The sequence below is a fragment of the Streptomyces griseorubiginosus genome (genome assembly GCF_001514195.1).
Classification (GTDB): domain Bacteria; phylum Actinomycetota; class Actinomycetes; order Streptomycetales; family Streptomycetaceae; genus Streptomyces; species Streptomyces griseorubiginosus.
Genome location: NZ_KQ948736.1, coordinates 903,237 through 1,018,272 on the forward strand (window position 1 = coordinate 903,237; position 115,036 = coordinate 1,018,272).

The window sequence follows — 115,036 nt, forward strand, 5'->3', positions numbered from 1 at the left end:
GTTTTATTCCGGGGCGCTCACTCTTCTGAGTCAACAGAACGTGCATGGATGCGCTCTGGGGTTGCACCCCGACGGCAGCGGCGGAGTTCTGTCCTCCGTCCTCACGGTGTCGAGCATTTCGGCGTCCGGTCTCGATCCGAAACTCGTCGTCGCCACACTGGTGAAAACTTCGGGCGAGACGCCAGGAGGTCACACGCAACCGCTTGAACTGCCATGCGGTACAGGCTCTTTCTTCGAAGAACAGCGCACCACGACAGCTCCGGGCCGTTCCGGGGAGGAAAGCGACGATTTGCCGGAAGGCACCGTCTGGCAGGGGACGGTCGCCGTGGCGGCCGTGTCTTCCTCGGAGATCGTTGTGATGCAGCTGGTCACATCCGGGGTTGACTACGCTGACGACTACCGCAATGTGCTGTTCGGGGTTGCGTCCACTCTGACGTTCACCGACCCGTCGCCTATGGAGACGCGGGCAGCAGAGGGTGGTTCTGTCGCCGCAGCCAGGAGTCCCTTCGGATGATCCGTGGCCGTGGTTGAGCTGGAAGGAAAGAAGATGTCGGACACTCTCGGTGCCACGAGCCCACCTGGAGTCGCGGAGGTGGGCCGCCTGCTGAAGCGCAACTACCTCCTCCTGATCCAAGGCGTTGTCCTTCGCCTCGTCGTCTTCGGGGCGCTGTGCGCGGCGCCGGTGGTCCTGTCGAAGACGGGTACCTGGGACTCGCCGGTGCTCTCGGTGCTGAGTGTGGCGGGAGTCATGGGGTTCGTCCTGATGACCTACAGATTTCCCTTCGCCCTTCTGTCACTCGGCAGGTGCAGGCGGGTGTTGAGGGAATACCCCCTCGAATTCCGCTCCGGCATGTCGAAGAAGAGTGAAAGCCGGACGAAGTACGGCACGGTTTTCACAGTGCGGGTCAAGGCAGAGGAGCGGGGAAGGTCGCCGCTCCTGCGGGCCGCGGACGCTCTGGAACGCCACCGCTGGCCAAAGGGTGCTGAAGACGGCGTGTGGTTCGCGGGGGATCTGCCGTTCGGAGGCGTGGTCGTCGTGCCCGGCAGCGGCACTCTCCTGGTGGTGCGGCCGGAGGACTGGGACAAGTTCGCAGCAGAACGGGAGCAGGCCGGGCCCGACCGGATCGAGCGGGCCCGGCGAACCCGTCTCGCGAAGCGGGTGAGGTAGGGATACCGGGGGGCTAGGCCCCGTTGCGGGCTGTGCCCGACTACAAGTGGTACGCCATTCCTTTTTCAGGCCCGGCGGATCGGCGTGAACAGGGCGGCTGTCGCCACGAGCGCGCAGCAGGCGCCCGCCGTCAGGGCCACCGGGGTGGTGCCCTGGTGTTCCGCCGCCCAGGTGAGGAGGGCCGCGCCGAGGGGGGGCCGCGGCGTAGTGGAGGGTCCAGAAGGCCGAGGTGACGCGGCCCAGGAGGGGTTCGGGGGTGATCTCCTGGCGCAGGGACATGGAGCAGGTGCCCGCCATGCCGCCGCCGGCGAGGAAGAGTGCGCTCAGGGCCGCGACGACCGGGACCTGCCCGGTCCAGCCGATACCGGCGACGGCGAGCCCGCACAGGGCGACGGAGCCGGTCCAGACCGCGCCGAAGCCGAACCAGCGGCGTAGCCGGGCCACCAGCAGCGCCCCTGTGATGGTGCCGAGCGCGCCGACGGCCATGACGGTGCCGACCGTGCTGTCGTCGTGGCCGAGGTCGTGCTTGAGGCGGTAGATCAGCAGGTCGTTGAGGCCGAGGGTGAGGAAGCTGAACACGAACAGCAGCACGGTGAGCGAGCGCAGCACGGGCTGCTTTCGCAGGAAGGCCGCTCCGGTGCGCAGGTCCCGCCACAGCCCGGTACGTTCGGCCGGGCCGGCCGGGCGGGCACGGAACCGCACGAAGACCGTGCAGAGCGCCGACACCCCGAAGCTCACCGCGTCGACGCCGACTGCTGTGGCGGGCCCGGTCCAGGCCGCCACGGCACCCGCGCACACCGGCCCCAGCACCCCGGCCGCGGCGGCCGTCGCGTTCAACCGGCCGTTCGCCTCGGTGAGTTGACCGGTACCGACCAGGCTCCGTACGACGGTGACGTACCCGACGGCGAACAGCATCCCGACCGCCTCGCACACCGGCAGCACCCCGTACAGCAGCCACACCTGCGGACCGAGGAGCCACACCACCGGGATCACCCCGTACAGCACCATCCGCACGAGGTCGCACCCGACGAGCAGCCGACGCCGGTCGACCCGGTCCACCACCACGCCCGCGAACACGGCCGCGACGACGGCGGCCGCCCCGCCCACCGCGGTCAACAGCCCCATCCGGGCGACGGATCCGGTCGCCTCCAGCACCAGCAGGGGCAGCGCGATCAGGGCGAAGGAGTCACCGAGGACGGACAGGGTCTGGGCGGCCCAGAAGACGACGAAGTCACGCTGCCGCCACAGGGGCCGCACCGGCGGAATCATGCGCCGGTCCGTCCCTCCACCCCGCTGCGCCTCGTACGCCACGACCCTCCCCCGGTTGTCCGCCGGTCACCCTACGAGCGAGCGCGTGGCCCCGCACCTCATATTCAGGCCGCGTGGGCGCCCTCCTCTCCGTGAGCGGTGTCGGCGGTCCGCTCCGCCGCAGGCCCGTCGTCCAGGTCGGCCAGGCGACGGATGCCCGGCACGGGCGACGGCAGCAACCACAGGACCGACAGGACCCCGCCCACGGCGACCACGACGAACGTGGTCCGCAGGCCGACGGTCGTGGCCAGTACTCCTCCCACGACCGCGCCGAGGGGGCGTATGCCGTAGTTGACGGTGCTGTAGGCGCCCACGACCCGGCTGCGCAGGGCGTCCGGAGTGACAGCGGCCTGAAGGGAGTTGAGGGGCACGTCGAACCACATCACTCCCAGTCCCACCAGGAACTGTGCCGCCCCCAGGAGCAGGGCACCGGCCCACGCCGGTCCGCCCGCGACGGCAGCCAGCGCGAAGGGGGCGGGGAAAAGTACGGCCCCGACGGCGACGCACCGCCCCACACCGATCCGGCGGGACAGCCACGGCGCGGTGAGGGCCCCGAGGAGGGAACCGGTCGCTCCGATGCCCAGCGTCAACCCGATGGCTCCCGGGGAGAGTCGGAGTTCACGGTCGGCGAAGAGCACGACCATGCCGGTGCCGGCCAGGAACGTGAAGAAGTTGATCGTGGTCGTGCAGCCCAGCCCCGCCCGCAGCACCGGTTGCCGCAGGACGAAGAGGAGACCCTCACGGGCATCCCGCAGGAGAGCGAGCCCGGTTGTCCCTGAACGGGCCGCGGGCGCGGGCTCGTCGACCGGGGCCCGTCCCAGCAGCAGTGCGGACACCACGAAGGAGAGCGCGTCGGCGAGAACGGCGACCGGTGCGCTCAGCGCCTGCACGAGGCCGCCGCCGACCGCGGGTCCGGCCACGAAGGAGGCCGAACGGGCCGCGCTGAAGCTGCTGTTGGCGGCGACGTACGACGAACGCGGCACGATCCGCGCGAACAGCGGCTGCCAGGCACACCCTGCCACCACCCCCGCCAGGCCGCCGAGCAGCACCACGGCGTACAGCTGTCCGAGCGTGATGTGCCCCCAGATGTGGGCGACGGGCAGTGACAGCAGCACGACAGCCCGCACGAGATCCATCAGCACCAGCAGGCGCCGCTTCCGCGCCCGCCCGTCGACCCAGGCGCCCAGCACCAGTGCCAGCAGGTTCGGAGCCCACGCGAGCGCGGTCAGCACGGCCACCTGCCCGGCCGAGGCGTCCAGGACGGTGACAGCGACGAGCGGCACCGCCACCTCGGAGACCCGGTCGCCGAACTGCGACACAGCGCTACTGGCCCAGTAGCGCACGAAACGCCCGTCCCGCCAGAGGGATGTCACGCGTCACCGGCTTCCGCCGACTCGGGGAGCGTGTACCGCAGCAGTCGTACGCCCCGGCTGTCCTCGGGGCGCTCGTCCCGCATGACGTAGGGGGCGATGACGGCCTCGATGGCGTCCTCGATGGCGGCGAGTTCCTCCGCGGTGACCACGACACGGGTGTTGGCGAGGCGGGAGATCCGCCGCCAGGCCGGTTCGAGGGCTGGTTCCGTCTCGGTGGCCCAGCGCTCGGGCAGTTCGGCGGCCCGGGCGAACATCTCCGAGGCCAGTGCCCGCGCGGCGGAGGTGCCGTCCTCGTCTTCGGGCATCTCGAACCGGAACCCCCGCGCCACCGCCTCCCAACGCCTCTCCCGCCGGTCCGTACCGCTCTCGGCCGCGTCCCGCACGAGCCCGAACCCCGCCAGGTGCCGCAGATGCCAGCTGGTCACGGAGGGCGTGGCACCGACGTGCGGCGACAACTGCGAGGCGGTGGCGGGGCCGTGGCGCTGGAGCCGCTCCAGGATCGCGAGCCGCACGGGATGCGCCAGCGCCCGCATGGCCTTCGGGTCGGTGATCTCTATGTCACCCAGTCGGTTACCGGAATCCACGATGTGAGAGTGTCCTCTCAGAAAGTGTGAGAGTCAACTCTCATGATTGAGCGGGAGGTTGCTGCCGAGCGAGAGCGGAACCCCACCAGTCCATCGAAGCGAAAATCGCTAGCCAAAAACCTAGGCCCCCTAGGTAACCTGCCCCCATGAGCCCCCGCGCAGGTCTGACCCCCGAACGTCTCACCGTGGCCGCTGCCGATCTCGCCGACGAGGTCGGGTTCGAGAACGTCACGCTTGCCGGGCTGGCCAAGCGGTTCGGGGTGAAGGACGCGAGCCTGTACTCGCACGTCAGGAACCTTCAGGACCTGCGCGTCCGGGTCGCCCTGCTGGCCGGCGGCGAGATGATCGACCGGATCGCTCTCGCCGTGGCCGGGCGGGCCGGCAAGGACGCGCTGGCCGCCTTCGCCGGGGCCTATCGCGCGTACGCGCTCGAACGGCCGGGGCGGTACGCGGCCACCCAGATCCGTATCGACCAGTCGCTGATCGCCGGCACCCCCGCCCTGCGCCGCACCGCCGAGATCACCTACGGCATGCTCCGCGCCTACGGCCTGTCCGAACCCGATCTCACCGATGCCGTACGCCTGTTGCGCGCCACCTTCCACGGCTACTGCGCCCTGGAGTCCACCGGCGGCTTCGGCGCGCCCCGTGACGTACGGGCGTCCTGGGACAAGGCCGTCGACGCCCTGCACATCGCACTCGAGAACTGGCCCCAGGAGGAGACCACCGATGACTGACCTGTACTACGACACCACCGGCGACGGCCCGACGCTGCTCATCATCCCCGGTGGCGCGGGCCACCCCATGGGGCTCGACGCGATGACCGACGTGCTCTCGCCGCACTTCACGGTCGTCGTCCTCGACCCCCTGGGCCTCGCCCACGGGCGGCTCGGTGAACCCGCCGCCGACCAGCGGGTCCAGGACTGGAGCGACCGTGCGCGGCGGGTGCTGGACGCGACGCTGCCGGAGGGTGAGTCGGCGTATGTCTTCGGTACCAGTGCGGGTGCGATCGTCGCGCTCGACCTCCTCGCCCGGCATCCGGAGCGACTGCGGCACGTCGTCGTCCATGAGCCGCCGTGCGTCGGGGTGTTGCCGGACGGGGCGCGGCAGCAGGCCCGGTTCGGGGAGATCTGTGACGTCTACCGCGCCAAGGGGCTCGCGGCGGCCGGCGCCCTGATGACCGCCGTACTGGAGGACCGGGAGGTGGCCGGGGAGCTTCCGGAGGGACAACCACTCTCGCGAGAAGAGGAGTTGCTGAATCCCATGGCGCTCTCCCTCGCGCATGTCCTGCGGCCCTTCACAGCCTACGCACCCGAGACCGGGCCTGCTCCGGTCCGCCTCACCGTCGGCGCCGGCATCGACTCCCGTGGACAACTCCTCCACCGCACTGCCGAGTTCCTCGCGAAGGACCGGCAGGCCGACCTCGTCGAGTTCCCCGGAGGCCACCTCGGCATCCTCCAGCATCCGGCGGACTTCGCGGAACGCCTCACGCGGACGCTGCTCGGGGCGGGTGCCCGCTCCCGCTGACGGACGGCTCCCCGGCGACCTCGGTACGGGGCGCCCCACGACCTCAAGTCCGGCCCGGCCCAGCAGTTCCGTCAGTTCGCCGTTCCCACCCACCAACCCCACACTGCCCGAGCGACTCAGTCGACGGGGATGACGCCGACCCCGGAGCCGTCCAGTCGAACCCGCAGCTCGGGGCCCTCGCTCCACGCCACGGTCAACTCCCCCTCCTCCAGGGCCCGTACAGTCACCGACTCCCCCAACGGCACCGCGTCGGCCTCGCCGGTGAGGCGGGCCAGTGCGACGAACAGGGTGTCGCCGTCGCCCGTCGCGCCGGTCAGTTCGCCGTCCAAGGCAACGGCGGGGAGGAGTTCGGTGCGGACCCCGTCCCCGGGGGCCCAGCCCGTGACGCGTACCGGGGTGCCGGGGGCGGCGCCGGTCACGAGGAAGGCGCGTACCTCCGCGGATCCCCGCGCGAGCACCACGCTGGTGACCCGCGCGCCTCCGGCCGCCGTGTGCCGCGAGGCCGCCCAGTCCTCGCCGACCCCCAGCGGCTCGATCTCCGTACGGCTCGGATCGCCGTCCAGGATCAGGCTGTTGTCGTACGACGGTACGGGCGTCGTCACCGTGGAGTACGCGAGGCGGGTGTAGTACGGGTCGTAACGGACGTCCTCGCTGCCGTGGTTGTGGAGGCGGACGACGCCGTCCGAAACGGTCGACTGGAGAAGCCAGTTGGGGGCGGCGAGCGACGTGAGCGTGTCGGCGCGCTCCGACAGGGCCGGTTCCTCCACCGCGGTCCACACCTCGTGGTCGGCCGGGAGGAGCAGGCCGAGGAAGCCCTTGCTGGCCCAGTAAGGGGACGCCGGGCCCGAATAGCCCTGGAGGACCGCCGGGTCGGGGCCGTGCCAGCCGAGGGTGAGGAGGCCGTGGGAGTCCACCGCGCCCCGGTCCAGGAAGTACTTGAGGGCGCCGGAGGCCAGCCGCCGGGTCTCGCCCGGGGGCAGCGGCGTGTGGTCCGTCAGGGCGCCCAGCCACAGCGGGGCCGTGGTCGCGAAGCGGTACGTCAGGGAGCGGCCCTGATGCATCGGGGCGCCGTCGGCGCCGAACAGCCGGGCGTAGTCCTGGAGATGGCGGGACAGACGGCCGCCGTAGAGGTCCAGCAGGCGTTCGTCCCGCGCGAGCCAGGCGTGCAGCACCGGGTAGAGGTGCATGGCCCAGCCGTTGTAGTAGTCGAACTTGCGGCCGTCGCCGTCGGTGTACCAGCCGTCGCCCACGTACCACTGCTCGATCCGCGTCAGGCCCCGGTCGACGGCCTTGCGGCACGCCTCGGGCTCGTAGCCGACCGACTCCAGGAAACCGGCGACGGTGACGGGGAACAGCTCCCAGTTGCAGGGCCAGGCCTCGGCGGTCAGTGCGTCTCCGAGCCAGGCCGCGGCCCGCTGCCGTACGCCGTCGTCGAGGCGGTCCCAGAGGGACTCCCGGGTCAGTCGCAGCGCGAACGCGATCGACGCCGCCTCCACCAGCGGCTGGCGGCGGTCCTCGACGCGGGGCCAGACGCCCGAGACCCCGGCCGCGAGACCCTCGGCGTACTGCTGGAGGGTGGTGCCGTCCGGGCGGAGGGCCGCCAGCAGGAACGTACGGGCGTAGCCCTCCAGGCCGTCGGAGAGGCGGCCCGTCCAGCTCTGGCGGTCGCCCGGGAAGTGGTAGAGGGCGCGGTCCTCGGTGGCGTACGGCTCCACGGCCGCGAGCAGCGAGTCGGCCGCGGCCTCCCAGTGGGCGCGCGTGTAGCCGGTGTACGGGCTGAGGGTGCGGTCCTCGGGAGGCAGCTGCATCGATTCTTCCTTCTCGGCGGCCCGGGGGCTCTTCGTTCGGCCCGGGCGGCTCTTTCTTCTCAGCGGCCCGGGGGCTCTTCGTTCGGCCGGGGTGGCTCTTTCTTCTCAGCGGCCCTAAGGGCTCTTCCTGCTCGACGGTCCAGGGGCTCCTGCTTCTCGACGCCCCGGTGGGCTCCTGCTTCTCGACGCCCCGGTGGGCTCTTCCGCTCGACGGCCCGGAGGGCTGGGCCGCGCGGTCGGAGAGCGGCTCAAGCGGCCGAGCCACGCGGCGAGTCGGTCGCTCGCGAGCAAAGACCTCTCGCATGCGAAGACCTCTCGCGGGCAAAGACCTGGGGCGCCCCGGTTCCGGTCGGGACGCCCCAGGCGTCTATCCCACCCGCACGGCCCCCTCGGGCACCAGCCCCTGTGCGAGCAGTTCGTCGCGGACCAGGCCCGCGTACACGGTGGCGCCGTGCACGGAGGTGTGGGTGTTGTCCCTCTTCTCGTTGTACAGGTAGATCGCCTTGGAGCCCTCCACTCCCAAGGACTCCACCAGCGTCTTCGTCCTCGCCGTCAGGTCGATCAGCGGGACGCCCTCGGCCGCGGCCACCGAGCGGATCACCGCGGGATGGTCCACCCCGAGGCCGTTGACCAGCAGGGCCGTCCCGTTGTTCAGTGTGCCGTCCGAGTTGAACCAGCGTCGCACGACGGGCGTCACGAGGACAGGGTTCCCGCCTTTCTCCCTCACACCCGCGACCAATGTCTCCAGGTTCGCCCGGTACGTCGTCCCGTCCGTGGTCTTGTCGTTGTGAGCCAGCTGGATCAGGACGAGGTCGCCGCGGCGGATCAGCGGCTGGACCGTGGCCCACAGGCGCGGCTCGGCGAGGTACGTCACCGTGCTCTCGCCGGAGTCGGCGTAGTTGGCCACGGAGACGCCCTTGCGCAGGTACTGGGGCAGCTGCTGGCCCCAGCCGGAATACGGGTCGCCGGGCTGGTCGCAGACCGTGGAGTCGCCGACCAGGAAGATCTGGCGGGCGTGCCGGGCGGGGGTGACGCGGATGTCGGCGAGGGCGGGGGCGGTGCCACCGAGTGTCAGGTCGAGGCCGGGGGTGCCGTCGGGGCCGGTCGGCTCGCCCTCCGGGGTGCGGACGTTCACGGTGAAGCTGCGGGCGGTCCGTTCGCCGGCGGCGACGGCGGTCTCCGGCAGCAGGGAACGCCGGGTCTCGCCGCTGACGCTCGTGCTCGACTCGGCGTCGCCGCCGAGGAGGACCTTCACGTCGTACGTGCCGGGCGGGACGTCGAAGTGGCAGGCGTTCCCCGCGCAGTTGTCGATCCCGAGGGCTCGGCCCGGATGGGCCTGGGCCGGATGGCCCGGATGGGCCTGGGCCGGATGGCCCGGATGGGCCTGGGCCTGATGGGCCTGGGCCTGATGGGCCTGGGACGGATGGGCCTGGGCTGGATGGGCCTGGGCCGGTACGGCGGTCAGGCCCGCGCTCAGCGTGAGCGCTGCCAGCACGGCGAGATTGAAACGTCTCATTCGAGGCTCCCCAGATGGGTGACATGGCCTGGCGGCTGGACCGTACCCGCTCCCGGAAGCGCTTTCTAGCCCTTGACCCGATTTCACAAGATTGCCAACCTCCGGCGCGCGAAAGCCCTTTCGCGAAATCGATTCAACTGTCACCCTGCGAGACACCCGCACCTCCCCCGCACGTCTCGAAGGAGGCACCCCCATGTCCGAACCCACCGTGAACAGAGCGGTCGGACGCCGTACCTTCGTCCTCGGCACCGCGGCCGCCGCCGGCACCGCCGCCCTCGCCGGGCCGCTCGCCCAGGCCGCGTCCGCAGCGAGTTTCGGCTACCGCGACGACGGCTCGAACTACGTCGTCGACACCGGCGCGAGCCTCGTCTTCAAGGTCAGCAAGACCAACGGCGACCTGACCTCGCTGGTCTACAAGGGCACCGAGTACCAGGGCTACGGCGGCAAGAACTCGCACATCGAGTCGGGACTCGGCACGTCGACGGTCACCGTCAAGCAGTCCGGGTCGACGATCCTGATCTCGGTCGCGTACGGCACGCTGCGGCACTACTACGCGGCCCGCAGCGGCGAGAACAACGTCTACCTGTGGACCAACCGGGCCGACACCTCGGTCGCCTCGACCCGCTTCATCCTGCGCGTGAAGGCCGGCCTGTTCCTCAACGACCAGCCCGATTCCTACACTTACGCGCCCACCACCATCGAGGCCTCGGACGTGTTCGCCAAGTCCGACGGCCAGACCCGCTCCAAGCACTACTCGAAGCTGCGGGTCGTCGACTACGACTACATCGGCTGGAGCGCGGGCGGCGTCGGCCTGTGGATCGTGCGCTCCAACCACGAGAAGGCGTCCGGCGGCCCCTTCTACCGCTCGCTGCTGCGCCACCAGAGCGCGGACGGCGGTGGCCTGTACGAGATCCTGCACTACGCCCAGAACCAGACCGAGGACGAGCGCTTCGGCCTCCAGGGCCCGTACGTCATCGCCCTCACGGACGGCGGCGCGCCCTCCTCGTCCCTCTTCCCCGGCGCCCTCACCACCCCGTGGGCGGACTCGCTCGGCATCTCCGGATACGTCGCCTCGGGCGGCCGGGGCCGGGTCGCCGGCGTCGGCATCACGGGCCGGAACACCGCGTACCCGTACACCGTCGGGCTCGCCAACGCGGCGGCCCAGTACTGGGGTTCGGCCCGCTCGTCGGACGGATACTTCTCCATCGCCGGCGTCCTCCCGGGGACGTACACGCTGACCGTCTTCAAGAGCGAACTCGCCGTCCACACCACGTCGGTGACGGTGACCGCCGGTGGTACGACCACCCTCAACTCGATCGCGATCCCCTCCTCGAACGACCCGAGCAACGCGAGCGCGATCTGGCGGATCAACGACTGGACGGGCACTCCGAGCGGCTTCAAGAACGCCGACCTGATGACGTACGCCCATCCCTCCGACGTCCGCGCCGCCGCGTGGACCGGCAATGTGGTGATCGGCAGCGGCAGCGAGACCTCCGCCTTCCCCTGCTACCTCTGGAAGGACGTCAACAGCGGTCTGCTGGTGTACTTCAAGCTGACCGCCGCGCAGGCCGCCGCCGCGCACACCCTGCGGATCGGGGTGACGACGGCCTACGCCAACGGGCGGCCGCAGGTCGTCGTCAACGACACCTGGACGTCGGCGATCCCCTCCCCGCCCACCCAGCCGAGCACCCGGTCACTGACCAACGGGTCCTACCGGGGCAACAACCACACGTTCACCTACAGCGTGCCGACCAGTGCCTGGCGCACGGACACCGGCCAGTACAACACACTGAAGATCAACATCGTGAGCGGTTCGGGGACGACCGCGTATCTGAGCGCGGGCACGTCGATCGACGCCCTGGATCTACTGACCTGACGTCAGGTGCCGCGCGTCCACTGCTGGTTGGTCCCTCCGTTGCACGTGTACGTGATGATCGCGGCGGAGTTGGCGGTGGACGCGCCGTTCACGTCCAGGCACTCGCCGGTGGCGCGGGCCTTGATGTTCACGTAGGAGCCCGAGGTGACCACCGACCACTGCTGGGTCGTGGCACTCGACGAGCAGTTCTCCTGGGTCACATTGGTGGCGTTCTCCTGGAGGCACAGCGAGCTGCCGCGGCCGACCAGCTGGTAGTAGCCGGTGCCGAGGTTCTTGAACCACCACTTCTGGTTGCCGCCGCCGTTGCAGGTGTACTGGCTGATCGCGACGCCCTGCCACAGCGACTGGTCGGCCACGTCCGCGCACTTGCCGCTGTGCCGGGCGACGAGCGTGTTGTACGTGGCGCTGGTCCCGCCGATCGTCCCGGCGGCCGTGTCGACCGTGACCTCGGGATACCAGGACATGGACATCGTGGTGGAGGTCGGGAAGGTGAGCGGCAGCCACACGTACCGGGAGTCGTTGACGGTGCCGCCGAAGGAGTTGCCCCAGCGGTCGCCCATGTAGAGGTAGGAGGTGCCCGAAGTGCCCTGCACCGGAAGGACGTACGCGGTCTGGGAGTTGTAGGTCGTGGAGTCGCCGACGTTCGCCATCGAGGTCCACGGCCCGGAGAGGGAGGTCGCGGTGGCGTACTGCTGCTGGTTGGCGCTCCAGCCGGTCGCGCCGGAGGTCAGCATGAAGTAGACGTTGCCCCGTTTGAAGAGGGCCGGGGCCTCGCGGTGGCCGCCCGGCCAGGGGTTGGCGACGAGACTCGCGATGCCGGTGTAGTCGGCCGTGAGCCGGTAGATGTGCAGGTCGTAGTTCTCGTTGGCGGCGGAGACCATGTAGGCGGTGCCGTCGGTGTCGACGAACGTCGTGATGTCGCGGGACATGTACTGGCCGAGCGGGCGGAAGCTGCCCTGGTAGGTGTAGGTGCCGTCGACGGTGTCGGAGACGGCGACGGCCGCGCGGGCCTCGCTGTAGTCGGTGCCGTTCTCCTTGTGCATCCACATCACGAACTTGCCGGTGGTCGCGTTGTAGACGACCTTGGGCCGCTCGATGTAGGCGGTGCCCAGCTCGGCCGCGGACGACTGGGTGAGGACGTGGTTCCTGAACTCCCAGTTCTTCAGGTCGGTGGAGCGGTAGGCGTCCACGTACCGGAAGGTGTTGTCCGCGTTGCGGTCCTCACCGAACCAGTAGTAGTACGAGCCGACCTTGATGACCCCGCCGCCGTGCGCGTGCAGGGCGTTGCCCGAAGTGTCCGTGAACTGCACGCCGTTGGGGATCGTCAGCGGGGCGGCCTGGGCCGGTCCTGCCATCGCCAGGGCGCCGGCCAAAGCCAGACAGAGGGTGAGCAGTACCGCGTGAACACGTCTCATGACGCGACCTCCGTGTCCGTGGCGGTGTCCGCCACCGGTATGCCGAAGTCCGGGGTGCCGTCCGCGTGCCAGCCGAGCTTCTGGACGCGGGTGTGGCGGTTGGGGTCGTTCAGCGGGTCGCCGACGATCTCCTTGTACTGGCGGGCGTGGTAGACGAGCACGTCGCTGCGGCCGTCCTCGGCGACGGTGAAGCAGTTGTGGCCGGGGCCGTACTGCTTGGTGGTGTCGTTGCTGGTGAACACGGGGGTGGGTGACTTGGACCAGCTCGCCGGGTTCATGAGGTCGGCGTTCGCGTCGGCGGTGAGCAGGCCCATGCAGTAGTGCCAGTCGGTGGCGCTGGCCGAGTAGGACATGAAGAGGCGGCCGTGGCGGGCGATGACCGAGGGACCCTCGTTGACCTTGTAGCCGACGCACTCCCAGTCGTACTCCGGTGTGGAGAGCCGTATCTGAGGACCCGTCAGCGTCCAGGGGTTCGCCATCCGCGACAGGAAGAGGGCGGTGTTGTTGTCCATGCCGGGCTCGTGCTGGGCCCAGGCGAGGTAGCGGGTGCCGCGGTGGGTGAAGGTGGTGGCATCCAGGGAGAACGTCTCCCAGGCGGTCCTGACCTGCCCCTTCTCCTCCCAAGTCCCCTTGAAGGGATTCGGGTTGGCGTTCTCCAGCACCCAGATGCGGATGTCCCAGATGCTCTCGGCGGGCGCGGAGGCGAAGTAGACGTACCACTTGCCGCCGATGCGGTGGAGCTCCGGCGCCCAGATGTGGGCGCCCATGACACCGGTCGGGTGCTTGGTCCAGATGACGGCCTCGGCGGCGGTCGCGAGGCCGTTCAGGGTGCGGGAGCGGCGCAGGACGATGCGGTCGTACTCGGGGACGGTGGCCGTGAAGTAGTAGAAGCCGTCGGAGTGACGGTGGATGAACGGGTCCGCGCGGTTGCGGACGAGGGGGTTCACGAAGGGCGCGGCCTTCTTCTGCTGCGGGACGGCCGAGGCGACGGTGGGGGTCGCCGCGAGGGCGCCCGCGGCCAGGGCGCCCTTCAGCAGCAGTCGTCGGTCGGGGACATCGTGGGCGCGGCTCATGCGCACTGCCTCTCGGGGAGGGGGACCTGAGAGCGATGTTCGATATTGAGAACATCTGTTGTGAATGCGAACAGCCGAAAGGTACGGCTGGGGAAGGTGGCGGTCAACGGGTTGGACGCGATGGGAGAAGGCGCTTTCTGCGCACCAGGTCCTGTGCACCGAGTTTTGTGCGCCAGCTTTTGTGCGCCAGGTTTTTGTTATCCGTCCGGCCGTCGCACGTCTCCACCTCTGTGCACAGCCAAACCCACAAGACAGCAGCGACCGTGGGCGCCCTCGTCGCCCTCCTGGCCTCGGCTCCCCCGGCCCGGGCCGCCGGCCCCCGGGACGTCACCGCCGACGTGCTCGCGGACCGGGACGTCACACTGACCGGCGACACCGTCGTCACCGTCCCGGCCGGGACGACGACGTACGACGGGGTGTTCCGCGGCGAGGGCACCCTCACCGTGCGCGGCACCGGAACCCTGGTCCTCACCAAGGACAGCGACTTCACGCTGCCCTCCACCCGCCAGCGGGTGCGGATCCTGGGCGGCAACCATCCCCGCGTCACCACGACCGCCGCCGACCCGCCCGCCGTCACGGTCGCGCGCGGGGCGACCCTTCAGTACGGCGACGGCGGCACCACCGGCCTGATCGGCCACTTCCCCTACGGCACCCCGGCGTTCCGGCTCAACCAGGACAACATCCGGGTCGACGGCACCCTGCGGCTGTCCCTGAGGAGCGCCTACAACCTGGGCACGGTCAGCGGCTCAGGCCTGATCACCCAGCCGCGCTTCCTCTGGGGCACCTGGGACCTGACGTCCGGCCCCTTCGCCGGAGTCATCGACAACGGCACCCAGACCAACGCCGGCCGGCCCGAGTACGCGACCTCGCTGCCGAACGTCCGCAAGGTGCTCAACCAGGGCACCTGGACGGTGGACACGCCGCTGGGCGAGACCGTCACCCAGCGGATGGACTTCTACCAGCGCGAGTACGGCAGCGACATCAACGTCCAGTCCCGGCCGGGCAGCAAGGTGATCCTCACCGGCCAGTACAGCTGGGCGAACCAGGGCGGCGACATGAACCCGTCCCTCAGCGACCCGGCCCTGAACTGGACGCCCGCCCACAAGAACGTCAACAAGCGCGGCACCAACATCAAGGGCGCGAACGTCCAGTGGGGCGACGGCACGACGAACAGGATCTTCATGCCGGGCACCGCGAAGACGGTCTACATCAACCTCCTCGCGGCGCGCTCCCGTTCCCTGCTGACCTTCGACTACAACGGCCCGGTGACCCTGGGTGCCCCCATCGGCGGCGGCCGCTTCCACGACACCCTGTCCACGCCCGGCGCTGGTGACATCGTCATCAAGGGGACGAAGGGCAACGACGTCACCTTCGCCGCGGTCCAGTTCTACGACGGCGCCACGACCGTGGAGAAGGGTGCCGTGCTCCGTCTGGGCAGCGGCCAACCCGGCGGCGACGGTGGGCTCTACACCGGGGGCGGCCACTACCGGGTCGTGAACGACGGCTCGCTCGTCCTCGACAACACGCGCACGTCCCTGACCCTGCCCAGGATCAGCGGCACCGGGTCCCTCACGCAGGCGGGCCGGGCGACGACGACTCTGACCGGCGGTTCGGTCACGTACACCGGAGAGACCAGGGTCGAGCGCGGCACGCTGGCCCTGCGGGGCGGGGCGACTCTGGCCCACAGCAGGGGCATCCGGCTCACCTCGACGGCGGCCCGGCTGGACGCGGGGGCTGCGGGCCTGCGCGTGGTGTCCTCGCTGTCCGGCAAGGGCACGGTGGCGGGTGCCGTCGTCAACGACGGTGTCGTGGCCGGGGGGTTGAGCGTCGCCGGGGACTACACCCAGAGCACCAAGGGCGAACTGGTCCTGGGAGCACGCCCTTTGAAGGTGTCGGGGGCGGTACGGCTGGCCGGTGACCTCGACCTGGCGGCGGCCGGCACGCGACCGGCGCGGACCGTCACCGTCCTGGACCACCAGGGCGGTGCGCGGACCATGGGCGCCTTCAAGGGCCTCAAGGAGGGCACCCGGCTCCAGCTCGCCGACACCACCTACCGGATCACCTACCGGGGCGGCGACGGCAACGACGTCGTCCTCACGACCGACACGGCGAGCGCGGCCGCACGTGTCCGCTCCGTAGGCACACCGACGGCCCGGGCCGCGGCACCCCGTCCGACGGACGCGGCCGAGGGTCTCGGCTGGTGGCCGTACGTTCTCGCGCTCGGCCTCCTGGGGGGCCTGGCGGTCACCCCGGCCCTGGGGATGTGGGGGCGGCGAGGTGGGGGCGGCCGGCATGCGTCGGGTCGGTGAGCCAGGGGGGTGGGTTCTGGTGGTTGCGGAACGCCGTCCGTCCCGGTGTTCGGGTGCCGGACGGGCGCGGAGGTCCGCCGTCCGTTCGGTTAGCGTCGAAGGATGACCAGCGACATCCCGGAAGTCCCCGACGCATTCGCCCGCCCCTTCACCGAGGCTCTCGCGGCCGGTCCGGTCGTGCTCGACGGCGGCATGTCCAACCAGCTGGAGTCCGCAGGGCACGACCTCAGCGACGAACTGTGGTCGGCGCGGCTGCTCGCGGAGCGGCCCGAGGCGATCACCGAGGCGCACCTCGCGTACTACGAGGCGGGCGCGGACGTGGCGATCACGTCCAGCTACCAGGCGACCTTCGAGGGGTTCGCCCAGCGCGGGATCGGGCGTGAGCGGGCGGCGGAACTGCTCGCCTTGAGCGTCGGGCTGGCACGCGAGGCGACGCGGCAGGCGGTGGCGAAGGGTGTCCGGCGGCCGCTGTACGTGGCGGCATCGGTCGGGCCCTACGGCGCGATGCTCGCGGACGGTTCGGAGTACCGGGGCCGGTACGGGCTGAGCGTGGCCGAGCTGGAGGCCTTCCACCGGCCCCGCCTGGAGGTGCTGGCGGCGGCCGGGCCCGACGTGCTGGCGCTGGAGACCGTCCCGGACGCCGACGAGGCGCGGGCGCTGCTGCGGGCGGTCCGTGGGCTCGGGGTCCCGGCCTGGCTCTCCTACTCAGTCGCGGGCGACGGCACCCGGGCCGGTCAGCCGCTGGAGGAGGCGTTCGCGCTCGCCGCCGACGTGGACGAGGTCGTCGCGGTCGGCGTCAACTGCTGCCTCCCGGAGGATGTGGCGCCGGCGGTGGAGACCGCCGCACGGGTCACCGGCAAGCCGGTCGTCGTCTACCCCAACAGCGGGGAGTCGTGGAACGCGGACACCCGCGCGTGGGAGGGCAGTTCGAGCTTCGCGCCGGAGCAGGTACGGGGCTGGCGGGACTCGGGTGCCCGCCTGATCGGAGGCTGCTGCCGGGTCGGACCGGGGACGATCGCGGGGATCGCGGGGGCACTCGCAGCCGGGTGAACCGGCGGGCCTGGCAAGGATCGCGGGGGCACTCGCAGCCGAACCGGGGGGCCTGGCAAGCATCGCGGGGCACTCGCAACCGTGTGCACCGGGGGCGTCGCGGGTCGACGCCCCCCGGGGGCGTGGTGGCGGGAGGCGGTGCCGGCGCACGCGCCTCCCGTCGGCTCCCGTCACTCCCGTCGCGCTCAGGTCAGGCTCAGCAGTGCGTCCGCGGAGAACGGGCTCAGTTCGGAGTGGCGTCCTTCGCGCACCTTGGCCACCCATGAGGGGTCGGACAGCAGCAGGCGCCCCACGGCGACCAGGTCGAACTCGTCCCGTTCCAGGGACTCCACCAGGCGGTCCAGGGAAGCGTTCGCCGCGCCCCGGCCCTCGACGAGGGCGCTCAGGAACTCGCTGTCGTCGAGCCCGACCGATCCGACGGCGACCGTGGGCAGGCCGGTGAGCTTCTTCACCCAGCCGGCGAGGCCGAGGTCGGATCCGGGGAACTCCGGCAGCCAGAAACGCCGGGTGGAGCAGTCGATGACGTCGACCCCCGCCTCGATCAGCGGGGCGAGCAGCAGGTACAGCTCGTCGGGCGTGGTCGCGAGCCGGGCACCGAAGTCGCTCACCGTCCACTGGGAGACGCGGAGGAAGATCGGGAAGTCGTAGCCGGCCGCGGCCCGGCAGGCGGCCACCACCTCGGCGGCGAAGCGGGTGCGGCCGCCCAGGTCGCCGCCGTAGCCGTCGGTGCGGGGGTTGGACTCGGGGCGCAGGAACTGGTCGATGAGGTAGCCGTGTCCGCCATGCAGTTCGAGTCCGTCGAAACCGAGACGCCGGGCGTCCGCCGCGGCCCGGCCGAAGGCGGCGACCACGTCGGCGATGTCCGCCTCGGAGAGCGTGGCCGGTCCCACGGCGGGCACCTGCGGGTGCGGCACGGCGTCGCCCTTGCGTTCGAGGCCGGCGTGCCACAGCTGGGGGATGATCCGGCCGCCGGCCGCGTGCACCTCCTCGACCACGCGGGCCCACCCCGCCAAGGCGTCCTCGCCGTGGAAGCGGGGCACGTCGGTCGTGGGGGCCGCGGCCGGATGCCCCACGACCGTGCCCTCGGTGACGATGAGACCGACACCGCCGCGGGCGCGACGGGCGTAGTACTCGGCGATCTCGGGGCCGGGAACGCCGCCCGGGCAGAAGTTCCGGGTCATCGGCGCCATCACGGTCCGGTTGGGCAGGTGCAGGTGGCCCACCGAGAAGGGCCGGAACAGCGGAGCCACGGCGGGGACCGCGGGACGAGGGGCGGGGACGGGCACGGGGGTGGTGGTCTGACCGGGCATGCGGAGGCTCCATCGGTACGGGGTCGGGGACGGTCGGGGCCGGAACGGGTCCGGAGTTCTCATCCGGCGGGGCGGGCCGGCACCGGTGCCGCCGTCTTGGCACAGGCCAGTTCGACGGCCCGGCGCAGGGTGGTCCGCGCGGGCAGGCCGAAGATGTCGACGATGGTGGCGAGGCGCTGTTCGAGGGTGCCGCCGACGACGTGGTACGGGATGTCCAGCTCGTCGAGCGTGCGCAGCAGCAGTTCGTCGGACAGCCGCCGGAACCGCTCCGAGACCGGCCGGTGCCCGTCGGCCACCAGGTCGAACTCCACCGGCAGGTGCACGAAGGCGTGGTAGGCGGTGCGGGCATGGTCCCTGAGCACCACGCCCAGGGCTTCGACGACCTCGGCGTAGAAGTCGGGGGGCGCGTCCGTGGGGTCGTAACCGTCGGTGGGGTGGATCCCGGCGTGGACGCGGACCGTGCCGTAGACCCACTCGTGCAGCGACGAGCCGTCGGAGACGAAGCCGCCCGGGAGATGGGACTCGCGTACGGCCCGTTCGGTGAACCGGCGGATGCCGAGCTGGATCAGCTCGGACGCCGAACACTCCTCCAGGCGTTTGCCCGGCAGCGCCTCGGCGAGGATCTCGCGCATGGTCCTGGCATGGGTGCGGGGGATGCCGGTGAGGTACGAGAGCGCGATGGTCGTCGTGGTCTTGCCGGTGCTGTACGTGCCGGAGACTGCCAGTTTCTTCGTCATCTGCTTCGGGGTCCTCGGTCCGGGAGACGGTGTGCCACGGCGAACCGCCCGCTGATGCCGTGGAAGGAGTAGCTGAGATCGCACGCCCGCCAGGTGTCGTCGGCCATCGCCAGCCGGTGGGTGTCCTCGATCCGGGCCCGGGCGGGGAACGGGCGGTCCAGGGCGCGCAGCGGGAGCCGGGTGGACAGGGTGGCCCGGCGCAGCCAGAGGGTGTCGCTGTCGTGGCGGTCGAGTCCGTCGAGGGCGTAGAGCAGGACCTGGGTGAGCTGGCCCGTGACGGTGATCGCGTCGATCATGGAGGCGCTGGGGCCGTACGCCGCCTCCAGTCCGGTGGAGAAGGGGTGGCCCTCCCCGGGCGCGGGCGTGATGCGCACGGTCGCGTCGATCTCCCGGGCCGCCCGGTCCACCGCCATGTCGACGAACTCCAGGCCCCGATGGCGGAACTGCTCGACGAAGTAGCACCGGCAGGGCTCCCCCAGGGCGTCCACGGCGCTCGCGTGCCGCGCCTCACCGCTGTCGGCGCGGTACCCGTCCCCGGTCTCGTGCTGGACCTCGGACCGGACGTCCATCGAGCCGATGCGCGTGTGGACCACGGTGGCGCGCAGGCCGTCCACGACGGGCACCGACTCGGCGGGCCGGGCGACGCCGTGCACGGCGAGGTGGTCCAGGTCCTCCTGCGGCCGGCCGCCCGCCCGCAGCCGGACCTCCCGCAGCCACATCCGGGAGCGGGCCCCGGGGTCGAGGTCGTACGCGTGCACCAGCAGGATCTCGGCGAGCTGGGCCCCCAGCAGCAGCGTGTCGATGCTGCTGAGGTGCGGGACGAGGGTGCCCTTCGTGCTCTTCGCGGACCAGTCGGGCGGGTAGCGCACGGACGCCCGGGCCCGCGCCTCGGCGGCATGGGGTCCGCGGACCACCCGGATGTCGTGGAGCCGCTGCCGGACCCGCCGGAACCCGTCGCCGAAGAAACGGTGTTCGGCGGGGCCGAGACAGTCGGCGAGGGACGGGCGGACCGGCCGGGAGAGGGTCATGGCCGGCCCGTGTCGGGGGCCTGGGCGGTCGGCCCGCCAGGCCGGGGGGCGGCCATCACCCGCAGGAACATCTCGTAGGTGGACAGCAGCGGTGCGGTCGCGACGCTCCAGGTCGGATCGTCGGCGGGGACCAAGGGGGTGGGCGGCGTGGCGTCGGGCATGACGGCCTCCTGTCGGACGGCTCGGCTTGGCTCGGACGGCGGACGGCTCGGACGGCTCGGCTTGGCTCGGACGGCGGACGGCTCGGACGGCTCGGCTTGGCTCGGACGGCTCCGTGAGCCAGGCCGACTCGGACGGCTCCGTGAGCCAGGTCGGCTCGGACGGCTCGGTGAGCCAGGTCGGCTCGGACGGCTCGGGGAGCCAGGTCGGCTCGGACGGCTCGGGGAGCAGCTAGGGGTTCACAGCCCGAGCAGTTCGTCCATGTGCCGGTCGCGGAACAGCAGTGCGCGCGCGATGCTCGCGTGATCGGCCTCGTCCGACGCGTCGAGACGGGCCCACGCGTCCCGCAGCCGCAGGCGTGCGGCCGTGCAGTGGAGGTGGGCGAGCCGGTGGTGCCCGTCCTCCTCCGCGCGCGCGAGGACCGCCGCCATGCCGAACAGCTCGCGGGAGATCCGGCCGAGCAGCAGCAGCCGGTGCTGCCCGCGCGTTCCCCTCGTGATCGGCTCCTCCGCAGCGCAGTGCGCGGAGAACCGGGAGAGCTCCTCGTTCAGGGCCCGGGCGTGGCCCGCGGTCCGTGGGAAGAACGAGCCGGTGAGCGCGAGCGCCTCGGGGTCGCCGGGGTAGCCGGGGCCGTCCGCGACATGGGTGAGGAGCGTGCGGGCCAGTTCCACGTCGAGCATGTCGTCGACCCCGCCCACCGTCCGCAGCATCCGTGCGTCCCGGTAGGCCCGCTCCACAGGGGCCGGCGGTGCGCCGCGTCGCCGCTTCGAGCGCGCGGTCTCCAGGCCTTCGGCGCCGAGCAGCGACACCGTGCGGTCGACGATCCGCGCACACGCGTCGGTGCAGAAGTTGCGGGCCGCCATGCGCTCGAACCACCGGTCGTGCGGGTCCGGGGCGCCCAGGCTCCAGCGGACCACCGTGTCCATGGCGTGCACGTCCGCCACGCAGGCCGCCAGCGTGCGCTGGACGAGGTCGTACTCCCCCAGCCCGATGCCGTCGACACGGCGTCGCGCCACGAACTCCCGTGACCAGCGCAGGCAGTTGCGGGCGAGGGCGAGTGCCGGAGCGGCCTGGATGAGCAGCCGCGCGGACAGGACGGCCGAGGCCAGGCGCGGGGTGTGCCGGGGGTCGCCGTTCGGGACCGTCAGCAGGTGGTCCCGGGGTACGACCACGCCGTTGAGGCGCAGCGATCCGTTGGGCAGGCCCCGGGCACCGACGTACTCCAGTGCGGCCCGCACCTCGAAGCCGGGGCTGCGGGTGTCCACGACGGCCAGGCCGACGCGCCGTCCGTCCGGTTCCCGCACGGTGACGGTGACGCCGAGCAGGTCGGCCACGGCCAGGTTGCTGATGAAGAGCTTGTCCCCGTTCAGGACGTACGCGGAGCCGTCCGGTGTGGGAGTGGCGGTCGTTTTCGGCCATTGGTCGCCGCCGCCGGTGGGTTCGGTGTCGGCGAAGCCGGAGATCATGCCCTCGGCGGTGCGCCGCCGGATCAGGTCGCGCAGCGGCCCGTGCGGCAGTGCGGGGAGCAGGGAGGTGCCGACGCCGATGCCGTTGTGGACCCCGAGCATGACACCGACGGCGGTGGACCGGGAGGCGGCCGCCTCGACGACGCGGAAGACCTCGTAGGGCGGCAGACCGAGGCCGCCGAGGTCCTCGGGCGCCGCCAGCCGGAACGCGCCGAGGTCCTTGAGCCGGGCGACCAGGGAGTGCGGGAGTTCCGCTTCCCGGTCGACGGTGTCCGGGTCGAGTTCGGTGTCGAGGAAGGCCAGCAGGGCGGCCGGCCGGTCGTCGCCGTCCGGGCGGGGCGGGGTGGGCTGCCCGAAGACCGGGCCCCCGCCGGCGAGGGTGGTGAGAAAGGTGGGCGCTGCGGTGGGCAGGGGGCGGCGCCCCACGAGGTCGACGGTCATCTCACACCTCCCGGGCCTGGCACGCCCCGGTCCGGTGCGCCGACCGCACCGTGTCGAGGAGCAGGTGCAGACGGAGTCCGGTCTCGAAGTCGGGCACGGTACGGGAGCCGGTCCGGATGTCCCGGGCCAGTGCGGTGTACAGCTCCAGGACGTTGCGTACGGCCGTGTCGGGGACATCCACCGCGGTGCGGTGCGCCGGCGGCACCGGCACCTCCCGCCAGGTGTCCCCGGACGGGGCCTCGTACAGGTGGATGTCGCTCACCTGGATGCCGTGTCCGGCGGCGGGCCCTTCGGAGACCAGGGCGAGGCTGCCGCGGGTGCCGGTGAACTCCAGACGGGTGCGCGGGTGACCGGTCTTGCCGTCGTGGACGTGGACGGAGACGGGGACGCCGGTGACCAGGAGCCCGCCGATCAGGACGTGGTCGGCGCCGGTGACACCCACCGACTCGGCGGTGTCGGACACGGTCAGCCGGGGCTGCTGGACGGACAGCAGGGCGGAGAGGCGGCCCATGCTGCCGCACAGGTGCTCCAGCAGGTCGAGCGTGTGGCCGCCCGCGACCTCCAGGGTTCCGGCGCCGTTGCGCCGGTCGAGGGTGTACACGGCGTCGGAGGTGACCGTGCCGCCTGCGCCTTTCGCCCGTGCGGCGTAGACGTCGACTCCGGTGATCCGGCCGATGGCCCCCGTGGTCAGCAGGTGCCGGGCGTGCCGGACGGCGGGTGCGTGGCGGGCCTGGAGTCCGACGGCGTGGTGGACCCCGGCCCGCTCGGCCGCCGAGGCCAGCACCTCGGCCTCCTTGGTCGTGCGGGTCAGCGGCCACTCGCAGTAGACGTGCTTGCCCGCTTCGAGGGCTGCTTCGACGAGGGCGGCGTGGTCGGGGGTCTTGACGGCTACGACGACCAGGTCGACGTCGGGGTGGCCGCTCAGCCGGGCCGGGTCGGTGAAGTGGTGGCGGGCTCCGTAAAGTTCGGCGGCGCGGCGGGCGCTGCCGGAGCGGGTCGTGGCGACCGCCGTGAGCTCGTAGTCCGGTGACGCGGTCAGCGCCGGCAGGTGCGACATACTGGCCCAGCCTCGCTCGGGGCCGGCGCCGATGACGCCCACGCGGATCGGTTCGGTCATGGCTGCTTCCCTGGTCTGGAGAAGGAACGGGGGTGTGCACCGGGGCGGGCGGCGGTACGGGGGGTTCGCCGGCCGCCCCGGTGCTGTTCGGGAGTCGGGAAGGAGTCAGGACAGCCGGGCCAGTTCCTCACCGAGGATGTTCACCGCGGTGGTGATCTGTTCCTCCGTGTGCTCGGAGGTGATGAAGAACCGCAGCCGGGCCAGGCGTTCCTCCACCGCCGGGTGCAGGATGGGGTTGGCGCTGATCCCCCGGGCGTAGAGCCGGTCGGCCAGGTGGAGCGCCTTCTCCGAGTCGCCGGTGATCGCGGGGACGACCGGGGTGCCCTCGCTGGTGCCCACGTCGACGCCGGCCTCGGCGGCGAGCCGCAGGAACATTGCCGAGTTGTCGTGCAGCCGGGTGACCCGCTCGGGCTCCTCACGGATCAGCCGCAGCGCGGTGAGCGCGGCCGCGGTGGACGCCGGGGGCAGGCCGGCGCTGAACACGAAACCCGGCAGGGTGTACCGGAAGTGCTCGATCAGCTCGTGCCGTCCGGCCACGTAACCGCCGCAGCTGGCCAGCGACTTGGACAGGGTGCCCATCCACACGTCCACGTCGTCCGGGTTCACGCCCGAGAACTGGGCCATGCCGCCGCCGGTCTTGCCCATGACGCCGATGCTGTGCGCCTCGTCCACCATGAGCAGGGCGTCGTGCCGCTGCTTGACGGCGATCAGCGCGGGCAGGTCGGCGGTGTCGCCGTCCATGCTGTAGACACCCTCGACGACGATGAGCACCCGGCGGTAGTTGTCCCGGACGTGGTCGAGGATCCGGTCGAGGGCGACGAGGTCGTTGTGCGGGAAGGGCTGCCGGGCGGCGCCCGACTGGCGGCAGCCCTGGATGATGCTGTCGTGGGCGAGGGCGTCGTGGAGGATCAGGTCCTGAGGGCCCATCAGGTGCCCGATGACGGTGACGTTGGTGGCGTGGCCGCTGACGAGGCTCACCGCGTCCTCGGCGCCGACCAGGTCGGCCAGGCCCCGGTCGAGCTCCATGTGCAGCGGGCGGTTGCCGGAGAGGATGCGGGCCGCGGACACCGAGGAGCCGTACCGTTCGACCGCGTCCCGGACGGCCGCGGCGACCTCGGGATGCCCGGACAGGCCCAGGTAGTTGTAGCTGGAGAACGAGATCAGCTCACGGTCGCCGACGCGGGTGGTGTCCCGGATGGTGCCCTCGTGCGGCAGGAAGTACGGATTCACGGCGCCGGACGTCTCCAGGCCCCGCTTGCGCTCCAGCGAGGCGATCACCTCGGGGAAGGTCCTGACGTCGGCGACCTCGCGGCGGTCGACGGGACTGTGGGACGGCTCGACGGGGGCGGCCGGGGTCGGCACGGCGGGCGCGGCGGCTCGGGCCGTAGCGGGGGTCTCCGTCTGCGGGGCCGGAGCTCCGGACGGTGTCGGCGAGGTAGTCGGCCGGGTGCCGGGCCGGTCGTCGAGACGGGTGTGCACGGCCGTGACGAGGTCGCCGATCGAGGCGATGTCCATCATGTCGGCGGCCGGCATCGCGAGGTCGGGCCACTGGGCCCGCAGCCGGGTGGCCAGCTCGGCCAGCATGATCGAGTCGAAGCCGAGGTCCGTGGCGAAGACCTGTTCCGGGCGCAGGAAGTCCTCGGGATACGCGCTGACCTTGGCTATGCCGGCGTACACGACGGCCGTGACCTCGTCGGCGGTGACCGTGGCGGGTGCGGCCGGAAGGGCCGGCGGTAGCGGCGCCGCCACGGCGCCGGTCACGGCGGGTTCCGTGACGGGCAGGGTGATCGTCGGCAGGGCCGGGCCCGGGAGGCCGCGGCCGGCCGGGTCGAACGACTGGAGCAGGGCGACCTGGGCGTGCAGGAACTCGATGAGACCGCTCATCCTGGGCTCTCCGATCGGGGACGTGGGGAGGGGTGAGGGGATGACCGTGCGCAGGGGCGGTTCGGAGGCGCCGTGGGCGAGGGGTGCGGCCGCGGCGGGCTGCGTACCGGAGCCGTGCGCGGCCACGGCTTCCGTGTCCCCGGCGGGGGCGGCCGGGGCGGTTCCCGCTCCCCCGGTGAAGGTGACGGCGGCGGGCCGGGCGGCCGCCGGGCTCGGGATCACCACGCTCCGCTCCCGCAGGCTCCCGCCGGTGCGGACGCTGTAGACCGAGGTCGCCAGCGGGGACGGCGGCAGGGAGAGCAGCCGGCCTTCGGAGGGGAGGAGCGGCGTCGGGTCCAGCGGCGCCCCGGCCACGGCGAGCCGGCCGAGCGTGGTCAGGAGGGCACGGCAGGCGTCGGGGCGGCCCGTGCTGAGGGCGAGCGTCTCCAGGCTCGCGCCGGCCTCGTTGTTCCGGGCCATGCGCAGGAGCGTGTCGCCGCCGTAGACCTGGACCAGGAAGTGGGCCCCGGAGGCGGCGACCGAGCGTACGGCGTCGGTGAAGCGGACGGGGGCGGTGTTGTGACGGGCCCACAGGTCCTTGGTCTCCTGCGGGTCCCGGCAGACCCGGCCGCTGACGGCGGAGACGAAGGTGCGGGTGGGGACGGTCAGGGGCAGGGCGGCGATGGTCTCGGACATCTCCTCGTCGGCCGCCGCGACCAGCGGCGAGTGGAAGGCGTGCGAGACCCTCAGCAGGACCGTGGTGACGCCCTGCGCCGCGCAGTGCTCGCGCAGTTCCTCCACCGTCTCGGTGCTGCCGCTGAACACCAGCTGGCCGTCGTGGTTGTAGCAGGCGGGCCAGACGCCCACGACGGCTTCGGCCAGCCGTTCGGCCTCGGCCACGGGTGCCTGGACGGCGAGCATGGCGCCGCTTCCGGAGGGGACGGCGGAGGCCAGCACGGCCCCTCGCCTGGTCATGAACCTGACAGCCTCGGCGGCGGTGAGAGCGCCGGCCGCCACGGCGGCGGGGAACTCCCCGACGCTGTGACCGACCGTGATGTCGGGCTCGATCCCGCAGGCGGCCAGCAGTTCGACGGTGCCGGCACCGGTGATGCCGAGCGCCGGCTGGCACATGTCGGTCACCGTCAGCAGCGCCTGCGCCTCGCTGTCGCCCGGGGCGTGCGGCTTCGTCAGCAGCCCGGGCAGTACGGCCGGCACGGTCTGCGACTCCTCGGCGGTCACCTCGATCAGCTCGGCGGCGCGGGCGGCGGGCAGCGGGAACCTCCTGACGAGGTCCGCGAGCATGCCGGGGCGCTGGGAGCCCTGGCCCGGGAACGCGAAGGCGATCCGGCGTTCCTCGGCGGGCAGCGGCCGGGCCGCCGCGTGGATGCCGGGGGCGATCTCGCCGAGCGCTCCCTGTGCCAGCCGCTCGGCCGCGAGCCGAAGGCCGTCGAGCAGTTCCGTCCGGTCGGCGGCGGTGAACGCGAGGCGCGCGGTGAGCAGCTCCCGGCGGCCGAGGGTGCGGGAGACGTCGGCGGGGGTCGCCTCCGGGTCCGCGGCGACGGCGTTGCCGACCTCCTCGGCGTGCCGGGCGAGGTCCGGCACCGACCCCGCGGAGAGCAGGATCAGCCAGGGGTCCTCCGGCAGGCTCCCGTCCTCGGGCAGGCGCGCGTCCTGAGCCGGGGCGGGTGCGACGCGCGGGGCGCCTTCCAGGACGGCGTGCACGTTGGTGCCGCCGAAACCGAACGAGCTGACTCCCGCGCGACGGACCTCGTCGTGCGGCCAGGGCTGCGGGCTGGTCGTCAGCCGCAGCCCCGAGGAGTCCAGGTCCAGGACGTCGGCGACCTGCGTCCCGGCGGGCTGCGGCGGTACGACGCCGTGGTGGACGGCGAGCGCCGCCTTGACCAGACCGGCCGCACCGGCCGCCGACAGGGTGTGGCCGATGAGGGCCTTGGAGGAGGAGACGTAGCACGGCGTGGTGGCGTCGGAGTCCGCGCGCAGCAGTCCGATCGCCTCGATCTCGGTCCGGTCGCCGACCGGGGTGCCGGTGCCGTGCGCCTCCAGCAGGCCGACTTCTCCGGGGTCGGCCCCGGCGTCCCGGTAGGCGGCGCGCAGGGCGGCGAGCTGTCCCTGGGCCTGCGGTGTCATGGGGCCGCCGCCCCGGCCGTCGTTGGCGGAGCCGACCCCGCTGACGACGGCGTAGATGCGGTCGCCGGCCGCGAGCGCGTCCTCCACCGGGCGCAGCACCAGGGTCGCGCCGCCCTCACCGAGCACGAAGCCGTCGGCGCGCTCGTCGAAGGGCCGGCACACGCCCTGCCGGGACAGCGCACCCGCACGGGAGAATCCGACCAGCGGGGTGGGCGAGAGACCCAGGTAGACACCTCCGACGAGCGCGATGGAGCAGGCACCCGAGCGCAGGCTCCGGATCGCCGCGTCCAGGGCGACGAGCGCGGAGGAACAGGCGGCGTCGAGCGAGACGGAGGGGCCGCCGAGGTCGAGGACCTCGCTGACGGTGCAGGGGACCATGTTGGCCAGACAGCCGGGAATGGTGAAGGAGTTGAACGGCATCAGGGCGGAGTCCGTGGCCCGGTGCAGTCGGCCCAGCAGCTCGGGGTCGGTCTCACCGTCGTGGAACGAGCCGTCCGCCAGGAGGTTCGCGCTGATCCTGGAGACACTGATGTCCCGGTGGTCCAGGGAGGTCACTCCGGCGAACACGCCGGTGCCCGCCCGGTCGAAGCCGTCCCGCTCCCAGCCGGCGTCCTGGATCGCCTCCCGTGCCAGGTCGACGAACAGCTTGGCCTGCGGGTCCATGGCCCGGGCCCGGCGCGGCGGGATGCCGTAGTGCGCGGGGGCGAACCGGTCCGCCTCGGGGAGAAAGGCGACCTGGTCGGTGTAGACGCCGTGCGGCTCCCGGAAGTCGCCCGGCCGGTGGTACACGGAGTGGTCCCACCGGTTGGCGGGAACCGCCGAGAACTGTGGCTCGGCATTCATGAGAATTTTCCAGAACTCGTCGATATTGACGGCTCCGGGGAATCGGCACGACATGCCGACGATAGCCATACCAGCCACGAACGCCCCCTCGATCCCACATCGATTGCGAATTGGTCGGACACCGGGGGAATGAAGGCGGGAAATGGAATGGATGGGACCCGCCCGCCGACGCCGACACGGAGAGATTGGCGGTGACTCCGGAGCGTGCGCAAGCAGCCTTCTCAACCAGTGGAAAGAATGCCGGTGACCGACCGGGGAAAACCGGGACGCGGCGAAAATTCAGCGACAGGAAGCTTTCCGGCTGGTGAGAAACAATGACGACCGGGCAGCGCACAGGCTTCCCCGGACACCGGGCCGTTCCCCACGAACGAGACACCGGCTACACCGACCCCCTCGGGCAACCTGCCGGCTCCTTCAGGCGACCCGCCGGCTTCCCGGATGCCCAGCCAGATCCCGCAGGCGACGCGGCAGCTTCCCCGGACGCCCAGCCAGATCCCCCAGGCGACCCGCCGCCCCCTCAGGCGACCCGCTGGCTCACCCGGCCAGCTCCCCCAAGCAACCCGCCGACGCCCTCAGACGGCCCACCAGCTTCCCCGGACACCCGACCGCCCCCCCCCCCCAGCGCCAGCTCCCCCAGGCGACCCGCCGGCTTCCCCGGACGCCCAACCGGCCCCCTCAAGCGACCCCGCCCAGCTTCCCCGGACACCCGACCGACCCCCGCAGACGCCCGCCACCTCCCCCGGACACCCGGCCAGCTCCCTCAAGCAACCCGCCCCCGAGACGACCCGCCGACCTCCCCAGACCCCCCGTCGCCCCCCTCAGGCGTCCGGTCCCGTGGGGCGCAGGCCCACCTGGTGGGCGAGTACCAGGACCGTCGCCTCGAAGAGCGCCTCGCGGTCCTCGATGACCGCGTTGTACTGCCCGAAGACCTCGAAGCTGATCAGCCCGAAGAGCTGCGCCCAGACCGCCGCGAGCCGTGGCGCGGCTCTTTCCGGCAGCGTGCGGCCGGGCTCGCGCAGCAGGAGGCGGACGTCGTCGGCGAGAACCGACCGGCAGTCCGCGCCCGGCACGTCCGGTTCGGCGAGGGCGCCGGCCTCGTGCGCGGACTGCGCCACCTCGAGCAGGACGAGCGCCACCCGGGAGGCGGGGGCCACGGTGTCCTGCGGGGCCGCGTAACCGGGCACGGGCGAGCCGTAGATCAGCGCGTACTCGTGCGGATGGTCCAGCGCCCAGCGGCGCACGGCCCGGCACACCGCGCTCCAGGCGCGCATCCAGTCGGCGGTGCCGACGCGCTCGACGGCCTCCTCGGCGGTGGCCCCGAGCGCGTTGTACGCGTCGACGATGAGGGCGGTGAGCAGGTCGTCCCGGCTCGGGAAGTAGCGGTAGAGCGCCGACGAGACCATGCCCAGTTCGCGGGCCACCGCGCGCAGGGAGAGCCGCGCGGCACCCTCGGCGGCGAGTTGCCTGCGTGCCTGGTCCTTGATGGCGCACGCGACCTCGGCGCGGGCCCTGTCCTTGGCTCCTTGGATGACTCCCATGTGAGCAGTCTGCCACCTACGAGAGCACCGCCCAAGTACGAGAGCGGTGCTCTCTTCAAGAGATCAGTGCTCTTGCATTGAAGCGGCGATCGCTGTAACACTGCTCTCCGGGCAGAGCATTGCTCTCACCCGAGAGCGCCAGTCTTCACCACGCGGCAGCACGTCAGCCCTCGCCGCGTTTCCCCACGTCAGTGCCTATGAGCCCGGAAGCACAGGTGTGCTTCCCGGCCGGACGGACCTGTCCGCTCCGGCCGTTCAGGGGCATCCAGTCCCCCGTCGCACCCGTTCCGGCCCGGCCGGCCCGCGGGTACAGCCGTAGAAAGGAATCCCGTGTGATGGTCACTTCGGTGCCCTCCGGGAGCGCCAGGACGAACCGCCGCGGTCCCTGGTTCACCCTGCTCGCCGGATTACTGTTCCTGCTGGTCGCCGGCGCCGCGAGCGCAGGAGTACTGACCCATCTGAAGTCGGGCGGGTTCGACGACCCCGGCTCCGACTCGGTGGCCGCCGCCAAGGCGCTGGAGCGCTCGTTCCCCGACAGCCAGCCCAACCTGATCGTCCTGGTCAAGGACACCGAGCACGGCCTCGACGGCGCACCGGCCCGGGCCGAGGCGGACGCCGTGCGCAAGGCGGTGTCCGGCACGTCCGGCGCCCGGATCGTCGCCTCCTGGTTCGAGACGCCCGACCCGAGCCTGCGGTCCGGCGACTCGGGGCTGATCCTCGTGCGGATCGACGGCGACGAGAACGAGAGCATGCGCACCGCCGACGACCTGCACGAGGAGCTGTCGGACACCGACGGCGGCGTCTCGGTCTCGTTCGGCGGCATCACCGCCGTCAACGACGACATGAACAAGCAGGTCGAGAAGGACATCGTCGCGGCCGAGACCATCGCGATCCCGATCACCCTGCTGCTGCTCGTCCTGGTCTTCCGGGGACTGGTCGCCGCACTGCTGCCGATGCTCCTGTCGGTGCTCACCATCGTCGGGGCCCTGGCCGCCGTCAACGTCACCGCGCAGTTCACGGACGTCTCGGTCTTCGCGGTCAACCTGATCACGGCACTCGGGCTCGGGCTCTCGGTGGACTACAGCCTGTTGATCGTCACGCGCTACCGGGAGGAACGGGCGGCGGGCCGTGCCGACGAGGAGGCGCTGCGGATCACCCGTGCCACCGCGGGCCGTACGGTCGCGCTGAGCGGAGGCGTGGTCGGCGCGGCCCTGGCCACACTGCTCGTCTTCGACCAGTACTTCCTGCGCTCCTTCGCGGTGGCGGGCATCGCGGTGGTGCTGGGTGCCGTGCTCGGCTCCCTCTACCTGCTGCCGGCCGCGCTGCGGCTGCTCGGCCCCCGGATCGACGCGCTCGGGGGGCGTCGGCGCAGGCCGCCGACGCCGCCCGCGGAGACCTTCTGGGGCCGCGTCGCGGGCCGCGCCTTCCGGCGCCCCGCCCTGCTCGCCACTCCGGTGATCGCCCTGCTGCTGCTCATGGCGGTGCCCTTCGCCGGTGCCCAGTTCGGTGTGCCGGACGAGCGGGTCCTCCCCGAGGGGGCCGAGAGCCGGGTGGTCAACGAGGCGGTCCGCGCGGACTTCGGCGCGGGCGACGACCGTGCCCTGAACGTGGTCTCCGAGGACTGGAAGGCCACCGGGACCCAGCTCGGACAGTACGCGGCCGACCTGTCGAAGGTCACCGGCGTCACCCGGGTCGTCGGTTCCGCCGGAGTGTTCCAGGACGGGTCCAGGGTCGCCGCGCTCGACCCGGCGGCGGCCGCCGGCTACCGCAGCGAGGGCGCGGTCCGGCTCCAGGTCCAGACGGACGTCGTGCCGTACTCCGAGAAGGGCGGCGACCTCGCCCGGGCCGTCCGCGCGGTCGCGCCGCCCGGCGGGAGCGAGGTCCTGGTCGGCGGGCAGGCGGCCCAGCTGGTGGACATCACCCACTCGATCGCGGCCAAGCTGCCCCTGGCGATCGTGCTGATCAGCGTGCTGAGCCTGCTCTTCCTCTTCCTGCTGACCGGCAGCGTCCTGATGCCCGTCAAGGCCCTGCTGTTCAACGCGCTCAGCCTCGTCGGCATCCTCGGTGTCGCCGTCTGGATCTTCCAGGACGGTCATCTCTCCGGCCTGCTCGGCTTCACCCCCTCACCGCTGGCCGTGTCGATGCCGGTCCTGGTGTTCTGCATCGCCTTCGGCCTGTCCATGGACTACGAGGTCTTCCTGGTCGCCCGCATCAAGGAACGGTTCGACCGCACCAGCCGCCTGGAGAGCTCGGTGCGCGAGGGCCTCGGTGCGAGCGGCCCCGTGATCACCGCGGCCGCGGCCATCCTCGCGGTGTCCTTCTTCGCGATGCTCAGCTCCGGGGTCTCCCTGATCAAGATGTACGGCCTGGCCACGGGCCTGGCCATCGTGGTGGACGCGGTCCTGGTGCGCGGGGTGCTGGTGCCGGCGTTCATGCGGGCCGTCGGTCCCTACAACTGGTGGGCCCCCGCGCCGCTCAAGGCCCTCCACCGCCGCTTCGGCATCAGCGAGTCCGCCGAGCCGGAGACGGCCCCGGCCCCCGCCGCACCCTCCTCCGACCGATCCGCGACCGCCCCCCAGACGACGGGATCACGTCCATGACCGACACCGAGAGCACCCCCGTGCGCAGCATGGACCGGCTGCGCGAGATCGCCGGCGTCGCGGCCCGGGCGGCCAACGCCCACAACACCCAGCCGTGGGAACTGCGGTTCCGCTCCGACCACGTCGAGGTGGGCTGGCGCACCCAGTACGCGCTGGGCCCGAGCGACCCCGCACACCGGGACCTGCGACTCTCCCTCGGCACCTACGTGGAGAGCCTGCTGATCTGCGCCGCCGAGGCGGGAATCCCGGTGCGCTGGGAACCCGACTTCGACGTGGACGCCACCCGGGTCGGCCGGCTCCGGCCCGACGAGTGGCCGACGGCGAGTCCCCGCTCGGTGGCCGACGTCGAGGGCCGGCGGGTGTGGCGGGGTGCCTGGAAGCGCGAGCAGGTTCCGGCCGAGGCCCTGCACCGAGCGCGGCGGACCGCCGAGGAGGCCGGTTTCCGGGTGGCCGTGGTGCCCACGCAGGCCGCCCGGCCGCTGCTGGTGCGGGCCTACCACTGGTTCTTCGGCGACGCCGGGATCGCCGCCGAACTGCTGGCCTGGGCCCGGCTCAGCCCGCGCCACCCGGAGTACCGCAGGGACGGGCTGAACGACGTGATGCTCGTGCTGAGCAGGGCCGAGGCCCTGGCCATGCGGATGTTCTTCGCGCCCCCGGTCTACCGCGCCCTGCGCCCCCTGGGCCTGGTGCGGCTGCTCACCACCCTGTCGTCGGGCGCGACCAGGGGCGAGGGCGTGGTCCTGGTCATCCTCGGCAAGGGGAACGACCCGGCCGACGAGGTGGAGGCGGGCCGACTGGTCACCCGGCTCTGGCTGGACCTCTTCCGGGACGGTATCCACGTCCATCCGCAGAGCCATGTCATCGACTGCCCCGGCACCGTCGGCGACCTGGCCCGGCTGTGCGGGGCCACGGACGGCGAACGCCCGCTGGTGTTCTTCCGGGTGGGCTATCCGGCGACCGACCCGGCCGCACGGCCCCGCCATCCGCGCAGGGAGAGCGCGGAACACATCTCGGCGTGAATTCCGCGGTCCCCGCCAAGGCGGGCGGGGACCGCGGCCGACAAGGGAATGACCGGCATCCCCGGGAACGCCATGCGAATGCACCGACGCGAGTCGCACGACGAAAGGGTTCTGCCGAATGTCCATACCAACACCCGCCTCGGATCGTTCGGTCGTCGAGCGCACGCTGAGCGTCCTGGGGGCCTTCGACACCGGAAATGTGCGTCTGACGGTGAGTGAGATCAGCCGCCGCTCCGGGATTCCGGTGGCCACCGCTTATCGCATCGTCGCGAAACTTCTTTCCTGGGGCGCATTGGAGCGTGCGGAACACAACCGGTACACCATCGGTCTGCGCCTGTGGGAAATCGCCCTGCTGGCACCGCGGCATTCCGACTTACGCAGCGCGGCGGTCCCGCACATGTTCGAGCTGCGCGCGATGACCCGCAGCGCCGTCCTGCTCTCGGTGCGGGACGGGAACGAGGGCATCTGCCTGGAGAGCGTCTCGGTTACGGCCCGGCCGCTGCACAGGTCCTGGTCCCGGGGCCACCGCTTCCCCCTGCACGCGACGGCCTGCGGACGGGTCCTGCTGGCCGCGGCCGACGACCTCACGTGGGAGGAGATCCACACCCTCGGGCTGGGCCCGCACACCCCGAGGACGGTCACCGACCCCGGCGTGCTGCGCGGACTCGTCGAGCAGGGCCGGCGCCAGGGGTTCGCCGTGTGCGACGGCGAGTTGCTCGACGGGGTCGTCGAGGTCGCGGCCCCCCTGTACGACGCCGACGGGACCGCCGTGGGTGCCGTCGGTCTGGTCACCGACCGCGACCGCACCGCCCACGACCGCGATCGCACCGCCCACGTCCACGACCTCGCCCGCCCGCTGCTGACGGCCGCCGGGCGCATCTCCCGCAGCCTCGCGCTGCGGACCAGGACCGAAGGACAGCACCACTCGTCGACCGACAACCAGAGGAGCAGGACATGAACACCGTGCAGGAAGAGGTCCGCAGCGGTCTGGCGGACATCGTCAACGAGATCGTCGGAGTGCCGCTCGACGAGGTCCGCCCCGAGCAGTCCTTCGCGGACGACCTGGACGTCGACTCCCTGTCCATGGTCGAGGTCGTGGTGGCCGCGGAGGAACGCTTCGGGCTGACCATCCCGGACCAGGCCGCCGCCGGCATGAAGACCGTGGGCGACGCCATCGGCTACATCGTCGCCAACCGCTGACCGACCAGGAGGCGTTCTCATGTTCTCGACAGATCGCAAGGTGGTCGTGACCGGTGTCGGAGCGACCACGCCGCTCGGCGGTGACAGCACGTCCACGTGGCAGGGGCTGCTGGCCGGCCGCTCCGGGGTGCGGCTGCTGACGCACGCCTGGGCCGCCGAGACGCCGGTGCGCATCGCCGCGGAGGTCGCGGTGGAACCCACCGAGCTGCTCCCCAGGCCCGAAGCCCGCAGACTCGACCGCTCGGCACAGTTCGCGCTGGTGGCGGCCCGTGAGGCATGGGCGGACGCCGGCTTCACGGGACCGGCGGGCACGGACGGCACCGCCGACCCGGACCGGCTCGGGGTGGTCCTCGCCTCCAGCATCGGCGGGGTGATCTCCCTGCTGCACCAGCACGACGTGCTGCGGCAGCAGGGGGTGCGCAAGGTCTCGCCGCACACCGTCCCGATGATGCTGCCCAACACGCAGGGCGCCAACGTCGGACTGGCCCTGAACGCCCGGGCGGGCGTGCACTCTCCCGTGAGCGCCTGCGCCTCCGGCTCGGAGTCGGTCGGCTACGGCATCGACATGATCCGCACCGGCCGCGCCGACATCGTGGTCGCGGGCGGGACCGAGGCGGCCATCCACCCGCTCACCATCGCCGGCTTCGGCAACATGATGGCGATGTCCAAGCGCAACGAGGACCCGACCGCGGCCTCGCGCCCCTACGACCGCGGCCGTGACGGCTTCGTCATGGGCGAGGGTGCCGGGGTGGTCGTCCTGGAGTCCGCGGAGCACGCGGAGCGGCGCGGTGCACGGGTCTACGCGGAGGCCGTCGGACAGGGGCTGTCGGCGGACAGTCACCACATCACCCAGCCGGAGCCGTCGGGGCGGGGCATCGTGGCCGCGCTCTCCGGTCTGCTGGACTCCTCCGACCTGGTCCCGGACCAGGTGGTCCACGTCAACACGCACGCGACCTCCACGCCCAAGGGAGACGTGTCCGAGGTGAAGGCGCTGCGGAAGGTGTTCGGCGAGGCCATGGACCACATCGCGGTGTCCGCGACGAAGTCCATGACCGGCCATCTGCTGGGCGCGGCCGGCGGTGTGGAGAGCGTGGCGACGGTCCTGGCGCTGCACCACCGGATCGCGCCCCCGACGATCAACATCGACGACCTCGACCCCGAGGTGGACGCCGACATCGTCCGCGGTGAACCGCGACCGCTCCCCGGGGGGCGGATCGCGGCCCTGAACAACTCCTTCGGGTTCGGCGGTCACAACGTGGTGCTCGCCTTCCGCACCGTCTGACGTGCGCAGCTGTCGGGTTGGCCGCCCGCGGTACGCGATCACAGTCTCCACAGTGCCGGGAATGCGGATCAACCGGCCTTCCATTCAATGGAAAGGCACCGGAACGCTCCCGGCGGAATGACCTCTCGATACCGGCCGGTCAGTTACCGGCCGGTATCGACGTCTCGTCAGGAAGCGCCGTTTCCGTCATCCGTCGAAATTCACTCCGTGAACGCGCCGAAAGGCACCCGGGGTCATCTGCACCAGGCGTATGAAGAACTTGGTGAAGTTGCTGACCTCGGTGAATCCCAACTGCCGGGCCACCGCGCCGATGGGGAGCCGGGTGTGCGCGAGCAGGCGGCGCGCCTCCAGCGCCACCCGGGCGTCGATCACCCCCTTGGCGGAGGTGCCGATGACGGTCCGGCAGGCCCTGGACAGGGCGTGGCTGGTGCAGTTGAGGGCCGTCGCGTAGTACTCCACCCGGCGGGTGCGATGGAACGAGCGGTCCAGATCGAGCCGGAACCGCTGAAAGAGCTCCAGCTCGCGATGGTCGATCTCGTGATGGGCGAGTCGATAATCCTGCCGATCCCGGCAGATTCTGGTGACCGTCAACAACACCACGGACAGCAGGTGTTGCAGCATGTGCTCACCCAACTCAAGCTCGATGCCACGGAATTCGTCCCGCAGCAGGTCCATGATGCGTCCGAATTGACCCAGTTCCGACTCCGTCAGCTGCCAGAACGAGGGACGCAGCACGTCGTCGAGGATGCCCACGGTGGCCTGCATCCGCAGCGGGAACGCCTCGGTGAAGAGGATGACCTCACCCTTCATACCGGGCTGCGGCGCGCCTTGGACGATCTGGTTCGGGCGCACCCACAGCAGGCTGCCGGGCCCGCACTCGATCCGCGTCGAGTCGATCGAGAACATCCCGGTGCCCTCGGTGACCAGCAGAATCTCGTGGAATCCGAGTCGGTGCGGAGAGGACAGAAGTGTCTGCGGAACCTTCTCCAGCAGGTCCTCGAGCGACATCACCGAGATACCGGAACCCGATCGACAGACGGGGGTGTAGGGCACGACGGGAATCGGCAGGCGTGCGAAATCGACCATAGAGGTTCCGGAATCGACCTTTCTCAAGTCACTTCAGAATTCAATGATAGTCCTGGCCGCCCGTTCCGGATCACACCGGTGCAGCATGCACGACTCGGACACCGCTCGCATTGCGTGCAGAGGAAAGGAACGAGACGGGATGACCACCCCCCACGCCGGCACTCCGGAGCGCTCGCTCGTCGATCGCGCCCTGAGTGTGCTGAGTGCCTTCGACCGCCAGAACCGCACGCTCACCCTGAGCGACATCAGCAGGCGCTCGGGTCTCCCGCTGGCGACCGCGCACCGCATCGTCAACCGACTGCACAGCTGGGGCGCCCTGGAGAGGGGCGAGGAGGGCAGCTACAGCATCGGGTTGAGGCTCTGGGAGACCGGAACCCTCGCCCCGCGCTGCTCACCGCTCGCCGAGGCGGCCCTGCCCCATCTGATGGACCTGCGAGCCCGGGCGTCCGCCGGGGCGCTGCTGATGATCCGTGACGGCCTCGAAGGCGTCTGCCTCGCCATCGCCTGGAGCGGGTCCGGTACCCCGCTGTGCCTGCCCGAGTCCGGGGACCGCATGCCGCTGCACGCGTCCGCCGCGGGACTCGTCCTGCTCGCGCACGCCGACGACGCCGTCCAGAACCATGTCTGCGAATCGCCGTTGCGGGTGTACACGCCCACGACCCCGGCGCACGGTGCCGCGTTGCGGCAGGCCCTGGCGAAGGTCCGGCGGGACGGCTACGCGGTGACGCACCGCACCCTGGATCCGGACTGTGCCTCCCTGTCCTTCCCGGTGCGCGGAGCGGGCCGGGCCGTGGTCGCGGCGGTGGCCGTGGTGGCTCCCGCGGACAGCTTCCAGCCCGCGAAGGTGGCCCCCCTGGTCTCCGCAGCCGCGGACGCCATCTCCCAGCACGCCCGGTCCTCCACGTTACGGCCGCCCCGCACGACCCCATGAGGGCAGCCGACTCTCACGCGCGCCGCCGCCGGGCGAGTGGTGGGGGCGCGGGCCGGGGCAAAGCAGACACACCGACCCGCCCCACCGGCGCCGCCCGCCCCCGCCCATCTCCTCAGTGCTGCCGGACCGACCTCTCGCCAGCCCCCCTCAGCGCTGCCGGACCGACCCCGCCCGACCCCCTCGGCGCCACCGAACCGCCCCACCCGACCTCCTCAGCGCCACCGAACCAACCCCGCCGGGCCTCCTCAGTGCCGCCGGACCGACCCCGCCGGCCCCCCCTCAGTGCCGCCGAACCAACCCCGCCCAACCCCCTCGGCACCGCCGAACCGACCCCGCCCGCCCCCTCAATGCTGCCGCCGCGCCAGCCCCGTCCGTCGCAACCGCCGTACCACCGAGCGGAGTTCCGCCGTCCTGGCCGGCCAGCCCTCCGCCGGTTCGGAGACCGGGGCGGTCTCCTTCGTGGTCGTGTCCGCCGTCCACACCGCGAAATCGTTGTCCCGAGGGCCGGACTCGACGTACGGGTCGCCCTTGCCGAAGATCTGGACCGGGTGCGTGGCGTCCCAGGGGCGCCAGCCGGGGTCGCCGTCCGTGGCGAAGCGCACCCAGGCACCGTGCATGGCGTCGGCGAGCTCGGCCGGGGCGCCCTCGCCGGCGAGCTTGGCCGACTCCGGGACGTCCCCGGTGTCGAAGACGAAGCCCAGTTCGAGGGCATGGCAGGCACCGAGGTCGGGGAGGTTGGAGGGCCAGGCGAACTCGTAGACGTACGACGAGCCGGGGCGGGCCTCGGCCAGGCGGTGCAGGGGGATCCGCAGGAGGTGGTCGGTGACCATCTGGCCGACGATGTCGGCGGTCCCGGCGTCGGGGTGCAGGGCGCGGTAGCCGCGGACCACCTCGGAGCCGCAGTGGCAGCGGGCCATCGCGCCGGCGAGGGCGACCGGGCCGAGCCGGTCGACACGCTCCAGGAGGCCGCCGGGCACGAGCCAGAGACGGTACTCGTCGCTGGTCCAGCCCAGCATCAGCTCGACCTCACGGGCCACCGAACCCTCGACCAGCGCCTCCAGGGGGTCGCGGGGCACGAGGTCACCGTCGATCACGATGCCGAAGGCCGGGCCGCCCAGGACGGGGCTGCTGAGGCGGCCCACCTCGGCCTGGGTGCGCAGCAGCAGTTCGCGGTCGACCTCGGCGAAGGCGGCGGCGGTGGCGGGGACCTTCAGCCGGGTCGCCATGCGGCGCACCATCCGCCGTACCTTGTCGCGGTCGCTCGCCTCGGGCGGCCCGCTCTGGAGGACCGCGCGCCGGAACAGGCCCTGGGCCTGCGGGGCGGCGAGCAGGGCGCCGATGCTGATGGCGCCGGCCGACTGTCCGGCCAGGGTGACGCGGCCGGGGTCGCCGCCGAAGGCCTCGATCGCCTCGTGGACCCAGCGCAGGGCGGCGAGCTGGTCGCGCAGGCCGGGATTGGCGGGGGCGTCCGGGAAGAGGCCGTAGCCCTCGACGCCGAGCCGGTAGTTGACCGAGACGAACACCACGCCGTCCCGGGCGAACGCGTGTCCGTCGTACACGGGCACCGCGGAGGACCCTCTGGTCAGGGCGCCGCCGTGCAGCCACACCAGGACCGGGAGGCGGGCGCCTGGACCGGGTTCGGGCGTCCAGACGTTGAGGTTGAGGCAGTCGTCGCCGGGGACGAACGGGTCGGAGAGGTAGTGCGCGAAGGCCTCGGAGTACGGCGGTTTCGGGGCTGTCGGCCCGAAGTCGACGGTGTCGCGGACACCGTCCCAGGGCTCGGGCGGGACAGGGGGCCGGAAGCGGTTCGGGCCGAAGGGCGGAGCGGCGTAGGGGATGCCCCGGAAGACCGCGACCCCGTCCTCGTGGCGACCGCGCACGGCTCCGTACGGCGTGCTGACCACGGGATCTGTCCGGACTGCTGCCATGTGACCACCAGCCTCCTCAGCGCGCTTGTGCACCGTGAACAACAGAGCACCACATTTCGGCCCGGTATTCCGGTGCAGAGCGCGTTCCGGCGGCTGGTCGGCGTACCTCGGGGTGCGACCGGCGGGGCCCGGCCTCTTCCCGACTCCACCGGGCGAACTTAGGGTAGGAAGCGCTTACTGCCTCGCGCTTGCCTTTCCGCGCTGGTCGAGACTTCCATGGCCCTCGGGCGGGCCGGAGAGGGTGGTTCCCGATGGTCCGCACGGGGAGTGCGAGCGTGGCGGCCGGTCCGACGCTGGCGGTGGTGGCCCGGGAGGCGGGTGTGTCGGTGCCGACCGCCTCCAAGGTGGTCAACGGCCGCGAGGACGTGGCCCCCGAGACGCGGCGCCGGGTCACCGAGGCCCTGGACCGGCTCGGCTACGTCCGCAGACCGAGGTTCGACGCGGCGAAGTCGTCCGGCCTCGTCGACCTGGTCGTGCACTCGCTGGAGACCTCCTGGTCGGGGGCGGTGCTGCACGGGGTGGAGGCGGCCGCGCACGACGCCGGTCTGGAGGTGGTCGTCTCCGCCGGGCTGACCCGGAACCGGGCCGGCCGCCCCGAGCGCGGCTGGCTGGACAAGCTCACCGGGCGCGGGTCATCGGGCGTGCTGTTCAACCTGGCCGAGCTGTCGCCGGCGCAGTACGGCTGGCTGGACCAGCACCGGATCCCCTACGTCCTGATCGACCCGGTCCTGGAGCCGCCGGCGGGCGTGGTCTCGGTGGGCGCGGCGAACTGGCAGGGCGGGGTGACCGCGACCGAGCACCTGCTCGCGCTGGGCCATGAGCGCATCGCGGTCGTCGCCGGTCACCAGCGCAAGATGTGCAGCAGCGCGCGGGTGGCCGGCTACCGTTCGGCGCTCGCGGCGGCGGGGGTCCGGCAGCGGCCCGAGTACCTCCGCCTCGCGGGCTTCGACGAGAGCACCGCCCACCGTCGCACGCTGGAACTCCTGGACCTGCCCGAACCGCCCACCGCGGTCTTCGTCTGCTCCGACAGCATGGCGCTCGGCGTGTACGCGGCCCTGGCCGAACGCGGTCTGAAGGTGCCGGACGACATGAGCGTCGTGGGGTTCGACGACCTCCCCGAGGCCCGCTGGGCCACCCCGGGCCTCACCACGGTCCGCCAGCCCCTGTCGGAGATGGCGGCGACGGCCCTGCGGCTGCTGGTCCGCATGATGGAGGGCGACCACCCGGAGAGCACCCGCACGGAACTGTCGACGCGGCTGGTGGAACGGGCGAGCACGGGGGCGCCGCGCGGCTGAGCGGCTTCGGGCACCCTGGGGTCTGTCGGTGGCGGCGGGGCCGGGCGCCCTGGGTCTTTCGGCGGCGGCGAGACCGGGCACCCTGGGTCTTTCGGCGGCGGCGAGGCGGGGGACCACAGACCCCCCCGATGGCGTCGGGGCCGGGCACCAGACCCCCGGATGGCGTCGAAGCCCGGCATCAGACCCCCCGGTGGCGTCGAAGCCCGGCACCAGACCCCCCGATGGCATCGCGGCCCGGCACCAGACCCCCCGGTAGCGTCGAAGCCGGGCACCCCGAGTCCCCGTCGGCGGCCTGGCGTGCGTTCGCCGGCTGCCGTCGGAGCGGGCGAAGACGGCGTCCGCCGCGACCGGGCCGCCTGGCCCGAGGCGACCCGCAGCCCTCCCCGGCGGGCCGTGCGCATCCGGCGCGCGGGACGGGCCGTGCGATCGCGGACAGGCCGCGCGCGAGGAGGCGGGGGGCCGTCGGCCGGGGCGGCCCTGGCCGACGTCCGGGCCGCCCCGGCCATGCCGCGGGTTCGTGCGCGTGCGCCCCTGGTCGTGGGCCTGTGCGCGTCGGAATCGTTCAGCTTCGGTCATCCGTGGGCGAGGGGAACTGGCCGGGGCGGACGGGCGTCGAACGATGCGGCGGGGAGGGGCCGCCGTCCCGGTCAGGGCGGCGGCGAGCACTTGGGGGACGACCATGACGCGCTGGCGGCCGCTGCCCGACGCACTGCCGAGGGAGGCCCGGCATCTCGTCGAGCAGCTGCGGCAGCTCAAGGACCGCACGGATCTGAGCCTCGCGGAACTCGCCCGGCGCACCGCGTACAGCAAGTCGTCCTGGCAGCGGTACCTCAGCGGGGCCAAGCAGCCGCCGCGCGGTGCGGTGCGGGCGCTGTGCCGGGTGGCGGGCGCGGACCAGGCCCGGCTCCTCGCGCTGTGGGAACTGGCCGACCCGGTCTGGCCGTACGGCCCGGTGGGCCCTCCGGTGCCGCCGCGGATCCCGGCGGAAGGGGTGCCCGCGTCGGAGGCCGTGGCGGCGGCCGTCCCCGGTCCGCAGCACCGGCGGTGGCGGGCGGCGGCGCTGGTGGCGTTCGCGGTGATCGTGCTGCTGGTGGCGGGGGTGCTGTGGGCGTGGCCGTCGGGGAGCGAGTGACGGTACGGCCGCCCCCGCTCCCGCGCCGACAGGGTCAGCCGACCTGGTCGTAGTAGGCGTTGCGCCAGCTCCCCGTGCCCTTGAGCTTCACCCGGTACTTGCCGCCGACCCGCTTGAAGTCGACGTCCCGTTTGTCGCCGTCGTAGCGGACGGTGCCGCCCGAGAAGGGGCCGTGCAGCCACTGCTGGGCGAACTCCCAGCTCTGGTCGGTGACCACGCCGTCGTTGTCGGTGAGGCCGTAGCGCTCCTGCCACCACTGGGTGGCCGACTCGGTCTCCGGGCCGAAGGAACCGTCGATCCGGTTCTTGGCGAAGTTGTGCCAGTCCCCGTCGTCGTCCTGCCACTTGGCGCCGTCCGCGTACAGGACGGACTGCCACAGCGCGGTGGCGTTGCCGACGGCGTGGTCGTCGACGCCCAGGTTCTCCTCGTCCTGGAAGTCGTCGCTGACGACTCCGCTGCCGTCGATCCCGTAGTACGGGGCCGCCTCCGCCGCCGGCGCCACGGCGAGGCCGATGGTCCCGGCGCCCAGCAACACGGCCGTCACCGTCGCGGCGGCCCGCTTGCGCATGCTCATGGATGTCTCCCTTTCCGAACCGCCGTGGTTCCCCCCGTGGTTCCCCCTGGGGCGGTTCGCTTCGCTCGGCACGGCACAGCGTCACAGGGCTGAGGTGCGCACGGCGAGAGCCGCTCGCGTCCCCGGTCCGGCGGGGGACGGTCCGCCCGGTGTACGGCGGCGTGGTCCGGGAGTGCGGGACGTACGGGGACCTGCCGGGACGGGATGGGACGGGTTCGGGATGGGACTTCGGCACCCTGCCCGGAGGCCATGGCCCGAGCACGGGCCGCCGTGGGTGTTCCTCCCGCGGTCCCAGGTGCGTAGCCTCGGCGCGGTGAACGCGATTCCGGCAGGCCTCGACCATCTGGTCCTCGCGACCCCCGACCTGGCGGCGACGGTCGCCGACTTCACCCGGCGCACCGGTGTCGTGCCCGCCCCCGGCGGGGTGCATGTCGGTCGCGGCACCCGCAACCACCTGGTGGCGCTGGGCGGCACGGCCTATCTGGAGATCGTCGGGCCGGACCCGGAGCAGCCGGAGCCCACGGGGCCCCGCCCCTTCACCGTGGACACGCTGCCCGCCGCCCGCACGCTCACCTGGGCGATCAGCCCGCCCGACCTGGACGCGGCGGTGGCCGCCGCCCGGTCCCGCGGCTACGACCCCGGGGAGATCCGCCCGATGAGCCGCCGCCGCCCCGACGGCACCCTCCTGAAGTGGCGCCTCACGGACGGCGACACCCAGCACCCCTCCGGCCTGGTCCCGTTCCTCATCGACTGGGGCGCCTCCCCGCACCCCACGGCCGCGGGCCTGCCCGGCACACCCCTGCTCTCCCTCGCGGCGACCCACCCGGCCCCGGACGAGATCCGCCCTCTCCTCGCCGCCGTAGGCACCGACCTGCGCCTGTCCGAGGGCCCGGTGGGTCTCTCCTTCACGGTGGACACCCCGCGCGGCCCGGTGAGCTTCGGATGACGTGTCCGATTCCTTCAAGACCACTCCCGGCAGCGCCGCCTACCGTGCCGGTATGACTCCACGATTCGACGCCATCGGCCTGGTGGCCTCCGACATGGCCGCGTCCGTCGCCTTCTACCGGCGGCTCGGTCTGCCGTTCCCCGAAGGCGCCGAGACCCAGCCGCACGCCGAGGCCGAACTCCCGGGCGGGATGCGGCTGATGCTCGACACCGAGGACACGGTCCGCTCCTTCCACCCCGGCTGGCGGGCCCCGGCGGCCGGCAGCCGCACCGCCCTCGCCCTGCGCTGCGACAGCCCCGCCGAGGTCGACGCCGTGTACGAGCGGCTGGTGGGCGAGGGAGCCCACGGGGAGCTCAAGCCGTGGGACGCGGTGTGGGGCCAGCGGTACGCGTCCCTGCACGACCCCGACGGCAACGGCGTCGACCTGTACGCCCCGCTACCCGGCGGCGAGTAGCCGCGTCAGCGGCACGCCGGTCAACTCCCTGACGTCCCGGGCGAGATGAGCCTGGTCGGCGAAGCCGCACCGGACCGCCGTCTCCGCGTACGGCACGCCGGCCCGGGCCAGCGCGAGCGCCCGCTGGAGCCGCAGGATCCGGGCCAGCGTCTTCGGGCCGTACCCGAAGGCGACGAGGGACCTGCGGTGCAACTGCCGTGTCCCGAGCCCGAGTTCATCGGCGGTCACGCCCACCGGCCGGCCCGCGTCGAGGGAGGCCACCAGGGCGCGCAGGACGGGGTCGGCGGGGGCGGCGCGTTCCAGCGCGATGTCCTCGAGCGCGGTGGCCGGGTCGGCCGCCCCGGCGACACGGCTCCGCAGCCGCCGCACGTTGGAGGCGGGCCACAGGTCGGCCAACTCGACCCGGCGGTCCAGCAGTTCGTGCGCGGGCACACCGAGGAAGGCGGGTGCGGAGCCGGGGTGGAAACGCAGGCCGACCCACGTGCTGGGGGCGCCTGCGGTGACGTACGCCCGGGTGTCGGGGCCTGCGACCAGCAGCCGCCCCTCGTTCCAGAGCAGGTCCATGCACCCGTCGGGCAGAACGCGTCCGGCGCCGTCACCGGTCCACAGGACGGCACCGGCGAGCCTGGACGCCCGTTCCGTGTACACCCATCCAGGCTAGGACGTCCGGGCGCCGACCGCCCGCGCCCGGAACTCCTGCGGACTGACCCCGTACCCCCTCTTGAACGCACTGGACAGAGCGAACGCGCTTCCGTATCCGACCTGCCGGGCGATCGCCTCCAACGTCGCGGGCCCCTCCCGCAACCGGTCCGCGGCCAACGCCAGCCGCCACCCCGTCAGGTACGCCATCACCGGCTCCCCCACGCGTTCCGTGAACCGCCGGGCCAGCGCCGCCCGGGAGACCCCCGCCTTGGCGGCGAGGGACGCCACCGTCCACGGATGGGCCGGATCGTCCTGCATCAGCCGCAGCACCCGCCCGACCACCGGGTCGGCGAGCGCCGCGTACCAGGCGGGCGCCTCCGCCTCGGGCCGGGAGAACCAGGCCCGCAGCGCGGCGATCACCAGCAGGTCGAGCATCCGGTCCAGGACGACCTCCTGGCCGGGTTCGTCGCGCACGATCTCCGCCATGAGGAGCGGGGTCAGCGGGCACTGCCACACGTCGGTGGTCAGCGACAGCAGCGGCGGCAGGGCGTCCAGGAGACGCTTGCTGATCTCGCCGTCCATCAGGTACGTCCCGATGAGCAGCACCGTCCCGCCGTCGAGCCGGTCGCCCCAGCTGCGGACACCTAGGTCCATCGAGCCGTTCAGGGTCCCCCCGTCGGGGTGGCGGCACTCGGCGCCGGGCAGGATCAGCGCCTGCGGGGCGGTGTCCGGGGCGTCGGCGCAGGTGTAGGGGGCGGGTCCGCGGGCGATGGCGAGGTCGCCGGGGCGCAGTCGGACGCTCTCCCCCGTGTCGGGCAGGACGACGGCCTCCCCGCGGACCATCAGCATCACCGTCAGCGGCGCCCGGTCCTCCACCCGCACCGCCCAGGGCGGGTCGAAACACGCCCGGATCATGAAAGCGCCACGCGCCCGCGGTCCTTCCAGCAGGCCTGCCAGAGCGTCCATGGGGCCAGCGTAGACGCGCCCGTACGGGAATGAGCCGTTCAGCGGCGGTCCCCTGCGGGGCACGGGAGTTGACGCGTGGGCCCGGCCGCGCCCTCAGCGCTCCCCGGCCCGCACCCGACACCGCGCCCCGGTCAGGACCCCTCCGGCTTGTGCGGGGGATGCGTCGACTTCACGTGGGTCCGCAGGCGGGACGTCACGTCCTCCGGCGGCAGGAAGCGGGACCAGCGCTCCGGGAACTCCGAGGGCATGTCGGGGTCGTCCGGGTCGACGTCCGTGTCCCGGACGCCGGCCGCCGCACGGGCCACGTACTCGGCCACCTGGGCCTCCCGCACCCGCTCGTTCGCGGCGCGCGCCGCCGCCGTCGCCGCGGCCGGCCAGACGCGGTCGATCGCCGCGTTGACGGCCGCGCCCACCAGGACCGCGAAGGCCGATACGCCGATCCACAGCAGCACGGCGACCGCGGCCGCCAGCGAGCCGTAGATCGTCGCGCCCTCGATCGTGCTCTGGAGGTAGATCCGGAGCAGGAAGCTGCCCAGGACCCACATCGCGAGGGCCACGAGGGCGCCGGGGACGTCCTCGATCCACGGTGAGCGCACCGGGACGGACACGTGGTACAGCGTCGTCAGGAAGGCGACGGACAGGATGATCACCACGGGCCAGTACAGGACCTGTACGACCGTCGCCGACCAGGGCACGATCCGCACCACCGCGTCCGGACCGGCCACCATCAGCGGCAGCGCCACCGAGCCGATCAGCAGCGCCGCGATGAACAGCGCGAACGCGACCAGCCGGGTCTTGACGATGCCCCGGACGCCGTCGAGGCCGTACATGACGGTGATGGTGTCGATGAAGACGTTGACGGCGCGCGATCCGGACCACAGGGCGAACAGGAATCCGACGGAGATGACGTCGGGACGGCCGCCCTTCATGACGTCGTCGAGGATCGGCTGCGCGATCTGCCGCACCCCCTTGTCGGACAGGACCGTGCGCGCCGCGGCCAGGAGGTTGGCCTCCAGGCTGCTGATGCTGTCGGTGCCGGTCCAGTCGTCGACGTAGCCGAGCAGGCCGATGAGGCTGAGCAGCAGCGGTGGCACCGACAGCAGCGAGAAGAACGCGGCCTCGGCGGCGAGCCCCAGGATGCGGTACTCGATGCACGAGTTGACGGTGTCCTTGAGCAGCAGCCAGGCGGTCCTGCGCTTGGAGACGTTCCGGTAGAGCGCTCGGGCCCGGTGGAGCCGCCCGGAGGGTTGTTGAGGGGATTCGCTTGCTGCCTGCACGTCCTAAAGGTATCCGCCAGGAGAGCGTGCACTCATCCCCCGGTCCCGGCGCGGGGCACCCACCGCAGGGCCCTGACCTAGGCTCGAACCGGCCACCGCCGCCCCGCGAGGTGGTCACTCCAGGCACACACGTCCCCTTGTTCTTTTCGAGGCCCGGCACGCGGCACCCTGGCCCCCGCCCCGGAGACGACCCCGCCCACCCCCGTGTCCGTCATGTGACCCACCCCGCACCCCGGGGTACTTTCGCAGGCATGGCAGGCACCACGCACACCGTGACCAACCAGCCCCCACCCCTGATCGGCTACGACGTCTACGGCGCCGACCTCGCGCTCAAGGAGGCCGTGACGCGGCATCTCGACCCGGACCTGCTCGACGAGGTCGACGGCGAGCTGTCGGCGCTCGGCCGGGCCTGCGGCTCCGCACAGGTACAGGAGTGGGGTGCCCAGGCCAACGAGAACCCGCCCCGGCTGCGCACCCACGACCGCCACGGCCACCGTGTCGACGAGGTCGAGTTCCATCCGGCCTGGCACCGCGTGCTCGGCAAGGGCGTCTCCGCGGGCCTGACCGCCGCCTGGGCCCGGCCCGGCGGACACGTACGACGCGCGGCCGCCTTCCTGCTGTGGACGCAGGTCGACGCGGGCAACTGCTGCCCCCTGTCGATGACCCACGCGGCGGTGCCCGCCCTGCGCACCGACCCCGATCTCGCCGCCGAGTGGGAGCCCAGACTCACCTCCATGGTCTACGACCGCGAGCTGCGGCCCGCCCACCTCAAGGCGGGGGCGCTGCTCGGGATGGGCATGACGGAGAAGCAGGGCGGCAGCGACGTCCGGGCGGCCACGACGACCGCCCGCCCCTTGCCCGACGGCGAGACCTACGAGCTCACCGGCCACAAGTGGTTCTGCTCGGCCCCCATGTCGGACGGTTTCCTGGTCCTCGCCCAGGCCCCCGGCGGACTCACCTGCTTCCTGGTGCCCCGGGTCCTGGAGGACGGCACCCGCAACCCGTTCCTCCTCCAGCGCCTGAAGGACAAGCTCGGCAACCGCTCCAACGCCTCCGCCGAGGTCGAGTTCGAGGGGACGTGGGCCCGCCGCGTCGGGGACGAGGGCCGCGGGGTCCGCACCATCATCGAGATGGTCGCGGCGACCCGGCTGGACTGCGCCCTCGGCTCGGCGGGCCTGATGCGCCAGGCCGTGGCCCAGGCGATCCACCACTGCACGCACCGCGAGGCCTTCGGCGGCAAGCTCGTCGACAAGCCCCTGATGCGCAACGTCCTGGCCGACCTGGCCGTGGAGTCCGAGGCGGCGACCACCCTCGCGCTGCGGGTGGCCGCCGCCTACGACAAGGGCGACGAGCAGGAGCGTGCCTTCCTCAGGATCGCGGTACCGGTGGCGAAGTACTGGATCACCAAGCGCTGCACACCCCTCGTCACGGAGGCCGCGGAGTGCCTGGGCGGCAACGGCTACGTCGAGGAGTCGGGCCTGCCCCGCCTGGTCCGTGAGTCACCGCTGAACTCGATCTGGGAGGGCGCCGGCAACGTCCAGGCCCTGGACGTCGTACGGGCCCTGAAGCGCGAACCGCAGGCCCTGAACGCCTACCTGCTGGAGATCGGCCGCACCCGGGGCGCCGACCACCGCCTGGACGCCGCCGTCAAGAGCCTCTTCACGGAACTGGCCGACCTGGAGGGCATCGAGGGCCGCGCCCGCCACCTCACCGAACGCCTGGCCCTGGTCCTGCAAGGCTCCCTGCTCGTCCGCCACGCCCCACCGGAGGTGGCCGACGCTTTCTGCGCCGCGCGCCTGGGAGGAGACCGTGGAACGTCCTTCGGGACCCTGCCGGCCACTCTCGATCTGGAGAAGGTGGTGGACCGGGCCAGGCCGCAGGCCTGAGCCCGACAGGGGCGCGGGGAACTGCGCGACCAGCCCCCACCGGCCCGCAGTCGCCCACGCACCCCCCAACCCACCCCCGTAGGCGCCCCGCCCAACCGTCGGAGACGGGGGTGGTGCTGCGCCGACACGGCACCACCCCCGTGATGGCCCAGAGGCCGAAAAACGCCGCTGCGAGACGACGTCGGATCAAGTTTCAACCAGGCCGGGACGCACCACCAGGGTTGCAGGGGGTTGCAACTTCCTGGTGACTGTGGCCGGACCGCCCTCCTGCCCTCGACACGAGCGGCACTATTGGACGGACAGTCAAGACAGCCGGCCACCACGCACAGCCACGACGGACGGAGGGCGGACCCGTGCCGATCTCGCCGACACATGTGACCCACCTGGCCGCCGTGGACTCGGCTCGCGCGGCCAGGGTGCTCAGCGAGGTCCGCTCCGCGACCCTGTCCGGCCGGCCCGCCCCGCTCGCCCCGCGTCCCGTGATCGAGGAGTCCTGGAGCCGCATGCTGCGCGGCGGTGTCGACCCCGACCACGATTTCCGGTCAGGGCTGCTGTCCCCGGAGGAGGTCCAGCGGCGCCGGGAGGACACCCGGCTCCGGCACGTCCTGCCGGTGCTCAGGGACGGACTGCTGGCGGTCGCGGACGTCGCCCACCACATCATGGTCGTCGCCGACGAGGACGGCCGGGTGCTGTGGCGGGAGGGCAGTTCGCCGGTGCTGCGCAAGGCCGACGGCACCGGGTTCGAACTCGGCGCCGACTGGCGGGAGAACGTCGTCGGCACGAACGGCATCGGCACCCCGGTGGTGGTGGGCCACCCCGTGCAGGTGTTCGCCTCCGAGCACTTCGTGCGCTCGCAGACCTCCTGGACCTGCACCGGCGCCCCCATCAAGGATCCGCGGGACGGCCGGCTCATCGGGGTGGTCGACGTGAGCGGACCGCTGGACACCATGCATCCGGCCACGCTCGCCTGGGTCGACTCGGTGGCCAAGCTCGCCGAGGCACGGCTGCGCGAGCTGCATCTGACCTCGCTGGAGCACCTGCGGGCCGTGGCGTCGCCGGTGCTCGCCCGGCTCACCGGCAGGGCCCTGGTGGTGGACCGGGACGGCTGGACGGCGGCGGTGACCGGAATGCCGTACCCGAACCGGATCGCGCTGCCCAAGTCGCCGTCGCCGGGACGCCGTTGGCTGCCCGCGCTCGGTCTGTGCACGCTGGAGCCGCTGGCGGGTGGCTGGTTGATCCGGGCCGCCGACCAGCCGGAGCCGCCCGGCGTCACCCGGATCGTCCTGGATCTCGCGCACCCGCGCCGCTGGACGGTGACCGTGACGGCAGGGGGCGGAGCGGTCACCTGGAGTCACGAACTGAGCCCTCGGCACGCCGAGTTGCTCTATCTGCTCGCGCTGCACCGCTCGGGCCGCACCGCTGCGGGCCTGGCCGAGGACATGTTCGGCGATCCGGTCCGGACGGTGACGGTACGAGCGGAGATGTCCCGGGTACGGCGGTACCTCGGGGCCTTCCTGGAGCACCGGCCGTATCGTTTCTGCGAGGACGCCGAGGTGGAGGTGCTGCTTCCGGAGAGCCCGGCCGATCTGCTGCCGCACTCGACGGCCCCGGCCGTGCTCGGGGCCCGCGCCGTCACCGAGACCGAGTGAAAACCCTCGATCTGGGCGCATCTCCCGCATAATTGCACGGTCTTCGTCCCCAACCGTGCCGTACTGCCGTAGCATCCCTCTACGGGCCACCCCACCTGCTCCTCGGTCAACGTACGGATCATCAGGCGCAGTTGGCCCGCCTCGGGAGGACGTATGAAGCATCGTGGCAGACACCGCAGGCGGAGGCGTGGTCGAGCCCTGCGCGCCTTCCTGGCCGGGACCGCCCTCGCGCTGACCGCCGCCGCCACCATGATCAGCGCCTCCCAGGCCACCGTGGCCGCCAACCCCGGGGAGTTGAAGGTCCTCGACTCCCCCGCCGGGACCACCTCGTTGCGCCTGCGGGAATCCCTGGTTCCCGAGCGGTCGCTCGACCGGCTCTCCGCCGCGATGGGACGCCCCGTCGGGGTCTCCGCGGTCCTCGACTCCGCGGACCGGAGCCTGCGCGACGCGATCGACTGCACGGCCGGCGAGCGCGAGGCACTGCCGGTGGCGCCGAGCGCCACCGCCGCGTACTGCTGGGACGCCGCCGACACCCGGTCCTGGCGGGCCGGGGCGGTCACCACCTCAGGTGACGCCGACGACGACGGCGCCTGGGGCACCCACCGGGTGATCCTGTCCGCATGGAGCCGTACCGGCACGGCGGCGAGCGGCGGGGGCCTGGCCCGGGTCGCCTTCGTCGACGCCGACGACATGAGCCGTCCCACCTACTCCTGGGTCCTGCTGGCCGTCCCGGTCGACGGCGGACGCGACTACCGCGGGCTGGTCTCCCAGGTCTCCGGCATGGTCTGGTACCAGAACAAGCTGCTGGTCACCGCGAGCGGCGACGGCGGCGACGCGCTGTACGTGTACGACATCAACCGCATCCAGCGGGCCGGCGTCCGCAGCGACGCGGTCGGCAAGGTGCGCGGCGGCTGGTCGGCGCACGGCGCCCAGTGGGTGCTGCCCGCGGTCGGCTCCTACCGCCTGACCGGAGGCGACACCGGCGGGGCCCGCCCCGACTACCTCTCGCTGGACCGCAGCACCGCCCCGGACTCCCTGGTCGCGAGCGAGTGGGTGTCCTCGGGCGACGACCGGGGCACGCGACTGTGGCGCTACGACTTCAGCGGCGCCGCCGGCCGCGCCGGGCTGCTGGCCACCGACGCCGCGGGCTACGCGCGCGTGCACGACGCCTACGTCACCAAGGCCTCCGGGTCCGGGCCGGTCCTGTCGTACGACTCCCGGTGGTATCTGAGCCGGGCGGCCGGCACCGACGGCGATCACGGCACCCTGTGGCGCCAGACCACCTCCGGCCCCGCCAAGGCCACCCGCTGCGGCACGGACGAGTCCCGCAACTGCTGGAGCGGGGAGTCGGAGTCGCTGTCCTACTGGGAGCAGACCGGTGAGGTGTGGTCCCAGTCGGGCCGGGTGCTGTTCGCGCTGCCGCTGACTTCGATCGACGCGTCCCTGGGTTGACCGGGCCCCGGCCCCGCTCGGCGCGTCCGTCCCTGGGTGGAGCGGCGCCCGTGGCCCGATCTACGCGTCCCCGGGGCAGCCGGGCCCTGGCTTCGGTCGACGCGTCCGTCCCCGGGTGGAGCGGCGCCCGTGGCCCGATCTACGCGTCCCCGGGGCAGTCGGCGCCTGGCCTCGATCGACAGATCTCCGGAGGAGATGGTTCCCTGGCCTCCATGCCGAACATCGCCGTGACCACCTGGTCCCTGGAACAGACCGCCCCGACCGACCTCCTCCCGGCCGAGCCCCCGGAGGGCGACGTCCGCGTCCATCGCGCGGAAGTCCCCTCCCCCGAGTTCAGCCGCTATCTGTACGCCTCCGTGGGCGGGGACATCCGCTGGACCGACCGGCTCTCGTGGACGTACGCGCGGTGGCGGGAACACCTGGAGCGGCCGGGCGTGGAGACCTGGGTGGCCTACGACCGCGGCACCCCCGCCGGTTACGTGGAGCTGGAGCCCCAGGACGACGGAGTGGTGGAGATCGTCTACTTCGGCCTGATCCCGGCCTTCCGCGGCCGGCGGATCGGCGGGCACCTCCTCTCGTACGGCGCCGCCCGCGCCTGGGACCTCGCGGACCGCTGGCCGGGGCTGACGGACACCAAGCGGGTGTGGCTGCACACGTGCAGCAAGGACGGTGAGCACGCGATGGACAACTACCAGCGGCGTGGCTTCAAGCTCTTCGACACCAAGGTCGAGGAGGAGGCGGAGGTACCCACGCCGGGGCCGTGGCCGGGGGCGTACCCGGCCTGACCTGCGGGAACAAGAGGTCTCGCGATCTTTGTGACCAACGACACCCTCGTCTCGCCCAGCGAGACAAGGGTGTCCACATGGCGGATAAAGCTGGACTGTGTCCAGATCGCCGTGACACGCTTCCGTCATGTCTGGAACTGGAATTGCCTTGGTGAGTCGGCGGCACGTCGACCTCGGCCGCATGTCCAGCGCCATCTGTCCGGTGCGCTGACGAGCCGCAGCGTCACCCGGTACACCCTCTCGTTCTCCTCTTCGCGCAACGACGCGCAGGTACACCCATGCGCCCGTACGCGCAGGTAAGAGCCGCTTTCCGCCTGTCCCGAAGGACGTAACAACCATGGCCGCCACCCCGCAGAACCCTGCCGCCGCAGCGCCCCGCCGCAAGGTGAGCCGTCACCGCGGTGAGGGTCAGTGGGCCGCGGGGCACCACACCCCGCTCAACGGCAACGAGCAGTTCAAGAAGGACGACGACGGTCTCAATGTGCGGACACGCATTGAGACGATCTACTCGAAGCGCGGCTTCGACTCGATCGACCCCAACGACCTGCGCGGCCGGATGCGCTGGTGGGGCCTCTACACCCAGCGCAAGCCCGGGATCGACGGCGGCAAGACCGCGATCCTGGAGCCGGAGGAGCTGGACGACAAGTACTTCATGCTGCGGGTGCGGATCGACGGCGGACGCCTCACCACCCAGCAGCTGCGGGTGATCGGCGAGATCTCCGAGGAGTTCGCGCGCGGCAGCGCGGACATCACCGACCGGCAGAACATCCAGCTGCACTGGATCCGCATCGAGGACGTCCCGGAGATCTGGAACCGTCTCGAGGCCGTCGGCCTGTCCACCACCGAGGCCTGCGGCGACACCCCGCGTGTCATCATCGGTTCGCCGGTCGCCGGCATCGCCGAGGACGAGATCATCGACGGCACCCGGGCGATCGACGAGATCCACGAGCGGTACATCGGCAGCAAGGAGTTCTCCAACCTGCCCCGCAAGTTCAAGACGGCGATCTCCGGCTCCCCGCTCCTGGACGTGGTCCACGAGATCAACGACATCGCCTTCGTCGGCGTCGAGCACCCCGAGCACGGCCCCGGCTTCGACCTGTGGGTCGGCGGCGGCCTGTCCACCAACCCCAAGCTCGGCGTCCGGCTCGGCGCCTGGGTGCCGCTGGACGAGGTGCCCGAGGTGTGGGCCGGCGTGGTCGGCATCTTCCGGGACTGGGGCTACCGGCGACTGCGCACCCGTGCCCGGCTGAAGTTCCTCGTCGCCGACTGGGGCCCGGAGAAGTTCCGCCAGGTCCTGGAGGACGACTACCTGAAGCGCAAGCTGGTCGACGGCCCCGCGCCCGCCGAGCCCTCGGGCCGCTGGCGTGACCACGTCGGTGTGCACCGGCAGAACGACGGCCTCTTCTACGTCGGCTTCGCCCCGCGCGTCGGCCGCGTCGACGGTGCCACCCTCACGAAGATCGCCGAGGCCGCCGAGGCCCACGGCTCGGGCCGGGTGCGGACCACCGTCGAGCAGAAGATGATCATCCTCGATGTCGAGGAGGCGCAGGTCCAGCCGCTCGTCGAGGCCCTGGAGGCGCTCGACCTGACCGCGAAGCCCTCGCCCTTCCGGCGCGGCACCATGGCCTGCACCGGCATCGAGTACTGCAAGCTCGCCATCGTCGAGACCAAGGCGCGCGGCGCCTCGCTGATCGACGAACTGGAGCGCCGGATCCCGGAGTTCGACGAGCCGCTCACCATCAACATCAACGGCTGCCCGAACGCCTGCGCCCGTATCCAGGTGGCGGACATCGGTCTCAAGGGCCAGCTGGTCCTCGACGACAAGGGCGAGCAGGTCGAGGGCTACCAGGTGCACCTGGGCGGCGCCCTCGGTCTGGAGGCCGGGTTCGGCCGCAAGGTGAGGGGCCTGAAGGTCACCTCCGAGGAGCTGCCCGACTACGTCGAGCGGGTCCTGAAGCGGTTCCAGGCCGAGCGCGAGGACGGCGAGCGCTTCGCCGCCTGGGCCTCGCGTGCCTCCGAGGAGGCACTGTCGTGAGCGAGCGGGCCGCCCCCTTCTACTGCCCCTACTGCGGCGACGAGGACCTGCGCCCCAGCGAGCAGGGTCACGGCGCCTGGGAATGCGCGGCCTGCAACCGCGCATTCCAGTTGAAGTTCCTCGGGCTGCTCGCCCGCGGCCTTCAGCACCATGACGCAGGGGGAGATCAGATATGACCACGACTCAGGAAGAGCGCACGACCGACGAACTCAAGGCGCTCGCCGAGCAGGCGGGCCGCGACCTGGAGGACGCCTCCGCGCTGGAGATCCTCCAGTGGGCCGTCGACACCTTCGGCAAGCGCTTCTGCGTGACCTCGTCCATGGAGGACGCGGTGGTCGCGCATCTCGCCTCCCGCGCGATGAAGGGCGTCGACGTCGTCTTCCTCGACACCGGCTACCACTTCGAGGAGACCATCGGCACCCGGGACGCGGTCGAGGCCGTGATGGACGTCAACGTCATCACGCTGACCCCGCGCCAGACGGTCGCCGAGCAGGACGCCGAGTACGGCCCCCGGCTGCACGACCGCGACCCCGACCTGTGCTGCAAGCTGCGCAAGGTCGAGCCGCTGGAGCGGGGCCTGAAGGACTACGTGGCCTGGGCGACCGGACTGCGCCGCGACGAGTCCCCGACCCGGGCCAACACCCCGGTCGTCGGCTGGGACGAGAAGCGACAGAAGGTCAAGGTCTCCCCCATCGCCCGCTGGACCCAGGACGACGTGGACGTGTACGTCCAGGAGCACGGCGTGCTCACCAACCCGCTGCTGATGGACGGTTACGCCTCCGTCGGCTGCGCCCCCTGCACCCGCCGTGTCCTGGAGGGCGAGGACGCGCGCGCCGGCCGCTGGGCCGGGCGTGCCAAGACCGAGTGCGGGCTGCACGGATGACCGCCACCGACAAGGAGTTGCACGTGACGACCGGAGCCACCGTCTGGCTCACGGGTCTGCCGAGTGCCGGCAAGACCACCATCGCGTACGAGCTGGCAGGCCGGCTGCGCGAGGAGGGCCACCGCGTCGAGGTGCTCGACGGCGACGAGATCCGCGAGTTCATCTCGGCGGGCCTCGGCTTCAGCCGCGAGGACCGGCACACCAACGTGCAGCGCATCGGCTTCCTCGCCGAACTGCTCGCCCGCAACGGCGTCAAGGCGCTGGTCCCGGTCATCGCGCCGTACGCCGACAGCCGTGAGGCGGTGCGCAAGCGCCACCAGGAGAGCGGCACCGCGTACATCGAGGTGCACGTGGCGACCCCGGTCGAGGTGTGCTCCGTACGCGATGTGAAGGGCCTGTACGCCAAGCAGGCCGCGGGCGAGCTGTCCGGGCTGACCGGGGTCGACGACCCCTACGAGGAGCCCGAGTCGCCCGATCTGCGGATCGAGTCCCAGCACCAGACCGTCCAGGAGTCCGCGGCCGCGGTCCACGCGCTGCTCACCGAGAGGGGACTGGCATGACGACGACCGTTGCCCGGGTGACGGGGGGCGACGAGGGCACCGACGCCCCGTACGCCCTGTCCCACCTGGACGCTCTCGAGTCCGAGGCCGTGCACATCTTCCGTGAGGTGGCGGGTGAGTTCGAGCGGCCGGTGATCCTGTTCTCCGGCGGCAAGGACTCCATCGTCATGCTGCACCTGGCGCTGAAGGCGTTCGCGCCGGCCGCGATCCCGTTCTCGCTGCTGCACGTGGACACCGGGCACAACTTCCCCGAGGTCCTGGAGTACCGGGACCGTGTGGTCGCCGCCCATGGGCTGCGTCTCCATGTGGCCTCCGTACAGGACTACATCGACCGCGGTGTGCTGAAGGAGCGTCCGGACGGGACCCGCAACCCGCTCCAGACCCTCCCCCTGACCGAGAAGATCCAGGCGGAGAAGTTCGACGCGGTCTTCGGCGGTGGCCGCCGCGACGAGGAGAAGGCCCGCGCCAAGGAGCGGGTGTTCTCGCTGCGGGACGAGTTCTCGCAGTGGGACCCGCGCCGCCAGCGCCCCGAGCTGTGGAACCTGTACAACGGCCGCCACGCACCCGGTGAGCACGTCCGGGTCTTTCCGCTGTCCAACTGGACCGAGCTGGACGTGTGGCAGTACATCGCCCGGGAGGGCATCGAGCTGCCGGAGATCTACTTCGCGCACGAGCGCGAGGTGTTCTCGCGCAGCGGCATGTGGCTCACCGCTGGTGAGTGGGGCGGGCCGAAGGACGGCGAGACCGTCGAGAAGCGGCTGGTGCGCTACCGGACCGTCGGGGACATGTCCTGCACGGGCGCGGTCGACTCCGACGCGGTGACGCTGGACCAGGTCATCACCGAGATCGCCGCCTCCCGACTCACCGAGCGGGGTGCCACCCGCGCCGACGACAAGATGTCCGAGGCCGCGATGGAAGACCGTAAGCGCGAGGGGTACTTCTAGAGATGAGCACGACCACTTCCGAGGTGCTCTCGGAGACGACCCTGCTGCGGTTCGCGACCGCGGGCTCCGTCGACGACGGCAAGTCCACCCTGGTCGGACGGCTGCTGCACGACTCCAAGTCGGTCCTCACCGACCAGCTGGAGGCGGTGGAGCGCGCCTCCGCCAGCCGCGGCCAGGACGCGCCCGACCTCGCGCTGCTCACCGACGGCCTGCGCGCCGAGCGGGAGCAGGGCATCACCATCGACGTCGCCTACCGCTACTTCGCCACCCCGCGCAGGCGGTTCATCCTCGCCGACACCCCCGGCCATGTGCAGTACACCCGCAACATGGTGACGGGTGCCTCCACGGCCGAGCTGACGGTGATCCTCATCGACGCCCGCAACGGCGTGGTGGAGCAGACCCGCCGGCACGCGGCCCTCGCGGCCCTGCTGCGGGTGCCGCACGTGGTCCTGGCCGTCAACAAGATGGACCTCGTCGACTACGCCGAGCCCGTCTTCGCCGCGATCGCCGAGGAGTTCACGGCGTACGCGACCGAGCTGGGCGTCCCGGAGGTCACCGCGATCCCGATCTCGGCGCTCGCCGGGGACAACGTGGTGGAGCCGTCCGCGAACATGGACTGGTACGGCGGCCCGACGGTCCTGGAGCACCTGGAGACGGTCCCGGTCACCCACGACCTGAGCCACTGCCACGCGCGTCTGCCCGTGCAGTACGTGATCCGGCCGCAGACCGCCGAGCACCCCGACTACCGGGGCTACGCCGGTCAGATCGCCGCCGGTTCCTTCCGGGTCGGTGAGCAGATCACGGTGCTGCCCTCAGGGCGTTCCACGAAGATCGCCGGCATCGACCTGCTCGGAGAGCCGGTCGACGTGGCCTGGACGACCCAGTCGGTGACGATCCTCCTGGAGGACGACATCGACATCTCGCGCGGCGACCTGCTGGTGCCCAGCAAGGACGCCCCGCCGACCACCCAGGACATCGAGGCGACCGTCTGCCATGTGGCCGACGCCCCGCTGACCGTCGGCCACCGGGTGCTGCTCAAGCACGGCACCCGCACGGTCAAGGCGATCGTCAAGGACATCCCGTCCCGTCTCACGCTCGACGACCTGTCCCTGCACCCGCACCCGGGACAGCTCGTCGCCAACGACATCGGCCGGGTGAAGATCCGTACCGCCGAGCCGCTGCCCGTCGACTCCTACTCCGACTCGCGGCGCACCGGTTCGTTCATCCTCATCGACCCGAACGACGGCACCACGCTCACCGCGGGCATGGTCGGCGAGTCGTTCGCGTCCCCGGAGCCCGTCAAGGACGAGGCCGAGGACGACGGGTGGGACTTCTGACATGAACTCCACCGACTACTTCTCCACGTTCGCGAAGGAGGGCGGCCGCGTCGGCAGCGGCGCGCTCGGCAGCGGGCAGGGCGGAGTGGCGCGATGTGTGCGTTGACGTACGCGCACCGCTTGCGCGCCCCGTCCCCCCACCCGCCGTCCCGGAAGAGACGAAGACCTGCCGACCTCCCGGCCACGACCTGAGAGACCGTGACCGCCGGGCCTCCGAGAGGAACACCTCCCGTGCCTGTCAACCGCTCAGCCCTCCTTCGCCGCGGCGCCGCCGTGGTCGCCGCTCTTCCGCTGCTGGCACTCGCCGCCTGCGGCTACGGGTCGGACTCCAAGGACACCGGCACCGCCAAGGTCGCCGCCGGCGCCAAGAAGATCGACGGACTCGACTCCGTCAAGATCGGCTACTTCGGCAACCTCACCCACGGCACCGCGCTCGTGGCCGTGAACAAGGGCTTCTTCCAGAAGGAGCTGGGCGCCACCAAGGCGTCGTACGCGACCTTCAACGCCGGCCCGTCCGAGATCGAGGCGCTCAACTCCAAGTCGATCGACATCGGCTGGATCGGCCCCTCCCCGTCGATCAACGGTTACGTCAAGTCGGGCGGCAAGAGCCTGAAGATCATCGGCGGTTCGGCCTCCGGTGGCGTGAAGCTGGTCGTCAACCCGGACAAGATCAAGTCCCTGAAGGACGTCAAGGGCAAGAAGATCGCCACCCCGCAGCTCGGCAACACGCAGGACGTGGCGTTCCTCAACTGGATCGCCGACCAGGGCTGGAAGGTCGACGCGCAGAGCGGCAAGGGTGACGTCACCGTCGTCCGCACCGACAACAAGATCACGCCGGACGCCTACAAGGCCGGTTCCATCGACGGCGCCTGGGTGCCGGAGCCGACCGCGTCCAAGCTGGTCGCCGAGGGCGGCAAGGTGCTGCTCGACGAGGCGTCGCTGTGGCCGGACAAGAAGTTCGTGATCACGAACATCATCGTGCGCCAGGACTTCCTCAAGGAGCACCCGAAGGCGGTCGAGGCCGTCCTGAAGGCGTCGGTGGAGGCCAACAAGTGGATCAACGCCAACCCGGACGCGGCGAAGGCGGCGGCGAACAAGCAGCTCGAGGCGGACTCCGGCAAGGCGCTCAAGCCCGCGGTCCTCGACCCGGCCTGGAAGTCGATCCAGTTCACCAACGACCCGCTGGCGGCCACCCTCAACACCGAGGCGGAGCACGCGGTCAAGGCCGGTCTGCTGAAGAAGCCCGACCTGAACGGGATCTACGACCTGACGATCCTCAACAAGGTCCTCAAGGCCGACGGTGAGCCCACGGTGGACGCCGCCGGTCTCGGCACCAGCTGACCCCGGTCCCCGAAGAGTTCCCAGGAGGTGACGACCATGGCCACGACCACGACGCTCGCCAAGGCCGACGAGTCCGTCGAGTACGCAGCACGCCTCGATCACGTCTCGAAGTCCTTCGCGGGACCGGGTGGACAGCAGCTCGTCCTGGACGACGTCAGCATCGATGTCGCGCCGGGCGAGTTCGTCACCCTCCTGGGGGCCTCGGGCTGCGGCAAGTCCACGCTGCTCAACCTGGTGGCCGGGCTCGACGACCCGACCGCCGGGTCCATCACGACCGACGGCCGCCCCGCCCTGATGTTCCAGGAGCACGCCCTCTTCCCGTGGCTGACCGCGGGCAAGAACATCGAACTCGCCCTGAAACTCAGGGGAGTCGCCAAGCCCGACCGGCGCACCAAGGCCGAGGAACTGCTCGAACTGGTCCGCCTGAAGGGCGCGTACGGCAAGCGGGTGCACGAGCTGTCGGGCGGTATGCGTCAGCGCGTGGCACTGGCCCGCGCGCTCGCCCAGGAGAGCAACCTGCTGCTGATGGACGAGCCGTTCGCGGCCCTCGACGCCATCACGCGGGACGTGCTGCACGACGAGATCACCCGGATCTGGGCGGAGACCGGCGTGTCCGTCCTGTTCGTGACGCACAACGTGCGCGAGGCGGTACGGCTCGCGCAGCGCGTGATCCTGCTGTCCTCGCGCCCCGGCCGGATCGCCCGCGAGTGGACGGTCGGCATTCCGCAGCCGCGCCGCATCGAGGACGCGCCCGTGGCCGAACTGGCCCGTGAGATCACCGAAGAACTGCGTGGGGAGATCCGCCGTCATGGCCAGCACTGACACGACACCGGCCCAGGACGCCGGGAGCGTAGAGGCGGGCCTCGACGCACTGGAGACCCAGGCCACCGGCCGCCCGACCCTGCGGCAGACCCTGGTCAACAAGATCCTGCCGCCGGTCATCGCGCTCGCCGTCGTCCTCGTGGTGTGGACGCTGCTCTACCCGGTCGTCGACGACCCGTCCAAGCTGCCCTCCCCGGCGGCCGTGGGCGACACGTTCAAAGAGGCCTGGCTCCAGGGCGATCTCCTCGGCTACATCTGGACCAGCGTCTCGCGCGGTCTGCTGGGCTTCTTCTTCGCCCTGCTCATCGGCACCCCGCTGGGCCTGATCGTGGCCCGGGTGAAGTTCGTCCGCGCGGCCATCGGCCCGATCCTGTCCGGCCTCCAGTCGCTGCCGTCGGTGGCGTGGGTGCCGCCGGCCGTGATCTGGCTGGGTCTGAACAACTCCATGATGTACGCGGTGATCCTGCTCGGCGCGGTTCCCTCCATCGCCAACGGCCTGGTGTCCGGCGTCGACCAGGTGCCGCCGCTGTTCCTGCGGGCCGGCCGGACCATGGGGGCGACGGGCGTCAAGGGCATCTGGTACGTCACCCTGCCGGCCTCGCTGCCCGGCTATGTCGCGGGACTCAAGCAGGGCTGGGCGTTCTCCTGGCGCTCGCTGATGGCCGCGGAGATCATCGCCCAGTTCCCCGACCTGGGCGTGGGGCTCGGGCAGTTGCTGGAGAACGGCCGCACCAACAGCGACATGGCCATGGTGTTCGAGGCGATCCTGCTCATCCTGTTCGTCGGCATCGCGATCGATCTGCTGATCTTCAGTCCGCTGGAGCGGTGGGTGTTGCGCAGCCGCGGTCTGCTGGTGAAGGGCTGAGCCCATGAAGCCGGTTCTCCTGGTCATCGCCCACGGCAGCCGTGATCCGCGGCACGCCGCGACGGTGCACGCCCTCGTACGGCGGGTGCGCGCGCTGCGCCCCGGCGTGCGGGTGGAGACCGGCTTCCTGGACTTCAACATCCCTTCCGTGCAGGGGGTGTTGGAGTCGCTGGCGGCGGAGGGTGTCCGTGACGTCGTGGCGCTGCCGCTGCTGTTGACGCGGGCGTTCCACGCGAAGGCGGACATCCCCGCGGTGCTGCGGGACGCGCCGCCGCAGCTGCGGATCCGGCAGGCGGAGGTGCTGGGCCCGTCCCCGCTGCTGCTGTCCGCGCTCGAACGGCGGCTGTACGAGGCGGGGTTGACGCCCGCCGACAAGTCCTCGACCGGGGTCGTGCTGGCCTCGGCGGGGTCCACCGACCCGGAGGCGATCGCAGTGATCGCTGACATCGCGCGGGAGTGGCGGCACACCGGTTGGTGCGCCGTGCGGCCTGCGTTCGCCTCCGCGGCCCTGCCCCGCACCGAGGACGCGGTGCGGGAACTCCGGGCGCTCGGCTGCGCCCGGGTCGCCGTGGCGCCGTACATCCTCGCCCCGGGCTTCCTGCCCGACCGCATCGCGCGCGGCGCCGCGGAGGCGGATGTGCTGGCGGAGGTGCTGGGGGCGGCGCCGGAGGTGGCGCGGGTGGTGCTCGGGCGCTACGACGCGGCGTGGGCGCGGGGTCTGCGGCTGTCCGTGAGTGCGTGAGGGGTGCTGAGAGGCACCTTTGCTCGGCGTGAGGCGTGCGGGGCGCCGGGACGGGGGGCCTGCTGGCCGACCGGACGCGGGGTGCCCGGACGCCTTTTTGCCCGGCCTGAGGCGCCTTTACTCGGCTACGGCGGCCTCGGCCTCGTCGGCAAGCCGCACCAGTTCGCTCAGGGGCATGGATCCGGCCTCCCTGCGTTCGCGCGCGAAGGTGTTGGCGAGGTGCTGGAGGAGTTCGTTCAGGGGGGTCGGGACGCCGTGGAGGCGGCCGAGGAGGGCGATCTCGCCGTTGAGGTAGTCGGCCTCGACGGTACCGGTGCCGCGGACGAGGGACTGCCAGGAGGAGCCGCCGCCGCGCGGGGCGTTCGCCAGCGGCACGAGGGTGACCTTGTCGCCGCGTCGCGCGCGCTGTTCCTCGGGGCTCGTGTACGCGATGCCGGCGGCGTCGAGCACGGCCGTGCCCTCGGCCCGGACCCGCTCGACGAACTCCAGGGCCGCCTCGCCCTCGACGGGGCCGGTGACCGCCTCGACCGCGTTGGCGAGGTTGGCCAGCAGCTTTGCGTACTGCCAGCGGGACAGGTCCGGCACGACCGGCGCCTCGAACCTCGCCTTCTCCAGGTCGTCGGCGATCAGGCGCACGGTCTCGTCCGTGCCCCGCGGATACCGGCCCAGGTGCAGGATTCCGGTGAGCGGGCTGCCCGCGGCGGAGACGACTCCGGGCTCCACGAAGGTGGCGGGCAGCCACACGCAGACGCCGTACACGTGGCGGAACGTGCGCAGGGCCATCCGCTGGCCCTCCACGCCGTTCTGCGCGCACAGCAGCGGCAGCCGTCCGGCCGCCGTGCCGCCGCCCGCCACCGGGGCGGGGCCCCAGGCGTCCAGGGCGGCCTGGGTGTCCTGGGTCTTCACGGCGAGGACGAGCGCGTCGTCGGCGCGCAGGGTGCCGAGTCCGGCCGGGCCGTCCACGACGGGCAGCCGGTGGGTGAACTCCCCGTCCGGAACCCGCAGCCGCAGTCCCCCGTCCCGGAGCGCCGCGTACTGCGCCCCGCGAGCGACCAGCACGACCTCGCACCCGCCCCCGGCGAGCCGCCCACCGACGACCCCACCGACCGCCCCTGCCCCGATGATGATGTAGCGCATGGGAGGAGCCTCGCACAGGCGCCTGGGCGCACGTCGACGTGGTGCCCTGTCTCCACCGTCCGACCGGTCACCCCCCGTACGGCGTCGCCTGGTGGAAGTACAGCAGCCAGCCGTTCGCTGTGAGCCGCCACAGCGAACTGCGGTGGGCCCGGCTGCCGTTGTGCTCCGTGTCGAAGGTGAGGTGGACGAGGCCGGGCGCGAGTTCCACGCCCTTCATGCCGGACGGCACGATCGGTCCCGCCTCCTGGTCCGTGACCCCGGCCAGGGCCGCGATGATCGACGCCCGGTCCCAGTGCCGGCCGGACGCTCCGAACTCGTGGAACTCGGGGTGCAGCAGTGCGCCCACCAGTTCCGGCGAGGCCCGCACCCCGGGGTCGAGGAGCCGCAGCTCCCCCGCGACAGCCGCTTCCACGGCGGCGCCGCCGTCAGCCACCGGTCATCTCCACCAGCTTGACGACCGTGTTCCAGTTCCGGCTGGTGGCGATCACACCCTTGTTCAGCCGGGGCTTGGAGAGGTGTTCGGCGAGCTTGGAGCGACCGAGGCCGTCCGGGACGTAGAGGTACAGGGCGCGGTCGCCGAGGCGGAACTCCTCGGGGAGGTAAGCGGCTTGGTCGATCTCCGCGAAGCGGTCCGCGTCGACGGGGGCGGAGAAGTAGGTGACGTGGAGCTGCTTGCCCTCCAGCTCGGCGGCTGGGAAGGGGCAGTTGTCGGCGATGGCCTTCAGGTAGGCGTGGTCGCGGACGATCACGTCGACCGTGAAGCCGAACCGCTTCTCGATCGCGCCCGTGAGCTCGGCGGCCAGGGACTCCTCGTCGCCGTGGTCGGCGGTGAAGACGGCCTGGCCGCTCTGGAGGTAGCTGCGGACACCGCTGTGACCGAGCCCCTCCATCAGCGTGCGCAGGTCGGCCATGGGGACCTTCCTGCTGCCTCCGACGTTGATTCCGCGCAGCAGCGCCGCGTACGTGGTCGTCATGGGCACAGCGTAGGGCGGCCCGGACTGCCGACCCCGATCACCGCCCCGCAGAAGGCCCGTTAGATGTAAGGGTCACGATCCTCCCCAGTACGGAGGGCACGCGGTCCCTCCGGAGGAGCCGGCCGCCCCCGCACTTCACCGGACAGCACGACGAGACGCGTTTATCCAGCTCATACCTTCGAGACGAGAGGTGACGGCAGGGGGCTGTCACCGGTTCCGAGGGGGCAAGCCCGTCATGGGGAACGGAGACACAAGGGTGCGTGGTCTGGCCGCCCGGGCCGGCGGCTGGAGCGCACGGCACCGATGGGCTGCCGTCGGGATCTGGGTGCTGTTCGTCGTCCTGGCGATGGGACTCGGCTCGGCCGCGGGCCGGGTCGACGTCAAGGACAGCGACCAGCTGAAGGGGGAGACCCACACCGCCGCGAAGATCATCGAGGACGCCGGGATCGACGAGCCGGCCAGTGAGACGGTGCTGATCCAGGCCAAGGACGCCGGCGGCAAGGCGACCGACGCGGACTTCAGGGCCGCCGTCGCCGCGGTCATGAAGGCGGTCGAGGGCACCGGCAAGGTCACCGACGTGACCTCGCCGTACGACACCAGGACGATCTCGAAGGACGGCCGCAGCGCGCTCGTGCAGTTCGACATGCGCGGTGACGCGGACACCGCGGGCGACCGGGTCGAGCCGGTGCTGAAGGCCGTCGAGGGGGTGCAGAAGGAGCACGGGTCGCTGCGGATCGAGGAGATCGGCGGCGCGAGCATGCAGAAGACGTTCTCCGACGCGTTCGGCGACGACTTCGAGAAGGCCGAGCTCTCCGCCGTGCCGGTGGCGCTCGGCATCCTGCTCATCGCCTTCGGCGCGCTGGTCGCGGCCCTGCTGCCGGTGCTGCTCGCGGTCAGCGCGATCATGGCGACGATGGGTCTGATGGGCATCGTCAGCCATGTGATGCCGATGAGCGACACCGCCAACTCGGTGATGCTGCTGGTCGGTCTGGCCGTGGGTGTCGACTACTGCCTGTTCTATCTGCGCCGTGAGCGCGAGGAGCGGCAGGCCGGGCGGGACTCGCAGACGGCCCTGAGGATCGCCGCCGCGACCAGCGGCCGCGCGATCATCGTCTCGGGTGTCACGGTGTGCGTGGCGATGGCGGGGATGCTGTTCACCGGGCTCGCCGAGTTCGAGGCGATGGGCCTGGCCTCACTGATGGTCGTGGCGGTCGCCATGGTCGGGTCCGTGACCGTGCTGCCCGCGCTGCTCTCGCTCCTCGGCGAGCGGGTGGAGAAGGGCAAGATCCCCTGGCTGCACCCGGAGAGCCGGCTGCGCCGCAAGCGGGCCGGGGCCGGGAACCGGGAGAGCCGCTTCTGGACCGCTGTGCTGAAGGGCGTCCTCGCCAAGCCCCTCGTCTGCGTCGTGGTCGCGGCCGGTGCCCTGCTCGCCATCGCGGCGCCCGCGCTCGGCATGAAGACCCAGAACCTCACCCTGGACCAGGAGTTCGGCGACTCGCTGCCGATCGTGCAGACCTACAACCGGGTCAACGCCTCCTTCCCCGGCGGTTCCGAGCCGGCCGAGGTGGTCGTCAAGGCCGCTGACATCAACGCACCCGAAGTCACCGCCGCACTGGCCGACTTCAAGGCGCGGGCGATCTCCTCGGGCGCCTCCCGGGGCCCGGTCGAGATCAAGCTGCACGACGCGCAGAACCTCGCCTTCGTCTACGTCCCGCTGGTGGGCGGCTCCGACTTCGACAAGGCCGGTCAGAGCCTGGACAAGCTGCGCGACGAGGTCCGTCCGGCCACGCTCGGCAAGGTCGAAGGGCTCCAGGCGCCGATCACCGGTCAGGTCGCCGGGTCCAAGGACTTCAACGACCAGCTGACCGGGGCGGTCGTCCCGGTGTTCGCGTTCGTCGTGATCTTCGCCTTCGTGCTGATGCTGCTGTCGTTCCGCTCGCTGACCGTCGCGATCACCTCGATCGTGCTCAACCTGCTGTCGGTGGGCGCGGCCTACGGCATCCTCGTCGCGGTCTTCCAGCACGGCTGGGGCGCGTCCCTGGTGGGCGCTGAGGGCGTCGGGGCCATCATCACCTGGCTGCCGCTGTTCCTCTTCGTGATCCTGTTCGGTCTGTCGATGGACTACCACGTGTTCGTGGTCTCGCGGATCCGCGAGGCGCGGCTGCGGGGCCGTACGACGAAGGACGCGATCCAGCACGGGGTGGTCACCACGGCCGGTGTCGTCACCAGCGCGGCCGTCATCATGGTCGCCGTGTTCGCGATCTTCGGGACTCTCTCCATGCAGTCCATGAAGCAGATGGGCGTGGGCCTCGCGGCCGCGGTGCTCATCGACGCCACGATCATCCGGGGTGTGCTGCTCCCGGCGGTCATGGCACTGCTCGGCGAGCGCAACTGGTACCTGCCGAAGTGGCTGAACCGGCTGCCGGACCTCACCCACGACGAGTCCGCGGACGCCGTGGCGGCGCCCGCGGCCCGGGACGACGAGGGTGAGCGGGTACGGGTCTGAGCCCCTCCCTCTTCGGCAGGGCCGAACCCCCTGATACCGAGGGCCCGTTGGCGACCGGGGTGCCAACGGGCCCTCACTCATGCGCGCAGTGCGGCCTCGATCAGATCGGCCGCCCGACGCGTGCCGCCCTCCTGGGCCATCTCCGCCTGAACCTCCTTGAGCCTCCTGGCGACTTCGGGGTCGTCGACGAGTGCGAGCGCGGCCGCACGCAGTGCCTCGGCGGTGGCGTCCTCGGTGTCGATCCGCCGGGCGACCCCGAGGGCGCCGAGCATGTCCGCGTTGCCGAACTGGTCCACGGCCTGCGGTACGGCGATCATCGGTGTGGCGGTCGCCAGTCCCTCCTGGCTGCCGCCCGCACCCGCGTGGGTGACGAACAGGTCGGCCTGCCTGAGGATCGCCAACTGCGGTACCCACGAGCGCACTTCGACGTTGTCCGGTACGGCACCCAGGTCGGCCGGGGCCACGTGCGCGCCGATCTGGAGCACGAGGTGCCAGCCGGGTAGGTCGCCGAAGGCCCGCAGGCACTCCTTGTAGAAGTCGGGCCGCTTGGTGAAGGAGGAGCCGAGGGAGACGAGCACCACCTTCTCGGCCGCGTCCGGCCGCCGCCACTCCCCCTGCGCGGCGCGGTCGCCCTGACAGGCGCCGACGAAGGTGTACACCGTTTCGTCGACCCGGTCGGCGTGGGGCTGGAGCGCCTTCGGGATCAGGACGAGGGAGCGGTCGGGGCGGCCGACGAAGGGATCCGGGTGCATGGCGATCCCGTTCTCCTCCAACCACCCCTGGAAACGGGCGTAGTAGGCCTGGCCCCGTTCGGTGCTCCTCGGCCCGGCCCACAGTGGCTCGGCGACCTCCTCCTCGTATCCCTCCCAGGCGACGAGGTTCGGCGAGAGGGAGATCGCCGGCACGCCCCAGCGATGGGCGAGGATCCGGGCCGGGTAGGCGGTGATGTCGTGCAGGACGAGATCCGGTGCGTCGCCGTCGTAGGCCTCGGCGAGCTGGGGCAGGGCCTGGACGGCGTCGTCCAGGAAGAGCTCCACGTGGTCGAGCAGCTCGCTCCCCCAGGCCGACGGGTCGTCGTCGGGCCCGGGCAGCGTGGAGTTCCAGGGCTTCACCTCCGCCCCGGTCTCGGCGACCTTCTCGGCGAGCAGCGGCGGAATGGCGTACGTGACCCGGTGCCCGCGCGCGACGAGTTCCCGGATCACTTCCAGACTGGGGTTCACGTGGCCGTGGTTGGCGGTGGAGAACATGGCGATGTGCGAGCGACTGGTCATGCCGGAGAGCATAGGCGAGACGAGACGTCTCGTCCAATGTATTGGCCTCATGAGACGCGCACCTCGTGCTCGCCTCATGAGACGCGCACCTCGTGCCGGCCTCATGAGGCGAGCACCTCGTGAATCCGCAGCCAGGACTCGGGCGGCACCTCCCCCACCAGCACTCCCCGAACGAGTCCGGCGCGCCGGAACGCCTCGTCCACCCGGTGCCGTCGGTGCTCCCGGCGCAGAGACGCGTGCAGCGAACCGCCGACCCCCGAGAACCCGAGTTCCACCAGCCGTCGCCAGCCGTGCAGGGACGCGGGGGTGAGAAGCGGGGCACGGCGACGCTCGATCCGGACGATCCCGGCGTCGACGCGAGGCACGGGACGAAAGCTGTACCGCCCGACCCGCCCCAGCAGCCGCCACTCGTACCGGGGCCAGCTCAGCACCGTCAGCAGGGTCCAGCTCCCGTAGTCCCCGGTCCGTTTGCGTGCGTACTCGAGCTGGGTGAGGAGGGTCGCGTCGGTGAGGGCCGGTGCGCGCAGACACCAGTCGACGACGGCCGACGTACGGGAGAACGGCACGTTGCCGACGACGGAGAAAGGCGTCCGGGGAGGCCGCGCCCGGAGGAAGTCCCCGGCCACGACCCGGACTTGGGGCAGGGCGGAGAAGCGTGCGGTCAGGGTCGGCACGAGCCGGTCGTCGATCTCGTACGCCAGCAACCGACGGCATCGCGGAGCGAGATGCTCGGTCAAGGCGCCTTTCCCGGCACCGACTTCGAGGAGCAACGCCTCGCGGTCGGACACGGCGATGTCGGCGAGGCGCGCGGCGGCGCGGGGGTCGGTGAGGAAGTTCTGCGAGAGCGCGCGAGAAACGCGCGAGGGGCGGGCCATGGCCTGCGGTCCTTGTCTTCCGGGAGCGGAGAAGGGCAGACGAAGGCCCTGACCGGAAGAACAGGAGAGTGAGTGAGGAACGAACCAGGCCGCGTGCGGTCAGCGGCGGTGGGCGTGGCTCCCCGGACCGGTCAGGGCTCCGGGGCCACGGCGCTTCCGCTGGGAATGCGCACTGCCCCGGCCGAGACCGGTCGAGATGATCGCGTTGTTCGCTGCCACGGACGGAACGCTAGGCGGGCCCCGTCGGCCCGGGCAACCGGTTTTCAGCGCTGGTAGCGGGCGAGCACCAGGTTTCCGTCGTCCTCCAGCCGTTTCCGCAGCTCACCGAGGCCGATGGCGCCGCTGTAGTACTCCTGGAGGGCGGGGGTGGCCACCTTGTCCTTCCACTCGGGGTAGCCGCGCACGGACTGTGCGGGCGCCGGGCGGAGGTGCGGGGCGAGGGCGGTTCCGGTCGCCCAGCCGTCCTTCGCGGTGTGCAGGGCGGGGTCGGCGAGGGCCTGCGTGCCGGTCGGCAGCATCCAGTCGCCGAGCGCCAGCCGGACCATGTTCTCCGGCCGGAGGAGGAAGTCGATGAACGCGGCGGCCTCCTTCTTGTGCGGGCTGTCCGCGGCGACGGACAGGGTCTGCGGGCTGACGCCCTGGGTGAGCCCGTCGGCGCCGGCCGGGGCGGGCAGCACCTGCCACCGGAACCCCTTGGGCGCCTGTTGTGCGATCTGCTGGCGGTAGGAGAAGCCGAGCGGGACCATCGCGTACTTGCCGCCGAAGAATCCGGGCAGGGTGTCGGAGCCGCCGCTGCCGAGGGTGGTGGGTGACGCGCTGCGGTCGGTGTTCGCCTGGTCGTGGATCGTGCGCGGCACGGTCTCGTCGGCCTGCTCGAAGCGGATGGTCACCTTGCCGTCGGCATCCCGGTGGAAGAGCTGTCCGCCCGCCGACAGGGAGAGGTTGAGGGTCGCGGAGACGGGCTCCTTGAGCGGCCAGGCCACGCCGTATCTCCCGGCACCGCTGAGCCGTGCGGTGATCTGCCGGAACTCCGCCCAGCTCCAGGGGTGTTCAACGGTCGGGACGCGTACGCCGGACTCCTTCAGCCATGTGGCGTTGACGATCAGGACGCGGGGTTCCTGGAGGAAGGGCACGCCGTACACCCCGTCGCCGAAGGTGGTGGTGTCCCAACTGTGCTGTGGAATCGCGGACTTGAGGCGGTGGGGCAGCAGGTCGCTCAGGTCGGCGAGGTAACCGCCGTAGGCGAAGTCCGCGAGGTCGTCGGAGGCGTCGTGGATGATGTCCGGCGCCTCCCCGCCCTCGAAGGAGGTGAGCAGCTGGTCGTGGACGCTGTCCCAACTCCCCTGCACGTACTCGACCTTGACCCCAGCGTGGGTCGCGTTCCACTCCTTCACGAGTGCCTTGTTGGCCTCGACGGACTCCTCCTGCCAGGCGAGGGACTGGAAGCGGAGGGTGACAGGTCCCGTGCCGGAGCCGCCGGTGCCGTGGGTGCAGCCGGCGAGCAGCAGCATCAGGACGACGATCCACCGTGCGCGCATCAGCTCTTCACGCATCAGCTCTTCACCGCCCCGGCCAGCATGCCGCCTGTGATCCGCCGTTGGATGATCGCGAAGATGATCAGCGAGGGAAGGGTGGCGAGGAAGGCCGCCGCCGCGAGCGGTCCCAGGTCGGCGACGCCCTCCGCGCCGATGAAGTGGGTGAGGACCACCGGCAGGGTCTGTTTCTCCGGGGTCTTCAGCAGGACCAGCGCGAAGAAGAACTCGTTCCACGCGGTGATGAAGGCGAACAGCGCCGTCGCCACGATCCCCGGCGCGAGCAGCGGCGCCGTCACCGACACCAGGGTCCTGAGGCGTCCGGCCCCGTCGACGGCAGCGGCCTCCTCCAGCTCGCCCGGCACGGCACGGACGTATCCGACGAGCATCCACAGCGCGAACGGCAGCGCCCACACGACGTACACCATCACCAGCCCCGCCAGGGAGTTGATCAGCCGCAGCTCCTTGAGCACCAGGAACAGCGGGATGATCACCAGCACCAGCGGGAAGGCCTGGCTGACCACCACCCAGCCGGTGGCTGCCTTCGCGAGCCGGGTGCGCTGCCGGGCCATGACGTAGGCGAGCGGCGTCGCGATCAGTACGGCGATCACGGCGGCGGCGAGTGCGGCCAGCAGGGAGTTGCCCGCGGCGCGCAGCAGGGGCTGTTCGTCGAAGGCCTGGCGGAAGTTGTCGAGGGTGGGGTGCCGCGGGATCCAGGTGGGGTGCGGACTGCCCAGCTCACGGGGGGACTTGAAGGCGGTGGAGACCAGCCAGAGGAAGGGGAAGGCGAGGAAGACGAGATATCCGAGGAGGGCGGCGTACTGGCCGACGCGGCCGGCGGCGCTGGTCCTCATGCCTCGTCACCTGCCTTGATCCGGCCCACCAGGAAGAGCGCGAGGAGCAGGGAGATCACCGCGACCATCACGAGCCCCATCGCGGCCGCGTAACCGAACTGTCCGTAGCGGAAGGCCTCTTCGTAGGCGAAGAGCATCGGGAGACGGGTCCGGCCACCGGGACCGCCGCTGGTCAGCACGTACACCAGGGCGAACGAGTTGAAGTTCCAGATGAAGTTCAGCGCGGTGATCGCGAGCGCGACCGGTCTCAGGGCGGGCCAGGTGACCGCGCGGAAGCGGCGCCAGGCGCCCGCGCCGTCCATCGCGGCGGCCTCGTGCAGTTCGTGCGGGGTGTTCTGGAGGCCGGCGAGCAGCGTGACCGTCGTCTGGGGCATCCCGGCCCAGACCCCCACGACGATCACGGCGGGCAGCGCGGTGGACAGGCCGCTCAGCCAGTCCCGGCCGTCACCGAGGCCGAGGGTGCGCAGCGTCTCGTTGAGGACACCGGCGTCCGGGTTGTAGACGAGCCGCCACATCACCCCGACGACGACCTCCGGCATGGCCCACGGGATGATCGCGAGGGCACGGGCGAGCCAGCGCAGTTTGAGGTCCTGGTCGAGGAGCAGGGCGAGCCCGAGCGCCAGCAGGAACTGCGGGACGGTCACGCCGACCGCCCACACCAGACCGATCCGGAACGACTCCCAGAACAGTGTGTCGTGCAGCAGGTCCTGGAAGTTCAGGCCGCCGATCCACTGCGTGGCCCGGGTCCGGCCGGACTGGGCGTCGGTGAAGGCCAGCAGGATCCCGTAGAGCAGGGGCCCCACGCTGAGCACCAGGATCGGGATCAGCGCGGGCAGGACCAGGAACCAGGCGCCACGGTCGGAACTCCGCCTGCTCCCGGCGTGCGGGGCGTCCCGCGCCGGCCGCTTCGTCGCGGTCACCACTGTCACGTGATCGGCTCCTTCGCGCGGCTCGTGACGGTCCGGGTCCAGGTGGGCCCCGTCATGGTCGTGACCACGCCGTGCCCCGTCAAGACTCCGCGCACACGGGCCGACCTGTGCTGATGCGAGACTGGCCGATGATTGGCCCGATCACGCCGTTCCCGCCGGCGTGGGCGAGCACGCGGACCTACGGCGACTGGAGGCCGGACCATGGACGAGGCACGGGCACGGGACGTACTGGACGCGACGGGGGTGCTGCCGGCCTCGGCACCGCTGCTCGCGCTCGGCGAGAACGCCGTGTTCGCCGCCGGTGACCTGGTCGTCAAGGTCGGCCGCGACGCCGAACTCCTCGACCGGGCGCGCCGGGAACTGGACATCGCGGTGTGGCTCGCGGAGGCGGAAGTGCCCGCGGTGCGGGCGGCCGAGCCGAAGGCCCGGCTCGTGGAGGGGCACCCGGTGACGGTGTGGCACCGGCTGCCGGACGCCGTACGGCCCGCCGAGCCGCGGGATCTGGCCGAGCTGCTGCGGGTGGTGCACGCGCTGCCGGCGCCGCCGTTCGCGCTGCCGCCGCGGGACCTGCTCGGGGGTGTGGAGCGGTGGCTGCGGCTCGCGGGGGACGCGATCTCCGCCGCCGACGCGGAGTATCTGCGACAGCGGCGGGACGGGTTCGCGGAGGCGGTGGCCGCGGTGACGCCTCATCTGGTGCCGGGGGCGATTCATGGGGACGCGTTGCCGCGGAATGTGCATGTGGGACCGTCCGGGCCGGTTCTGGTCGACCTGGAGACCTTCTCCTCGGACCTGCGCGAGCACGATCTCGTGGTGATGGCGCTGTCACGGGACCGGTACGGGGTGCCTGCGGCGGCTTATGACGCGTTCACGGGTGCGTATGGGTGGGATGTGCGGGAGTGGGAGGGGTGTGCGGTGTTGCGGGGGGCTCGGGAGACGGCGAGTTGTGCGTGGGTTGCGCAGCATGCGGCTTCTAATCCGGCGGCGTTGACGGAGTTCGAGCGGAGGGTGACTTCGTTGCGGGACGGTGATTCGACTGTGCGGTGGTATCCGTTCTAGGGCGGGTGCGGGTCCGTAGTGGCTGGTCGCGCAGTTCCCCGCGCCCCTAGGGGGTCTGTTCACCCTGAATCAAGAGTGCTGCCTTCTTCAGTTCTGCCAAGACCGTCCTGACCGCCCTTCTCGCCGTTCTCTCCGGGCGGTACAGGGCGTCGATGTGGCGTCTTGCCTGGACGCCGCTCAAGGGCCGCAGCGTCAGTGACGGGTGGCGGGGCATCGTCCAGCGGGGCATCAGTGCGAGGCCACCGCCCGCTGCCACCGCCTCCGCCGCCACCGCGAACTCGTTGATGCGGTGGGCCAGGTGGAGGCGGTGGCCCGCTGCCGCCGAGATCGCCTCGATGGTGGCCATGACCGGGAAGCCGTCGTGGACCGTGATCCAGGGTTCACCGGCCACGTCCTTCGGGGTCACCCGGCGCTTGGCGGCCAGGGGGTGGTCGGCCGGCATGGCCACGTCCAGGGGTTCGCGCAGCAGCGTGGTGGCGGTCACCGTGGGCGGCCAGGCGGGGGCGTGCTCCAGACGGTGGGCCAGGACGATGTCGTACGCGCGGGTCAGGCGCGGGAAGTCCTCCTGCGGGACGTCCTCGTCGGCCAGTCTCGGCACCGGGCCGTCCGGGCGGGCCAGCGCGCGGAGCAGCGGTGGGAAGAACGCGGCGGCCGCGCTGTGGAACGCCGCCACCGAGACCTCGCCGTCGGGACGGTCGGCGAACTCCTCGACCGTGTGCCGGGCGCGGGCCAGGGCCGTCTCCACCTCGATGGCCGCGCCCGCCAGGGCCTGGCCGGCGTCGGTGAGGACCAGTCGGCGTCCGTCGCGCTCGGTCAGCGGCACCCGCACCGAGCGCTGGAGCAGCCGCAGCTGCTGTGAGATCGCCGAGGGGGTCACCAGCAGCGCCTCGGCGACCGCGGTGACGCTTCCCAGTTCGCCCAGCTCCCGCAGGATCCGCAGCTGACGTTCGTCCATCTCCACAGTGTAGGAGTACTGAAAGATCGTTGAAGAAACTGGCTCTGGGCTTCAGGGACGGTTCGGTGCAGGGTGGTCGGGTGTCCGACGCCCGCCGTACCGATGCGGTACTTCTGCTGGTCGCGCTCGTCTGGGGTTCGAGTTACCTGTCCGCCCAGACCGCCACCGCCGCGCTTCCCGTCCTGCTCGTCCTGTTCGCGCGCTACGCCCTGTCCGCGCTCGCGTGTCTGGGGGTGGTCGCCGCCGCTCCCGGCCGGGGGCCTCGCCGGTTCACGCGGGAGGAGCTGCGGGCCGGTCTGCCTCTCGGCCTCACCCAGGCCGCCGTGCTGGTCGTCGAGACCTATGGCGTCGCCCACACCAGCGCCGCCAACGCCGGACTCATCATCAGCCTGACCATCGTGCTCACCCCCCTTCTCGACCGCGGGCGTCACCGGGGCGGGCTGCCGCCGGTCTTCTACGCCGCAGCCGGCCTGTGCGTCCTGGCCGTCGGGCTCCTCATGGCGGGCAACGGCTTCCACGCGCCCCGCCTCGGCGACCTGCTGATGCTCGGCGCCGCCGTCGTCCGGGCGGGCCATGTGGCACTGGTCGGCCGGCTCACCGCGGGCCGGGCGATACGGCCGCTGCACCTGACGACCGTGCAGACCCTCGTCGGCACCGGCCTGTTCCTGGTCCCGGCCGCACGGGACCTGCCGGACCTGGTCCACGCGGACACCGCCACCTGGACCCAGCTGCTCTATCTCGCCCTTTTTTGCAGTGTGTTCGCGTTTCTCGCCCAGACCTGGGCCGTGCAGCGCACCTCGGCCAGCCGGGCCAGTCTGCTGCTGGGCACCGAGCCGATCTGGGCGGCCGCGGTCGGGGTCGCGCTGGGCGGCGAGCACTTCACCGCGCTGACGGGGCTCGGCGCGGTCCTGATGGTCACCGGTACCTACTGGGGGCAGTCGGTGGAGCGTGCCCACCGGGCGGCCGGCGTGCGTCGCACGGAAGTCCGGCCCGCCGAGCAGGACATCGGGTGCCCGGATACGCCACCGGGCGACAGCTCGGCGCCCGCCCCGCCGGCTCTGCTCCCGTGAGGGTCTCTCACACCGTCTCGTCGGCCGGCTCGCGCAGCGGCCAGGTGCCGTCGACCACCGCGGTCGCGTCGCCCTTGCGGCGCAGGAAGTCCTGGAAGTCCGCCGCCCATTCCGCGTACCACTCGATCTGGCGGCGGTGCAGTTCCGCCGGGCCGAAGGCGGCGACCTTGGGGTGGCGGTCGGCTATCGCGCAGGCCAGCCGGGCCGCGGCGAGGGCGTCGGCCGAGGCGTCGTGGGCCGCGTCGAGGGCGACGCCGTACTCGGTGCAGACGGCTTCGAGGTTGCGTTTGCCGCGGCGGTAGCGGTCCACCGAGCGGTCGATGGTGTACGGGTCGATGACCGGGGCCGGGTCGAGGTCGCCCAGGCGCTCGCGCAGGGACGGCAGGCCGTACCGGCGCAGTTCGGCGGAGAGCAGGCTCAGGTCGAAGGCGGCGTTGTACGCGACGACCGGGACGCCGGTCCTCCAGTAGGTGGTGAGGACGTCGGCGACGGCGTCGGCGACCTGGTCGGCGGGGCGGCCCTCGCCGGCCGCCCGCTCGTTGCTGATGCCGTGGACCGCGACGGCGTCGGCCGGGATCTCGACGCCCGGGTCGGCCAGCCACTCCCGGTGCCCCATGGGCTGCCCGCCCCTGACCTCGATGACGGCGGCGGTGACGATGCGCGCCTCGCGCGGATCGGTGCCGGTGGTCTCCAGGTCGAAGCCGATCAGCAGCTCTTGGTGCCAGCCCATGGGCGGTCCCCCTTCGTGGTGGTGCTTTCCCCCAGTGGTCTCCACCTTCCCATGCGCCACTGACAATCAGACGGCCGCGTTCCGCTTACCGACCCTGCGGTTCCGGACAGTTCAGGACACCGGGCGTGAATCGGCCCAGTTCGTCTCGAACTCCTCGCGGTAGGTGGGGAAGAGCCCGATGTCGTCCACGTCGCCCGCCTTCACCACCCGGTTGCCGTTGCGCAGCACGAGCACCGGTGCCTCCATGCCCCGGGACCGGCGCAGGTAGGACTGCACGACCGCTATGCCGTCGGTGCCGTCGCCGTCCACGAGGTAGGCCGAGAAGCGCGGTGTGTCGTCGTAGACCTGGATCTCGAAGGCCCCCGGGTCGCGCAGCCGCGAGCGCACCCGGCGCATGTGGAGGATGTTCATCTCCACGGAGCGGCTCAACTCGCCCCGTTTCATGCCCAGTTCCCGCTCGCGCCGCTTGACCGCGCTGGAGGCCGGGTTCAGGAAGAGCAGCCGCACCCGGCAGCCGGCCTCGGCGAGCCGCACCAGACGGCGGCCGGAGAAGTTCTGCACGAGGAGGTTGAGGCCGATGCCGACGGCGTCGAGACGGCGGGCGCCGCCGAAGATGTCCTCGGCGGGGAACTGCCGCAGCAGCCGCACCCGGTCGGGGTGGACGGCGACCACGTCGGCGTACCGGTCGCCGACCAGGTCCTCGACCGCGTCCACGGGCAGCCGCCGGGCGGACGGCACGTCACCGCCGGCGCCGAGTATCTCCAGGAGCTTGGCGGAGGCGCGCTCGGCCTGGCCGAGGACCGCCTCGGACAGGGCGCGGTTGCGGGAGACGACGTTGCGGGTCACCTCCAGCTCGTCCAGGGCCAGTTCGACGTCCCGGCGCTCGTCGAAGTAGGGCTCGAAGCACGGCCAGTGCTGCACCATCAGCTCGCGCAGCTGGGGCAGGGTGAGGAAGCTGAGGACGTTGTCGTCCGCGGGGTCGAGCAGATAGCCCTTGCGGCGGCTGACCTCGCGGACGGCCACCGCGCGCTGGACCCATTCCTGCCCGGCGGGTCCGGCGGCGGCCACCACCCACTCGTCGTGGCCGTGGACGGGTTCGTAGATGGGCCGCAGCACGGCGGCCACGACGGCCCGCAGCCGCTGTTCCACGAGGTTCAGCCAGATGTAGGCCCGCCCCGCCCGCTGCGCGCGCGTACGCACCTCACGCCAGGCGTCGGCGTCCCAGTCCAGCTCCGGCCCGATCGTCGCTCCCGCGTCCATCGGCCGTGCCAGGGACACCGTGCCGGGCGGGGCGTCTTGGGAGTTCCCCTCGTGACCCTCGTCACCAGGGGGCAACTCCAGCCCTCCCGAGCCCACCCGCGCACCGCCTTCCGCTCCCCCGGGTGCCACCCGGAGGGTCTCCCCACCCAACGATCAAGGAAGGGTACTCCGGGAGCGGTCGGCGGTGCAGCCGGATGGACAGGGTCAATCTCAACTACCGGGGGTCCACTGTCCGTTCTGCCCGGCGAGCTCGGCCGGAGTGAGCGGATTCATAGCCGTGACGTCCCTCGGGGCGATGGAGAATCCCTGCCAGTGGACCGGCATGGGCTGCTGGTCCTCGTCCCGGGCGATGTGGTGGAAGCCCACGTTCATCCAGACCACCGGGTGGGTGAGCGTCTGGCCGTTGACCCACTTGTCGACGGACTTGCCCGCCCCCGCACCGCAGTTGCCGGGGTTGTTGCTGGCGAACTGCTCGCACTCGTTGTACTCGGTGAAGTACACGTCGTGCTTGGTGAAGCTGCGCCCCGGGTACTTGGTGCTCGGGCCGGGGACGATCTCGTACGACCGCGGGTGCCAGTCCTTGTTCTTGCCGACCGCGCTGACCACCCGCCACCAGCGGTAGCTCTTGGCGTCGCCGGCGAGTTCCTTGGTGACCGGGGTGCGGGTGGTCTTGGTGCTGGGCGCCTGCTGGCCCGGGGCGGCGGCGGTGACCGTCGAGTCGTACTGCTCGACGCGGTTCTTGGAGGAGCCGTCGAGGGCGAAGTCCAGGCGCCAGAACGCGTTGTGGCTGTGGCTGGTGGCCTGGGCGCGGGGGCCCTTGCCGATGGGCCAGCCGCGGCCGTCGCCGGCGTCGTAGTCGTAGTAGGAGAGGCTGCCGGTCGCACCGAGGTTCATGGTGATGGTGCCGTCGTCCTGGAAGCGCCACTCGGTCATGTACTCGTACCAGCCGACCTGGTTCACGGAGTAGACCAGCAGGTCCTTGCCCTGGGCCTGGTAGACCTTGTTGGCGCTGTCGCCCTGCATGCGGTAGGCGTGGCCGCGGGAGCGGGTCGTGGTGCACAGGCCGCTGACGTCCGGCTGGTCCGGGTCCCAGGAGTCGGGGACCTTGACCTTCTTGATGGTGCCGCCGGGGCACTCGCCCGGGTCCAGGTTCATCAGGCCCTGCGCGAAGCCGAAGCCGGTCAGGTCGTCGTACTCGACGCTGCCGTCGTCGTAGGGGACGTGGATCTGGCCGAGCCTGGCGCTGTTGAGGACCTTGATCGGCGCGGCCTCACCCTTGGGCTGGTAGGAGATGTCCTCCAGGACGAGCCCGGCCTTGCCGTCGTAGCGCCAGCACATGCTCCAGGTCGTGCCGCTGGACAGCTTCTGCTCGATCTTGTAGGCGGAGCTGCACTCCGCGGCGGCCGCGGCGGCGGCCTTCGGCTGGGCGGCGGCCGGACCCGCGCCGGTGGTGACACCGGCGGCCAGCGCGACCACGGAAACGCCGAGGGCCGCGTGCCTGCGCGCGCGGCTGATTCTGTTGACACGCATGAAGAGATGACTCCCTTGCGGAAGGAGCAGGTGGGAAAAGTGGACGAAGGAGAGACGCGGCTCAGCCGGCGAGCTTGGCGATCTTGCGGGCGCTGAGGTCGATCACGAAGGCCCTGGCGTCGATCCAGGGGCCGTTCTTGACCTTCGGGAACAGCCGTACGCAGCGGTGCTCGCCGCACTTGTCGAGCACGGCCGGCTGGCCGCCCGGTACCGCCCGGTACACCGCGCCGGTGAGCAGCAGCTGGTTCGGGTCGGTGAGTTCCTTGTCGGTGGCGTCCTTGTAGTCGGCCTTGAGGTCCGCGCCCAGCGGGTCGGCGATCAGCAGGCTCGCGGCCTCCGTGTACTCGGCACGGCTCAGCGGCGGCTGCACGCCGTGCTGGGTGCCGGTCGCGACGACCTTGCCGCTGGCGAGGTCGACGGTCTTGGTGACGAGGGTGTCGTCCCGGTAGTCGTAGAACGTCACGTCCGCGCGCCGGGGCGCGTTCGGGTCGTCGAGTTCGTCGGCCTTCGGGTCGGCGAGGTCCACGGTGAGCCGCTCGGGGCCGCGCTCGCCCTCGACGTCCTCACTGGTGTCGAACATCTGCCGGTTCACGGCGAGCTGCTCCACCCGCTTGATCTCGTCGTCGGTGAGCGGGTCGCGGCCCTTGCCCTTCTCCCCCTCGGCCGCCGGGGCCTGCTCGACGACTCCGGGCGCCACCGCCCCGTCCTGGCCCGCTCCGGCCTGCGCCGCGGACCCACCCGCGGCCGTCGTGGCCCCCGCCGGGTGGTCGTCAGCCCCTGCCGTGCCCGGCAGGGTGATCCCGATCATCACGGCGGTCCCGGCCACCGCGATGGCCGCACCTGCCACCACCTTCCCGAGGTGGCGGTGCACTATCTTGCGCACATCTTCCCCCTACTCCCCGGCGAACTCCGGGAGTACGTGTATGCCCCAATGGTTCGGCCCAGGGCGGTCCTGTGATCGTCCTGTGCGCCGGTCGCTGGGTAAGAGGGACGTAAGTCATAGGTGGTTCCATCACTTTCGTGGACACTCGAGCCCAAGGCGCCACACGGGGCGCGTGACACCTGAAAGAGTCGTTCCATGCAGGTCTGGCCTGGAGAGGCGTATCCACTCGGTGCCACGTACGACGGCGCCGGTACCAACTTCGCGGTCTTCACGGAAGCCGCGGACCGAGTAGAGCTGTGTCTGTTGCACGACGACGGCTCGGAAACGGCGGTGGAACTGCGCGAGAGCGACGCGTTCGTGCGGCACGCGTACCTGCCCGGCGTGATGCCCGGACAGCGCTACGGCTTCCGTGCGCACGGCCCGTACGCCCCCGAGCGCGGCCTGCGCTGCAACTCCTCGAAGCTGCTGCTCGACCCGTACGCGCGCGCGGTCAGCGGTTCCATCCGCTGGGGCGAGGAGGTGTACGGCTACCACTTCGACGCGCCCGACCGGCGCAACGACCTCGACTCGGCGCCGCACACCATGACGTCGGTCGTGGTCAACCCGTACTTCGACTGGGGCGACGACCGGCGGCCCAAGATCGGCTACCACGAGACGGTGATCTACGAGGCGCACGTCAAGGGCCTCACCATGCGGCACCCGGGGCTGCCCGAGGAGCTGCGCGGCACCTACGCCGCCCTCGCGCACCCGGCGATCATCGAACACCTGGTGGAGCTCGGTGTCACCACGCTTGAGCTGATGCCGGTCCACCAGTTCGTGAACGACCACCGCCTGGTCGACATGGGCCTGAACAACTACTGGGGCTACAACACCATCGGTTTCTTCGCCCCGCACAACGCGTACGCCTCCTGGGGCGACCGCGGCCAGCAGGTCCTGGAGTTCAAGTCGGCGGTCCGGGCGCTGCACGAGGCCGGGATCGAGGTCATCCTGGACGTCGTCTACAACCACACCGCCGAGGGCAACCACCTGGGCCCGACGCTGTCCTTCAAGGGCCTGGACAACCCGCAGTACTACCGCCTGACCGACGACCAGCGGTACTACATGGACACCACCGGCACCGGGAACTCCCTGCTGATGCGGTCCCCGCACGTCCTCCAGCTGATCATGGACTCGCTCAGGTACTGGGTCACCGAGATGCATGTCGACGGGTTCCGCTTCGACCTGGCGGCGACCCTGGCCCGGCAGTTCCACGAGGTGGACCGGCTGTCGTCGTTCTTCGACCTGGTGCAGCAGGACCCGGTGGTCTCCCAGGTGAAGCTGATCGCCGAGCCGTGGGACGTGGGCGAGGGCGGCTACCAGGTGGGCAACTTCCCGCCGCTGTGGACGGAGTGGAACGGCAAGTACCGCGACACCGTACGGGACCTGTGGCGGGGCGAGGGCCGCGCGCTCGCGGAGTTCGCGTCCCGGCTGACCGGTTCCTCCGACCTGTACCAGGACGACGGTCGGCGCCCGCTCGCCTCGATCAACTTCGTCACCTGCCACGACGGTTTCACCCTGCGTGACCTGGTCTCGTACAACGACAAGCACAACGAGGCCAACGGCGAGGACAACCGGGACGGCGAGAGCCACAACCGGTCCTGGAACTGCGGGGCGGAGGGCGAGACCGACGACCCGGCGGTGCGGGAGCTGCGCGCCCGGCAGATGCGCAACTTCATCGCCACGCTGATGCTCTCCCAGGGCGTGCCGATGATCAGTCACGGCGACGAGCTCGCCCGCACCCAGGGCGGCAACAACAACGCCTACTGCCAGGACAGCGAGATCGCCTGGGTGCAGTGGCCGGACGGGGCCGAGGAGGCGGGGCTCGGCAGTGAGCTGCTGGAGTTCACCCGCGCGATGGTGTGGCTGCGCAAGGACCACCCGGTCTTCCGGCGCCGCCGCTTCTTCCACGGCCGGCCCGTGGAGGGCACCCATGACGAGCTCTCCGACATCGCCTGGTTCACCCCCGAGGGCAAGGAGATGACCCAGCGGGACTGGGACCGGGCGCAGGCCTCGGCACTGACGGTGTTCCTCAACGGCAACGCGATCTCCGAGCCCGGCCCCCGCGGGGAGCGGATCACCGACGACTCGTTCCTGCTGATGTTCAACGCCTCGCCGAAGACGCTCGACTTCGTGGTGCCGGTCAACCACGGCCGGCAGTGGGAGGTCGTGGTCGACACCGCCCGCCCGGACGGGGTGCCGCCCGGCACGGGGGCGAAGGTGCAGGCCGGGGACCGGCTGACCCTGGTGGACCGGAGCCTGACCGTGTTGCAGCGGCCGGTCTAGGGGGCGCCCGCGGAGGGCACATGGAGCAGCGATGACACGAAAGGCCGCAGGGCGGGTACGTAGGTTCGCATGACACCTGAGCGATCCGTCCCTGCGGTGCCGACGGCCACGTACCGGCTCCAGTTGCAGCCCGAGTTCCCGTTCGGGGCCGCCGCGGCCGCCGTGCCGTACCTGGCCTCGCTCGGCGTCTCGCATCTGCACCTGTCGCCCGTCCTGGAGGCCGTGCCCGGTTCGACGCACGGCTACGACGTCGTCGACCCCGCGCGGGTGCGCGAGGAGCTGGGCGGCGAGGACGGGCTGCGGGCGCTGTCCCACACCGCGCGGGAGCACGGGCTGGGCCTGGTGCTGGACATCGTGCCGAACCACATGGCGATGGCCCCGCGCCACAACCGCGCCCTGTGGGAGGTGCTGCGGGAGGGCCCGAAGTCGCCGTACGCGCGCTGGTTCGACATCGACTGGGAGGCGCAGGACGGCCAGGTGCTGCTGCCGGTGCTGGGGCGCCCGGTCGGCGCGGAGCTGGGCAGCCTCACCGTGGACGGCGATGTCCTGCGCTACCACGACCACGTCTTCCCGCTCCGCGAAGGCACCGGGGAGCTGCCGCTGCCGCAGCTCCTGGACGCGCAGTGGTACCGCCTCGGCTGGTGGCGGCTGGCCCGTACGGAACTCAACTACCGGCGCTTCTTCAGCATCTCCGAGCTGATCGGGGTGCGGGTGGAGGACCCGGAGGTGTTCGAGGCCACCCACGGCAAGGTCCTCCAGCTGCTGCACGAGGGCGTGGTGGACGGGCTGCGGATCGACCACCCGGACGGCCTCGCGGACCCCGACGGCTACCTCCTGCGGCTGCACGAGGCGACCGGCGGCCGCTGGACGGTCGTGGAGAAGATCCTCGCCGACGGTGAGCACCTGCCCGCCTCCTGGCCGGTGGCCGGGACGACCGGCTACGACGCCCTCAGACACCTCGACGGACTCTTCACGGACCCGGCGGGGTTCGGAGAGCTCCTCGGCCAGTACCGGCGGTTCGCGGCCCCCCAGACGGACCGTGGCGGCGACTGGGCGGCGACGGTACGGCGGGCGGCGTACAAGGTGATCACGCACGAGCTGGCGGCCGAGACCGAGCGGCTGACCCGGGCGGCGGTCCGCGTGTGCGCCGCGTCCCCGGAGCCCGCGTTGCGCGACCGGGCGCCCTGGGCGCTGCGCACCGCGCTGGTGGAGCTCCTGGTGCGGATGGAGGTCTACCGGCCCTACGCATCCTCGGACGCCGCCGCCGTGGTCACCGAGGAGGCGGCGGCCGAGGCGCGGCTCGCCTTCGCGGTCCCCGAGGAGGCGGAGGCCGTCGACGTCGTACGGGATCTGGTGCTGGGGCGGGCCGGCGACGGGCCGGAGCACGTGGAGTTCCGGACCCGGTTCGCGCAGACGTCGTCGGCGCTGCGGGCCAAGTCCGTGGAGGACACGGCGTTCTACCGGTACGTGCCGCTGCTGTCGGCGACCGAGGTCGGCGGGAACCCCGGGCGCCCGGCGGTCTCCCCGGACGAGTTCCACGCGTACTGCGCGCGCGTGCAGCGCGACTGGCCGCTGACCGGGATCGTCGCCTCGACGCACGACACCAAGCGCAGCGCGGATGTGCGGGCCGCGCTGGCCGTGCTCACCGAGTGCCCCGGGTGGTGGGCGGACACGCTCGCGGAGGTGACGCGCACCGGCGACGGAGTGCCGGACGCGCAACTGGCGTGGGCCGCCTGGCAGACGGTCTTCGGGCTCGGCCCCGCGGAGCCCGGGCGGGTGCGGGAGGCGCTGCTGAAGCATGTGCGCGAGGCGGGCCTGTACACGAGCTGGACGGAGCAGGAGCCGGCCTACGAGGAGGCGGTGGCGGCGTTCGTCGCGGCCGGGCCGTGCGGGCCCCAGGGCGAGCGGGTGGCCGAGCTGCGCAGCCGGCTGCGGCCGCACATCCAGGCCAATGTGCTGGGTGCGGCCCTGGTGCAGCTGACCATGCCGGGGGTGCCCGACGTGTACCAGGGCACCGAGGGCGAGTACCTGGCCCTGGTGGACCCGGACAACCGCCGGGCCGTGCGGTTCCCGCCGGAGGACTCCGGCGACAAGGACGCGCTCACCGCGGCGGCGCTGCGGCTGCGCAGGCGGCGGCCGGAGGTCTTCGGGACGTCGGCGGCCTATGAGCCACTGGCCGCCGAGGGGCCCGCCGCGGGGCACTGCGTGGCCTTCACGCGCTCCGGGGAGGTGCTCACGGCGGTGACCCGGCTGTCGCTGCGGCTGGCGGAGGCGGGCGGCTGGGGGGAGACGGTGCTGCCGCTGCCGGCCGGGGTGTGGAGCGACGTGCTGGTGCCGGAGCGGGAGTTCTCGGGACAGGTACTGCTGGCGGACCTGTTCGGCGCGTCACCGGTGGCGCTGCTGGAGCGGAGGGCTGCGGCCGGGTGAGCGTGGGCCGTGGTCGGGGCACGGCCGGGTGAGCACGGGCCTCGGTCGGAGCACGCCGGGTGAGCGCGGGCCGTGGTCGGGGCACAGCCGGGAGAGCCCGGGCCATGGTCGGAGCACGGCCGGGTGAGCGCGGGCCGCGGTCGGGGCACGGCCGGGTGAGCGCGGGCCATAGTCGGAGCACGGCCGACCCGTCCTGAGGGCGTCGGACCTGCGTGAGCGCCGGGCGGGGGCCTCGGGTGCGGGGGCGCGGGCTCCCTTCGGCGGCCATGGTTGTGCCCGCCGTCGGCGCCTTGCCTCCGGGCGCCCCCTGGCGCCTCCCCCTCGGCGTCCTTGACAGCTCAACCGGACCGTGGGGTACTGCGGATTGCGAGGCCGGTCGGACAGGTCGGGGGTGAGTCTCCTGCCGGAGCTGCGCTACCCCACGGTGCCCGAACTTGTGCTGTCCGCAGGGACGTTGGCCGCCGGGCGACCCGGTGTCTGCCGACTGCGGCAGGTGGGTGTCTCGCGCGCGGGCAGGCCCCTGCACCTGCTGTCGGTCGGCCACGCCCGGCGGGCCGTCCTGGTGGTCGCGGGCGCCCACGCCAACGAACCCACCGGCGGCCCCGCGGCGCTGGCGGTGGCCGAACGGGTGCTGGCCGAGCGGCAGTTGCGGGCGGACACCTCCTGGCACTTCCTGCTGTGCGCGGATCCGGACGGGGCGAGTCTCCATGTCACCCCGGCGCCCCGCAGTCTGTTCGACTATCACCTCGGGTTCTTCCGGCCGGCCGGTGCGGAGCAGCCGGAGTGGGCGCCGTCGATGCTGCCGCCCGACCGGCTGCCGCCCGAGACCCGCGCGCTGACCGCGGTGATCGACGAACTGCGGCCCTACCTCCAGGTGACCCTGCACGGCACCGATCTGGGCGGCAGCTGGGTGCAGTTGACGAAGGACGTCCCCGGTCTCGCCGAGCCGTTCGCCAAGTCCGCGGCGGAGTTGCACATTCCGGTGGAGACCGGCGCCTCGGACGCGGCAGGCTGGCCGGCGTCGGGGCCGGGGGTGCATGTGATGCCGGCACCGGGCGCGGGATCGGCGTACCCGAGCATGCCGGACGACGCCCGGCACAGCACCTGGTACCACGCGCACCGCTACGGCGGTCTCACCGCGGTCGTCGAGGTGCCGATGTGGGCGAGCGACCTGGTGGACGATCCGGCACCGCATCCGGCCCCGGCGGCGGCGATGCGGCGGCTGGCGGGCCGGCTGCTGCGGCAGGCCCGGACGGTGGAGCGGGTGCTCGGGGACGCGCGGCCGCGTCTCGAAGGAGTGGACGGGCCCCTGCTGCGGGCCGCCACCTGGGGTCTGGAGCTGGTGCCGGGACTGGCCGCGGACTGGATCCACACCCGCCCCGCCGACGAGACCCGCGCGTACATCGGCAGTGTGGACGCGTTCTCCCGGCGGCTGCCCCTGCGGGTGGCGGCCATGCTGCTGCGGGTCCTCCGGGAGAACGACGACCGCGCCGCGCCACGCCTCGAACACCTCGTCAGGCTCTGGAGCGACGCCTTCGCGGAGCGTTTCCGGGCCCGCTGGGTGCCGTTGGAGCACCAGGTGGAGCACCAGGCCCGCACGGTCGTGACGGTGGCCCTGCACGCGCGGGAACGGGCGGATCGAGGGTGACGCGGCGCCACGCGCGCGTGCGTCCGTGCTTCGCTGCGGGCGGGTCAGCTCTCCAGCGCGAACACCGCCCCGGTCCGTGCCTCCATCAGGCACGTGTTGGAGAAGCTCTGGCGGTACTCGACGGGCCGGCCGTTCCACTGTCCGCGCGCCTGGACGGTGACGGGCGCGTAGAGCATCGGGCAGAGGACGTCGGCGGCCGGAAGGGCGCCGATGTCGCCGTCGGCCGCGTCGAGCTGGGCGCAGGCCTCGGCGGCGCGGCCGTGGCCCTGGGGCGGGTCGCACAGCAGGAGGGTGCCGCGGGTGTCGCTGGAGCGGCTGTCGCCCTTGGTGACCATGAGGTAGAGGTAGTCGCCGCCGGACCGGTCCCCGGCCGAGACGGGGGCCGCGGCGGCCAGCAGGACGGCCGCCGCCGTCAGTCCGGTGCGGGCCGCTCGTCGCAGTGCTGTCGCTGTGTGGGTGTGCGTCATTCCCGATGCATCGGCACGGCGGCCTCGGATCCCCACCCGGGCTCACCCGAACGGGAGCGCGCGGGCGCGTGCCGTACGGCGAGGTCGAAGGCGGCGAGCACGACCCGGGACTGGTACTCGATCTGGCGCGGGACCGGGATCCAGCGGGCCCCGCAGCCGTCCCGGTAGTCGGCGCACCACAGGTCGATGAGCCGGTCCAGCTCCGGCAGCGCACCGGCCGGGTCGGTGCCCGCACGGATCACGAGCTGGTGGAGGAGTCCCGCGGTGCGCAGGGCGAGACGCCGGCCCGCGATGCGCAGGGCGGCCAGGTGGCCGGCGCTGAGCGGGGGCAGCGGGCGGGCGGTGTCGGTGACGTCGGGATCCCAGGCGTCGGCGAGCCCGGGGCAGACCAGTAAATAGTCCTCGACCGGGGCGAGCAGCCGGGCGGCGTCCGGGGCGTCCGAGACATACGGGCGGATCCGCGCCAGGACGTCCTCGAGGAGCCGCGCGTCGCGGCGCAGGGTGTGGCTGACGGTCCGCAGGACGGCGGGCGCGTCGGCCGGCAGGCCCGCGTCCTCGACGGCGGCCACGCCCCACATGGGGGCTTCGACGACGGCCGTGACGGTGCCGTACGGGTGCGGGTGGTACCAGGTCGACTCGACGGCGGCTTCCGTTATGGCGGCGGCCAGGTCACCGCGGCGGGGTGGCGGGATCCGGTAGACGGCGGGGCCCAGGCACGGCCAGTAGAGCGTGTCGTACGGGCCGAACTCGCGCGGGATGTGCAGCTCGGCGGCGGTGTGGGCGACGTGGCGGGCGAGGCCGGGCAGATCGCGGGTGAGTTCGACGAAGCCGCCGCCGACGTCGACGCCGTGCAGGGAGCACTGGAGGAAGGGGCGCAGTTCGTCCTGGAGGGCGAGGAGGGTGCGGGTCTCCGGCAGCGCGGCGGCCTGTGCGCCGTCCGGGAGCCATTCCGGCTGTTCGCCGAAACCGGGCCGGAAGAACTTCCGGAAGTAGCGGTCGAGGGAGTACGGGCCGCGCAGCCAGCCCTCGTTGCGGCGCAGGCCGTCGGGGTCGAGGCAGAGCAGGAGGTTCCAGGTGGCGTCGGCCCCGGCGGTGAGGCGGGCATCGGCCAGGGCCCGCTCGGCGAGTCTGAGGACGGTGCCGCCGCCCACGGGCTCGTTGGCGTGCGGTCCGGCGACGACGAGGGCCTGGCGGCTGCCGTGGCCGACGGAGAGCAGCCACAGGGGGCTGCCGGCACGTGAGGTGCCGACCCGGCGCAGCCGGGCGTCCGCGGGATGGCGGGCGACGAGTGACGCGGCCCGTGCGCCCAGCTCGTCGACGGTCGGGTAACGGAGGAGGGGCGGCAGGGCACACCTCCACAATGTGGTGCCGTCGGTTCACCTGGTGTGCATGGTGTACGCACAGTCAGTCACGACTTGACGGTCACGTCAACACCGTGCGGAGGAAAGGACTTTGGGCCGCGACGGCACGTAAAGCCCAGGCCAGAGGTGAGCTTGGGCTCAGTTGACCGCGAGCCGGTAGGCCATCCGCCCGAACCCGACCTGGTCGCCCTCGCGGACGACGGCGGCACCGATGACCCGACGGCCGTTGACCGTGGTGCCGTTGGTGGAGCCGAGGTCGCGCAGCACCCACATACCGCCCTGACGGCTGAGTTCGGCGTGCACGCGGGAGACCGTCTCGTGGGTCAGCCTGAGCCCGTTGGCCGGGTCCCGGCCGATGCGCAGCGCGTGACCGCTGCCGGGGTGCGGCAGCAGCAGCTTGGGCAGCCGCTCGGCCTGCCACGCCCTGCGCAGCCGTACGGTGAAGCCGGAGACGGCCTCGACGGTGCCGAACACCAGCCGGGCGACGCGGTTCTCCTGGGGCAGGTCGGCGGTGAGCGCGGCGAGTTCCTCGGACCGGCGGGCGACGAGGGCCAGTTCCATGCGGCGCACGAAGGTGTCGTGCGACAGACGGCCCATGGCGACGCCGTCACGGAGCACCTTCAGCGCCTTGTCGCGCTCCACGTCGGAGAGCCGCGCGGGGTACGTGTTGAACTCGAAGGACGACGTCACGTTCGTGATTGTCGGGCAGTGAACCCCGGGTGTCCAGAAAACGAGACAACGGCCGCCCCGCGCGCGTACCCGACGACACCTGCGGCAAAGGGGCTGATTCAGAGGCGGATTGATCGCGTTTGACGCACCATGGACGGGCTGGATCCGGATGAGCCGACGAAGGGGACCGTCCGTGCAGTTCGAGGTGTGGGCACCGCAGGCCGGCCGTGTGACGCTCCATTGCGAGGGCGCCACGCGCGCGTTGGAACGCGATCCGGAGCGCGCGGGATGGTGGCGGACGGAGGCGGAGGCCACGGACGGCACCCGCTACGGCTACGCGCTGGACGAGGGCCCGGTGCTGCCCGACCCGCGCTCGCGGCGCCAGCCGGACGGACCGGACGGGCTCAGCGCGGTCGTCGAGCACGAGCGCTACGCCTGGCGCAGCCGGTGGACCGGCCGCCCCCTGCCGGGCGCGGTCCTGTACGAGCTGCACGTGGGCACCTACACGCCCGAGGGCACCCTGGACGCGGCCGCCGCCCGCCTGGAGCACCTCGTCGAACTCGGCGTGAGCCACGTCGAGTTGATGCCCCTGTGTCCCTTCCCGGGGCGGCACGGCTGGGGGTACGAGGGGGTCTCCCTGTGGGCGGTGCACGAGCCCTACGGCGGTCCCGAGGCCCTGAAGCGTTTCGTGGACCGGGCGCATGAGCTGGGCCTCGGGGTCGTGCTGGACGTGGTGCACAACCACCTGGGGCCGTCGGGCAACTACCTGCCCGCCTTCGGGCCGTACTTCACGGACACGCATCACACTCCCTGGGGTTCCGCGGTCAACCTGGACGCGCCGGGCTCGGACGAGGTGCGCGCCTATCTGCTGGGCAGCGCGCTCTCCTGGCTGCGGGACTACCGGATCGACGGACTGCGCCTGGACGCCGTGCACGCGCTGGCGGACACCCGCGCCTGCCACTTCCTGGAGGAGCTGTCGACGGCGGTCGACGCCCTCTCGGCCGACCTGGGGCGGCCGCTGTTCCTGATCGCCGAGTCCGATCTCAACGACCCCCGGCTCATCACCCCCCGCGCCGAGGGGGGTCTCGGGCTGCACGCGCAGTGGAACGACGACTTCCACCACGCCCTGCACACCGCGCTCACCGGCGAGTCCCAGGGCTACTACGCCGACTTCGCCCGCGCACCCCTGGCGTCGCTCGCCAAGACCCTCACCGGCGGCTACTTCCACGACGGCACCTGGTCCAGCTTCCGGGGCCGCAGCCACGGGCGTCCGCTGGACCGCACCCGCACGGCCGGGCACCGGCTGCTCGGCTACTCCCAGACCCACGACCAGATCGGCAACCGCGCCCAGGGCGACCGGCTGGCGGCGTCCCTCTCCCCCGGCCTCGCGGCCTGCGCGGCAGCGCTGGTGCTGACCGCGCCCTTCACTCCCATGCTGTTCATGGGCGAGGAGTGGGCGGCGGGCACCCCCTGGCAGTTCTTCACCGACCACACCGATCCCGAACTCGCCGAGGCCGTACGGCGGGGCCGGCGACGGGAGTTCGCGGAGCACGGCTGGGCCGAGGAGGACGTGCCCGACCCGCAGGACCCGGCGACCCGGGACCGTTCCTGCCTCGACTGGTCCGAGCTCGACCGGGAACCCCACGCGCGGGTGCTGGCCTGGTACCGCCGGCTCCTGGCGCTGCGCCACGAACAGCCGGACCTCACCGACCCCGACCTCGCCGACACCAAGATCGCCCATGACGAGGGCCGTCGCTGGCTCGCCTTCCGCCGCGGGGACGTCCGGGTCGCCGTGAACCTCGCGAAGTCGACGGCGGCCATCCCCCTCGGGCCCCGCGAGGCCCGCGTCCTGGCGGCCTGGGAGCCGGTGGAGGCGCCGGGCACGGACGGGGTGCTGCATGTTCCCGGCGAGTCGTGCGTGGTGCTGCTCCAGGCCTGACCTCACGGATGCCGCTTCGTCTCCCCGGCTCAGGCGAGGGCGGACACGGCGGGCGCTCCCTGGTGGCGGGCCCGTATGCGCAGGCCCCGGGCGACGATGACGCCGAGGCGGACGATGACCTCGCCGAAGGCCATGAGGATCAGGGCGGCCACCCAGGCCTGTCCGCTGGTGATGTCGTGGTCGGCGGAGAAGCGGGCGACGTGCGCCGCACCGGAGGCGTGGGAGGTCCAGACCGCGAAACCGAGGCGGAAGCCCATGCTGACCACCCACAGGGCCGCCGCGCCCCAGGTCGCCTTGACCCGTATGTGTCCGTCGGCGAACCGCACGCGGGTGATCAGGCCCCCTGCCAGGCCGAAGGCGACTCCGGTTGCGGCGAACAGCGCGATCAGCAACGCGTCGTCGCCCGCCGTGGGGATGTGGTGGAGGTAGGTGGTCCCGGCCCAGGTGATCAGCGCGAGGGGCAGCAGGACCGTGCGAGGGGTCAGTCTCTCCTCGCGGAGCTGCCGGAAGACCACGAGGAGGAGCGCCACGTCGATGAGCCAGTCGGAGATCGTCATGCCTCGACTATCCGGCTCGGGCACGGTCGTGCGCCTCGGCCCACGGGTGGACGGAGGGTGGAAATACGCAGGTGGAGACGGTCTGACGGAGGAGCCCACCCACGGGTGGAGGGCCTCACGGACGGAGCGCCTTACGGACGGAACGGCCTACGGACGGAACGGCCCACGGACGCAGCGGCCCACGGACGGAACGGCCTACAGGTAAAGCCCCTACGGCTCCGCGTCGTCCGACTCGTCGTCCCGCAGTTCGGTGACCCGCTCCAGCAGGATCGCCTCCCAGGCACGGCCCAGCCGGGCCCTCAGCAGCCCCAGCGGCGCGTCCTCCCGGCGGTCCAGGCCCGCGGCGAGGTGGATCACCGTGTCGCAGCGGGCCAGCCAGAGACCGCGCAGGCAGGGCCGGGCTCCGTACCCGGCGAGGGTGGCGGCGCGGACGGCGGCGGGCGCGCCGACGGCCAGGGCGAGGCCCGCGATGTCCTCGGCGGGGTCGCCGACGACCGTGTCGGTCCAGTCGAGCACGCCCCGCACCCGGCCGTCGGCACTGACCACGAGGTGCTCGCCGGTCAGGGCGTGGTGCACGAGGACCGCGCTGCCGGGCTGCGCGGCGAGCTGGACCGCGGCGGCCGAGGTGAGCTGCTGGAGCCGGGCCGGGTCGAACTCGTCGGCCTTGTGCAGGAGCTCGGCGGCCCGGCCGGCCTCCCGGCGCAGCGCCTCCAGTGAGCGCGGGGCGACGCGCGGGACGCCGAGCGCCTCGGCCTGCCGTACGGGCACCTCGCGCAGCCCGGTGAGAAGCCCGGCCAGGTCGGCCTCGCCGACGGCGGAGACGTCATGCTCCTCCGCCGAGCCGCCGGGGACCTTGGTGTCCAGCGTGTAGACAAGGCCGGGCGCCCACTCGCCCTGGGCCACGCTGCTCGGCACCGCGACCGGGACGTGCGGCCGCACCAGGTCGCGCAGACGCAGCTCTCGGCGTCGGCGGGCGGTGGCCGCGCGGTCCTCGGACAGCCGCAGCACATGGCGGGCGCCGACCCACCAGGTGGCGTGCGCGCCGCTCTCGGCGACGGGCCGGACCTCGGGCCCGCCGGTGTCGGACGTGCCGTCCTTGAGCAGGGAACGGACCAGTCGGCGGACCGTGTCCGCGGTGGGTGTCGGTGCCTGGGTCATGTCGCGCCGTAGTCGCTCGAGGGGTGGAGGGGGCTCCTGGGGTCGGGTCAGTCCACTATGACCATCTCGCGGGTGGTGTCGTTGAGCCTGCGGCCGCCGCTCTCGGTGACCGTGACGATGTCCTCGATGCGTACCCCGAAACGGCCCGGCAGATAGACACCGGGTTCCACGGAGAAGCACATCCCCGGTACGAGGGGCTGTTCCTCGCCCTCGATCATGTACGGCGGTTCGTGCGTGGTCACGCCGATGCCGTGCCCGGTGCGGTGGATGAAGTACTCGCCGTAGCCGGCGTCGGCGATGACCGCGCGGGCGGCCCGGTCGACCTCCTGACAGGCCGCTCCGGGCCGTACCGCGTGGAAGCCCGCCTCCTGGGCGGCGCGGACGAGGTCGTGCACCCGGCGTTCCTCGTCGGTGGGTTCGCCGACGTGGACCGTGCGGGAGGTGTCGGAGCCGTAGCCGTCCTTGAGGCCGCCGAAGTCGAGGACGACCATGTCACCGCGTTCGATGACCCGGTCGCCCACCTCGTGGTGCGGGTTGGCGCCGTTCGGGCCGGAGGCGACGATGGTGAAGTCGACCTGGGAGTGGCCGAAGCGGCGCAGCAGGTCGGCGAGGTCCGCGGCGACCTCGGACTCCCGGCGGCCGCCGAAGGGAAGCTTCCGGATCTCCTCGAACGCCGCGTCGGCCGCCGCCCCCGCGGCCGCCAGCAGCTCCAGCTCCGCCCGGTCCTTGACCGCCCGCAGCATCGGAAGGGCCTCGGTGAGCGAGGCGTACGAGGTCCCGGGCAGCGCCTTCTGGAGGCCCAGCAGGTGCATGGCCCAGGCGTTGTCGCTGATCCCGAACCGTCCGCCGGTGTCGAGGAGGGGGGCGGTGACGGCGTAGGGGTCCTTGCCGTCGGTCCAGTCCCGCAGGGTCAGGGCGCTCGCGCCGGGGGACTTGGCGGCGTCCGGGGCCTCCAGGGCGGGGACGACCAGGACGGGGTCCTGGCCGGGGGCGAGGACGAGCAGGGTGAGGCGTTCGGTGGCGGGGGGCGCGTAGCCGGTGAGCCACACCAGGTCCGGCCCCGGGGCCACCAGCAGCCCCGCGAGCCCTGCCTCGGCTGCCGACCGGGCCGCGCGCTCCATGCGGGCCCGGTAGTCGTCGGCGGCGAAGGGCGCTGCGGTGCCGGTCATCGGGGCCTCCCTGGGCGGGTGTGGGTCTTGGGCAGCATCCTGCCCGCACGGCGTGGGGCGCGCGAGCTGGTTGCGAGGTTTTCGCGCGGGGCGCGGAAAGTGCGCTGCCACTGTGCTGCCTCTCCGCTGCCTCTGCCCTGCCTGGCGGCTGCCTCTGCGCTGCCTCGCGACGGGATGACGGGCACCTATGGCTGTGGGGAGGGCGGGGAGCAGCGGTACGGCGCTGGGAGACGGGTTCCGGGCGCTGGCGCCCCGTCCCGTGGGAGCCGACGAGGGGGCACTCGCCACCATGAGAGGCCTGATGATGACGGAGTGCGACGAGCTTGAGGACTCGAAGCACACCTCGCCGAACTGAGCGGCATCACCCGCCTCCCGGCGCTGTTCAGCGGGGTCGCGGTGCCGTGCGGGGCTTCACGTCACCACGCCCGGTACGGCCGTCAGCTGCTGGTAGCCGCCGCTGCGGTGGCGGACCGTCAGTACGATCTCGCGGCCGGAGCGGGCGTCGGCGACGGCTCGCGCGAGGTCGTCGGCGGTGTCGATGCGGGTACGGCCGAACACGAGCAGTACGTCACCGCGGACCAGGCCCGCCGTGTAGCCCGGACCCGGGACATGGACACCGACGACCAGCGCGCCCGCCTTCTCGGCGTCCACGACCTCCAGGCCGAGCGTGGCGACGGCGGGCGCGGGCGAGGGGGTGGACGGCGGTGTCGCGGACGGCCGGGCGGGGCCCGGCTGCGCCGGGGCGGACGGACCGCCCGGGTGCAGGCCGACCTGCCGCTGGAGCTCGGCCAGTCTGCCAGTGCCGATCACGGTGGTGCCCACCATGCCGAGGCCCACCCCCGACAGCACCAGGACGGCCGCGACGAGCAGGCCGAACAGCACGCTCGTGAACCGGCGCCCGCGCCGGCGCGCGGCGTGCGGGCGCCGGGCGGACCCGGGCTTCCTGCCACCGCCGGTCTCCTGACCGGGCATCGGCTTGGGGCGCAACGCTGTCTGTTCCATGGATCGCCTCCGGCTGGATCACCACCGGGTGGTGACTACCCGGCGCGCGGGCGCGTGACGAGCCACGAACGAGTGAGACTGACGGGCGGTCAGGAGCGGGTAGTGGCCGGAACCAGCAGGTCCGGGGGTCCGGCACGGCTCCGCCCGGTGCCGGCACGGCTCCGCCCGGTCGCCGGCGCGAGCCGTTCTGGAGCGCGCCCACGCGAGGGGTGTCTCACCCCGCGTGGGCCGCTCGTGGCCGGAGGGCCACCGGTCGTGCGCAGCAGTGCTGAGGCCAGCGGGCAGGCGCCGAGCGGCCGGGGAACCCGAAGCGGCCGGGGAGCCCGAAGCGGTCGGGGAACCCAAAGCGGTCGGGGAACCCAAAGAAGCCGGGGAACCCAAAGCAGCCGGGGAGCCAAAAGCGGTCAGGAACCCGCCCCCGGACCGACCCCGCGTGCACCGACCACCCCTGCCTTCCCCGCCCACCGCCGTCCCGTCAGCCCGCCACCGGCAGTGTCGTCGGGGCCCTGTCCGGGAGGAAGCCGTGGGTGCGGCCGGCCAGGTAGTCGGACTTGTAGCGGTCGACCGTGCGGTGCCAGTGCAGGATGCCCGCCATCCAGTGCTGGAGGTCGGTCACATAGCCGCGCATCACCTCGCGCGCCTCCGCCGAGAGCCCGAAGTCGTCGTACACGACGGGCAGTTCGTTCGCGGCGACGTGCTCGAACTGCTGCATGCGCTGGGTCATCAGGTCATGGACGACCCGCAGCGCGGTCGGGTAGTCGATGCCGAAGAAGTTCTGCACGACGAGGATCGCGTTGTGGATCTCGCCCTCGTACTCGATCTCCTTCTGGTACGAGAAGACGTCGTTGAGCAGACAGGCGTAGTCGACGGCGGCGTTCTCCAGGGAGCGGACCGGTCCGCTGCGGTAGACCTCGGGCGGGACGGCGGGGCCGTGGCCCATCCGGCACATGCTCATGGTGAGGTCGGAGCCGAAGGTGGCGCGCCGCATCTCCAGGTAGTCGACGGGGTCGGGGACCCGGTGGTGGATCTGGTTGGCCAGCTCCCACACCCAGCTCTCGGTCATCGCGTTCACGGCGTCCTTGAGGGTGCGCCGCTGGTCGGGGGTCATCTCGGCCGTGGTGCGGGCCCACAGGTCGGTCAGGCCGCGTTCCATGCCGTTGACGGGTACGAGGGTCTGCTGGCCGTCGAGGGGCATGCACTGCGAGAGACGGTGGGTGGTGAGGCGGGCGGCGGCGAGGTCGCGGCGGGCTCCGTAGACGAGGGGGTAGTAGTCGTCGCCGTAGGTGCCCCAGGCCAGCCAGTGCGAGCTGAGGTCGAGGGCCTCGGCGCTCGCGTCCGGGTCGATGCCCGCGGCGCACAGCGGGAGGTCGGCCGCGGCGAGCCGGTCCTCGTCCCAGACGCCCTCCTGGAGCATGCCCATGCGGTGCATCCACGCGGTGAGGCGGGGGCGGGCGCCGGGCAGGTGGGGGCTGTGCTCGACCTGGAACGGCATGTGGAAGTCGGGCAGCAGCGACGGCCCGACCTTCTGGAACGGCACATGCGTGTGGGCGCGCAGCCGCTCGGCGCCGGCCGCGGCGAGCAGGGCGCCGACGTCGGCGGCCGAGGTGCCGGGGCCGGTCAGGCTCTGCCAGGGGGAGGTGGTCTCGGCGCGGGCGTTCATGTAGCGGCTGGAGCGCATGTGCCATTCGTGGCCGCCGGACTGCCAGTCCTGGAGTCCCTGCGTGTACTGGGCGACGGCGGCGACCTCGGCCGGGGAGAGACCTTTCTCCAGGGCGACGGCGGGTACCTCGGTCAGCGCGGTGTGCTCGAACTGGTGGAGGCGGGAGGTGAGGACGTCGTTGACGGTGTCGGCGGCCTCCTGGGTGGTGCAGCCGAAGAAGGTCTCCAGGACGAGCACGCCGTTGCTGAGCTCGCCCTCGTCCTCGACCTCGCGCTGGTAGGAGAAGAGGTCGTTGCGCAGGTGCACGGCGTCGGAGAAGGTCTCCATCAGGACGCGCAGCGGCCTGGACCCGGCGACCGCGGCCGGGACCTCGGCCGTCGCGTACTCCACGAGCCCGGCCGACCAGGGGGCGCCGCCGACCTTGCGGCGCATCTCGATGTACTCGACGGGGTTGGCGATCCGCCCCTCGTTGATGTTGGAGAGCTCCCACAGGGACTCGTTGAGCAGGTGTTCGGTGGCGACGGCGAAGCGGCGCCGCCAGTCGGCGGACATCGACGGGACGGTGCGCGTCCACAGGTCGGCGAGGCCCGCCTCGACCGGGTTCTCGGGCTCGGGCATCGGGGTCGTGAGGTCCATCGGCATGAACAGCGGCAGCCGGTCCAGGTAGGCCTTGCCGCCGGCGCGGTCCTGGGTGCGCTTGAAGATCTCCAGGAAGTGGTCGTCGAAGAAGAACACCCACACGTACCAGTCGGTGATCAGCGAGAGCGCGGGGCCGTCGCAGTCCGGGTGCGTGTAGGCGCAGAGCAGGCCGTAGTCGTGCGCGTCGAGGTCGGACTGCTCCCAGATCCCGGACCCCTCCAGCATGCCCATCTCGCGGGCCCACGCGGTCGAGTGGGCGCGCGCCTCGTCGACGTGCGGGTTCAGCCGCGCGGGGTACGGCATGTAGAAGTGCGGGAGTTCGAAGGGCTGCTGCGTCATGAGCCGGGCCCTACCCAGGCCCCTCAAGCGCCATCCGCGAGCCGGGACATGATCACACCATCGCGTGAATCGGGGCTGAATCCGGGCACGGTGGAGGGGGTTTGTGACGTTCCCCGCTCTGGACGCAGGGCGACGAACCCGGGAGTCCCCGGACGGCGACACGGGCGGCGCGGCCGTCACCTTCCCGAACGCCAAGGCCGTAACGGCATCCGGACCTACGGCTCCCGCAGTCGGCATGATCACTACATCAACGTCGGCCGGACCCTCACACCTCGGAGAACTGCGGAAGGATCTCCTGAGCGACCCAGCCGAGCGCGTCGGGCAGCGCGTCGGTGGCGACCGGCAGCCACAGCGAGCAGGAGGCGAGCCCGGCGTCGGCCAGCTCTCCCAGCTCCGCACGCACCCGCTCGGCGCTCGGCTCGGCCCCGCCCAACAGCTGCCATCCGGACGGGCGTACGGCGGCCTCGAAGCCCGGCGGCCCCAGCACCAGGCCCGCCGTCAGCTCCAGCGGCCTGGCCGAATCACGCCCCGTCTTCTCCTCCAGGACCGCCAACCGCCCCCGCACCTCGACAAGTCCGGCGGCGTCGACACCGAAACCGTGCCATGCGTCGCCGTGGCGCAGCGCCCGGCGCAGAGCGGCTTCGCTGTGGCCGCCGATCCACACCGGCGGCCCGCCGGGAGTACGCGGCCGCACCCCGAGCCGTACGTCCGCCTCGTCACGCCACAAGGTCCTTACGACGTCCAGCTGTTCGTCGGCACGGCGGCCCCGTCCGGCGAAGGGCACCCCGGCCGCGTCGAACTCGGCGGTGTCCCAGCCGGTACCGACACCGAGGGTGAGCCGGCCGCCGGAGAGACGGTCGAGCGTGGCCACCTGGTGGGCGACGACGACCGGGTGGTACAGGGGCAGGATCAGCACACTGGTGACCAGACAGATCCTGCTGGTGGCGCCGGCCACGGCCGACAGCAGGACCAGCGGGTCCGGGGTCACCCCCGCGGTCCCGGCCAGCAGGTGGCTGCTCGCGATGACGTGGTCGAAGCCCAACTCCTCTGCGGTTCGGGCGGTTTCGAGGACACCGTCGAGCTCGTCCTCGCGGGCGGGCCACAGTCGGTGCGGTGCGACTCCCAGACGCATGCGGTGCGCCTCCCTCGGTGTGCGGTGGCAGTGACGGCTGGTGCACCTGGCCCCAACAAGGCGACGGTCTCCTCTCATCCCTTCCCGTTCGACTTCATCGACAGGATCAAGTCCCTTTCGCACCGCCTGACATGAGAACCTGAAAACGGGAGAGGGGTTCGGACGTAGCCGTCGAGGTGTGTGCCGACAGGGGGTCCTCGATGTTCGGGGCAGAGTTGTTCACCCAGACCGCTGCCGCCGCCGCGGGCACGATGGTGGGGCTGATGACCACGGACGCCTGGCAGGTGGCCAGGCACCGGATCGCACGGTTCCTGCGCCGGGAGGACGTGGAGCGGCTGGAGGCGGCACGGGCGGAGCTGGACGCGGCGCCGCCTGGGCGGCAGCAGGTCATCCTGCGGCAGCAGCGGGAGGAGTGGGGCAGCACCCTGCGCGGCCTGCTGGACCGGAACCCGGAACTGGCCGGGCTGCTGGCCGAGTTCGTGCAGGAGTTCTCCGGGGTGGTGCGCCCGGTCTTCATCCAGGTCCAGCAGCCCGCCGCCCCGCTGGAGCCGGCCCGCGCCCCGGGTGCGCTGACCGTGGCGCCTCCGCTGGGCCGGCTCGACCGCCGGGTGCGCGGCCGTGGACCGCTCCTCGACACCCTCAAACAGCTGGTGGGCAAGCCGACTTCGGGTGTGCGGGTGCTGCACGGCATGGGCGGCAGCGGAAAGACCACGGTCGCCCTGGAGATCGCCGCCCACGCCGCCGCCCTCAACGTCGACGTGTGGTGGGTGACGGCGAAGAACCCCGCCGCGCTGAGCGCGGGGATGCGCGAGGTGGTGGCGGCGCTCGGCACTCCCGCCGATCTCATCGACCGTGCCTGGTCGGGGCGTTCGAGCGCGACCGACCTGCTGTGGCGCCGGCTGTGCGACACCGCGAGCCCCTGGCTGCTGGTGGTGGACAACGCCGACGAGCCCGAACACCTCGCGCCCTACGGCCGGTTGGCGGAGGGCACGGGCTGGATCCGGCCCGCCGCAGAGCTGCCGGGACTGGTGCTGATCACCAGCCGGGACAGCAGCCCGACGACCTGGGGGCCGTGGGCCACGCTGCACTCGGTGGACGCCCTGGAGGAGGACGACGCGACCGAGGTGCTCTGGGACCTCGCCGGGGAGCGGGCCGGTTCCCGCGAGGACGCCCGGATGCTGACCCGGCGGCTCGGCGGGCTGCCGCTGGCGCTGCGCATCGCCGGCTCGCACCTCGCCGCGGCCTCCGCCTTCCCCACCTGGCCGGGCACGACGACCGTACGGACGTACGCCGACTACCGCGTGGCCCTCGACGAGCGCTTCAGCGAACTCCTCGACGAACGCCCGCCCGGGCAGCAGGGCGGCACCTTGTCGGTCCCGGTGACCGGTACCTGGGAGCTGTCGCTGGACCTGCTGGAGCGGCGGGGCATCGCCCAGGCCCGGCCGCTGATGCGGCTGCTGTGCTGCCTGGGCGAGGCCCCGGTGCCGCTGGTCGGTCTGTTACGCCCGGACCGGCTGGCGGCCTCCTCGCTGCTGCCCGGGGTCACACCGCAGGAGCTGTACACCGCGCTCACCGCGCTCGCCGACTTCGGTCTGGTCGAACTGCACACCCCGCCCGGCGGCGACGACCACGCCCGCACCCTCGTGCTGCATCCGCTGGTCCGGGACGCCGGCCGGCTCCAGCAGGATCTCGCCGAGCACTGGGAGGAGTACGCGGCCGTCGTCGCCGACCTGGTCGTGTGCGCCACCGCCGAGCTGAGCGAGGACGACCCGCGCGACTGGCCGCGCTGGCGGCTGCTGCTCCCGCACGTCGACGCCCCGCTGGCCCTGATGGGCGACCCGTACGAGGCCGAGGACGAGCTGGTCTCCAAGGCGCTCAGGGCGGCGGCGGCCGGGGCCCGGCATCTGTTCCGGCGGGGCTGGCTGGACCGTGCGGAGGAGGTGCTCGACGCCTGCGAGCCGGTGGTGCTCGCGTGCGGCCCGAACGATCCCGACGCGCTCGAAGTACGCGCCGCCGCCGCCCACTTGCTGCACCTGCGCGGTCGGCTGGCGGCGGCCGAGTCCCTGTTCCGCACGGTGCTGGCGGACACCCGGGCCCTGTTCGGCGACGCCTCCGGCGAGACCGCCGACGCCCGGTACGCGCTCGCGAACCTGCTGCACGGCCGGGGCCGCCCGGTCGAGGCGGAGACCGAGTACCGCGCGGTGCACGCCACGCGCCGGGCGCTGCTGGGCGAGCGCGACCCCGGGACTCTCGCCGCCCGCAAGGGTGTGGCGTGGATGGCCCGCTACCGGGGGCTGCTGGCGGAGGCCGAGGAGGAGTACCGCCTGCTCCTGGACGCCTACCGGGAGACGCTCGGCGCCCACCACCCCGACACCCTGGCCACCCGGCACGAGATGGCCCAGGTGCTGCACGAGCGCGGCATGTTCGGCCAGGCGGAGGCGGAGCTGCGGGAGACGCTCCAGGTGTGCGCGCGGGTGCTGGGCGAACGCCACCCGAGCACGCTCGCGGTCCGGCACGACCTCGCCGGCGTGCTGCGCGACCGGGGCCTGCTCGCCGAGGCCGAGCAGGAGTTCCGTACGGTGCTCGCGACGCGCGCCGAGGCGTACGGCGAGGATCACCCGGAGACCGTGTCGGCCCGGTACGGCCTGGCCACGGTGCTGCGCGACCGGGGTTGGCCCGGGGACGCGGAGGCGGAGTTCCGGGAGGTCTTCGAGGTGCAGCGCCGGCTGCTCGGCGACATGCATCCGCACACCCTGGAGGTCCGCCACAACCTGGCCGACCTGCTGATGGAGCGGGGTCAACTGGAGGCGGCGGAGGCGGAGTTCAGGGAGGTGTACGCGGCGCGGCGCGAAGTGCTGGGCGAGCAGCACCTGCTGACCCTGTCGGTACGGCACGGTGCCGCGCACGTCCTGCACCTGCGGGGCCGCACCGACCGGGCGGAGACCGAGTACCGCACGGTCCTCGCGGACTGCGTGGACACCCTGGGCCCCCGCCACCCCGGCACGCTCGCGGTCCGCCACAACCTCGCCGACCTGCTCAAGGACCAGGGCCGGCTGGCGGCCGCGGAACAGGAGTTCAGGGAGGTCTACGAGGCCCGGCGGACCGTGCTCGGCGAGCAGCACCTGCTGACCCTGTCCGTACGGCACGGCGCCGCGCACGTGCTGCATCTGCGCGGGCATGTCGAGCGGGCGGAGGCGGAGTACCGCACGGTGCTCGCGGACTGCGTGGAGACGCTGGGCCCACGGCATCCGGGGACCCTGGCGGTCCGGCACAACCTGGCCGACCTGCTCTGCCTCAAGGGTGAACTCGTCCAGGCAGGAGCGGAGTTCACCGAGGTACGGGAGGTCTGCGAGGAGGTGCTGGGGCCACGGCATCCGCGGACCCTGGCCGCCGGGGAGGCGCTGGCCCGGCTGCGGGCCGCGGAGGGGGATCAGACGCCCCGCGACCCCGACTCGGCCGCCGCCGGTTCGTAGCCCGGGAAGCGGGCCGGGATCTGCCCGAGGTCCCAGAGCGCGAGCACCTTGTCGTCGTAGAAGTCGTCGGACTCCTCGTCGCCGATGACCTGGAGCGGCTCGGGCAGGCCGAAGGGTGCCTTGCACAGGTCGATGGGGCGCCACCAGCCGGTCACGATGTCGGTGTTGGCCGGGGTCCGGGAGAAGGTCGTGGTGAGCAGATAGCGCGAGCCGCTCTCCCGGAACCGGGTCAGCGCCTCCACGACATGCTGGTAGGAGAAGTGCACGAGGGCGTCCCGGCAGACGATGAGGTCGACGCACGGCACGGGCTGCGCGGTGAAGTCGAGCAGCTGGAACTCCCGCCCGGGCGCGGAGTGTTCGGCAGTGTTGGCCGCCACGAGTTCCGCCACGACGTCGCCGCCGAGGTAGGTGGCGCCGTGCAGGTCGACGTGTCGCATCCAGTTGAAGTCGCCGCAGGGCGCGTCCAGTACCGAGCGGATCCCCAAGTCCCGAATGAGCGAACCGAGTTGGGCGATGACCCGCTTCATGCGTTGCAGCTCGGAGCCGGGTCCGGAGCGGGTCTCGTCGGAGCCCCAGCGGTTGGTGCGGTAGATGTCCGTGAACACGTCGTGGAGGTCGGCCTCGTCACGGGGGTCGGTGACGTCGAGGTAGCGTCGTGCGTCCACGTCGTAGACGGGCTCCCCAGGATTGCTCAGGTACCGCGGGGTCAATGGGGTCCTCTTTCGCTGCCCGTCGGCGGGACGTACGGCAGCCCACCGGTACAGGTCGGCAGCATAACGCTCCTCAGGGCCGGACCTGGATGAGCGCACGGGTGCCGCCGGTCCGCCAGCGCTGCCCCTCCGCCGCGACCAGAGCGGCCTCGGTGCGGGCGTCGAGCCCGGTGACCACATCGGACTTGAGGGTGCGCAGCGCGGCGACCGGTCCCGGGAAGCGGTCGGTCGCCTCGGCGAAGGACGTGGTCGGCGGCCACCAGCGGTCCCCCACCAGGCGCCGGTAGTTGAGGTCGCCCTTGAGGACGGTCAGCGAGGCCCGGCCGATCTCCGTACGCAGGTCGTCGGGCATGTCCGCGTAGGGCAGCGGGGCGCACGAGAACGGGTGCGCACGGACCACGAGCCGTCCGTCCGTCATGGCGTCCCACAGCAGCCGTCCGTACCGCCCCGCCTCCCCCGGCGCCCGTACCAGCCGGCGCAGGGCGTCGACGACGTCGGCGGTGGTCGCGTCGGAGACGTAGTAGGGGTACGGCTTCACGTGCAGGACGGCCCGTTCGATCCGCCGGTGTTCGAGAAGGTGGGCGAGGAGGAGCAGGTCGGGGACGAGCTCGCGGCCGGCGTTGTCGGCGATGAGGCAGAGCGTGCCGGTGCCGTCGAGCAGCGCCCACAGCCGCTCGCTGTCGTCGGCGACCAGATCGGGTACGGCGTCCCGGCCCTCGGCCTCGCCGTCGGAGAGCCGGAACCCCAGGTCGGCGCGGTTGCCCCAGAGCGACCCGTGCAGCAGGGCGGCGCCCCGCTCCTCGGCGGGCCGGGAGGCGAGTTCGTCCAGCGCGGCCAGTTCCTGGTCCGTCTCCGGGGAGTCGAGTTCGGTGAGCTTGGAGGGCCGGAAGGGGTCGATGCCCTGCCAGGGGCCGGGCGCGAAGTAGCCCACGGCGTCGAGGAGACGGCGGTAGAAGTAGCTCTCCGACCACAGCCAGGGCACGTCGAACCAGGACTGCCCGGCGTAGGTGCCGATCCCCCACTCGGCCCACGCCCCGCCGGGGAGGGGCTCGATCACACCCTTGGTGCAGTTCTCGAGCAGCGCGTCGAGGGCGCGGTGCTGCTCGGGGCCGTAGGGGAAGGCCTCCCGCACCTGCGCGATGATCGCGGGGTGCCGCTCGGCGAGCACGCTGTGGGGGAAGGAGCCGGGTTCACTGGCGAGGACGACGGCGGCGCTGGGAGACATACGCCGACTGTAACCACCTCTCAGCCGGCCCTCGACTCCTGCTCCAGCTGACTCACCAGGGTCAGATACCTGGCCCGGCGGGGCACCGGCACCAGGCCCCGGATCATGACGTGCCACATCTGGGCGAGCCGCCGCGGCTGCCGTCCCACCGGCTCCAGGTGCCGTCCCACCACGCGGGTGCCGACGAAGAAGCACACCAGTGAGTGCGCCATCGCGTCCACGTCGGTGTCCGGGTGCAGGTCGGACTCCTTGACCGCGCCGAGGAGTTTGGCGGTCGCGAGGTCCAGCCACTCCGTGAACGGATGCCGCAGGGGCTCCCGCACCTCGACCCCGCCGGTGGCGAGCCGGAGTCCGGCCCGCAGCACGGGTCCCTCGACGGACAACCGCGCTATCTGGAAGGTGATCCGGACCAGCGCCTCCAGCGAGGTGCAGCCGCGGGCCTCGATGTCTCCGGCCACCTGCCGTGAGGTCCGGGACTGTATCTCCATGATCGCGTGGGCGAGGTCGTCCTTGGCCGCGAAGTGGAAGTACAGCGCGCCCTTGGTGACTTGGGCGTGCTCGACGATGTCGCTGAGACTGGTCGACTCATAGCCACGACGGTCGAACAGATCGGCGGCGGCGGTGATGATCGTCGCTCGGGTCTGTTCAGCGCGTAACTGCCTCGGCATCGACTGCACACTCCTGGGAAGGAAAAGAACGGGGCATGCCGTTTGTTTCTAACTCTCCGTACACGATAACTCACCCCGCGGCGGCGCCCACCCGGCATTCGAAGGCCACCGACTCCCCTTGCCCTGCTACGACTTGTACGTCGGCGCCGCCCGCACCGCTCACCTCGATCCAGACCGGTCCGTCGACTTCGGTGAACTGGTGAAACGCGGCATGGAAGGAGGCGGGCACCGGGCCGTCCGGACCGCCGTGCGCCCGTGCGGCCTGGCGGGCGGCCGCCAGGAGGAGCATGCCGGGGACGTGGTCCAGCGGGTGGGCGAAGAAAACGGGGTGCGCGGTATCGACTCTGAGTCGCCGGCGGTCGGGACGACCGGTGGGCGACAGGAGCACGTTCGGCGCGCAGGGCCCGCCCCACCGCGCCGGCCGGTAACGGTTCCGGAGGCGGCCGGGGCGGCCGCAGAGCCCCCGCGTCGGCCGTGCGTCCCCCACGCATCCGGCGGTAGACGGCCTCGTTCGTCCAGCTCACGGCGATGCGACCGGTTCCGACGCATTCCGGGCCGAGGCGCACGACGGCGCCGTAGCGCAGTCCGGCGGGGCGGCCCGCGGGGCGGCGGACCGCGTCGACGGTGATGTCGACGACGGGCTCGGCGGGGGCGGCACCGACCGCCAGATGCTCGGGACGGGTGTCGACCCGCAGCTCCCGAAGAACGAACTGATGACCGATCAGGACCGTATAGGCGGCACGGGCGAGCCGTGCCCCGCACTGGCGGAGCGTTGCTGCCACCAGGAGCGGCTCATGGGCCGAGCGATCTGCCGACACGTGTAACCGGTGGGCACGCGGCCACCGGGCGGTGAGGGTGAAGCGGTCGGGTCCCGTCCTGGTCCAGCCGGTGAGAAGGGTCTCCGCGACGGACACGCGGTGCACGAGTTCACGGGGGACGGTTGCCGTCAGGGGCCTGGCCTCGGACGGGAGTTCCGCGAACTGCCGCGACTCTGGCATGACTCCCCCTCGTTCCCCCGAAGCGGTTCCACGGAGCGGTGACGGACGGCGAGGTGCCCGTGCCGATGAGCGATAGAGTACGAGGGATTCCGGTCTGTTTTCAATGTGACCTGATCGAGACCGGAAGAGACCCGACTCGGCTCATGGGAGGGGTACTTGTGGCGAGACAGGAGCGCGCCGTCAGGACACGCAGGACGATCGTGGAGGCGGCGGGCGCCGTCTTCGACGAGCACGGTTACGCGGCGACCACCATCGCGATGGTGCTGGAGCGGGCCGAAGTCACCAAAGGCGCCCTGTACTTCCACTTCCCCTCCAAGGAGTCCCTCGCCCAGGCGGTGCTGGATGAGCAGTTGTCGCTGGGGGACGTGCCGCCGCATCCGTGCAAGCTCCAGGAGATCGTCGACATGACGTTCGTCTTCGGGCACCGGCTGCGGAGCAACGCCCTGCTGAAGGGGAGCGTGCGGCTGACGCTGGACCAGTGCGCGCCACCCGGGGTCGATCACTCGGGGCCGTTCAGGCAGTGGAGCGACCGCGTGGTGGAGATGCTGCAAGACGCCCGGGACCAGGGCGAGTTGCTGCCGACGGTGCAGCTGCGGGACACGGCCGATCTGCTGGTGGGGGCGTTCTCCGGGGTGCAGCTGATGTCCCGGGCGCTGCACGGCCGGGAGGATCTGGGGCACCGCATCTCGGTCCTGTGGGCCCATCTGCTGCCGAGCATCGCGGTACCGGGACTGCTGAGCGGCCTTGACAGCCGGCCGGACCGGGGGACGCGGGTGCTGGCGTCGGCGGAGAGCGGTGAACTGGTAGGCGCCGAGGCGTGAGGTGCGGGACGCGCCGCCGGGTACGACACGAACGGGACGGGTCGGCCGGTGCTGCGCGCGCACCGGCCGACCCGTCCCTTCGGAGGCGGGAGGCTCAGAAGGTCAGCTTCCAACTGTTGAGCGTGCCCGTGTCCTGCGCGGCCGTGTCCTGGACGCGCAGCTTCCAGGTGCCGTTGGCGGTCTCGGAGGAGGCGTTCACCGTGTAGGTGGTCCTGACGTCGTCGGCGGAGTCCGAGGAGCTGGCCGCCTTCAGGCTGTACACCGTGCCGTCCGGGGCGACGAGACCGATCACCAGGTCACCGCGGTAGGTGTGGGTGATGTCGATGCCGACCTGGAGGGTGGAGGGGGCGTTGCCGCTGCGGCCGCTGACCGTGATGGGGGACTCGATCGCCGATCCGTTGTCCGGGATGGCGACGGCGGTGCTGCTGGAGAAGGTCGTGCCCGTCGTCGTACCGCCGCCGCTCACGGCCGCGACGGTCTTCGCCGCGTCCGCGAGACCCGCTCCGCAGCCGCCGGAGCAGGCGCCGGGCAGCGGACGGGCGTTGTTCTTGATCGCGGTCTCGATCTGCGCCGGGGTCAGCGCGGGGTTCGCCGACTTCACCAGGGCGACCAGGCCCGCGATGTGCGGGGTGGCCATGCTGGTGCCCTGGTAGTAGGCGTACGACTCCGAAGCGGGCGTCGAGGCACCGGAGTTGAGGGTGGACAGGATGCCGTTGGCGGTGCCGGTGCTGGTCTGGCCACCGGGGGCCGAGATGTCCACCAGGGACCCGTAGTTGGAGTAGGAGGCCTTGGCGCCGGAGCGGTTGGTGGCGGCGACCGAGATGATGTTGTTGCAGTTGCCGGGCGAGTGCCCGGAGACGTTCTCGTTGTCGTTGCCGGCGGCCACGACGACGGTCGTGCCGCGGCTGACGGCGTTGTTGATGGCGGTCTGGGTCGCCGAGGTGCAGGCGCCGTCGCCGCCGAGGCTCATGTTGATGACCTTGGCGACGTTGGTGTTGGCGGGCACGCCGGAGACGGAGCCGCCGGACGCCCAGGTGATGGCGTCGATGATGTCGGAGTCGTAGCCGCCGCACTTGCCGAGGACGCGCAGCGGGGAGATCTTCGCGCCGTACGCGATGCCCGCGACACCCTTGCTGTTGTTGGTGACCGCGGCGATGGTGCCGGCGACGTGCGTGCCGTGCCAGGAGGAGGTGGAGGCCGGGATGCCCGCGCCGCACTCGTTGGCCGCGTAGTAGTCGCCCGGGTCGGCCGGGTTGCTGTCGCGGCCGTTGCCGTCGACGGAGACCGCGGTGTCGGAGATGAAGTCGTAGCCGGCGACGATGTTCGCGGCGAGGTCGCTGTGGGTGACGTAACCGGTGTCGATGACGGCGACGGTGACGCCGGTGCCGGTGGAGGTGGTCCAGGCGCCCGGCACGTTCATGCCCGCCGTGGTCTCGAACAGGTCCCACTGCTTGGCGTACTCGGTGTCGTTCGGGTCGGCCTGCGGCTTGTTCAGGCGGTCCGGCACGACGTAGGCGACCTGCGGGTCCGCCTTGAACTCGGCCACGGCGTCGGCGACTTCGGCCGTGCTGGGGTTCGCGCCCAGGTCGACCAGGGCCGCCCCGGTGCCGAGTCTGCGCTGGAAGTCGGCGTCCTTGGCGGCGGCGTCGGCCTCGGCGGCCTTGTTCGAGGTGGCCTCGGCGGCACCGGACTTGTAGCCCACGATCAGGCGCTCGGCCTGGACGCCGGGAGCGGCCTCGGTGAGTGCGGCCGGGACGGCGGCAGCCTCGGCGGGGGCGTCCTGGGCGACGGCGACGGAGGCGGTGCCGACGGAGAGCAGGGCCGCGGAGACGGCGGCGGCGGATATCAGCTTCCGCCGGAGGGAGGGGGAGGTACGCAAGGATCTTGCCTTTCGTGGCCGTGCTCCGGGCAGCGCGGAGCGGCAGTCAGTTCGCTTCGGCGTCGAAGCGGCGTGGGGTGATGCCATGAGCGCGGTGGCCGGCCGGGCAGAGATGGGGGTGCGTGCGTGACCTGTTCGGGGTTACCTGTGGGTCAGCTGTGGTCGAACGATAGGCAAAGAGCTGGTCATGCGGATACAGGGGAAACCCTTGATGCGGCCGGGAACACCCCCTTCCCGATGGCCGGTTGACCGATGAAGGCCGCTTTGACCGCGTCTGCCCGCAGACGGAGGGGTGGCGGCGGTCAACAGGTCGCAGGCGAATTCCGGTACGCCGGCCAACAGGTCGCCGACGAACGCTCCGGTACGCGGATCAACAGGTCGCCGGCGAACGTTCCGGTGCGTCGGTGAACGTGCGGGGCCCGCGCCGCGTACTGCACGGAAGCCCGTCTTTCCCGCGCCGCCCGAGGAGGCGTTCCGGATGGCCCGGATGCCCTGGACCACAGCCCGTCGTACGAGTGCGGCGGTCGCCGCCCTGACTCCCTTCCTGCTGACCGTGTTCGCGGCGGCGCCCGCGCAGGCGCACGGCGCTCCCACGGATCCGGTGAGCCGGGTCTTCGCCTGCTCCCCCGACGGCGCCTCCACCGGCACCGCCGCGTGCCGGGCGGCCGTCGCGGCGAACGGCTCGCCCTTCACGGCGTGGGACAACCTGCGGGTCGCGAACGTGAACGGCCGGGACCGGCAGACGATCCCGGACGGCAAGCTGTGCAGCGGCGGACTGCCCGCCTACAAGGGCCTCGACCTGGCCCGCTCCGACTGGCCGGCGACCCGGCTGTCCCCCGGTGCGACGCTGACCATGAAGTACGTCTCGACGATCCCGCACACCGGCACCTTCCGGATGTACCTCACCGAGCCGGGCTACGACCCGTCGAAGCCGTTGAGGTGGTCCGATCTGCCGGAGCAGCCGTTCGCCGAGGTGAAGGACCCGGCGCTGACGAACGGGGCGTACCGGATCCGGATGACGCTGCCGAAGGACCGCACGGGCCGGCAGGTGCTGTACACGATCTGGCAGAACAGCAGTACGGCGGACACGTACTACTCGTGCTCGGACGTGGTGTTCGCGGCGGCGGCCGGGAAACAGGCCGGCGGGTCGGGCGCCGCCGCGTCCCCGTCGCCCTCGAAGGCCACGGAGAAGGAGGCCGCGAAGGAGGCGGCGAAGAAGGAGCCCGCGCGGAGTCCGACGGCGTCGGCTCCCGCGGTGCCCGCCACGCCGGCTCCCTCCGTCGCCGGGTCCGCGGCCGCGGCGGCCCCCGACTCCACGCCGGTGGCCGCCGACTCCAAGCCGTCCGCGCCCATGCTGGCGGGCGGCGCCGCCGGGGTGTTGGTACTCACCGGTGGCGCCGCCCTGGTACTTCGCCTGCGTCGGCGCTGAACTACCGGATCACGGAGTTCAGTTGACGTAGACCGCTTCGCCGCCCGCCGTCACCGGGCTGTACTTCGCGGTCCAGAAGCCGTTGGCGGGGCACAGCGAGGAACCGGAGGTGCGGGTGAACTGCTGGTTGGAGAACTTGATGCTGTTGTCGCTGTTGTCTGCGGTGCCGGAGAGACCGGCCGCAGCCTGGTAGACGCAGCTGACGCTGCCGAGCAGGGTGCGCAGCACGACGGTGGTCTGGATGGGACCGCTGGTCGGGGTCACGGAGACGGCGCCGCCGGAGGAGACGTCGGTGGTGTAGGCCAGGTTGTTCACCGTGATGCTGGTGACACCGAGGACGCCGATCACGTTCGAGGTGCAGTTGCCGAAGGTCTGCCCGGTCAGGGACTCGACGGCGGTGCCCGGCGCGGTCGGGTTGCTGCCCACCGTGGCGGTGAACGTGGAGGTGCCACAGGTGATGCCGCTGGTGCCGGTCGCGGTGGAGTAGAGGGTCGCGGAGGTGCCGCTCGCCAGGGACGCCGTGATGGTCGAGCCCTCGGCGACGCTGGGGCCGCCGACGGTGCCGGTGGTGAGGACCGCGACGTCGTCCGCGGCGGCGGGGGCGGAGGCGGCCACGGCCACGGGGAGCGCGAGGGCGGCGGCAGCGGCGGTGAGGGAGACCAGAGAACGCATACGCATGCGGGATTGCCTCTTTCATGAGGTGAGGGTGGGTGAGGGGGGAGCGCGGACGCATGGCGGCGTCCGCCGTTGCCGACCCGTCACGCCTTCTCCGTACGTGACGGACCGGCAACGGCAGCCGGCCGGTGACCGGCCGAGGCCCTATGGGGGAGGGCTCCGGTCGGGCCGGGCGGGAGGTGGCCGGCCCGATGCGACCCCAGGGGGGAAAGCGGTCGCACGGGTGCCGGTGGAGGGTCGAACTCGGGCGGTACAGAGCCCGTGAGGGACAGATGGTCCGGGAAAGCGGACAGGTACCGCCCGAAGGCTTGGATCCGGCGCCACGGATCCGGGGGAAGCCAGGAGAGTTGTAGACCTGATCATCCGTCAACGTCAAGGCGTTGTAAGGCAGTTGATCTTCAATTCGCGCTTTTTTCTGCATGTCGGGCCGTTGTGGATCACGGATGGCACATAATCAACACCCTTTACTCACAACTTGCTTGACCCATGAGCGTAACCGCCGGTAACTTCCGTGGCGTTACTGCGGAGTACGCACCGGAAAGCCCTTGCAGCCGCCGGGAGGTGTGAAGGGGCGTGCACCGCAGCCGATGTCCGCGCCAGGACACCGAGCCACTGAAGCCGCACATCCGCACGTGAGCCCCACTTGCGTTGACTAAGTCCCTGGGAGCAGCACATGGCCTCGTCCGTCGGCAACACCTTCGAGACCCCCGAAAGCGGTTCACCACAAGTCCCCGACGGCTCCGCGAGACGCGGACGGGTCCGGGGCCGCCGGGCCGCGATCATGGCGGTGCCGGCCGTCGCGATCACGGCGGGTCTCGCCATCATGACCGCCGAGGGTGCGCTCGGAGTCCAGTTCGCCATCTCCGGCATGCCGTTCACGGTCACCGCGACCGAGCTCAACGGCACCGGGTTCGAGCAGTTCGGCGGCCTCGACAACATGGCGGACAACAGCCCGAACGCCGGTGACACCGGTGGGCAGGTCCTCGTGATGACCTCCGCCATCAAGAACGCGACCCTCACCAAGCTGTGCCAGAGCGTCGACCTCGGTGGCACCAACCTGCTCATCAAGGCGGGCCAGGGCACCAAGAAGGTCGAGGCGACCGACCTCACCACGGACTCCACCGAACTGTCCGGTGACGCCTCCTTCAACAACATCGAGATCGGCAACGACGCCAGCACCCTCACCAAGGCGGGCGTCAAGGGTCCGCTCGGCGTCTTCAGCCAGCAGGCCGACACGGTCTACATCGCCAACCTGCGGCAGACCAACTACGCCACCACGGCGGGTGTCTTCAAGCTGCCCGGCCTCAAGATGAGCTTCAGCAGCTCGGGTTGCTGATGGAGAGCCAGGGGCCGCTGGACGGCCAGGAGCCGGTGGACGGCGGCCGGCCCGTCGACGGAGGACAACCTGCCGTCGAACAGGACGCGTTCACCCGCTGGGTGTACGGACGCCCCTTCTGGGGTGGGCTGTGGCTCACCCTCGGCGGGGCCTGGATCCTGCTCACCATGAAGGCCTCGATCAAGGTCGTCATGCATGTCGGGATGCAGGGGGTGGCGGGCTATCTCCTGCCGACCCTGATGCTCCTGGTGGGTCTGCTGATCCTCTTCAGCCCGGGGCAGCGGCTGTTCTACTCGATCGTCGGCGTCCTGTGCTCCATGGGCACCTGGCTCACCTCGAACCTGGGCGGCTTCATGGTCGGCCTCCTGCTGGGGGTCGTGGGCAGCGTCCTCACCTTCGGCTGGCTGCCCGAGCAGGACCAGCGGGTGAGCCGCCGCGACCGGCGCAAGCAGGGGCAGCGGACGGCGCAGGACGGACCGTCGTACGACACCGACCGGCCCGGCGAGGGCGCAGGCACGGCCCCGATGGCCACGGGCACCCCGCAGACCGCGCAGTGACCCGAACCCAGCGTTAGCCCCACCCCCGCGGACCGCCGGATCCGCACCCCCTCCCGGGACCGAACCGCGCAGGCACCACCCGCTACACCGGGCAGCCTGCGCGGTTCGCCGCGTTCGCCCTGGGCGCCGCTTTGGCCCGGGGCGCCGCGTTCACCTCGGGTGCCGCGTTCGCCGTGGGCGCCGTGGGCGCCGTGGGCGCCGTGGGCGCCGTGGGCGCCGTGGCCTCGGCGCATCCTGGTCGTCTCGCGGACCCCGCCGACGCGGACCCGCGAAGTCACCCCCGCTCCCTTCCCGAACCACACCGCGCAGACACCGACCGCCTCACCCACCGGGCAGCCTGCGCGGTTGCACGCGTCTCCCCCCGGCGCCGCACCCGACGAACCACCCGGCAGCCCGCAGTCACCCCCGCACCCTCCCCCGCACCGCACCGCACCGCACCGCGCAGAGACCACCCCGCACCACCCCCACCACCCCGCACCGCGCGGACGCCGCCCCTCACACCCCGGGCAGCCTGCGTGGCTCGACGCGTTCCTCTCGGGTGCTGGTGCCGTCGCGGGTGACGGTCCAGGCGGACTTGCCGGGGATCTCCGTGACGGCCTCGACGAGTTCGGTGCCGCGGTAGACGAGGCCCACGCCGTCGTCCGTGCAGTGGGTCTCGGGCAAAGTGCCGTCCGCCACGAGCCGGTGGACCAGGGGGCGGCGGCCGGGGTCGCTGTCGTAGTGCACCCCGTTGCCGTACGGCAGAAGGCCCAACCCGTCGGTTAGCGGGCGGAGTTCGGGGCCGTACGAGTCGGTGGTGCCGCCCTGGAACCAGCACAGGGAGCCCGCGCTGACACCGCTCAGCACCACGCCGGACTCCCATGCCCGGCGCATGATCCGGTCGAGGCCGTGGACCCGCCACACGGCGAGCAGGTTCGCCGCGGAGCCGCCCATCACCCACACCACGTCCTGCTCCAGGACGGTGCCCTCGACGTCGTCCAGGTTGGGCATGGGGAAGAGATGGAGCGGGGTGAGGTCGAAGCCGGCCACCCGGGCCGCCTCGTGCATCCGGGACGTGAAGTGCTCGGCGTCCCCGATGGCCGTACCGACGTACATCACGCGCGGTCTGCGCCCGTGGACGCCCGACAGGTCGACCGCGTGGTGCACCAGCGCGTGGAAGGACACCATGGTGCGGCCACCGGCGCGGTGACCTCCGGAGGTCGCGACGATCGTCGGTTCTGTGGCCATTCACGTGATCCTAGCCAGCGGCACCCGCCCGCCGCCGTCACCCTCCGCCGCCCTTCACTGCCCTCCGTCGGAAAGATCATTACGATGCGGAACCGAGAAGTCACTACAAGGGGCTGATCACTTGACTACCGGCGGTCACACGCGGTTGGCTCCTGGCCAGTGAAAGTTCAAACGGTCGACGCGCCCGCGTTCCGGCCGTCCTTTCGCGTTCCGCCTGCTCGGCCGCACAGCGAGGTGCCGCACCCATGAACCCTCCTCCCCCACCTCGGGCCCGCTCCGGATTCCTGTCCGCCGCCGCCGTGGCCTGCGTCGTCGTCCTGCTGCTCACCGGCTGCTCCGGCTCCGGCTCCGGCGACACGGGGCTCGCCGCGGGCACGGACGGCGCGGGCACCGCACGGATGAAGATCGCCCTGCTCACCCACGCCGGCAAGGACGACGCCTTCTGGGAGCTCGTGCGCAAGGGAGCCGCCACCGCCGCCGCGAAGGACGGTGTCGAGCTGACCTACGCCAACGACTCCGACCCGGCGGGCCAGGCCCAGCTGGTGCGGGACGCGATCGGCGACCGCGTCGACGGCATCGCGGTGACCCTGGCCAAGCCGGCCGCCATGAAGGCACCGGTGGCCGCCGCCCTCGCGGCGGGCATCCCGGTGGTCGGTCTCAACTCCGGTATCGACGCCTGGAAGTCGCAGGGCCTGCTCGAGTACTTCGGCCAGGACGAGAGCGTCGCCGGCGCGGCCGTGGGGAACAAGCTGAACGGCCTGGGGGTCAAGCACGCGCTGTGCGTCATCCACGAGCGGGGCAACGTCGCCCTGGAGGCGCGCTGCGCCGGCGTGAAGAAGACGTTCGGCGGCGAGACCGAGAACCTCTACGTGGAGGGCACCGACGCCGACGCGGTGGACGCGGTGCTCACCGCGAAGCTGCGGCAGGAGCCCGGGATCGACGAAGTCGTCACCCTGGGCGCGCAGTTCGCGCTGGACGCGGTGGGTTCGGTGAAGGCGGCGGGCAGCAGGGCCCACGTCGCCACCTTCGACCTCAACAACGACCTGGTCAAGGCGATCCGCGCCGGGAACGTACAGTTCGCGGTCGACCAGCAGCCGTACCTCCAGGGCTACCTCGCGGTGGACTCGCTGTGGTTGTACCGGCACAACGGCAACATCAGCGGGGGCGGCGTGGCCCCCGTGCTCACCGGGCCCGCCTTCGTCACCCGGACGAATGTCGCAGCCGTCGCGAAGTTCGCCGCCGCCGGCACCCGTTGACCCCTACCTCGGGAAACCCCTCCCCCTGACCGCCCAAGGACGACCATGCCCGACCGGAAAGGTGCCCGGCGCCGCCTCGGTTCCATACGTCTCTCCCTCATCCTGCTGGCGCTGGTGCCGAGCGTGACGCTCGCCGCCATGTGGGGTGTGACGACCACGCAGTTGTTCTCGGAGGGCCTGCGGCTGCGCTCGCAGACGGATCTCAGCCGGTCGACCGGCGCGATGGGCACCGAGACCACGCTCGCGCTCCAGGGGGAGCGTGCCGCCTCCGCCGCCTGGCTCACCGGGGTGCCCGGCGCGCGGGCGGTGCTGGACCGCAAGCGCGCGGACACCGACAAGGCGGTGGCCCAGCTCGTCGGTCACTCCGACCAGATCCAGCAGGCGCCCGCGCGCGTCGCCGACAAGCTGTACTCGGTCCTCGGCTCGGTCGGCAGCCTGGAGTACTAC

The 115,036-nt window shown here is 72.0% G+C and carries 94 protein-coding genes and 3 pseudogenes (2 of these 97 only partly in view); 46 read left to right on the plus strand and 51 right to left on the minus strand.

The features are described from left to right. Both AQJ54_RS16665 and AQJ54_RS16670 read left to right on the plus strand, forming a co-directional pair. On the plus strand, positions 1–514 hold the 3' portion of the coding sequence (locus AQJ54_RS16665; RefSeq protein ID WP_062238129.1) for a hypothetical protein. 164 nt of this gene lie to the left of the window's left edge; 514 of the gene's 678 nt are visible here — the last part of the coding sequence; its start codon lies off the left edge, out of view; the stop codon is at positions 512–514. Between the two features lie 9 nt (positions 515–523). Then, a complete protein-coding gene (locus tag AQJ54_RS16670) occupies positions 524–1,168 on the plus strand; it encodes a hypothetical protein (protein ID WP_159055526.1) in 645 nt (214 codons plus the stop codon). 65 nt (positions 1,169–1,233) lie between these two features. Here AQJ54_RS16670 and AQJ54_RS16675 read toward each other — a convergent pair. From AQJ54_RS16675 to AQJ54_RS16685, 3 genes and pseudogenes are all read right to left on the minus strand, one after another. Continuing rightward, positions 1,234–2,437: pseudogene (locus AQJ54_RS16675) on the minus strand (MFS transporter). Positions 2,438–2,541: 104 nt separating this feature from the next. Beyond that, complete coding sequence (locus tag AQJ54_RS16680; RefSeq protein ID WP_062238132.1) at positions 2,542–3,849, minus strand: MFS transporter; 1,308 nt, start codon at positions 3,847–3,849, stop codon at positions 2,542–2,544. Continuing rightward, entirely contained in the window at positions 3,846–4,433 is a 588-nt protein-coding gene (locus tag AQJ54_RS16685) for a helix-turn-helix domain-containing protein (RefSeq protein ID WP_062238134.1), read from the minus strand. The genes AQJ54_RS16680 and AQJ54_RS16685 overlap by 4 nt, the downstream gene beginning before the upstream one ends. A 146-nt stretch (positions 4,434–4,579) precedes the next feature. On the opposite strand from AQJ54_RS16685, the gene AQJ54_RS16690 reads away from it, so the two are divergent. Together AQJ54_RS16690 and AQJ54_RS16695 are read left to right on the plus strand one after the other, a co-directional pair. Beyond that, a complete protein-coding gene (locus AQJ54_RS16690) occupies positions 4,580–5,167 on the plus strand; it encodes a TetR/AcrR family transcriptional regulator (protein WP_062238136.1) in 588 nt (195 codons plus the stop codon). Further along, entirely contained in the window at positions 5,160–5,957 is a 798-nt protein-coding gene (locus tag AQJ54_RS16695) for an alpha/beta fold hydrolase (protein WP_062238138.1), read from the plus strand. Before AQJ54_RS16690 ends, AQJ54_RS16695 begins: the two co-directional genes overlap by 8 nt. A 116-nt stretch (positions 5,958–6,073) precedes the next feature. Here the strand turns inward: AQJ54_RS16695 and AQJ54_RS16700 are convergent, their stop codons facing one another. Further along, entirely contained in the window at positions 6,074–7,765 is a 1,692-nt protein-coding gene (locus AQJ54_RS16700) for a DUF2264 domain-containing protein (RefSeq protein WP_062238140.1), read from the minus strand. Between the two features lie 367 nt (positions 7,766–8,132). Then, entirely contained in the window at positions 8,133–9,281 is a 1,149-nt protein-coding gene (locus AQJ54_RS16705; RefSeq protein ID WP_062238142.1) for a rhamnogalacturonan acetylesterase, read from the minus strand. 193 nt (positions 9,282–9,474) lie between these two features. On the opposite strand from AQJ54_RS16705, the gene AQJ54_RS16710 reads away from it, so the two are divergent. Next, the gene (locus tag AQJ54_RS16710; protein WP_062238144.1) at positions 9,475–11,157 is read left to right on the plus strand and encodes a rhamnogalacturonan lyase B N-terminal domain-containing protein; all 1,683 of its coding nucleotides are present in this window, start codon (positions 9,475–9,477) and stop codon (positions 11,155–11,157) included. A gap of 2 nt (positions 11,158–11,159) precedes the next feature. Here AQJ54_RS16710 and AQJ54_RS16715 read toward each other — a convergent pair whose 3' ends face one another. Both AQJ54_RS16715 and AQJ54_RS16720 read right to left on the minus strand, forming a co-directional pair. Then, positions 11,160–12,572, minus strand: a complete 1,413-nt coding sequence (locus AQJ54_RS16715; RefSeq protein ID WP_062238146.1) for an RICIN domain-containing protein — start codon at positions 12,570–12,572, stop codon at positions 11,160–11,162. After that, positions 12,569–13,645: a glycoside hydrolase family 43 protein gene (locus tag AQJ54_RS16720; RefSeq protein WP_062238148.1), complete on the minus strand. Its 1,077-nt coding sequence runs from the start codon at positions 13,643–13,645 to the stop codon at positions 12,569–12,571. Before AQJ54_RS16720 ends, AQJ54_RS16715 begins: the two co-directional genes overlap by 4 nt. Positions 13,646–13,875: 230 nt before the next feature. Between AQJ54_RS16720 and AQJ54_RS16725 the strand changes: the two genes are divergently transcribed. Beyond that, entirely contained in the window at positions 13,876–15,954 is a 2,079-nt protein-coding gene (locus AQJ54_RS16725; RefSeq protein ID WP_062238150.1) for an autotransporter, read from the plus strand. Between the two features lie 102 nt (positions 15,955–16,056). Continuing rightward, positions 16,057–17,004, plus strand: coding sequence for a homocysteine S-methyltransferase (gene mmuM / locus AQJ54_RS16730; protein WP_062238152.1), 948 nt, complete (start codon positions 16,057–16,059; stop codon positions 17,002–17,004). Positions 17,005–17,189: 185 nt separating this feature from the next. On the opposite strand, the gene AQJ54_RS16735 is transcribed toward mmuM, so the two are convergent. The 8 genes from AQJ54_RS16735 to AQJ54_RS16765 all read right to left on the minus strand — a co-directional run bounded on the left by AQJ54_RS16735 (position 17,190) and on the right by AQJ54_RS16765 (position 29,651). Then, on the minus strand, positions 17,190–18,314 hold the full coding sequence (locus AQJ54_RS16735) for an NADH:flavin oxidoreductase (protein WP_107121076.1): 1,125 nt from the start codon (positions 18,312–18,314) through the stop codon (positions 17,190–17,192). Between the two features lie 59 nt (positions 18,315–18,373). Continuing rightward, a complete protein-coding gene (locus AQJ54_RS16740; RefSeq protein ID WP_062238154.1) occupies positions 18,374–19,051 on the minus strand; it encodes an AAA family ATPase in 678 nt (225 codons plus the stop codon). Next, complete coding sequence (locus AQJ54_RS16745; protein WP_062021698.1) at positions 19,048–20,079, minus strand: AvrD family protein; 1,032 nt, start codon at positions 20,077–20,079, stop codon at positions 19,048–19,050. The genes AQJ54_RS16740 and AQJ54_RS16745 overlap by 4 nt, the downstream gene beginning before the upstream one ends. After that, entirely contained in the window at positions 20,076–20,240 is a 165-nt protein-coding gene (locus AQJ54_RS45655) for a hypothetical protein (protein ID WP_159055527.1), read from the minus strand. The genes AQJ54_RS16745 and AQJ54_RS45655 overlap by 4 nt, the downstream gene beginning before the upstream one ends. Before the next feature lie 237 nt (positions 20,241–20,477). Further along, on the minus strand, positions 20,478–22,145 hold the full coding sequence (locus AQJ54_RS16750; protein ID WP_062238157.1) for an acyl-CoA dehydrogenase family protein: 1,668 nt from the start codon (positions 22,143–22,145) through the stop codon (positions 20,478–20,480). 1 nt (position 22,146) lies between these two features. Beyond that, on the minus strand, positions 22,147–23,262 hold the full coding sequence (locus AQJ54_RS16755; RefSeq protein WP_062238159.1) for a Gfo/Idh/MocA family protein: 1,116 nt from the start codon (positions 23,260–23,262) through the stop codon (positions 22,147–22,149). Between the two features lie 105 nt (positions 23,263–23,367). Further along, positions 23,368–28,182 (minus strand): type I polyketide synthase, encoded by a 4,815-nt coding sequence (locus AQJ54_RS16760; RefSeq protein WP_169808234.1) that lies wholly within the window; start codon positions 28,180–28,182, stop codon positions 23,368–23,370. A 749-nt stretch (positions 28,183–28,931) separates the two neighbouring features. Beyond that, entirely contained in the window at positions 28,932–29,651 is a 720-nt protein-coding gene (locus AQJ54_RS16765) for a TetR/AcrR family transcriptional regulator (RefSeq protein ID WP_062238163.1), read from the minus strand. 335 nt (positions 29,652–29,986) lie between these two features. Here AQJ54_RS16765 and AQJ54_RS16770 point away from each other — a divergent pair, with 335 nt between their 5' ends. The 5 genes from AQJ54_RS16770 to fabF all read left to right on the plus strand — a co-directional run bounded on the left by AQJ54_RS16770 (position 29,987) and on the right by fabF (position 35,752). Then, positions 29,987–32,251, plus strand: coding sequence for an MMPL family transporter (locus AQJ54_RS16770; protein ID WP_062238165.1), 2,265 nt, complete (start codon positions 29,987–29,989; stop codon positions 32,249–32,251). After that, complete coding sequence (locus AQJ54_RS16775) at positions 32,248–33,270, plus strand: hypothetical protein (protein ID WP_062238167.1); 1,023 nt, start codon at positions 32,248–32,250, stop codon at positions 33,268–33,270. The genes AQJ54_RS16770 and AQJ54_RS16775 overlap by 4 nt, the downstream gene beginning before the upstream one ends. 118 nt (positions 33,271–33,388) lie before the next feature. Beyond that, positions 33,389–34,228, plus strand: a complete 840-nt coding sequence (locus AQJ54_RS16780; RefSeq protein ID WP_062238169.1) for an IclR family transcriptional regulator — start codon at positions 33,389–33,391, stop codon at positions 34,226–34,228. Continuing rightward, positions 34,225–34,470: an acyl carrier protein gene (locus AQJ54_RS16785; protein WP_062021719.1), complete on the plus strand. Its 246-nt coding sequence runs from the start codon at positions 34,225–34,227 to the stop codon at positions 34,468–34,470. Before AQJ54_RS16780 ends, AQJ54_RS16785 begins: the two co-directional genes overlap by 4 nt. A 19-nt stretch (positions 34,471–34,489) precedes the next feature. Beyond that, complete coding sequence (fabF, locus tag AQJ54_RS16790; RefSeq protein ID WP_062238171.1) at positions 34,490–35,752, plus strand: beta-ketoacyl-ACP synthase II; 1,263 nt, start codon at positions 34,490–34,492, stop codon at positions 35,750–35,752. Positions 35,753–35,938: 186 nt separating this feature from the next. Here fabF and AQJ54_RS16795 read toward each other — a convergent pair whose 3' ends face one another. Next, the gene (locus AQJ54_RS16795; protein WP_062021724.1) at positions 35,939–36,838 is read right to left on the minus strand and encodes an AraC family transcriptional regulator; all 900 of its coding nucleotides are present in this window, start codon (positions 36,836–36,838) and stop codon (positions 35,939–35,941) included. A gap of 139 nt (positions 36,839–36,977) precedes the next feature. Between AQJ54_RS16795 and AQJ54_RS16800 the strand changes: the two genes are divergently transcribed. Next, positions 36,978–37,769 (plus strand): IclR family transcriptional regulator, encoded by a 792-nt coding sequence (locus AQJ54_RS16800; protein WP_062021727.1) that lies wholly within the window; start codon positions 36,978–36,980, stop codon positions 37,767–37,769. Between the two features lie 344 nt (positions 37,770–38,113). On the opposite strand, the gene AQJ54_RS16805 is transcribed toward AQJ54_RS16800, so the two are convergent. Continuing rightward, positions 38,114–39,697 (minus strand): carboxylesterase/lipase family protein, encoded by a 1,584-nt coding sequence (locus tag AQJ54_RS16805; protein WP_079069876.1) that lies wholly within the window; start codon positions 39,695–39,697, stop codon positions 38,114–38,116. Positions 39,698–39,948: 251 nt separating this feature from the next. Here AQJ54_RS16805 and AQJ54_RS16810 point away from each other — a divergent pair, with 251 nt between their 5' ends. Together AQJ54_RS16810 and AQJ54_RS16815 are read left to right on the plus strand one after the other, a co-directional pair. After that, entirely contained in the window at positions 39,949–40,992 is a 1,044-nt protein-coding gene (locus AQJ54_RS16810) for a LacI family DNA-binding transcriptional regulator (RefSeq protein ID WP_062238175.1), read from the plus strand. A gap of 679 nt (positions 40,993–41,671) precedes the next feature. Next, a complete protein-coding gene (locus AQJ54_RS16815; RefSeq protein WP_062238177.1) occupies positions 41,672–42,124 on the plus strand; it encodes a helix-turn-helix domain-containing protein in 453 nt (150 codons plus the stop codon). 34 nt (positions 42,125–42,158) lie between these two features. Here the strand turns inward: AQJ54_RS16815 and AQJ54_RS16820 are convergent, their stop codons facing one another. Next, complete coding sequence (locus tag AQJ54_RS16820) at positions 42,159–42,698, minus strand: peptidoglycan-binding domain-containing protein (RefSeq protein WP_062021739.1); 540 nt, start codon at positions 42,696–42,698, stop codon at positions 42,159–42,161. Between the two features lie 313 nt (positions 42,699–43,011). Between AQJ54_RS16820 and AQJ54_RS16825 the strand changes: the two genes are divergently transcribed. After that, entirely contained in the window at positions 43,012–43,644 is a 633-nt protein-coding gene (locus AQJ54_RS16825) for a VOC family protein (protein WP_062238690.1), read from the plus strand. A gap of 52 nt (positions 43,645–43,696) precedes the next feature. Continuing rightward, the gene (locus tag AQJ54_RS16830; RefSeq protein WP_174856889.1) at positions 43,697–44,098 is read left to right on the plus strand and encodes a VOC family protein; all 402 of its coding nucleotides are present in this window, start codon (positions 43,697–43,699) and stop codon (positions 44,096–44,098) included. Here AQJ54_RS16830 and AQJ54_RS16835 read toward each other — a convergent pair. The 3 genes from AQJ54_RS16835 to AQJ54_RS16845 form a co-directional block, all read right to left on the minus strand. Then, positions 44,081–44,746: a helix-turn-helix domain-containing protein gene (locus tag AQJ54_RS16835; RefSeq protein WP_062238180.1), complete on the minus strand. Its 666-nt coding sequence runs from the start codon at positions 44,744–44,746 to the stop codon at positions 44,081–44,083. The two genes, AQJ54_RS16830 and AQJ54_RS16835, sit on opposite strands and share 18 nt — an antisense overlap. A 9-nt stretch (positions 44,747–44,755) precedes the next feature. After that, entirely contained in the window at positions 44,756–45,706 is a 951-nt protein-coding gene (locus tag AQJ54_RS16840) for an AraC family transcriptional regulator (protein WP_062238182.1), read from the minus strand. A 131-nt stretch (positions 45,707–45,837) separates the two neighbouring features. Further along, positions 45,838–46,983 carry a YihY/virulence factor BrkB family protein gene (locus AQJ54_RS16845; RefSeq protein ID WP_062238184.1) on the minus strand — a complete coding sequence of 382 codons (1,146 nt, stop codon included), beginning with the start codon at positions 46,981–46,983 and terminating at the stop codon, positions 45,838–45,840. Between the two features lie 251 nt (positions 46,984–47,234). On the opposite strand from AQJ54_RS16845, the gene AQJ54_RS16850 reads away from it, so the two are divergent. The 15 genes from AQJ54_RS16850 to AQJ54_RS16920 all read left to right on the plus strand — a co-directional run bounded on the left by AQJ54_RS16850 (position 47,235) and on the right by AQJ54_RS16920 (position 62,284). Next, complete coding sequence (locus AQJ54_RS16850; protein WP_062238186.1) at positions 47,235–48,869, plus strand: acyl-CoA dehydrogenase family protein; 1,635 nt, start codon at positions 47,235–47,237, stop codon at positions 48,867–48,869. A 353-nt stretch (positions 48,870–49,222) separates the two neighbouring features. Beyond that, positions 49,223–50,518 (plus strand): GAF domain-containing protein, encoded by a 1,296-nt coding sequence (locus AQJ54_RS16855; RefSeq protein ID WP_062021756.1) that lies wholly within the window; start codon positions 49,223–49,225, stop codon positions 50,516–50,518. 153 nt (positions 50,519–50,671) lie between these two features. After that, positions 50,672–51,970, plus strand: a complete 1,299-nt coding sequence (locus AQJ54_RS16860) for a hypothetical protein (RefSeq protein WP_062238188.1) — start codon at positions 50,672–50,674, stop codon at positions 51,968–51,970. Between the two features lie 212 nt (positions 51,971–52,182). Beyond that, positions 52,183–52,755 carry a GNAT family N-acetyltransferase gene (locus AQJ54_RS16865; RefSeq protein ID WP_062238190.1) on the plus strand — a complete coding sequence of 191 codons (573 nt, stop codon included), beginning with the start codon at positions 52,183–52,185 and terminating at the stop codon, positions 52,753–52,755. Between the two features lie 127 nt (positions 52,756–52,882). Continuing rightward, positions 52,883–52,966, plus strand: a complete 84-nt coding sequence (locus AQJ54_RS47775; RefSeq protein ID WP_349817346.1) for a putative leader peptide — start codon at positions 52,883–52,885, stop codon at positions 52,964–52,966. 126 nt (positions 52,967–53,092) lie between these two features. Then, on the plus strand, positions 53,093–54,790 hold the full coding sequence (locus tag AQJ54_RS16870) for a nitrite/sulfite reductase (RefSeq protein WP_062238192.1): 1,698 nt from the start codon (positions 53,093–53,095) through the stop codon (positions 54,788–54,790). Beyond that, the gene (locus AQJ54_RS16875) at positions 54,787–54,966 is read left to right on the plus strand and encodes a hypothetical protein (RefSeq protein WP_062021767.1); all 180 of its coding nucleotides are present in this window, start codon (positions 54,787–54,789) and stop codon (positions 54,964–54,966) included. The genes AQJ54_RS16870 and AQJ54_RS16875 overlap by 4 nt, the downstream gene beginning before the upstream one ends. Beyond that, positions 54,963–55,673: a phosphoadenylyl-sulfate reductase gene (locus AQJ54_RS16880; RefSeq protein WP_062238194.1), complete on the plus strand. Its 711-nt coding sequence runs from the start codon at positions 54,963–54,965 to the stop codon at positions 55,671–55,673. Before AQJ54_RS16875 ends, AQJ54_RS16880 begins: the two co-directional genes overlap by 4 nt. After that, positions 55,670–56,233: an adenylyl-sulfate kinase gene (gene cysC / locus AQJ54_RS16885; protein WP_279389284.1), complete on the plus strand. Its 564-nt coding sequence runs from the start codon at positions 55,670–55,672 to the stop codon at positions 56,231–56,233. The genes AQJ54_RS16880 and cysC overlap by 4 nt, the downstream gene beginning before the upstream one ends. Further along, a complete protein-coding gene (gene cysD / locus AQJ54_RS16890; RefSeq protein ID WP_062238196.1) occupies positions 56,230–57,177 on the plus strand; it encodes a sulfate adenylyltransferase subunit CysD in 948 nt (315 codons plus the stop codon). The genes cysC and cysD overlap by 4 nt, the downstream gene beginning before the upstream one ends. A gap of 2 nt (positions 57,178–57,179) precedes the next feature. Further along, positions 57,180–58,514: a sulfate adenylyltransferase subunit 1 gene (locus AQJ54_RS16895; protein ID WP_062021776.1), complete on the plus strand. Its 1,335-nt coding sequence runs from the start codon at positions 57,180–57,182 to the stop codon at positions 58,512–58,514. Positions 58,515–58,745: 231 nt separating this feature from the next. Further along, a complete protein-coding gene (locus AQJ54_RS16905) occupies positions 58,746–59,855 on the plus strand; it encodes an ABC transporter substrate-binding protein (RefSeq protein ID WP_062021780.1) in 1,110 nt (369 codons plus the stop codon). 36 nt (positions 59,856–59,891) lie between these two features. After that, positions 59,892–60,677, plus strand: a complete 786-nt coding sequence (locus tag AQJ54_RS16910; RefSeq protein WP_062021782.1) for an ABC transporter ATP-binding protein — start codon at positions 59,892–59,894, stop codon at positions 60,675–60,677. Further along, entirely contained in the window at positions 60,664–61,542 is an 879-nt protein-coding gene (locus AQJ54_RS16915; RefSeq protein WP_062021786.1) for an ABC transporter permease, read from the plus strand. Before AQJ54_RS16910 ends, AQJ54_RS16915 begins: the two co-directional genes overlap by 14 nt. Positions 61,543–61,546: 4 nt before the next feature. After that, positions 61,547–62,284, plus strand: a complete 738-nt coding sequence (locus AQJ54_RS16920) for a sirohydrochlorin chelatase (protein ID WP_062238197.1) — start codon at positions 61,547–61,549, stop codon at positions 62,282–62,284. Between the two features lie 117 nt (positions 62,285–62,401). Here the strand turns inward: AQJ54_RS16920 and AQJ54_RS16925 are convergent, their stop codons facing one another. The 3 genes from AQJ54_RS16925 to AQJ54_RS16935 form a co-directional block, all read right to left on the minus strand. Next, entirely contained in the window at positions 62,402–63,421 is a 1,020-nt protein-coding gene (locus AQJ54_RS16925) for a ketopantoate reductase family protein (RefSeq protein WP_062238200.1), read from the minus strand. Between the two features lie 67 nt (positions 63,422–63,488). After that, complete coding sequence (locus AQJ54_RS16930) at positions 63,489–63,854, minus strand: nuclear transport factor 2 family protein (protein WP_062238202.1); 366 nt, start codon at positions 63,852–63,854, stop codon at positions 63,489–63,491. After that, a complete protein-coding gene (locus AQJ54_RS16935) occupies positions 63,847–64,395 on the minus strand; it encodes a DUF1697 domain-containing protein (RefSeq protein WP_062238204.1) in 549 nt (182 codons plus the stop codon). The genes AQJ54_RS16930 and AQJ54_RS16935 overlap by 8 nt, the downstream gene beginning before the upstream one ends. 235 nt (positions 64,396–64,630) lie before the next feature. Here AQJ54_RS16935 and AQJ54_RS16940 point away from each other — a divergent pair, with 235 nt between their 5' ends. Continuing rightward, positions 64,631–66,901, plus strand: coding sequence for an MMPL family transporter (locus AQJ54_RS16940; protein ID WP_062238206.1), 2,271 nt, complete (start codon positions 64,631–64,633; stop codon positions 66,899–66,901). A 77-nt stretch (positions 66,902–66,978) separates the two neighbouring features. Here the strand turns inward: AQJ54_RS16940 and mgt are convergent. From mgt to AQJ54_RS16965, 5 genes and pseudogenes are all read right to left on the minus strand, one after another. After that, positions 66,979–68,209, minus strand: a pseudogene (mgt, locus tag AQJ54_RS16945) (macrolide-inactivating glycosyltransferase). 64 nt (positions 68,210–68,273) lie between these two features. After that, on the minus strand, positions 68,274–69,047 hold the full coding sequence (gene erm / locus AQJ54_RS16950; protein ID WP_062238208.1) for an ErmE/ErmH/ErmO/ErmR family 23S rRNA (adenine(2058)-N(6))-methyltransferase: 774 nt from the start codon (positions 69,045–69,047) through the stop codon (positions 68,274–68,276). Positions 69,048–69,310: 263 nt separating this feature from the next. Beyond that, complete coding sequence (locus AQJ54_RS16955; RefSeq protein ID WP_062238692.1) at positions 69,311–70,585, minus strand: ABC transporter substrate-binding protein; 1,275 nt, start codon at positions 70,583–70,585, stop codon at positions 69,311–69,313. 14 nt (positions 70,586–70,599) lie between these two features. Continuing rightward, the gene (locus AQJ54_RS16960) at positions 70,600–71,433 is read right to left on the minus strand and encodes a carbohydrate ABC transporter permease (RefSeq protein WP_062238210.1); all 834 of its coding nucleotides are present in this window, start codon (positions 71,431–71,433) and stop codon (positions 70,600–70,602) included. Then, positions 71,430–72,362, minus strand: coding sequence for a carbohydrate ABC transporter permease (locus AQJ54_RS16965; protein ID WP_062238212.1), 933 nt, complete (start codon positions 72,360–72,362; stop codon positions 71,430–71,432). The genes AQJ54_RS16960 and AQJ54_RS16965 overlap by 4 nt, the downstream gene beginning before the upstream one ends. A 201-nt stretch (positions 72,363–72,563) precedes the next feature. On the opposite strand from AQJ54_RS16965, the gene AQJ54_RS16970 reads away from it, so the two are divergent. Further along, complete coding sequence (locus AQJ54_RS16970) at positions 72,564–73,418, plus strand: phosphotransferase enzyme family protein (protein ID WP_062238215.1); 855 nt, start codon at positions 72,564–72,566, stop codon at positions 73,416–73,418. Between the two features lie 46 nt (positions 73,419–73,464). Here AQJ54_RS16970 and AQJ54_RS16975 read toward each other — a convergent pair whose 3' ends face one another. Continuing rightward, complete coding sequence (locus AQJ54_RS16975; RefSeq protein ID WP_062238694.1) at positions 73,465–74,373, minus strand: LysR family transcriptional regulator; 909 nt, start codon at positions 74,371–74,373, stop codon at positions 73,465–73,467. 80 nt (positions 74,374–74,453) lie between these two features. Between AQJ54_RS16975 and AQJ54_RS16980 the strand changes: the two genes are divergently transcribed. Further along, the gene (locus AQJ54_RS16980; RefSeq protein WP_062022852.1) at positions 74,454–75,443 is read left to right on the plus strand and encodes a DMT family transporter; all 990 of its coding nucleotides are present in this window, start codon (positions 74,454–74,456) and stop codon (positions 75,441–75,443) included. A gap of 7 nt (positions 75,444–75,450) precedes the next feature. Here the strand turns inward: AQJ54_RS16980 and AQJ54_RS16985 are convergent, their stop codons facing one another. The 4 genes from AQJ54_RS16985 to AQJ54_RS17000 all read right to left on the minus strand — a co-directional run bounded on the left by AQJ54_RS16985 (position 75,451) and on the right by AQJ54_RS17000 (position 79,846). Next, entirely contained in the window at positions 75,451–76,173 is a 723-nt protein-coding gene (locus AQJ54_RS16985) for a 3'-5' exonuclease (RefSeq protein ID WP_062238217.1), read from the minus strand. 111 nt (positions 76,174–76,284) lie between these two features. Beyond that, positions 76,285–77,529 (minus strand): DUF5919 domain-containing protein, encoded by a 1,245-nt coding sequence (locus tag AQJ54_RS16990; protein ID WP_079069877.1) that lies wholly within the window; start codon positions 77,527–77,529, stop codon positions 76,285–76,287. Between the two features lie 114 nt (positions 77,530–77,643). Further along, a complete protein-coding gene (locus AQJ54_RS16995) occupies positions 77,644–78,963 on the minus strand; it encodes a copper amine oxidase (RefSeq protein WP_062238218.1) in 1,320 nt (439 codons plus the stop codon). 61 nt (positions 78,964–79,024) lie between these two features. Then, complete coding sequence (locus AQJ54_RS17000) at positions 79,025–79,846, minus strand: hypothetical protein (protein WP_062238220.1); 822 nt, start codon at positions 79,844–79,846, stop codon at positions 79,025–79,027. Positions 79,847–80,041: 195 nt separating this feature from the next. On the opposite strand from AQJ54_RS17000, the gene glgX reads away from it, so the two are divergent. From glgX to AQJ54_RS17015, 3 genes are all read left to right on the plus strand, one after another. Beyond that, a complete protein-coding gene (gene glgX / locus AQJ54_RS17005) occupies positions 80,042–82,168 on the plus strand; it encodes a glycogen debranching protein GlgX (RefSeq protein ID WP_062238222.1) in 2,127 nt (708 codons plus the stop codon). Positions 82,169–82,237: 69 nt separating this feature from the next. Further along, positions 82,238–84,595: a malto-oligosyltrehalose synthase gene (treY, locus tag AQJ54_RS17010; protein ID WP_062238224.1), complete on the plus strand. Its 2,358-nt coding sequence runs from the start codon at positions 82,238–82,240 to the stop codon at positions 84,593–84,595. Between the two features lie 391 nt (positions 84,596–84,986). Beyond that, on the plus strand, positions 84,987–86,243 hold the full coding sequence (locus AQJ54_RS17015) for a M14 family zinc carboxypeptidase (RefSeq protein WP_062238227.1): 1,257 nt from the start codon (positions 84,987–84,989) through the stop codon (positions 86,241–86,243). Positions 86,244–86,287: 44 nt separating this feature from the next. Here AQJ54_RS17015 and AQJ54_RS17020 read toward each other — a convergent pair whose 3' ends face one another. From AQJ54_RS17020 to AQJ54_RS17030, 3 genes are all read right to left on the minus strand, one after another. Then, complete coding sequence (locus tag AQJ54_RS17020) at positions 86,288–86,710, minus strand: SSI family serine proteinase inhibitor (RefSeq protein WP_062238228.1); 423 nt, start codon at positions 86,708–86,710, stop codon at positions 86,288–86,290. Continuing rightward, on the minus strand, positions 86,707–88,071 hold the full coding sequence (locus AQJ54_RS17025) for a M14 family zinc carboxypeptidase (RefSeq protein WP_062238231.1): 1,365 nt from the start codon (positions 88,069–88,071) through the stop codon (positions 86,707–86,709). The genes AQJ54_RS17020 and AQJ54_RS17025 overlap by 4 nt, the downstream gene beginning before the upstream one ends. 138 nt (positions 88,072–88,209) lie before the next feature. Further along, a complete protein-coding gene (locus tag AQJ54_RS17030; RefSeq protein WP_062238233.1) occupies positions 88,210–88,761 on the minus strand; it encodes an FHA domain-containing protein in 552 nt (183 codons plus the stop codon). Between the two features lie 172 nt (positions 88,762–88,933). On the opposite strand from AQJ54_RS17030, the gene treZ reads away from it, so the two are divergent. Beyond that, on the plus strand, positions 88,934–90,679 hold the full coding sequence (treZ, locus tag AQJ54_RS17035) for a malto-oligosyltrehalose trehalohydrolase (RefSeq protein ID WP_062238235.1): 1,746 nt from the start codon (positions 88,934–88,936) through the stop codon (positions 90,677–90,679). Between the two features lie 29 nt (positions 90,680–90,708). Here treZ and AQJ54_RS17040 read toward each other — a convergent pair whose 3' ends face one another. From AQJ54_RS17040 to AQJ54_RS17065, 6 genes are all read right to left on the minus strand, one after another. Beyond that, on the minus strand, positions 90,709–91,236 hold the full coding sequence (locus tag AQJ54_RS17040; protein WP_062238237.1) for a hypothetical protein: 528 nt from the start codon (positions 91,234–91,236) through the stop codon (positions 90,709–90,711). 210 nt (positions 91,237–91,446) lie between these two features. Then, positions 91,447–92,394, minus strand: coding sequence for an aminoglycoside phosphotransferase family protein (locus tag AQJ54_RS17045; protein ID WP_062238239.1), 948 nt, complete (start codon positions 92,392–92,394; stop codon positions 91,447–91,449). A 47-nt stretch (positions 92,395–92,441) separates the two neighbouring features. Further along, on the minus strand, positions 92,442–93,563 hold the full coding sequence (locus AQJ54_RS17050; RefSeq protein WP_062238240.1) for an aminopeptidase P family protein: 1,122 nt from the start codon (positions 93,561–93,563) through the stop codon (positions 92,442–92,444). A gap of 411 nt (positions 93,564–93,974) precedes the next feature. Then, positions 93,975–94,565, minus strand: coding sequence for a PDZ domain-containing protein (locus tag AQJ54_RS17055; RefSeq protein WP_062021849.1), 591 nt, complete (start codon positions 94,563–94,565; stop codon positions 93,975–93,977). A 475-nt stretch (positions 94,566–95,040) separates the two neighbouring features. Next, positions 95,041–97,203, minus strand: a complete 2,163-nt coding sequence (cyc2, locus tag AQJ54_RS17060; RefSeq protein WP_062238242.1) for a germacradienol/geosmin synthase Cyc2 — start codon at positions 97,201–97,203, stop codon at positions 95,041–95,043. A 265-nt stretch (positions 97,204–97,468) separates the two neighbouring features. Then, complete coding sequence (locus AQJ54_RS17065; protein ID WP_062238244.1) at positions 97,469–98,335, minus strand: TIGR03619 family F420-dependent LLM class oxidoreductase; 867 nt, start codon at positions 98,333–98,335, stop codon at positions 97,469–97,471. 200 nt (positions 98,336–98,535) lie between these two features. Between AQJ54_RS17065 and AQJ54_RS17070 the strand changes: the two genes are divergently transcribed. Next, on the plus strand, positions 98,536–101,808 hold the full coding sequence (locus AQJ54_RS17070) for a tetratricopeptide repeat protein (RefSeq protein WP_062238246.1): 3,273 nt from the start codon (positions 98,536–98,538) through the stop codon (positions 101,806–101,808). Here the strand turns inward: AQJ54_RS17070 and AQJ54_RS17075 are convergent. From AQJ54_RS17075 to AQJ54_RS47585, 5 genes and pseudogenes are all read right to left on the minus strand, one after another. Beyond that, a complete protein-coding gene (locus AQJ54_RS17075) occupies positions 101,766–102,518 on the minus strand; it encodes a class I SAM-dependent methyltransferase (RefSeq protein ID WP_062238248.1) in 753 nt (250 codons plus the stop codon). The two genes, AQJ54_RS17070 and AQJ54_RS17075, sit on opposite strands and share 43 nt — an antisense overlap. A 73-nt stretch (positions 102,519–102,591) precedes the next feature. Then, positions 102,592–103,743 (minus strand): damage-control phosphatase ARMT1 family protein, encoded by a 1,152-nt coding sequence (locus AQJ54_RS17080; protein ID WP_062238249.1) that lies wholly within the window; start codon positions 103,741–103,743, stop codon positions 102,592–102,594. 20 nt (positions 103,744–103,763) lie between these two features. Then, the gene (locus tag AQJ54_RS17085) at positions 103,764–104,411 is read right to left on the minus strand and encodes a ScbR family autoregulator-binding transcription factor (protein WP_062021865.1); all 648 of its coding nucleotides are present in this window, start codon (positions 104,409–104,411) and stop codon (positions 103,764–103,766) included. A 70-nt stretch (positions 104,412–104,481) separates the two neighbouring features. After that, on the minus strand, positions 104,482–104,898 hold the full coding sequence (locus tag AQJ54_RS47580; RefSeq protein WP_346265461.1) for an AfsA-related hotdog domain-containing protein: 417 nt from the start codon (positions 104,896–104,898) through the stop codon (positions 104,482–104,484). Between the two features lie 100 nt (positions 104,899–104,998). Further along, positions 104,999–105,409 (minus strand): annotated as a pseudogene (locus AQJ54_RS47585) (AfsA-related hotdog domain-containing protein); the annotation flags it as partial. Positions 105,410–105,567: 158 nt separating this feature from the next. Between AQJ54_RS47585 and AQJ54_RS17095 the strand changes: the two are divergent. Further along, positions 105,568–106,230 carry a ScbR family autoregulator-binding transcription factor gene (locus AQJ54_RS17095; protein WP_062238251.1) on the plus strand — a complete coding sequence of 221 codons (663 nt, stop codon included), beginning with the start codon at positions 105,568–105,570 and terminating at the stop codon, positions 106,228–106,230. Positions 106,231–106,324: 94 nt separating this feature from the next. On the opposite strand, the gene AQJ54_RS17100 is transcribed toward AQJ54_RS17095, so the two are convergent. After that, positions 106,325–108,109, minus strand: coding sequence for a S8 family peptidase (locus AQJ54_RS17100; protein WP_062238253.1), 1,785 nt, complete (start codon positions 108,107–108,109; stop codon positions 106,325–106,327). Positions 108,110–108,596: 487 nt separating this feature from the next. On the opposite strand from AQJ54_RS17100, the gene AQJ54_RS17105 reads away from it, so the two are divergent. Next, positions 108,597–109,538 carry a lytic polysaccharide monooxygenase gene (locus tag AQJ54_RS17105; RefSeq protein WP_062238695.1) on the plus strand — a complete coding sequence of 314 codons (942 nt, stop codon included), beginning with the start codon at positions 108,597–108,599 and terminating at the stop codon, positions 109,536–109,538. 18 nt (positions 109,539–109,556) lie between these two features. Here the strand turns inward: AQJ54_RS17105 and AQJ54_RS17110 are convergent, their stop codons facing one another. Continuing rightward, positions 109,557–110,216 (minus strand): hypothetical protein, encoded by a 660-nt coding sequence (locus AQJ54_RS17110; protein WP_062021874.1) that lies wholly within the window; start codon positions 110,214–110,216, stop codon positions 109,557–109,559. A gap of 670 nt (positions 110,217–110,886) precedes the next feature. Between AQJ54_RS17110 and AQJ54_RS17115 the strand changes: the two genes are divergently transcribed. Continuing rightward, on the plus strand, positions 110,887–111,549 hold the full coding sequence (locus AQJ54_RS17115; protein ID WP_062021876.1) for a DUF6230 family protein: 663 nt from the start codon (positions 110,887–110,889) through the stop codon (positions 111,547–111,549). Next, positions 111,549–112,106, plus strand: a complete 558-nt coding sequence (locus tag AQJ54_RS17120) for a DUF6114 domain-containing protein (RefSeq protein ID WP_062238255.1) — start codon at positions 111,549–111,551, stop codon at positions 112,104–112,106. The genes AQJ54_RS17115 and AQJ54_RS17120 overlap by 1 nt, the downstream gene beginning before the upstream one ends. 495 nt (positions 112,107–112,601) lie before the next feature. Here AQJ54_RS17120 and AQJ54_RS17125 read toward each other — a convergent pair whose 3' ends face one another. Further along, the gene (locus tag AQJ54_RS17125; RefSeq protein WP_062238257.1) at positions 112,602–113,333 is read right to left on the minus strand and encodes a Type 1 glutamine amidotransferase-like domain-containing protein; all 732 of its coding nucleotides are present in this window, start codon (positions 113,331–113,333) and stop codon (positions 112,602–112,604) included. A gap of 245 nt (positions 113,334–113,578) precedes the next feature. Between AQJ54_RS17125 and AQJ54_RS17130 the strand changes: the two genes are divergently transcribed. Further along, the gene (locus AQJ54_RS17130; protein ID WP_062238259.1) at positions 113,579–114,589 is read left to right on the plus strand and encodes a substrate-binding domain-containing protein; all 1,011 of its coding nucleotides are present in this window, start codon (positions 113,579–113,581) and stop codon (positions 114,587–114,589) included. A gap of 45 nt (positions 114,590–114,634) precedes the next feature. Further along, a protein-coding gene (locus AQJ54_RS17135) for a sensor histidine kinase (RefSeq protein WP_062238261.1) crosses the window boundary here: on the plus strand, positions 114,635–115,036 show its start. It continues 2,364 nt past the right edge of the window; 402 of the gene's 2,766 nt are visible here — the first part of the coding sequence; its start codon is at positions 114,635–114,637; the stop codon falls past the right edge of the window.

Excerpts from the sequence above, each read along its gene's own strand:
- AQJ54_RS16695 (WP_062238138.1), top strand. The coding sequence starts at position 5,160 with ATGACTGACCTGTACTACGACACCACCGGCGACGGCCCGACGCTGCTC.
- AQJ54_RS16910 (WP_062021782.1), top strand. The coding sequence starts at position 59,892 with ATGGCCACGACCACGACGCTCGCCAAGGCCGACGAGTCCGTCGAGTAC.
- AQJ54_RS16840 (WP_062238182.1), bottom strand. The coding sequence starts at position 45,706 with ATGGACGCTCTGGCAGGCCTGCTGGAAGGACCGCGGGCGCGTGGCGCT.
- AQJ54_RS16710 (WP_062238144.1), top strand. The coding sequence starts at position 9,475 with ATGTCCGAACCCACCGTGAACAGAGCGGTCGGACGCCGTACCTTCGTC.
- erm (WP_062238208.1), bottom strand. The coding sequence starts at position 69,047 with ATGGCCCGCCCCTCGCGCGTTTCTCGCGCGCTCTCGCAGAACTTCCTC.
- AQJ54_RS16760 (WP_169808234.1), bottom strand. The coding sequence starts at position 28,182 with ATGGCTATCGTCGGCATGTCGTGCCGATTCCCCGGAGCCGTCAATATC.
- AQJ54_RS16705 (WP_062238142.1), bottom strand. The coding sequence starts at position 9,281 with ATGAGACGTTTCAATCTCGCCGTGCTGGCAGCGCTCACGCTGAGCGCG.
- AQJ54_RS17120 (WP_062238255.1), top strand. The coding sequence starts at position 111,549 with ATGGAGAGCCAGGGGCCGCTGGACGGCCAGGAGCCGGTGGACGGCGGC.
- AQJ54_RS16690 (WP_062238136.1), top strand. The coding sequence starts at position 4,580 with ATGAGCCCCCGCGCAGGTCTGACCCCCGAACGTCTCACCGTGGCCGCT.
- AQJ54_RS47775 (WP_349817346.1), top strand. The coding sequence starts at position 52,883 with ATGTCTGGAACTGGAATTGCCTTGGTGAGTCGGCGGCACGTCGACCTC.
- AQJ54_RS16785 (WP_062021719.1), top strand. The coding sequence starts at position 34,225 with ATGAACACCGTGCAGGAAGAGGTCCGCAGCGGTCTGGCGGACATCGTC.
- AQJ54_RS17065 (WP_062238244.1), bottom strand. The coding sequence starts at position 98,335 with ATGCGTCTGGGAGTCGCACCGCACCGACTGTGGCCCGCCCGCGAGGAC.
- AQJ54_RS17105 (WP_062238695.1), top strand. The coding sequence starts at position 108,597 with ATGCCCTGGACCACAGCCCGTCGTACGAGTGCGGCGGTCGCCGCCCTG.
- AQJ54_RS16925 (WP_062238200.1), bottom strand. The coding sequence starts at position 63,421 with ATGCGCTACATCATCATCGGGGCAGGGGCGGTCGGTGGGGTCGTCGGT.
- AQJ54_RS16770 (WP_062238165.1), top strand. The coding sequence starts at position 29,987 with ATGGTCACTTCGGTGCCCTCCGGGAGCGCCAGGACGAACCGCCGCGGT.
- AQJ54_RS16850 (WP_062238186.1), top strand. The coding sequence starts at position 47,235 with ATGGCAGGCACCACGCACACCGTGACCAACCAGCCCCCACCCCTGATC.
- AQJ54_RS16805 (WP_079069876.1), bottom strand. The coding sequence starts at position 39,697 with ATGGCAGCAGTCCGGACAGATCCCGTGGTCAGCACGCCGTACGGAGCC.
- AQJ54_RS16970 (WP_062238215.1), top strand. The coding sequence starts at position 72,564 with ATGGACGAGGCACGGGCACGGGACGTACTGGACGCGACGGGGGTGCTG.
- AQJ54_RS16700 (WP_062238140.1), bottom strand. The coding sequence starts at position 7,765 with ATGCAGCTGCCTCCCGAGGACCGCACCCTCAGCCCGTACACCGGCTAC.
- treY (WP_062238224.1), top strand. The coding sequence starts at position 82,238 with ATGACACCTGAGCGATCCGTCCCTGCGGTGCCGACGGCCACGTACCGG.
- AQJ54_RS16740 (WP_062238154.1), bottom strand. The coding sequence starts at position 19,051 with ATGACGAAGAAACTGGCAGTCTCCGGCACGTACAGCACCGGCAAGACC.
- AQJ54_RS17070 (WP_062238246.1), top strand. The coding sequence starts at position 98,536 with ATGTTCGGGGCAGAGTTGTTCACCCAGACCGCTGCCGCCGCCGCGGGC.
- AQJ54_RS16775 (WP_062238167.1), top strand. The coding sequence starts at position 32,248 with ATGACCGACACCGAGAGCACCCCCGTGCGCAGCATGGACCGGCTGCGC.
- AQJ54_RS16880 (WP_062238194.1), top strand. The coding sequence starts at position 54,963 with ATGACCACGACTCAGGAAGAGCGCACGACCGACGAACTCAAGGCGCTC.
- AQJ54_RS16870 (WP_062238192.1), top strand. The coding sequence starts at position 53,093 with ATGGCCGCCACCCCGCAGAACCCTGCCGCCGCAGCGCCCCGCCGCAAG.
- AQJ54_RS16935 (WP_062238204.1), bottom strand. The coding sequence starts at position 64,395 with ATGACGACCACGTACGCGGCGCTGCTGCGCGGAATCAACGTCGGAGGC.
- AQJ54_RS17020 (WP_062238228.1), bottom strand. The coding sequence starts at position 86,710 with ATGACGCACACCCACACAGCGACAGCACTGCGACGAGCGGCCCGCACC.
- AQJ54_RS17110 (WP_062021874.1), bottom strand. The coding sequence starts at position 110,216 with ATGCGTATGCGTTCTCTGGTCTCCCTCACCGCCGCTGCCGCCGCCCTC.
- AQJ54_RS17125 (WP_062238257.1), bottom strand. The coding sequence starts at position 113,333 with ATGGCCACAGAACCGACGATCGTCGCGACCTCCGGAGGTCACCGCGCC.
- AQJ54_RS17040 (WP_062238237.1), bottom strand. The coding sequence starts at position 91,236 with ATGACGATCTCCGACTGGCTCATCGACGTGGCGCTCCTCCTCGTGGTC.
- AQJ54_RS16830 (WP_174856889.1), top strand. The coding sequence starts at position 43,697 with ATGACTCCACGATTCGACGCCATCGGCCTGGTGGCCTCCGACATGGCC.
- AQJ54_RS16800 (WP_062021727.1), top strand. The coding sequence starts at position 36,978 with ATGACCACCCCCCACGCCGGCACTCCGGAGCGCTCGCTCGTCGATCGC.
- cysD (WP_062238196.1), top strand. The coding sequence starts at position 56,230 with ATGACGACGACCGTTGCCCGGGTGACGGGGGGCGACGAGGGCACCGAC.
- AQJ54_RS16915 (WP_062021786.1), top strand. The coding sequence starts at position 60,664 with ATGGCCAGCACTGACACGACACCGGCCCAGGACGCCGGGAGCGTAGAG.
- AQJ54_RS17115 (WP_062021876.1), top strand. The coding sequence starts at position 110,887 with ATGGCCTCGTCCGTCGGCAACACCTTCGAGACCCCCGAAAGCGGTTCA.
- mmuM (WP_062238152.1), top strand. The coding sequence starts at position 16,057 with ATGACCAGCGACATCCCGGAAGTCCCCGACGCATTCGCCCGCCCCTTC.
- AQJ54_RS16985 (WP_062238217.1), bottom strand. The coding sequence starts at position 76,173 with ATGGGCTGGCACCAAGAGCTGCTGATCGGCTTCGACCTGGAGACCACC.
- AQJ54_RS16860 (WP_062238188.1), top strand. The coding sequence starts at position 50,672 with ATGAAGCATCGTGGCAGACACCGCAGGCGGAGGCGTGGTCGAGCCCTG.
- AQJ54_RS17045 (WP_062238239.1), bottom strand. The coding sequence starts at position 92,394 with ATGACCCAGGCACCGACACCCACCGCGGACACGGTCCGCCGACTGGTC.
- AQJ54_RS16975 (WP_062238694.1), bottom strand. The coding sequence starts at position 74,373 with ATGGACGAACGTCAGCTGCGGATCCTGCGGGAGCTGGGCGAACTGGGA.
- AQJ54_RS16720 (WP_062238148.1), bottom strand. The coding sequence starts at position 13,645 with ATGAGCCGCGCCCACGATGTCCCCGACCGACGACTGCTGCTGAAGGGC.
- AQJ54_RS16955 (WP_062238692.1), bottom strand. The coding sequence starts at position 70,585 with ATGCGCGCACGGTGGATCGTCGTCCTGATGCTGCTGCTCGCCGGCTGC.
- AQJ54_RS16865 (WP_062238190.1), top strand. The coding sequence starts at position 52,183 with ATGCCGAACATCGCCGTGACCACCTGGTCCCTGGAACAGACCGCCCCG.
- AQJ54_RS16920 (WP_062238197.1), top strand. The coding sequence starts at position 61,547 with ATGAAGCCGGTTCTCCTGGTCATCGCCCACGGCAGCCGTGATCCGCGG.
- AQJ54_RS17055 (WP_062021849.1), bottom strand. The coding sequence starts at position 94,565 with ATGGAACAGACAGCGTTGCGCCCCAAGCCGATGCCCGGTCAGGAGACC.
- glgX (WP_062238222.1), top strand. The coding sequence starts at position 80,042 with ATGCAGGTCTGGCCTGGAGAGGCGTATCCACTCGGTGCCACGTACGAC.
- AQJ54_RS17085 (WP_062021865.1), bottom strand. The coding sequence starts at position 104,411 with ATGCCGAGGCAGTTACGCGCTGAACAGACCCGAGCGACGATCATCACC.
- AQJ54_RS17050 (WP_062238240.1), bottom strand. The coding sequence starts at position 93,563 with ATGACCGGCACCGCAGCGCCCTTCGCCGCCGACGACTACCGGGCCCGC.
- AQJ54_RS17080 (WP_062238249.1), bottom strand. The coding sequence starts at position 103,743 with ATGTCTCCCAGCGCCGCCGTCGTCCTCGCCAGTGAACCCGGCTCCTTC.
- AQJ54_RS16750 (WP_062238157.1), bottom strand. The coding sequence starts at position 22,145 with ATGACCGTCGACCTCGTGGGGCGCCGCCCCCTGCCCACCGCAGCGCCC.
- AQJ54_RS16745 (WP_062021698.1), bottom strand. The coding sequence starts at position 20,079 with ATGACCCTCTCCCGGCCGGTCCGCCCGTCCCTCGCCGACTGTCTCGGC.
- AQJ54_RS16755 (WP_062238159.1), bottom strand. The coding sequence starts at position 23,262 with ATGACCGAACCGATCCGCGTGGGCGTCATCGGCGCCGGCCCCGAGCGA.
- AQJ54_RS16765 (WP_062238163.1), bottom strand. The coding sequence starts at position 29,651 with ATGGGAGTCATCCAAGGAGCCAAGGACAGGGCCCGCGCCGAGGTCGCG.
- AQJ54_RS16820 (WP_062021739.1), bottom strand. The coding sequence starts at position 42,698 with ATGAGCATGCGCAAGCGGGCCGCCGCGACGGTGACGGCCGTGTTGCTG.
- cyc2 (WP_062238242.1), bottom strand. The coding sequence starts at position 97,203 with ATGACGCAGCAGCCCTTCGAACTCCCGCACTTCTACATGCCGTACCCC.
- AQJ54_RS16810 (WP_062238175.1), top strand. The coding sequence starts at position 39,949 with ATGGTCCGCACGGGGAGTGCGAGCGTGGCGGCCGGTCCGACGCTGGCG.
- AQJ54_RS16715 (WP_062238146.1), bottom strand. The coding sequence starts at position 12,572 with ATGAGACGTGTTCACGCGGTACTGCTCACCCTCTGTCTGGCTTTGGCC.
- AQJ54_RS16940 (WP_062238206.1), top strand. The coding sequence starts at position 64,631 with ATGGGGAACGGAGACACAAGGGTGCGTGGTCTGGCCGCCCGGGCCGGC.
- AQJ54_RS16995 (WP_062238218.1), bottom strand. The coding sequence starts at position 78,963 with ATGCGTGTCAACAGAATCAGCCGCGCGCGCAGGCACGCGGCCCTCGGC.
- AQJ54_RS16735 (WP_107121076.1), bottom strand. The coding sequence starts at position 18,314 with ATGCCCGGTCAGACCACCACCCCCGTGCCCGTCCCCGCCCCTCGTCCC.
- AQJ54_RS16795 (WP_062021724.1), bottom strand. The coding sequence starts at position 36,838 with ATGGTCGATTTCGCACGCCTGCCGATTCCCGTCGTGCCCTACACCCCC.
- AQJ54_RS16895 (WP_062021776.1), top strand. The coding sequence starts at position 57,180 with ATGAGCACGACCACTTCCGAGGTGCTCTCGGAGACGACCCTGCTGCGG.
- AQJ54_RS45655 (WP_159055527.1), bottom strand. The coding sequence starts at position 20,240 with ATGCCCGACGCCACGCCGCCCACCCCCTTGGTCCCCGCCGACGATCCG.
- AQJ54_RS17130 (WP_062238259.1), top strand. The coding sequence starts at position 113,579 with ATGAACCCTCCTCCCCCACCTCGGGCCCGCTCCGGATTCCTGTCCGCC.
- fabF (WP_062238171.1), top strand. The coding sequence starts at position 34,490 with ATGTTCTCGACAGATCGCAAGGTGGTCGTGACCGGTGTCGGAGCGACC.
- AQJ54_RS16780 (WP_062238169.1), top strand. The coding sequence starts at position 33,389 with ATGTCCATACCAACACCCGCCTCGGATCGTTCGGTCGTCGAGCGCACG.
- AQJ54_RS16815 (WP_062238177.1), top strand. The coding sequence starts at position 41,672 with ATGACGCGCTGGCGGCCGCTGCCCGACGCACTGCCGAGGGAGGCCCGG.
- cysC (WP_279389284.1), top strand. The coding sequence starts at position 55,670 with ATGACCGCCACCGACAAGGAGTTGCACGTGACGACCGGAGCCACCGTC.
- AQJ54_RS16960 (WP_062238210.1), bottom strand. The coding sequence starts at position 71,433 with ATGAGGACCAGCGCCGCCGGCCGCGTCGGCCAGTACGCCGCCCTCCTC.